The organism is Paenibacillus hubeiensis (assembly GCF_032334105.1).
In the GTDB taxonomy this organism is placed as follows: Bacteria; Bacillota; Bacilli; order Paenibacillales; family Paenibacillaceae; genus Paenibacillus; species Paenibacillus hubeiensis.
Window position 1 is genome coordinate 1 of sequence record NZ_JAVYAE020000015.1, and the last position, 115,343, is coordinate 115,343.

The 115,343-nt window shown below is 52.2% G+C and carries 107 protein-coding genes, 1 tRNA gene and 3 riboswitches; of the genes, 75 read left to right on the forward strand and 33 right to left on the reverse strand.

Annotated elements, in window-relative coordinates; translation table 11 throughout:
- The first annotated feature begins 3 nt into the window (after window positions 1-3).
- The 3 genes from RSX24_RS26235 to RSX24_RS26245 all read left to right on the forward strand — a co-directional run bounded on the left by RSX24_RS26235 (window position 4) and on the right by RSX24_RS26245 (window position 2,693).
- Window positions 4-74: transfer RNA gene (locus RSX24_RS26235), tRNA-Gly, on the forward strand.
- A gap of 679 nt (window positions 75-753) precedes the next feature.
- Complete coding sequence (cdaS, locus tag RSX24_RS26240; RefSeq protein WP_343262226.1) at window positions 754-1,383, forward strand: sporulation-specific diadenylate cyclase CdaS; 630 nt, start codon at window positions 754-756, stop codon at window positions 1,381-1,383.
- A gap of 203 nt (window positions 1,384-1,586) precedes the next feature.
- Window positions 1,587-2,693, forward strand: a complete 1,107-nt coding sequence (locus tag RSX24_RS26245; RefSeq protein WP_343262227.1) for a Glu/Leu/Phe/Val family dehydrogenase — start codon at window positions 1,587-1,589, stop codon at window positions 2,691-2,693.
- A 75-nt stretch (window positions 2,694-2,768) separates the two neighbouring features.
- Here RSX24_RS26245 and RSX24_RS26250 read toward each other — a convergent pair whose 3' ends face one another.
- Window positions 2,769-3,980, reverse strand: coding sequence for an MFS transporter (locus RSX24_RS26250; RefSeq protein ID WP_343262228.1), 1,212 nt, complete (start codon window positions 3,978-3,980; stop codon window positions 2,769-2,771).
- A 253-nt stretch (window positions 3,981-4,233) separates the two neighbouring features.
- Here RSX24_RS26250 and RSX24_RS26255 point away from each other — a divergent pair, with 253 nt between their 5' ends.
- Window positions 4,234-4,812 carry a TetR/AcrR family transcriptional regulator gene (locus RSX24_RS26255; protein WP_236417753.1) on the forward strand — a complete coding sequence of 193 codons (579 nt, stop codon included), beginning with the start codon at window positions 4,234-4,236 and terminating at the stop codon, window positions 4,810-4,812.
- A gap of 74 nt (window positions 4,813-4,886) precedes the next feature.
- Here the strand turns inward: RSX24_RS26255 and RSX24_RS26260 are convergent, their stop codons facing one another.
- On the reverse strand, window positions 4,887-6,002 hold the full coding sequence (locus RSX24_RS26260) for an LLM class flavin-dependent oxidoreductase (protein WP_343262229.1): 1,116 nt from the start codon (window positions 6,000-6,002) through the stop codon (window positions 4,887-4,889).
- Between the two features lie 361 nt (window positions 6,003-6,363).
- On the opposite strand from RSX24_RS26260, the gene RSX24_RS26265 reads away from it, so the two are divergent.
- From RSX24_RS26265 to RSX24_RS26275, 3 genes are all read left to right on the forward strand, one after another.
- The gene (locus tag RSX24_RS26265) at window positions 6,364-7,752 is read left to right on the forward strand and encodes a helix-turn-helix domain-containing protein (RefSeq protein ID WP_343262230.1); all 1,389 of its coding nucleotides are present in this window, start codon (window positions 6,364-6,366) and stop codon (window positions 7,750-7,752) included.
- A gap of 280 nt (window positions 7,753-8,032) precedes the next feature.
- Window positions 8,033-9,445, forward strand: coding sequence for a helix-turn-helix domain-containing protein (locus tag RSX24_RS26270; RefSeq protein WP_236417744.1), 1,413 nt, complete (start codon window positions 8,033-8,035; stop codon window positions 9,443-9,445).
- A 247-nt stretch (window positions 9,446-9,692) separates the two neighbouring features.
- Window positions 9,693-9,881 carry an aspartyl-phosphate phosphatase Spo0E family protein gene (locus RSX24_RS26275; protein WP_236417742.1) on the forward strand — a complete coding sequence of 63 codons (189 nt, stop codon included), beginning with the start codon at window positions 9,693-9,695 and terminating at the stop codon, window positions 9,879-9,881.
- Between the two features lie 129 nt (window positions 9,882-10,010).
- On the opposite strand, the gene RSX24_RS26280 is transcribed toward RSX24_RS26275, so the two are convergent.
- The 4 genes from RSX24_RS26280 to RSX24_RS26295 all read right to left on the reverse strand — a co-directional run bounded on the left by RSX24_RS26280 (window position 10,011) and on the right by RSX24_RS26295 (window position 13,147).
- Window positions 10,011-10,661, reverse strand: coding sequence for an amino acid ABC transporter permease (locus tag RSX24_RS26280; RefSeq protein WP_236417740.1), 651 nt, complete (start codon window positions 10,659-10,661; stop codon window positions 10,011-10,013).
- A gap of 33 nt (window positions 10,662-10,694) precedes the next feature.
- Entirely contained in the window at window positions 10,695-11,420 is a 726-nt protein-coding gene (locus RSX24_RS26285) for an amino acid ABC transporter permease (protein WP_343262231.1), read from the reverse strand.
- A gap of 107 nt (window positions 11,421-11,527) precedes the next feature.
- Window positions 11,528-12,364, reverse strand: coding sequence for a transporter substrate-binding domain-containing protein (locus RSX24_RS26290; protein ID WP_339275723.1), 837 nt, complete (start codon window positions 12,362-12,364; stop codon window positions 11,528-11,530).
- A gap of 42 nt (window positions 12,365-12,406) precedes the next feature.
- Window positions 12,407-13,147 (reverse strand): amino acid ABC transporter ATP-binding protein, encoded by a 741-nt coding sequence (locus RSX24_RS26295; RefSeq protein WP_290371467.1) that lies wholly within the window; start codon window positions 13,145-13,147, stop codon window positions 12,407-12,409.
- Window positions 13,148-13,605: 458 nt separating this feature from the next.
- Here RSX24_RS26295 and RSX24_RS26300 point away from each other — a divergent pair, with 458 nt between their 5' ends.
- The gene (locus tag RSX24_RS26300) at window positions 13,606-15,225 is read left to right on the forward strand and encodes a glycoside hydrolase family 28 protein (RefSeq protein WP_343262232.1); all 1,620 of its coding nucleotides are present in this window, start codon (window positions 13,606-13,608) and stop codon (window positions 15,223-15,225) included.
- Window positions 15,226-15,480: 255 nt separating this feature from the next.
- Here RSX24_RS26300 and RSX24_RS26305 read toward each other — a convergent pair whose 3' ends face one another.
- A complete protein-coding gene (locus RSX24_RS26305; RefSeq protein ID WP_236417728.1) occupies window positions 15,481-16,332 on the reverse strand; it encodes a helix-turn-helix transcriptional regulator in 852 nt (283 codons plus the stop codon).
- Window positions 16,333-16,586: 254 nt separating this feature from the next.
- Here RSX24_RS26305 and RSX24_RS26310 point away from each other — a divergent pair, with 254 nt between their 5' ends.
- Window positions 16,587-17,045, forward strand: coding sequence for a cupin domain-containing protein (locus RSX24_RS26310; protein WP_236417726.1), 459 nt, complete (start codon window positions 16,587-16,589; stop codon window positions 17,043-17,045).
- A 109-nt stretch (window positions 17,046-17,154) separates the two neighbouring features.
- On the opposite strand, the gene RSX24_RS26315 is transcribed toward RSX24_RS26310, so the two are convergent.
- The gene (locus tag RSX24_RS26315; protein ID WP_339275725.1) at window positions 17,155-17,982 is read right to left on the reverse strand and encodes an aldo/keto reductase; all 828 of its coding nucleotides are present in this window, start codon (window positions 17,980-17,982) and stop codon (window positions 17,155-17,157) included.
- Between the two features lie 330 nt (window positions 17,983-18,312).
- On the opposite strand from RSX24_RS26315, the gene RSX24_RS26320 reads away from it, so the two are divergent.
- The 4 genes from RSX24_RS26320 to RSX24_RS26335 all read left to right on the forward strand — a co-directional run bounded on the left by RSX24_RS26320 (window position 18,313) and on the right by RSX24_RS26335 (window position 21,946).
- On the forward strand, window positions 18,313-19,569 hold the full coding sequence (locus tag RSX24_RS26320; RefSeq protein ID WP_343262233.1) for a DUF445 domain-containing protein: 1,257 nt from the start codon (window positions 18,313-18,315) through the stop codon (window positions 19,567-19,569).
- A gap of 463 nt (window positions 19,570-20,032) precedes the next feature.
- A complete protein-coding gene (locus tag RSX24_RS26325; protein ID WP_343262234.1) occupies window positions 20,033-20,326 on the forward strand; it encodes a hypothetical protein in 294 nt (97 codons plus the stop codon).
- Window positions 20,327-20,383: 57 nt separating this feature from the next.
- On the forward strand, window positions 20,384-21,622 hold the full coding sequence (locus RSX24_RS26330) for a Tle-like phospholipase domain-containing protein (RefSeq protein ID WP_438286893.1): 1,239 nt from the start codon (window positions 20,384-20,386) through the stop codon (window positions 21,620-21,622).
- 51 nt (window positions 21,623-21,673) lie between these two features.
- Window positions 21,674-21,946 (forward strand): hypothetical protein, encoded by a 273-nt coding sequence (locus RSX24_RS26335; RefSeq protein ID WP_343262235.1) that lies wholly within the window; start codon window positions 21,674-21,676, stop codon window positions 21,944-21,946.
- Between the two features lie 163 nt (window positions 21,947-22,109).
- Here the strand turns inward: RSX24_RS26335 and RSX24_RS26340 are convergent, their stop codons facing one another.
- From RSX24_RS26340 to RSX24_RS26355, 4 genes are read right to left on the reverse strand one after another with little or no spacing between them, the layout of a single operon-like run.
- Window positions 22,110-22,463 (reverse strand): YxeA family protein, encoded by a 354-nt coding sequence (locus RSX24_RS26340; protein WP_236417713.1) that lies wholly within the window; start codon window positions 22,461-22,463, stop codon window positions 22,110-22,112.
- A 37-nt stretch (window positions 22,464-22,500) separates the two neighbouring features.
- A complete protein-coding gene (locus RSX24_RS26345) occupies window positions 22,501-23,232 on the reverse strand; it encodes an ABC transporter permease (RefSeq protein ID WP_339275727.1) in 732 nt (243 codons plus the stop codon).
- A 12-nt stretch (window positions 23,233-23,244) separates the two neighbouring features.
- Entirely contained in the window at window positions 23,245-23,997 is a 753-nt protein-coding gene (locus RSX24_RS26350) for an ABC transporter permease (RefSeq protein ID WP_236417799.1), read from the reverse strand.
- Window positions 23,994-24,911: an ABC transporter ATP-binding protein gene (locus RSX24_RS26355; protein WP_343262236.1), complete on the reverse strand. Its 918-nt coding sequence runs from the start codon at window positions 24,909-24,911 to the stop codon at window positions 23,994-23,996. Before RSX24_RS26355 ends, RSX24_RS26350 begins: the two co-directional genes overlap by 4 nt.
- A gap of 269 nt (window positions 24,912-25,180) precedes the next feature.
- Between RSX24_RS26355 and RSX24_RS26360 the strand changes: the two genes are divergently transcribed.
- From RSX24_RS26360 to RSX24_RS26380, 5 genes are all read left to right on the forward strand, one after another.
- Window positions 25,181-25,897 (forward strand): response regulator transcription factor, encoded by a 717-nt coding sequence (locus tag RSX24_RS26360; RefSeq protein ID WP_339275729.1) that lies wholly within the window; start codon window positions 25,181-25,183, stop codon window positions 25,895-25,897.
- Window positions 25,897-27,282, forward strand: a complete 1,386-nt coding sequence (locus tag RSX24_RS26365; protein WP_343262237.1) for a sensor histidine kinase — start codon at window positions 25,897-25,899, stop codon at window positions 27,280-27,282. Before RSX24_RS26360 ends, RSX24_RS26365 begins: the two co-directional genes overlap by 1 nt.
- A gap of 349 nt (window positions 27,283-27,631) precedes the next feature.
- The gene (locus RSX24_RS26370) at window positions 27,632-27,814 is read left to right on the forward strand and encodes a type A2 lanthipeptide (RefSeq protein WP_343262238.1); all 183 of its coding nucleotides are present in this window, start codon (window positions 27,632-27,634) and stop codon (window positions 27,812-27,814) included.
- Between the two features lie 214 nt (window positions 27,815-28,028).
- Complete coding sequence (locus tag RSX24_RS26375) at window positions 28,029-31,364, forward strand: type 2 lanthipeptide synthetase LanM family protein (RefSeq protein WP_236417702.1); 3,336 nt, start codon at window positions 28,029-28,031, stop codon at window positions 31,362-31,364.
- Window positions 31,357-33,579 (forward strand): peptidase domain-containing ABC transporter, encoded by a 2,223-nt coding sequence (locus RSX24_RS26380; protein ID WP_236417700.1) that lies wholly within the window; start codon window positions 31,357-31,359, stop codon window positions 33,577-33,579. The genes RSX24_RS26375 and RSX24_RS26380 overlap by 8 nt, the downstream gene beginning before the upstream one ends.
- Window positions 33,580-33,774: 195 nt before the next feature.
- On the opposite strand, the gene RSX24_RS26385 is transcribed toward RSX24_RS26380, so the two are convergent.
- The 4 genes from RSX24_RS26385 to RSX24_RS26400 form a co-directional block, all read right to left on the reverse strand.
- Complete coding sequence (locus RSX24_RS26385) at window positions 33,775-34,530, reverse strand: YcnI family copper-binding membrane protein (RefSeq protein ID WP_339275736.1); 756 nt, start codon at window positions 34,528-34,530, stop codon at window positions 33,775-33,777.
- A 78-nt stretch (window positions 34,531-34,608) separates the two neighbouring features.
- A complete protein-coding gene (locus tag RSX24_RS26390; RefSeq protein WP_343262239.1) occupies window positions 34,609-36,333 on the reverse strand; it encodes a copper resistance CopC/CopD family protein in 1,725 nt (574 codons plus the stop codon).
- A gap of 171 nt (window positions 36,334-36,504) precedes the next feature.
- On the reverse strand, window positions 36,505-37,161 hold the full coding sequence (locus RSX24_RS26395) for a response regulator (protein WP_236417698.1): 657 nt from the start codon (window positions 37,159-37,161) through the stop codon (window positions 36,505-36,507).
- A 1-nt stretch (window position 37,162) separates the two neighbouring features.
- Entirely contained in the window at window positions 37,163-37,993 is an 831-nt protein-coding gene (locus RSX24_RS26400; RefSeq protein ID WP_343262240.1) for a sensor histidine kinase, read from the reverse strand.
- A 305-nt stretch (window positions 37,994-38,298) separates the two neighbouring features.
- Here RSX24_RS26400 and RSX24_RS26405 point away from each other — a divergent pair, with 305 nt between their 5' ends.
- Entirely contained in the window at window positions 38,299-38,466 is a 168-nt protein-coding gene (locus RSX24_RS26405; RefSeq protein WP_236417693.1) for a hypothetical protein, read from the forward strand.
- 171 nt (window positions 38,467-38,637) lie between these two features.
- On the opposite strand, the gene RSX24_RS26410 is transcribed toward RSX24_RS26405, so the two are convergent.
- The 3 genes from RSX24_RS26410 to RSX24_RS26420 all read right to left on the reverse strand — a co-directional run bounded on the left by RSX24_RS26410 (window position 38,638) and on the right by RSX24_RS26420 (window position 42,953).
- A complete protein-coding gene (locus RSX24_RS26410) occupies window positions 38,638-40,455 on the reverse strand; it encodes a diguanylate cyclase (protein ID WP_236417689.1) in 1,818 nt (605 codons plus the stop codon).
- Between the two features lie 304 nt (window positions 40,456-40,759).
- The gene (locus RSX24_RS26415; RefSeq protein ID WP_236417686.1) at window positions 40,760-41,350 is read right to left on the reverse strand and encodes a DUF5317 domain-containing protein; all 591 of its coding nucleotides are present in this window, start codon (window positions 41,348-41,350) and stop codon (window positions 40,760-40,762) included.
- A 202-nt stretch (window positions 41,351-41,552) separates the two neighbouring features.
- On the reverse strand, window positions 41,553-42,953 hold the full coding sequence (locus RSX24_RS26420; protein ID WP_343262288.1) for a hypothetical protein: 1,401 nt from the start codon (window positions 42,951-42,953) through the stop codon (window positions 41,553-41,555).
- Between the two features lie 293 nt (window positions 42,954-43,246).
- Here RSX24_RS26420 and RSX24_RS26425 point away from each other — a divergent pair, with 293 nt between their 5' ends.
- From RSX24_RS26425 to RSX24_RS26460, 8 genes are all read left to right on the forward strand, one after another.
- Window positions 43,247-44,278: a BMP family lipoprotein gene (locus RSX24_RS26425; protein ID WP_236417683.1), complete on the forward strand. Its 1,032-nt coding sequence runs from the start codon at window positions 43,247-43,249 to the stop codon at window positions 44,276-44,278.
- Window positions 44,279-44,391: 113 nt separating this feature from the next.
- Window positions 44,392-45,891: an ABC transporter ATP-binding protein gene (locus tag RSX24_RS26430; protein WP_343262289.1), complete on the forward strand. Its 1,500-nt coding sequence runs from the start codon at window positions 44,392-44,394 to the stop codon at window positions 45,889-45,891.
- On the forward strand, window positions 45,888-46,955 hold the full coding sequence (locus tag RSX24_RS26435; protein WP_236417680.1) for an ABC transporter permease: 1,068 nt from the start codon (window positions 45,888-45,890) through the stop codon (window positions 46,953-46,955). Before RSX24_RS26430 ends, RSX24_RS26435 begins: the two co-directional genes overlap by 4 nt.
- The gene (locus tag RSX24_RS26440; RefSeq protein ID WP_343262241.1) at window positions 46,939-47,862 is read left to right on the forward strand and encodes an ABC transporter permease; all 924 of its coding nucleotides are present in this window, start codon (window positions 46,939-46,941) and stop codon (window positions 47,860-47,862) included. The genes RSX24_RS26435 and RSX24_RS26440 overlap by 17 nt, the downstream gene beginning before the upstream one ends.
- A gap of 60 nt (window positions 47,863-47,922) precedes the next feature.
- The gene (locus RSX24_RS26445; RefSeq protein ID WP_236417676.1) at window positions 47,923-48,594 is read left to right on the forward strand and encodes a sulfite oxidase-like oxidoreductase; all 672 of its coding nucleotides are present in this window, start codon (window positions 47,923-47,925) and stop codon (window positions 48,592-48,594) included.
- Window position 48,595: 1 nt separating this feature from the next.
- Window positions 48,596-49,339: a nucleoside phosphorylase gene (locus RSX24_RS26450; RefSeq protein WP_343262242.1), complete on the forward strand. Its 744-nt coding sequence runs from the start codon at window positions 48,596-48,598 to the stop codon at window positions 49,337-49,339.
- Between the two features lie 189 nt (window positions 49,340-49,528).
- Window positions 49,529-50,149 carry a hypothetical protein gene (locus RSX24_RS26455; RefSeq protein ID WP_236417672.1) on the forward strand — a complete coding sequence of 207 codons (621 nt, stop codon included), beginning with the start codon at window positions 49,529-49,531 and terminating at the stop codon, window positions 50,147-50,149.
- A gap of 211 nt (window positions 50,150-50,360) precedes the next feature.
- The gene (locus RSX24_RS26460; RefSeq protein ID WP_236417670.1) at window positions 50,361-50,546 is read left to right on the forward strand and encodes a hypothetical protein; all 186 of its coding nucleotides are present in this window, start codon (window positions 50,361-50,363) and stop codon (window positions 50,544-50,546) included.
- Window positions 50,547-50,715: 169 nt separating this feature from the next.
- On the opposite strand, the gene RSX24_RS26465 is transcribed toward RSX24_RS26460, so the two are convergent.
- Together RSX24_RS26465 and RSX24_RS26470 are read right to left on the reverse strand one after the other, a co-directional pair.
- The gene (locus tag RSX24_RS26465) at window positions 50,716-51,663 is read right to left on the reverse strand and encodes a response regulator (RefSeq protein ID WP_343262243.1); all 948 of its coding nucleotides are present in this window, start codon (window positions 51,661-51,663) and stop codon (window positions 50,716-50,718) included.
- On the reverse strand, window positions 51,641-54,703 hold the full coding sequence (locus tag RSX24_RS26470) for a hybrid sensor histidine kinase/response regulator (protein WP_343262244.1): 3,063 nt from the start codon (window positions 54,701-54,703) through the stop codon (window positions 51,641-51,643). The genes RSX24_RS26465 and RSX24_RS26470 overlap by 23 nt, the downstream gene beginning before the upstream one ends.
- A 228-nt stretch (window positions 54,704-54,931) precedes the next feature.
- Between RSX24_RS26470 and RSX24_RS26475 the strand changes: the two genes are divergently transcribed.
- From RSX24_RS26475 to nfsA, 7 genes are all read left to right on the forward strand, one after another.
- Entirely contained in the window at window positions 54,932-55,420 is a 489-nt protein-coding gene (locus RSX24_RS26475) for a GNAT family N-acetyltransferase (protein ID WP_343262245.1), read from the forward strand.
- 109 nt (window positions 55,421-55,529) lie between these two features.
- Window positions 55,530-55,934, forward strand: a complete 405-nt coding sequence (locus RSX24_RS26480) for a metal-sensitive transcriptional regulator (RefSeq protein WP_438286889.1) — start codon at window positions 55,530-55,532, stop codon at window positions 55,932-55,934.
- Between the two features lie 27 nt (window positions 55,935-55,961).
- On the forward strand, window positions 55,962-56,162 hold the full coding sequence (locus RSX24_RS26485) for a copper ion binding protein (protein ID WP_236417666.1): 201 nt from the start codon (window positions 55,962-55,964) through the stop codon (window positions 56,160-56,162).
- 136 nt (window positions 56,163-56,298) lie between these two features.
- Window positions 56,299-58,821 carry a heavy metal translocating P-type ATPase gene (locus RSX24_RS26490; protein ID WP_343262246.1) on the forward strand — a complete coding sequence of 841 codons (2,523 nt, stop codon included), beginning with the start codon at window positions 56,299-56,301 and terminating at the stop codon, window positions 58,819-58,821.
- A gap of 285 nt (window positions 58,822-59,106) precedes the next feature.
- Window positions 59,107-60,267, forward strand: a complete 1,161-nt coding sequence (locus RSX24_RS26495; RefSeq protein WP_343262247.1) for a YhgE/Pip domain-containing protein — start codon at window positions 59,107-59,109, stop codon at window positions 60,265-60,267.
- Between the two features lie 233 nt (window positions 60,268-60,500).
- Complete coding sequence (locus tag RSX24_RS26500; RefSeq protein WP_343262248.1) at window positions 60,501-61,115, forward strand: TetR family transcriptional regulator; 615 nt, start codon at window positions 60,501-60,503, stop codon at window positions 61,113-61,115.
- Window positions 61,096-61,842, forward strand: a complete 747-nt coding sequence (nfsA, locus tag RSX24_RS26505) for an oxygen-insensitive NADPH nitroreductase (RefSeq protein WP_236417660.1) — start codon at window positions 61,096-61,098, stop codon at window positions 61,840-61,842. The genes RSX24_RS26500 and nfsA overlap by 20 nt, the downstream gene beginning before the upstream one ends.
- Before the next feature lie 217 nt (window positions 61,843-62,059).
- Here the strand turns inward: nfsA and RSX24_RS26510 are convergent, their stop codons facing one another.
- The 6 genes from RSX24_RS26510 to RSX24_RS26535 form a co-directional block, all read right to left on the reverse strand.
- Entirely contained in the window at window positions 62,060-62,866 is an 807-nt protein-coding gene (locus RSX24_RS26510; protein WP_236417659.1) for a TatD family hydrolase, read from the reverse strand.
- Between the two features lie 38 nt (window positions 62,867-62,904).
- The gene (locus tag RSX24_RS26515) at window positions 62,905-63,798 is read right to left on the reverse strand and encodes an ABC transporter ATP-binding protein (protein ID WP_343262249.1); all 894 of its coding nucleotides are present in this window, start codon (window positions 63,796-63,798) and stop codon (window positions 62,905-62,907) included.
- Between the two features lie 31 nt (window positions 63,799-63,829).
- A complete protein-coding gene (locus RSX24_RS26520; RefSeq protein WP_236417657.1) occupies window positions 63,830-64,588 on the reverse strand; it encodes an ABC transporter permease in 759 nt (252 codons plus the stop codon).
- A complete protein-coding gene (locus RSX24_RS26525; RefSeq protein ID WP_236417656.1) occupies window positions 64,588-64,878 on the reverse strand; it encodes an MTH1187 family thiamine-binding protein in 291 nt (96 codons plus the stop codon). Before RSX24_RS26525 ends, RSX24_RS26520 begins: the two co-directional genes overlap by 1 nt.
- A gap of 41 nt (window positions 64,879-64,919) precedes the next feature.
- Window positions 64,920-65,957: an ABC transporter substrate-binding protein gene (locus tag RSX24_RS26530; protein ID WP_343262250.1), complete on the reverse strand. Its 1,038-nt coding sequence runs from the start codon at window positions 65,955-65,957 to the stop codon at window positions 64,920-64,922.
- Window positions 65,958-66,153: 196 nt separating this feature from the next.
- Window positions 66,154-66,265, reverse strand: a riboswitch (TPP riboswitch).
- An 82-nt stretch (window positions 66,266-66,347) separates the two neighbouring features.
- Window positions 66,348-66,734: a VOC family protein gene (locus RSX24_RS26535; RefSeq protein WP_236417652.1), complete on the reverse strand. Its 387-nt coding sequence runs from the start codon at window positions 66,732-66,734 to the stop codon at window positions 66,348-66,350.
- Between the two features lie 206 nt (window positions 66,735-66,940).
- Between RSX24_RS26535 and RSX24_RS26540 the strand changes: the two genes are divergently transcribed.
- From RSX24_RS26540 to sdaAA, 28 genes are all read left to right on the forward strand, one after another.
- Window positions 66,941-67,429: a DUF2798 domain-containing protein gene (locus RSX24_RS26540; protein WP_438286890.1), complete on the forward strand. Its 489-nt coding sequence runs from the start codon at window positions 66,941-66,943 to the stop codon at window positions 67,427-67,429.
- 326 nt (window positions 67,430-67,755) lie between these two features.
- Window positions 67,756-69,048 (forward strand): serine--tRNA ligase, encoded by a 1,293-nt coding sequence (gene serS, locus RSX24_RS26545; RefSeq protein WP_343262252.1) that lies wholly within the window; start codon window positions 67,756-67,758, stop codon window positions 69,046-69,048.
- Window positions 69,049-69,171: 123 nt separating this feature from the next.
- Entirely contained in the window at window positions 69,172-70,275 is a 1,104-nt protein-coding gene (locus RSX24_RS26550; protein WP_343262253.1) for an Ig-like domain-containing protein, read from the forward strand.
- 179 nt (window positions 70,276-70,454) lie between these two features.
- Window positions 70,455-70,877 (forward strand): ribosomal maturation YjgA family protein, encoded by a 423-nt coding sequence (locus tag RSX24_RS26555; RefSeq protein WP_343262254.1) that lies wholly within the window; start codon window positions 70,455-70,457, stop codon window positions 70,875-70,877.
- Between the two features lie 55 nt (window positions 70,878-70,932).
- Window positions 70,933-71,490: a GNAT family N-acetyltransferase gene (locus RSX24_RS26560; protein WP_339275771.1), complete on the forward strand. Its 558-nt coding sequence runs from the start codon at window positions 70,933-70,935 to the stop codon at window positions 71,488-71,490.
- A 59-nt stretch (window positions 71,491-71,549) separates the two neighbouring features.
- Window positions 71,550-71,885, forward strand: a complete 336-nt coding sequence (locus tag RSX24_RS26565; RefSeq protein ID WP_236417639.1) for a DUF952 domain-containing protein — start codon at window positions 71,550-71,552, stop codon at window positions 71,883-71,885.
- Window positions 71,886-71,950: 65 nt separating this feature from the next.
- On the forward strand, window positions 71,951-72,514 hold the full coding sequence (locus RSX24_RS26570; protein ID WP_438286891.1) for a DUF1572 family protein: 564 nt from the start codon (window positions 71,951-71,953) through the stop codon (window positions 72,512-72,514).
- 80 nt (window positions 72,515-72,594) lie between these two features.
- Complete coding sequence (locus RSX24_RS26575; RefSeq protein ID WP_343262255.1) at window positions 72,595-73,185, forward strand: histidine phosphatase family protein; 591 nt, start codon at window positions 72,595-72,597, stop codon at window positions 73,183-73,185.
- Window positions 73,186-73,251: 66 nt separating this feature from the next.
- Window positions 73,252-74,007 (forward strand): 5-oxoprolinase subunit PxpB, encoded by a 756-nt coding sequence (pxpB, locus tag RSX24_RS26580; RefSeq protein WP_343262256.1) that lies wholly within the window; start codon window positions 73,252-73,254, stop codon window positions 74,005-74,007.
- Entirely contained in the window at window positions 74,004-75,029 is a 1,026-nt protein-coding gene (locus RSX24_RS26585) for a 5-oxoprolinase subunit C family protein (RefSeq protein WP_343262257.1), read from the forward strand. Before pxpB ends, RSX24_RS26585 begins: the two co-directional genes overlap by 4 nt.
- The gene (locus tag RSX24_RS26590) at window positions 75,029-75,790 is read left to right on the forward strand and encodes a LamB/YcsF family protein (RefSeq protein ID WP_236417624.1); all 762 of its coding nucleotides are present in this window, start codon (window positions 75,029-75,031) and stop codon (window positions 75,788-75,790) included. The genes RSX24_RS26585 and RSX24_RS26590 overlap by 1 nt, the downstream gene beginning before the upstream one ends.
- Before the next feature lie 38 nt (window positions 75,791-75,828).
- On the forward strand, window positions 75,829-76,287 hold the full coding sequence (locus tag RSX24_RS26595) for an NUDIX domain-containing protein (RefSeq protein ID WP_343262290.1): 459 nt from the start codon (window positions 75,829-75,831) through the stop codon (window positions 76,285-76,287).
- An 89-nt stretch (window positions 76,288-76,376) separates the two neighbouring features.
- Window positions 76,377-76,793 (forward strand): pyridoxamine 5'-phosphate oxidase family protein, encoded by a 417-nt coding sequence (locus tag RSX24_RS26600; protein WP_236417621.1) that lies wholly within the window; start codon window positions 76,377-76,379, stop codon window positions 76,791-76,793.
- Window positions 76,794-77,244: 451 nt separating this feature from the next.
- Window positions 77,245-79,512, forward strand: a complete 2,268-nt coding sequence (locus RSX24_RS26605; protein WP_438286892.1) for a bifunctional 2',3'-cyclic-nucleotide 2'-phosphodiesterase/3'-nucleotidase — start codon at window positions 77,245-77,247, stop codon at window positions 79,510-79,512.
- A 235-nt stretch (window positions 79,513-79,747) separates the two neighbouring features.
- On the forward strand, window positions 79,748-80,791 hold the full coding sequence (locus tag RSX24_RS26610; protein ID WP_236417619.1) for an EAL domain-containing protein: 1,044 nt from the start codon (window positions 79,748-79,750) through the stop codon (window positions 80,789-80,791).
- 235 nt (window positions 80,792-81,026) lie between these two features.
- Window positions 81,027-83,120: a methyl-accepting chemotaxis protein gene (locus RSX24_RS26615; RefSeq protein WP_343262258.1), complete on the forward strand. Its 2,094-nt coding sequence runs from the start codon at window positions 81,027-81,029 to the stop codon at window positions 83,118-83,120.
- Between the two features lie 90 nt (window positions 83,121-83,210).
- Window positions 83,211-84,503, forward strand: a complete 1,293-nt coding sequence (locus RSX24_RS26620; protein ID WP_343262259.1) for an arsenic transporter — start codon at window positions 83,211-83,213, stop codon at window positions 84,501-84,503.
- A gap of 584 nt (window positions 84,504-85,087) precedes the next feature.
- Entirely contained in the window at window positions 85,088-86,026 is a 939-nt protein-coding gene (locus RSX24_RS26625; RefSeq protein WP_236417615.1) for a phosphate ABC transporter substrate-binding protein PstS family protein, read from the forward strand.
- 117 nt (window positions 86,027-86,143) lie between these two features.
- The gene (gene pstC / locus RSX24_RS26630) at window positions 86,144-87,076 is read left to right on the forward strand and encodes a phosphate ABC transporter permease subunit PstC (RefSeq protein ID WP_236417614.1); all 933 of its coding nucleotides are present in this window, start codon (window positions 86,144-86,146) and stop codon (window positions 87,074-87,076) included.
- Window positions 87,077-87,078: 2 nt separating this feature from the next.
- Window positions 87,079-87,966 carry a phosphate ABC transporter permease PstA gene (gene pstA, locus RSX24_RS26635; protein ID WP_236417774.1) on the forward strand — a complete coding sequence of 296 codons (888 nt, stop codon included), beginning with the start codon at window positions 87,079-87,081 and terminating at the stop codon, window positions 87,964-87,966.
- Between the two features lie 12 nt (window positions 87,967-87,978).
- Entirely contained in the window at window positions 87,979-88,734 is a 756-nt protein-coding gene (gene pstB, locus RSX24_RS26640; protein WP_236417613.1) for a phosphate ABC transporter ATP-binding protein PstB, read from the forward strand.
- A 339-nt stretch (window positions 88,735-89,073) separates the two neighbouring features.
- A complete protein-coding gene (locus RSX24_RS26645; RefSeq protein WP_339275777.1) occupies window positions 89,074-89,784 on the forward strand; it encodes a response regulator transcription factor in 711 nt (236 codons plus the stop codon).
- On the forward strand, window positions 89,781-91,244 hold the full coding sequence (locus tag RSX24_RS26650) for a sensor histidine kinase (RefSeq protein ID WP_343262260.1): 1,464 nt from the start codon (window positions 89,781-89,783) through the stop codon (window positions 91,242-91,244). Before RSX24_RS26645 ends, RSX24_RS26650 begins: the two co-directional genes overlap by 4 nt.
- A 32-nt stretch (window positions 91,245-91,276) precedes the next feature.
- The gene (locus RSX24_RS26655) at window positions 91,277-92,368 is read left to right on the forward strand and encodes a LolA family protein (RefSeq protein ID WP_343262261.1); all 1,092 of its coding nucleotides are present in this window, start codon (window positions 91,277-91,279) and stop codon (window positions 92,366-92,368) included.
- A 17-nt stretch (window positions 92,369-92,385) separates the two neighbouring features.
- On the forward strand, window positions 92,386-92,892 hold the full coding sequence (locus tag RSX24_RS26660) for a PH domain-containing protein (RefSeq protein ID WP_343262262.1): 507 nt from the start codon (window positions 92,386-92,388) through the stop codon (window positions 92,890-92,892).
- Complete coding sequence (locus RSX24_RS26665) at window positions 92,882-94,393, forward strand: PH domain-containing protein (protein ID WP_343262263.1); 1,512 nt, start codon at window positions 92,882-92,884, stop codon at window positions 94,391-94,393. Before RSX24_RS26660 ends, RSX24_RS26665 begins: the two co-directional genes overlap by 11 nt.
- A 291-nt stretch (window positions 94,394-94,684) precedes the next feature.
- Window positions 94,685-94,813: riboswitch (glycine riboswitch) on the forward strand.
- Between the two features lie 4 nt (window positions 94,814-94,817).
- Window positions 94,818-94,916: riboswitch (glycine riboswitch) on the forward strand.
- 122 nt (window positions 94,917-95,038) lie between these two features.
- Window positions 95,039-95,728 (forward strand): L-serine ammonia-lyase, iron-sulfur-dependent subunit beta, encoded by a 690-nt coding sequence (gene sdaAB, locus RSX24_RS26670; protein ID WP_343262264.1) that lies wholly within the window; start codon window positions 95,039-95,041, stop codon window positions 95,726-95,728.
- Entirely contained in the window at window positions 95,718-96,650 is a 933-nt protein-coding gene (sdaAA, locus tag RSX24_RS26675; protein WP_343262265.1) for an L-serine ammonia-lyase, iron-sulfur-dependent, subunit alpha, read from the forward strand. The genes sdaAB and sdaAA overlap by 11 nt, the downstream gene beginning before the upstream one ends.
- Before the next feature lie 99 nt (window positions 96,651-96,749).
- Here the strand turns inward: sdaAA and RSX24_RS26680 are convergent, their stop codons facing one another.
- A complete protein-coding gene (locus tag RSX24_RS26680) occupies window positions 96,750-98,513 on the reverse strand; it encodes an alpha-glycosidase (RefSeq protein WP_343262266.1) in 1,764 nt (587 codons plus the stop codon).
- A 108-nt stretch (window positions 98,514-98,621) separates the two neighbouring features.
- Here RSX24_RS26680 and RSX24_RS26685 point away from each other — a divergent pair, with 108 nt between their 5' ends.
- From RSX24_RS26685 to RSX24_RS26710, 6 genes are all read left to right on the forward strand, one after another.
- The gene (locus RSX24_RS26685; RefSeq protein ID WP_236417603.1) at window positions 98,622-99,305 is read left to right on the forward strand and encodes a response regulator transcription factor; all 684 of its coding nucleotides are present in this window, start codon (window positions 98,622-98,624) and stop codon (window positions 99,303-99,305) included.
- Window positions 99,302-100,834 carry a HAMP domain-containing sensor histidine kinase gene (locus tag RSX24_RS26690; protein ID WP_343262267.1) on the forward strand — a complete coding sequence of 511 codons (1,533 nt, stop codon included), beginning with the start codon at window positions 99,302-99,304 and terminating at the stop codon, window positions 100,832-100,834. Before RSX24_RS26685 ends, RSX24_RS26690 begins: the two co-directional genes overlap by 4 nt.
- A gap of 99 nt (window positions 100,835-100,933) precedes the next feature.
- Window positions 100,934-101,848, forward strand: coding sequence for an ABC transporter ATP-binding protein (locus tag RSX24_RS26695; RefSeq protein WP_236417601.1), 915 nt, complete (start codon window positions 100,934-100,936; stop codon window positions 101,846-101,848).
- Complete coding sequence (locus RSX24_RS26700; RefSeq protein ID WP_236417600.1) at window positions 101,845-102,561, forward strand: ABC transporter permease; 717 nt, start codon at window positions 101,845-101,847, stop codon at window positions 102,559-102,561. The genes RSX24_RS26695 and RSX24_RS26700 overlap by 4 nt, the downstream gene beginning before the upstream one ends.
- Window position 102,562: 1 nt before the next feature.
- Window positions 102,563-103,297, forward strand: coding sequence for an ABC transporter permease (locus RSX24_RS26705; RefSeq protein WP_236417599.1), 735 nt, complete (start codon window positions 102,563-102,565; stop codon window positions 103,295-103,297).
- Between the two features lie 22 nt (window positions 103,298-103,319).
- On the forward strand, window positions 103,320-104,303 hold the full coding sequence (locus tag RSX24_RS26710) for an alpha/beta fold hydrolase (protein ID WP_343262268.1): 984 nt from the start codon (window positions 103,320-103,322) through the stop codon (window positions 104,301-104,303).
- Between the two features lie 90 nt (window positions 104,304-104,393).
- Here the strand turns inward: RSX24_RS26710 and RSX24_RS26715 are convergent, their stop codons facing one another.
- Window positions 104,394-105,347 carry an L-lactate dehydrogenase gene (locus RSX24_RS26715; RefSeq protein ID WP_343262269.1) on the reverse strand — a complete coding sequence of 318 codons (954 nt, stop codon included), beginning with the start codon at window positions 105,345-105,347 and terminating at the stop codon, window positions 104,394-104,396.
- A 563-nt stretch (window positions 105,348-105,910) separates the two neighbouring features.
- On the opposite strand from RSX24_RS26715, the gene RSX24_RS26720 reads away from it, so the two are divergent.
- Both RSX24_RS26720 and RSX24_RS26725 read left to right on the forward strand, forming a co-directional pair.
- Window positions 105,911-106,645, forward strand: coding sequence for a MerR family transcriptional regulator (locus tag RSX24_RS26720; RefSeq protein WP_236417588.1), 735 nt, complete (start codon window positions 105,911-105,913; stop codon window positions 106,643-106,645).
- A 144-nt stretch (window positions 106,646-106,789) separates the two neighbouring features.
- Window positions 106,790-107,611, forward strand: a complete 822-nt coding sequence (locus RSX24_RS26725; protein ID WP_343262270.1) for a serine/threonine protein kinase — start codon at window positions 106,790-106,792, stop codon at window positions 107,609-107,611.
- 201 nt (window positions 107,612-107,812) lie between these two features.
- Here the strand turns inward: RSX24_RS26725 and RSX24_RS26730 are convergent, their stop codons facing one another.
- On the reverse strand, window positions 107,813-108,025 hold the full coding sequence (locus RSX24_RS26730) for a hypothetical protein (protein WP_236417585.1): 213 nt from the start codon (window positions 108,023-108,025) through the stop codon (window positions 107,813-107,815).
- Window positions 108,026-108,280: 255 nt separating this feature from the next.
- Here RSX24_RS26730 and map point away from each other — a divergent pair, with 255 nt between their 5' ends.
- Both map and RSX24_RS26740 read left to right on the forward strand, forming a co-directional pair.
- Complete coding sequence (gene map, locus RSX24_RS26735) at window positions 108,281-109,027, forward strand: type I methionyl aminopeptidase (protein WP_236417584.1); 747 nt, start codon at window positions 108,281-108,283, stop codon at window positions 109,025-109,027.
- Between the two features lie 170 nt (window positions 109,028-109,197).
- On the forward strand, window positions 109,198-110,211 hold the full coding sequence (locus RSX24_RS26740) for an NADP-dependent oxidoreductase (RefSeq protein ID WP_343262271.1): 1,014 nt from the start codon (window positions 109,198-109,200) through the stop codon (window positions 110,209-110,211).
- Between the two features lie 89 nt (window positions 110,212-110,300).
- Here the strand turns inward: RSX24_RS26740 and RSX24_RS26745 are convergent, their stop codons facing one another.
- Window positions 110,301-110,795, reverse strand: a complete 495-nt coding sequence (locus RSX24_RS26745) for a CcdC family protein (RefSeq protein ID WP_236417582.1) — start codon at window positions 110,793-110,795, stop codon at window positions 110,301-110,303.
- 309 nt (window positions 110,796-111,104) lie between these two features.
- Between RSX24_RS26745 and RSX24_RS26750 the strand changes: the two genes are divergently transcribed.
- The gene (locus RSX24_RS26750; protein WP_236417581.1) at window positions 111,105-112,226 is read left to right on the forward strand and encodes a hypothetical protein; all 1,122 of its coding nucleotides are present in this window, start codon (window positions 111,105-111,107) and stop codon (window positions 112,224-112,226) included.
- Window positions 112,227-112,405: 179 nt separating this feature from the next.
- On the opposite strand, the gene RSX24_RS26755 is transcribed toward RSX24_RS26750, so the two are convergent.
- Both RSX24_RS26755 and RSX24_RS26760 read right to left on the reverse strand, forming a co-directional pair.
- Window positions 112,406-112,981 carry a TetR/AcrR family transcriptional regulator gene (locus RSX24_RS26755; RefSeq protein ID WP_236417580.1) on the reverse strand — a complete coding sequence of 192 codons (576 nt, stop codon included), beginning with the start codon at window positions 112,979-112,981 and terminating at the stop codon, window positions 112,406-112,408.
- Entirely contained in the window at window positions 112,978-113,703 is a 726-nt protein-coding gene (locus RSX24_RS26760) for an MBL fold metallo-hydrolase (protein WP_339275806.1), read from the reverse strand. The genes RSX24_RS26755 and RSX24_RS26760 overlap by 4 nt, the downstream gene beginning before the upstream one ends.
- A gap of 341 nt (window positions 113,704-114,044) precedes the next feature.
- On the opposite strand from RSX24_RS26760, the gene RSX24_RS26765 reads away from it, so the two are divergent.
- Window positions 114,045-114,479: an RrF2 family transcriptional regulator gene (locus RSX24_RS26765; protein WP_236417578.1), complete on the forward strand. Its 435-nt coding sequence runs from the start codon at window positions 114,045-114,047 to the stop codon at window positions 114,477-114,479.
- Window positions 114,480-114,667: 188 nt separating this feature from the next.
- Window positions 114,668-115,294: a nitroreductase family protein gene (locus tag RSX24_RS26770; protein WP_236417577.1), complete on the forward strand. Its 627-nt coding sequence runs from the start codon at window positions 114,668-114,670 to the stop codon at window positions 115,292-115,294.
- The last annotated feature ends 49 nt before the right edge of the window (window positions 115,295-115,343 follow it).

Below are 115,343 nucleotides of genomic sequence, written 5' to 3' on the forward strand. Positions count from 1 at the left end.
GATGCGGGTGTAGTTCAATGGTAGAACTCCAGCCTTCCAAGCTGGTAGCGTGGGTTCGATTCCCATCACCCGCTTAAACTTTTTTTGAGACCCTTGTGCGACAAGGGTTTTTTCTTTGCTTAAATTTCGACATACTGATCTCGAAGCAGCATGCCCGCGGTATGCCGTATCCTCAATCCTCGGAGCGATGCCGACCAGGGAGGAATATTCAATTCCACATCCTAGAATTCGGTATCTGTACCGGCCCATCCACAGTTCTGATTTTCGCCCGATCCTCCTAAAGAGTGGAACAACATATTATAAACGCAAAAAGAAATGTAGAAGTATTTAAGAATGCCACGATTCCTGGAGGCGAAGCGCTCGATCCTGGAACCCCAATCGTAGTCCAATTCGTCGTTTCTCAACGGGTTGTTTTTAAATTCCATCCAAAAAGGATCTGCTTCGTGTTTAGACGAGCAGGTCCTTTTCTCTATCTTGTTTTGCGTTTGACTACCATAGACTAAGCCTTCCAAGAATGCAGCGTGGGTTCGATTCCCATCACTCAGCTTATATGTAAAAGCAAAAAAGGCTCTTGCGTTGCAAGGGCATTTTTTCCTATAAATGATGTTCCACGGCTGATGAAAGAACCTTTACTACGATGGCAAACAGATTATGCAGCATTGCATAGATTGCATGCGCTTATGGGCACGTTAAAGAACATTAGGTACCGTGAACGTTGGAAAGGATGAAGACATCACGAAGGAGGAACATTCCATGATCCATCGGCAGGCAGATTGCGATAGTTCATCCATGCGGCAAAAATTGAAGGAGGATCTTCGTCGCGTGGCGGACCGCATGAATGAGACATTGACGCGTTTCGATCAGGATAGCGTCTGTTTGCTGGCACAGTTTGCGGAGATTCGGAACGAGATCAAGAGGGTCGAGGTGCTGGCTGCCTCCTTTTATCTGGACTGCTATTTGTCACCCTTCACGGAGAAATTTGCCGAACTGACGGTGAGTGTGCAGCATTTGTCGGATCGCAGATATGGTGCGTTGATTGTGATCGAACGCGAAATATCGCTTGAGAAGATTATCCATTCCGGCGTTGCCGTGGATGCGAAAGTCACGCATGCCTTGCTTGAATCGCTTTTTATTCCGGGTGCTCCGTTACACGACGGTGCCGTGTTGATTCGCGGCAACCAGATCGTGTCGGCTGGCAACGTGCTTCCCGTCTCGCAGGCCGACGCCATTGGAGGAAAGTTGGGAACCCGTCACCGGGCCGCGCTGGGACTGAGTGAGCTGACGGACGCGATCGTGCTGGTCGTCTCCGAAGAGACGGGACAGGCTTCTTTTGCAGTCGACGGGGAGCTCCATCCAATCAACGTGATAGAGACGATTCAGTAAAGGCTAGGGCCTGCACGGAAAGGAAATACATTGCCCCCAGAAATAAGTAATCCATTCTGACATTAGAAAGCTAGTATGAATATGATCTTTACATGGTTGGTGTCATTGTAATGGAAATAATGAATCGCGCGCGCAACAGAGAGTAGTCAAAAAGACAGAACGATTGATTCGATCGCAAAAACGGTTTGAGGAGACGGTTAGCCATGAATTGGTTTGAAGCAATGGAACGCCATGATTACGAGGAGCTCGTCTTGTGTCAGGATAAATCATCCGGATTGAAGGCGATCATCGCTATCCATGACACAACGCTTGGACCTGCACTGGGCGGGACGCGAATGTGGACCTATGCCTCCGAAGATGCAGCCATTGAAGATGCACTGCGGCTTGCCCGCGGAATGACGTACAAACATGCCGTATCCGGCCTGAACCTGGGCGGAGGAAAGGCAGTTATTATCGGGGACCCGCGAAGGGACAAAAATGAAGCGATGTTTCGCGCTTTCGGCAGATACGTTCAAGGGTTGAACGGCCGTTATGTGACTGCGGAAGACGTCGGTACGACCGAGGAAGACATGAACCTGATTTATCAGGAGACGGACTACGTTACGGGCATCTCCCCGAGTTACGGTTCATCCGGTAATCCTTCTCCGGCGACGGCCTGGGGTGTATATCGGGGAATGAAGGCAGCAGCCAAGGAGGCACTCGGCACCGATTTACTGGAAGGCAAAACGGTAGCCGTGCAAGGCATCGGAAACGTGGCCATGCGTTTATGCGAGTATTTGCATGAGGAGGGGGCCCGCCTGATCGTGACGGATATCCATAAAGACGCTGTGCAGGAAGCGGTGAACCGTTTTGGCGCGACTGCCGTGGATCCCTCGGATATTACTGGCGTCGACTGCGATATTTATGCACCTTGCGCCCTTGGCGGCACCATCAATGACGACACACTTAGGACGCTGAAGGCAAAGGTTGTCGCTGGCTGTGCGAACAACCAGCTCTTGGAGACTCGGCACGGCGACCGACTTCACGAGATGGGCATCGTATATGCGCCTGACTACGTGATTAACGCAGGAGGCGTCATCAACATAGCCGATGAACTCAGCGGGTATAACCGGGAGAGGGCATGGAGCAAGATTGGGGAAATTTACGAAAATCTGGAGAAGGTTTTTGAAATTTCGCGGACGGAAGGTATAGCAACCTACATGGCGGCGGACCGCCTGGCCGAACGTCGCATCGAATGGATGAAAAACGCGCGCAGTACGTTTCTGCAAAATGGGCATCACGCCCTGAGCTCCCGCAGATTGCGCCGATAAATCAGCATAAGCAAAAAATCAGGAGAGTCCCTTGCAGGATTCTCCTGATTTTTTATATGCGTCGAAACTAGAAGTTTACGGATTGACTGCGGCCTGAGCTTTTCTCTCCGTCAGATAGTAACCGAGAGCAAGCAGCGGCATAATCAATCCGATAAGCGTGGTAAGGCTCCATCCTCCGGCTGCATAAGACCAGCTGCCGAGTGTTGAGCCGATCGCCCCGCCGATAAAAAAGATCGACATGAAGATCCCATTCACGCGTCCGCGGGCATTGCCTGCCAGAGAATAGATCACGCGCTGTCCCAGAACCAGGTTGCCCGAAACGGCCATGTCCAGCGTGATGGCGACAACGACGAGCAGAGAGAGCGACAGGACGGAGTGGCCTTGGAACAGATAAGCGAGACCGAAGGATAGGGCAGCGACGACCATAGCGACTCCCGTCAATACTTTGGTCATGCCCCGGTCTGCCAGACGGCCTGCAATCGGAGCAGCTATTGCACCGCCCACACCAGCCAAAGCGAACCAGGCTATGCCTTGCTGAGACATATTGAAGTCATTAGCCAAACGCAGCGGAACGGTGGTCCAGAACAGGCTGAAGGCACCGAACAGGCTGGTCTGGTAGAAAGCGCGGCGACGGAGCATCGGCAGTGTTCTGAACAACTTGGCGAGCGATCCGATAAGTTGGCCGTAATTCATGACAGGCTCGGGTCTCCGGGTAGGCAGGGCCCGAGAGAGGAGCAGGGTCAGCAGAGCGATTACGACGGCCGAGAAAATGAAGACCGCATGCCATCCGAACAGGCTGGTGATGAAGCTTGCGACAGGGCGAGCGAGCATAATGCCGAGCAGCAGGCCGCTCATCACGTTGCCCACGACGCGCCCCCGCTGCTCTTCGGAAGTCAGGTACGTGGCGTACGGCACAAGAATCTGGGCGATCACGGAGCCGATTCCGATAATCAGCGAAGCTGACAGGAACAGCGATGCATTAGGTGCGAACGAAGCCGCCATAAGTGCGACGATCAGAACAAGGAGAAGTATGGTGATCAGACGGCGATTTTCGGTAATGTCGCTAAGCGGCACGATAAACAGCAATCCAAGGACGTACCCGATTTGGGTAATGGTGACGATCAGTCCGGCTGCGGCAGACGATAGCCCCGTGGCAGCGCTGATTGGGCCAATGACGGTTTGAGCATAATAGAGATTGGCCACGATGAGCCCGCATGCCGAGGCCAAAAGCAATATCATCCATGATGATACGGGCGCAGCCGGCTTCGAATTTTTGTTCATTTCCATGACGATCATCCTCCGTAATATTCAAATTGTTATTCGTATCGTTCGTTGCGAGTTAAACATGAATTACTAAACGTTTAGTTCATTAATTATGGTTATATAATAAACTATACGTTTAGTATTGTAAATAGGCAAATCCATTTTTTCTGCATTCAAATTTGAAGCGGGGCGAAAATTGGTTGTGTCCGATTTCTTTTAGTATAATGAACGTACATTATATGGATGATTAGTTTATTAGGTTTGGGGAGGACTATCGATGACTGCCAAAAGAGGGCGCCCTCGCAACATGGAAACCCAGAACGCTATTCTGACCGCATCGTACGAGCTGCTGCTTGAACTCGGATTCGCGGCGGTTACGGTGGAGAAAATTGCTGAACGGGCGCAAGTGAGCAAGGCAACGATCTATAAATGGTGGCCGAACAAAGGCGCAGTAATTATGGACGGATACATGAATGCGGCCACGGCACGGCTTCCCGTTCCCGATACGGGAACCGTATTCGAAGATTTGCGCATTCATGCCGCCAATCTCGTCGTTTTTCTGACGAGCCGTGAGGGGAAAATGATTACTGAAATTATTGGAGAAGGACAACTCGATCCTGCGCTAGCCGAAGAATACAGAAGCAGGTATATCCGCCCTAGAAGGCAGGAAGCTTGGGGGATCATCGAGAAAGGCGTGAAACGCGGAGAATTGAGAGCCGATGCCAACATCGGATTGTATATCGATATGATCTATGGACCGGTTTTCTATCGAATGCTCGTTACGGGGGAAGGCATCTTGGAGAGCGACATCCTGGAGCTTCTGGACTCGTTATTTGAGGGGATTCGCGTTACATAGCGATTGTTCGGGCAAAAGATTAAGGGACGATTCCATGGAATCGCCCCTAGTTTGCGTGGGGAAGAGGACAAATATCATACCTGAAAAATCGGGGAAATGGCAGGAGGGATGCCGACAGAGGACGAAGTGGAGTCAAGCTCATTCAGAATCGGGGGTGTGCTCCACACCTGACTGGGGATTTCCCTCCGTAAAATGGGAGCCACTTCTTCAGCGAAACGCTGTACTTGCTCTAACTGCTCCTGATGGCTCAGGCCGTCCACGCTGATGCTTAGCACCTGATGGCCAAATGCCTGGTGGTAATCCAGAATTTTTTCGACGATCTGCTCCGGGCTTCCAATCAGTACCGGGCCGTTAGCGATGTTATCCTCCAGGTCCTTGAAAGGCGACTGGTTATGCTGAGCGGCGGCTGTTGCATGAAATGCCTCGTAGTAGGGCTTGTATCGGCGTATGGCTTCCTCGCGCGTATCTGCCAAATACAGGCTGCCTGCTCCGGAGCCTATAAGCGCTTTGCCGGCATCGTGGCCGTAGTGCTCAAGGCGTTCTCGATAATGGTCAATCAACGCCTTGTATTTGGCTTGGGGATGGAAGGAATTCGAAGTGAACAAAGGCTCCCCATGTTTGGCTGCAAGCTCGGTAGACAGGGTGCTGGATGCACTGCCATGCCAAACAGGGATGGTTTGCTGATAAGGCCTTGGCTGGGTTGTGACTTCATGTAATGGTGGGCGGTATTTTCCGTTCCAGGTGACGTTCTCTTCCGTCCAAAGCCGTTTCAGCAGCTCGTATCGTTCTCCTAGAGATTCCCATTGATCCTCTTCACGGATGCCGAACAGCGGATAATGCCGGGGATCGTTGCCTTTGCCGATGATTAGCTCCAGGCGTCCGCCGGAGAAGTGGTCAAGCGTGGCGTAATCCTCGGCTACACGCACGGGGTCAAGCACGCTAAGCACGGTTACCGTCGTCAGCAAACGAATGCGCGAAGTCGCGGCAGCCACCGCGGTTAACACGACGGGAGGGGAAGATGAGAGGAAGGGAGCGCCATGTCTCTCGCCGACCCCATATGCATCGAAGCCCAGCTTCTCCGCCAGGCGGGCCTGATCCAAAATGTTCAGGAACTTCTGCTGCGTGGTCAGGGCTTCGCCTGTTAACGCATTGGGCAGATTCATCATGAGGCTGAACAAGGCAAACTTCATTCCATCGTCTCCATATCCTATTGGAATAATTGGATAAGTTACTTTTTTAATGTACCATGGTCCGATTCAAACTTCTAATGGATTTTTTCTATAAGCAGCGGAAAAGGTGTAGAGTCAGATTCGAAGCCAGGTTATTTTGAATGCGTTGAGTACGGCTTCGCATATTAGCAGCCCGATCATGAACACGAGAAAATAATTTGATTAGTGACAAAAATCACTGAAAACGAACAGACATAGCATGAATGATATTGAAAAGGTAACGGAATTGCCACGATTTTTATTGACCACTGTAAAATTTAGGATTAAAATTATTGTTATCATATAAATTCTAATTTCTGGATTTCCTGTGGAGGTGGGATGCGTGGAACCTACAGCTACGATTCGCTCGACGATCGAGGATTACATCAGGAAACAGGGGTACACCCTTCAGTACTTTGCTGATATATCCGGTGTTAATGCAGGGACCTTGAGTGCCATCATCAAAGGAACAAGGCCCATCGCCATGGCACAGCTAGACTTGCTGACGGAAGGCATGAAGCTGGAAGAGGGGCATTTTTACGAGCAGTATGGGGCCGAATGCTTCGTGGAAGCAGCGCCGCATTGGAGGAGGCTGGAGCCTTTCCTGCAGCGTTGTGCCGAATTGGACAAGCTGGATTGCATCCAGAACGTGATTCGCCAGGTGACAGACGACCGTTCGTACATTTCCGAATTGTTCGAGATGGCGGAAGGCATGTTCGAGCGCGGACAGAACCAGGCGGCACTCATGCTCTACGAATGCGTTGCGGAGTGCGAGAAGTATCAACATTCCGAGCGTTTGGCACTCTGCCAATACCGGATTTTCACCTTGTCCTTGGGTCAGGATCAACATGCAAACCTGAGAGCGGCCGTGCATTTCGAGCCCTTCATCAATCGGCTGGATGAGGAGCGGCAGCTTGATGCGATCAAGGATCTGGCAAATACATATGGAGGGCTTAATCTATGGGATAAAGTTCTTCATCTTGCCAATGAACTCGAAGAAAGAGTAAACTTTATGGAGACCATATATAGGAAGAATTCGGATGTATCTCTGAACAGATTATCTAAATATCCATTATTCATATACAAGTATTACTCCTATTTAATGAAGTCGGTAGTTTTTGGTGAATATCAAGATTACGAAACAGCTTTAAGTTTCACAAAATTATACTCGGATATTCATGTGGAAAACGCGAGCTCCGAGGATCGATTATTTATTGAGAGATTTAAAGGCTGGGCAGAAGTCAACACATATCTTTTTCTATTGATGATGGGGAATTTGGAAGCGTTAAAGCCATACGTCAATTATATTGAAAATAATCCGGATGAATTATTACCGGGTTTAGTGAAAATATTAGAGGCTTCCAATATGTATGATATTAACATTGACCATGTTCTTACAAAATTTGATTCATTTATTTCTCTATTAAATGGCCCTGATCATCTGAATAGCATCTACAATACCGAAATCAGTAATGAGAGGCAAGTAAAGCTTCTAATGGAATTAGCTAAATATTATTTAAGAAGTTCAGATTCTATCGAAGGTTTCGTTCAATTGTTGAGTTGTTTGTCTCACGCAATCAGAATCAATGACCACAAAACCATTATTTATTGCGTAGGACTTTTTGAGAAAAATAGATCCAGTGCTCCAAATCATATTATTAATAGTTACAGACAACTGATTGAGGAGGTCTATAAAGGTTATGAGAAGAAAAAAAATATCTACGTCCATTAAGGTTTGTACGGTGGCAATGTTGACTTTCTCAATTACGTTGGATACTGTTTTAAGGCTGTTAAACCATGGATTTGGTGGAGTATGATGTATAAACCGTTATTACAACATAAGTTCGGGATTTATTAAAATTACGAGTATAGCGAAATGAAAAACAGTAACCCCTAACCTGAGGGGCTACTGTTTTTTTTGTTGAATTAACAGATCAACAGGTTTAAAATCGAGGATATAATTTACATTAATTATATTTATCGTTTATGTTTGCAGATTCGGGGTGGGACCATTGGGGCCAGAGGCTACGATTTGCTCGCAAATTGAAAGGCACATGAATAAGGAAGGTTACAAACTTCAGAGATTTTCAGAATTATCTGGAGTAAATGTTGGGACACTTAGCGCCATACTAAAAGGAAAAAGGCCGCTGTCTATGAATCAATTAGACAAAATTACTGCTGCTATGGGACTAGAGTTAGGTTTTTTTTACGAGAAATATGCGATAGAGAGTTTTGTTGAAGGAGAAACTCATTGGAGAAGGTTGGAGCCCTTTTTAAATCGGTGTGCTGAACTTAACAAGCTTCAGTGTATAAAAAAGGTTGTAACCCGTGCAACAGATGACCGTTCTTATATCAATCAGTTATTTAAGTTGGCTGAGAAATGGTACGAAACAGGGTTATACAAGGCTGCGCTTATTTTATACAAATGTGTCGCAGAGATCGAAAAATATCAGCACTCAGAAAAACTCGCTATATGTCACTACAGAATTTTTATCTTGTCTCTAGACTCTGATAGCAGGAAAAATCTCCGTTTAACGGCAGTTTTTGAGAAGTATGTTGATTGTCTGGATGAAGATCATAGGTTGGATGCGATAAAGGATCTTATGAATGTTTACTCTGCTTGTCTTGAACTTGATAAATTATACGATACTACGATTAAACTTGAAGAAGCTGTGCAGACAAGGAAAAAGTACACATCAAATAAAACTGTAGCAAAATCTAAATACCCGATTTTCGTTTACGAAGCATATGCATATTTAATGAGAGGCTCGTTTTTCAGTCATACTGAGCAATATGAAAAAGCTTTGTTATGTGTGGAACATTATCAGAGAATCACCTTAATTAATGATCCAACAAGAGAAGAATTGATACACATCAATAAATTTAGAGAATGGGCAAAGTTGAATAGTTTACTTTATAACGTGATGATGGGTAATATGACAAAATTAAGAGAATATATACAATGTATAATTGCGTATAAAGATGAAGAGCATATTGCGTTGGGACATATATTTAAAGCCGCGAATAAATATGATTATGATGTTGATTTTGTAATAATTCAATTCGAGGAACTGTTAAATAAATTCTACCATTTCCCTTTTGAGGGAGATGTAATGACATCGAATAAATTTGTAATTTCAATGTTTTACGAGCTTTCACGATATCATTTGCGAAAAAAAAGATACGATAAGGGTATAAGGTTCTTGCTTAAAAGCTTAGAAGGTGCTATCAATAATTGGGATTATTTTACGATTGTTAAATGTCTCGATCTCTACGGTGAGAATAGGGGCCATGCTACGTTAGAGCAAGAGAAAGAATATGAAAGATTTCTTCAAACAATGTCTATGGAAACGCCTCGATACAAGAATTTCACCGCTGAGAGAGGTTTAGGTACTTGTGAGCGCAAAAAATATGGAACCAACTGAATGTCGGACGCAGACCGATGTTGGTTGGTTTTTTTATTTGCTGAATATTTTCTTTTGGAGAGTTGTGAAAAATAAAGTAAGTTTTTATCAGTGATTGGAAGTTTGTTGTTTGGTTATGTTTGAGGAGGTTGTCATTATTCTATGAAAAATTATTCTTGCAAACCATCATTTCAATTTGCAAAGGAAAAACAGTTCAACTTTTTGGCAAACTATCTTAAAATGGATGTAAGAAGGGGAGGGGCATGCTGTGAGAGTACCGAAACAGATTAGAGACCAAATCGAACAGAACCGGAAGGAACTAAGTCGTTTGGCGGCCGATCATGGCATGCACGACCAAAAAGTGCTGCACCAGTCCATGGTGCTGGACGAGCTTATTAATGAGTACTACCGTTTCGATTACCAAAAACGTATTCTGAACCATCAGCCGATTGCGTAGAGCCGTCGGTTTTTTTGTTTGCAAAAATGAAAAGAGTCGAAAAACCGCCGATTGCATCGTGCATTCGGCGGTTTTGTCATGGTATCGTTCATACATTCATCGGATACGTTATCGAGCCATGCGTTTTCCTCAATGGATACGGGCCTCAAGTCGTCGTGCCACGATCGACAACGTGTAGTTGATGATAAAATAGAGCGCGGTCGCCAGCAGCAGGGCCGGAATGACGTAATTGAAGCTTTGCCCGCCAAGAATCTGTACATTGCGCATCAGCTCCGGCAAGGAAATGATGATCGCAAGGGACGTATCCTTTAGCAGGGAGATGAACTGGCTGACCATGGGAGGAGACATGCGCCGCAAGGCTTGAGGCATAATGATGCTGCCTAGCGTCTGCATATAACTCAGGCCGGACGAGCGGGCTGCTTCAATCTGCCCTCGTTCAATCGAGTTCAGCCCGCTGCGAACGATCTCGGCGATCATGGCCCCCTCAAACAAACTCAAACCCACAACGGTGGACCAAAATACGGGCAGTTTGATGCCGAGCTGCGGCAGGACGATATGGATGAAAAAAATGATCAGCAACAGCGGCAAATTGCGAATGATGTCCACGATGACCGCAGCAAGCTGCGACAGAACCGGAACCCGCATATACCGGATCGTTCCGAACACGGTTCCAAGCACGAAACTGAATACGATGGATAATCCGGCGACCTGGAGGGTTACCAGAAACCCCTGAAGCAGAAAGCGTAGATTGGGCCAAGCGTAAGCGCCGGCAAAGTCCATGGGATCGATCACCACCTTTGATAAAAGAATGCCTCACATCGTCGCTTGCTCCGAGCGCTTATTCGGTTTTCGGGAATGCTGATGTTTGGGCCGAATTCCGCCATCGCTTTTCCCGAGCCGCCGTTCCATGTAGTGCACGAGGAAGCTGAGCGGCAAGGTCAGGACCAGATAGAACAAGGCAACGATCGTATAAACGCTGAGTGGCTGGAACGTATCCGAGTTGACCAGGTCGGCGAAATACATCAGATCCATGCCAGCCACGACGGCCAGTATCGAGGAATTTTTGACCAGGTTGATAAATTGGTTGCCGATGGACGGCAGCACGATTTTGATTGCCTGCGGCAAGATGACCAGATTCATGGCCTGAATGTAGGAAAGACCCGATGACCGAGCGGCCTCCAGCTGCCCGCGCGGTACGGACTGAATGCCCGCGCGGATCGCTTCGGCGATAAACGCCGCAGTATAAATGGTCAGGCCAAGCGTGCCCGAGACGAAGCCGTCCAATGAAATGCCGAGTGCAGGCAGCCCGAGGTAAAAGAAAAACACGACCAGCAGCAGCGGGATGTTGCGAATGAACTCGACAAACGCGGTGCCGATCCAGTTAAGCGGCTTGACGGGAGCGATGCGAAAGACCGCAATGACCGCACCCAAAAGAAAACTGCCAACGAGGGCGATCAGGCTAATCTGGATCGTATTCAGGAAACCTTCAAGGAAGCGGTCCGAGTGCCTCGTCAGCACGCTGAAATCCAATGTTCCCATAACGTTAAACGCCTCCGTTCGTTGCGGGAGTGACACAGATTGGGTGAAGCAGGGCAGAGGACTGGTATCAGTTGATTGTCTGCAGACCTATCCGCCCTGCTGCTTGTTTACTCAGGCTTGCTGCCCAGCCACTTTTCATGCAGGGCATCGTATTCGCCGCTATCTTTCATGTTTTTGAGCAGGGTATTCACTTCCTCCACAAAGGCGCTGTCTCCTTTACGGATGGCCATGCCGTAAGGTTCGCTGGTGAAATTGCCACCGACGAGCTTATAGTTGTTATCGGATTGCTGCATGCCGATGAGGATGATATTGTCGGTGGTTAGCGCATCGCCTTTGCCGGCTTTGAGGGCCGTGAAGGCATCTTGATAGTTGTCGTATTCCAGCACCTCGGCGTCCGGTGCTTTTTCGCGAATGTTTTGCGCAGAGGTGGAGCCTTTCACCGCAAGCACCTTCACGCCTTTGCCAAGGCTATCCAGCCCGGTGATGGAGCTATCGTTTTTCACGAGAAGGGATTGCCCTGCTTCGAAATACACATCGCTGAAATCAACCTGCTCCTTGCGCTCATCGGTAATGGTCATGGTTGCGATGATGATGTCGATGTCGCCGTTTTGCAGCATGGGGATGCGCGTTTTGGAGGTGACCTCTTTTAGCTCGACCTTGGTTTCGTCTCCGAGAATTTGCTTGGCGAGCGCTTTGGCAATATCGACGTCGAAGCCTTCGACGGCTCCGCTGGACGGGTCTTTGAGGCCAAACAGCTTGGTATCATACTTCACCCCTGCGATGAGTTTGCCACGCTCTTTAATCTGTTCGATCGTACCTTTGGCCGAGGAATCGCCATCCCCGCCGCTCCCCGGTGAATCGCTCCCCGTATTATTGCAACCGGAAAGTACAATAGAGAGCATCAGCACTAACATGAATGCAGGCCATTTCAACACGTTTTTCATCGGATCATAACCCCTTTCGGATCGTGGATTTTCTCTGCTTTCCTAATGATGAATCAAGCGGCTAAGAAATTGTTGTGCACGTTCCTCCTTCGGTTGATCAAAAAAGTCGGCGGCAGCGGCTTCTTCCACAATTCTTCCTTCATCCATGAAAATAACCCGGTCCGCTACCTCGCGGGCAAAGCCCATCTCATGCGTCACGACGACCATGGTCATGCCATGATGGGCCAGGGAGCGCATGACGTCGAGCACTTCGCCGATCATCTCCGGATCGAGCGCGGAAGTGGGCTCGTCAAACAGCATGATTTTGGGCTCCATCGCGAGTCCTCGCGCAATTGCCACGCGCTGCTGCTGGCCTCCGGACAATTGGGAGGGATAGCTGTCGGCTTTGTCGGCAATGCCTACGCGGGTTAAATACTTCATGGCCGTGGCCGCGGCCTGGTCTTTGGATTGTTTGCGTACTTTGATGGGGGCAAGGGTGATGTTATCGATGACTTTTTTGTGAGGGTAGAGATTAAAGTGCTGGAATACCATGCCGATGTCGCGCCGGAAGAGGTTGATGTCCACCTTTTTGCCATGCAGGGCGACGCCGCTAACGAACAGTTCGCCTTCGGTGATCGTTTCCAGACGATTGATGCAGCGAAGCAGCGTGCTTTTGCCTGAGCCCGAAGGGCCGATGATCACGACGACCTCGCCCTCGGCAATGGTGAGATGGATATCTTTGAGGACATGAAATTGACCATAATGCTTCTGAACACCCCTGAATTCAATCAAAATACATCCCATCCTTTCTGCTGTTTTGGTGTGACAGGAAATTTTAGGGATTAAATGGAATTGGTTATTCTATCATACCGAGACATCCTCTTCATGGCAATTGATTTGTTATAAAATATGACGTAAGTAATAGAAATAGTGGGCCTGAAGCTCGTTATTATGTTATATGTTTGTGATGTTGTTGGAATTGTTGTGACGAATCCTGACAAAAAAATGAATCGAATCGCCTAGATGATTTGTAGAGATTGGAATATATGGTTGTAGTATACTTATTATGGAGAAGCCCAAATGATGTGGATCATGGAGCATATAATCTCAAATTCCGTGCGGACAGAGCAAAAAAGCTCAACCCGAAGGGCTTGTCCTGCTGATATGATGGAGCCACCATCTGTGAACCGGGGGGTTGATGTCCGGTTTTGGTGCCATTCCAAAGTTATGAATAGTAATGATATGGAGGGTGATTCGGTTCGATGAATACATATAACGCTTCCTTGCAAACAGACAAAGGTACTGCTTTCAACACCAATGAACCAAAATATGAAGTACAGCTGCCCAAGATTCCTCCGCGTGATTTTCGAATCACCGATTATGGCGCCGTTGGAGATGGCCACACGGACAATTCGGAGGCATTCCGATTGGCAATAGCGGCCTGCGCGGAAGCGGGCGGCGGGCGAATCGTCATTCCGGCAGGCGTATGGCTGACAGGACCAATCGTGCTCCGCAGCAGCATCGAACTTCATACACAAGCAGGGGCGTTGGTCACCTTTAGTCAGGCATTTGATCAGTATCCCTTAATTGCATCGAGTTTTGAAGGGTGGCAAGTCGTCAGATGCCAATCCCCGATCGATGCCGAAGGAGTGGAAGATATTGCGATTACGGGCGAGGGCATCTGGGATGGGGGCGGTCAAGCCTGGAGACCGGTCAAACGTTCCAAGCTGACACCTTCGCAATGGAGAAAGCTTGTGTCTTCGGGCGGAGTGGTAGCGGGAGCCGGAGAAGAGGACCAGATCTGGTGGCCGTCCGCGTCTGCGCTTGAAGGCGGTTCCATCGCCCTGCGCCTATATCAGGAAAAGGTACGGGATGTGGCGGCCTATGAAGGAATTCGCGATTTTTTGCGTCCCAACATGGTCAGCCTGCGACGCTGCAAACGGGTGCTGCTGGACGGACCGACGTTCCAGAATTCACCGGCATGGAACCTGCATCCGTGGGCATCCGAACACGTGACGATTCGAAATGTGCAAGTGCGTAATCCGTGGTTCTCGCAGAACGGTGACGGGCTGGATATAGATTCATGCCGTCATGTGCTGGTGGAACAAAGCGTATTTGACGTTGGCGATGATGCCATCTGCTTAAAATCCGGCAAGGACGCGGAAGGACGCGAGTTGGGAATGCCCTCCGAGTACATCACGGTCCGGGATTGCACCGTGTATCACGGGCATGGCGGGGTGGTCATCGGCAGCGAAATGTCCGGCGGCATTCGGCATGTACGCGTGTCGGACTGCACGTTTATCGGCACGGACATCGGGCTGCGTTTCAAAAGTGCACGCGGACGCGGAGGGGTTGTCGAGGATATTCAGATCGAGCGTATTTACATGAAAGATATCATCTGGGAAGGCATCTCGTTCTCCTTTTTCTATGCTAACCAGGAAGGTTCAGCGAGGGGCAGCGACTTGGCGCAGGAGGTTAGCGAGGAGACCCCCGTTTTCCGTGACATTCACATTCGGGAAGTGGTCTGTGCAGGGGCGGAAACGGCGCTGTTTGTCAGCGGGCTGCCCGAAATGCCGTTGGAAGGATTGGTCATCGAAGATTACAAGGTACAGTCCCGATCCGGAATACAGTGCTCCCATGCCAAACATTTGCGAATTGCGCGGCTGGACGCCGACATTGCCGAAGGTTCCCTAATCCATTTGCATCAGTGCAAAGGAGCGGAGCTGGAGGCGATTGGGGGGCATGGCGCGGATGGGCGTTTGTTGACGTTGACCGGGCGAGAAACAGCGGGGATCGTTTGCCGCGAAGGTGATGACGAAACAGCAGGACGCCAGATATCCGTCGGACCCGAAGTGCGGAGCGGGGCGCTTATTCGCAGATAGTCCCGACAAGACGCCGCAGCTGGGTGAGGGAGCGGCGCTGTCATACAGACGTGTCTCGCGGTGGCTGGAAACAGGGCACAGCCACCGCGCCTTTTTTTCATAATGAGAACTCCAGTCGTTGATCTCCACATTCCAGTGGCTTGGCTTAAGCGTCCAATCGGGTAAGGGTCGCATTCGCGAAATGCGGCTTTTTTTGTCCTATATGAAAAAGACGGTGAGAAGGGCCGGAAATGCAATATGCTTGCTCCAGACCGTTCACCGATGTTCTTTCCGGTATCGAAGGGGGGTCGTCCCCGTCACCTGTTTGAATGTTTTATTGAAATGGGCCGTGTGCTCGAATCCTACCTTCTCCGCGATCATCTGTACCCGGTCTCTGGTAGAGAGCAATCGGCGCTGGGCCTCCCTGACGCGCACGACGCGCAAATATTCGCTGAAACGGAACCCCGTAAATCGGCTGAACATCCGGCTGAGGTACGAAGGGCTGATATAAAAACGGGACGCCGTATCTTCAAGCGTAAGGGCTTGGCTGTAATGCTCGTTAACGTAACCTACGATTTCGCTAATCTTGTCCTGCATGGGATGGACGGGATCGGACATCGTCTGGCGCGTAGCCTCTTCTACGCGATGGATGCTGATCAACAGTTGGGCAAGCAGGCTTCTCACCGCAATCTCATGATGCGATCGGCGCTCTTTGCATTCACGCAGCATCTGCCATAACAAACGTTCGGTCTCCGGCTGCTCCTCTTTCGGGAAATGAACCAAACGGGAATGGTCAAAGGGAAGCAGGCCGCAGAGGCCGACCTCCATGCCCGTGGCAAAAGAGGGGGAGAACTCGATCAGGATCCGTTCAAAGCCGGGATTGCTTCCTTTGGATGTTGTATGTGGATCATGGGGATTGATGAGCATCAGGTCCCCTTTGCGTGCGGTAAGAACCTGTCCCTTCATGGAATACACCCGTTCTCCTTCCAGGAGATAATACAGCTCGTAAAACGGATGGGCATGCGGGTGTGTCATGGCGTATCCGTCCTGTCTGCGTATATGCTGAATGGTAAATGAATTCTCCCCGATGCGATACTTGGGTCCGATTCGATCCTCGATTACATGCATTTGCGCAGTTCCTCCCTGCAAGAATGGTTTGCGAATATAACCATATCATAACGGAAAATCCAGTTAATTGTAAACGCTATCAATAAATTGACATGCTGAAGGCCGGGGGTGGGGCGAATCGGCTCTAAATCCGAGTATCGTTCAGGTTAGGAGCGGGAAGGATGACAAAATATGATCGATGATTTACAGTAGGAGGAGTGGGACAGAGCCTGGATCGGCGTCTCCAAACTGAAGTGGAAGGAAGGAAATTGGTTATGACGACACATGAACTTTCGCCTCTCGTAGCTGCGCTCGACATGCAGCCGCACGTTGAAGGTGGTTGGTATAAGGAAGTATGGAAAGCATCCTATCAAATTCCGCAGTCCGTGCTGCCTGAAGCCTATTCAGGCCCGCGCTTTGCGGCGAGTTCGATCTATTTCCTGCTTCACCCGCATGAATTTTCCGAATGGCATACAGTGCTGTCGGATGAACTGTGGATGTGGCACAGCGGAAGTCCGATCGAACTGAAGCTGGGCGGTACCGGCGAGCGTCCGGAAAATGAGGAAGTCCATGTACTCGGCATGGATATTGCCGCAGGACAGCTGCCGCAATTGCTTGTGCCGGCAGGTGCTTGGCAAACGGCGCGTCCGCTTGGCGATGAGCCGGTGCTCGTTTCGTGCGTGGTGGCGCCAGGTTTCCACTACGACGATTTCAAACTGGTAGCCAAGGGCTGATTTGGCTTATCGGAAGCATGCTAGCCATTGTTAACATTCATTCCAACAACAAACGAAAACCCCGATGCAGACATGAGCCTGCATCGGGGTTTTTTGGCATCATTATTTTTTAGAAATTGAAGTTGTCGGGGTCCGAACCGAAGCGTTTGTTTTCGTTCAACCCGTTAATTTGCCCGATGTCTTCCGGCGTCAGTTCGAAGTCGAACAGATCGGCATTTTCCCGAATGCGCTGCGGTGTAACGGATTTGGGAATGGTGACGATGCCGTTCTGAAGATCCCAGCGCAGAATGACCTGGGCCGGGGACTTGCCATACTTGGCGCCGATTTCTTGGAGCAGCGGATGTTCCAACAAATGGCCCTGACCAAGCGGAGACCATGCTTCGACCTGGATTTTATGCTTACTGCAATAATCCCGCAATTCCTGTTGGTTCAATAGCGGATGCAGCTCAATCTGATTGACGGCAGGAACAACGGTTGCTTCGGTCATCAAATCCTCCAGATGGTGAATTTGGAAGTTGCTTACGCCAATGGCGCGAATGCGTCCTTCCCGATGCAGTCGTTCAAGCGCGCGCCACGTATCTTTGTATTTTCCTTTGACCGGCCAGTGAATGAGATAAAGATCCAGGTAATCCAGCTCCAGGCGCTCCATGCTGGCCTCGAAGGCAGCAAGCGTGGATTCGTAACCCTGGTCGGAATTCCAAACCTTCGTTGTAATGAACAAATCTTCACGGGCAATGCCGGATTCGCGAATGCCTTGGGCAACGCCGGTTTCGTTGTTATAGGCTTTGGCGGTATCGATGCTGCGGTAACCGGTTTCAATCGCCGTTCTGACGGCGTCCACGGCTTCTTGTCCGTCCTTCACCTTGAATACGCCAAATCCAAGCCATGGCATTTTGACTCCGTTATACAGCGTCGTCGTGTCCTGTACATGTTTCATGGTCCGAAATTCCTCCTTTGGTTATGTCGATGTGTTCTCCGTGTGCTTCCCCGGATGTGTGCTTGGCCCTGCAGGATGATTCCAACATTTATTATACTAAAGCTGCTCCTCCGTCGGCAAAGTTTATGGACCATGTTGGACATGAAGATCAGCTGTTTTTTTCCTTATTCTACAGGAAGAGGTTTGGATTTGATGCGCACGGGTGATAAGATGAAGTATAACGAGTCAGGGGGCTTTGCTTCCGCTGACGAAGGATGATCTCAATTGAAGGGATGCGGCTCGAACGGCAACTAACGGGGCGTGTCATTAATCATAAAGGAGCAAGTGGAGATGAAGAAATCGAAGCATACCAAAACCGCGGCGGCCTGGTCCCTCGTCGTCATGGGGGCGGGATTTGCCGCATCCTTGCCGTTCCAAGGCTCGATTGCCGGCAAATTGCTGGTGGGATCGTTCGAGGCCGGTTTGGTGGGAGGACTTGCGGACTGGTTCGCCGTCACGGCATTGTTCCGCCATCCGCTCGGCATTCCGATTCCGCATACGGCCTTGCTGCCGAAGAATCGGGCGAAAATGACGGAAGGGCTTGTGTCTGCCGTGGAGAACAACCTGCTCAACAAGGAGAGCATCACGGAGAAAATCGCCGGATTCAAAGCAGCGGAGATGGTGATGGATACCCTTATGCGGGAACTGCATACCGACGGAGCCAAGCAGATGATGGATACGCTCTGCAAACGCATTCTGGCCGGGCTGCCGCTGGAGCAAATTGCTCCCATCGTGGCGGCAGAGGTCAAAACGCAAGCCGGGGCATTCGATCTTGGACCGATTCTGGAACGGGCGATATCGCAGGTTAGCGAAAAAGGGTATGACGCCAAGGCATTGGATTATGGCCTGAAGCAGGCTGAGGAATGGCTGGTGAAGCCGGAGACGGTCTACGTGCTTGGCGAGAGCGCCATGAAAGCGATCGGCGGCATCCAGATGAATGGGCTAATGCAGTTTGCGATGAACGCTTTTCTGGGTTACATGAACGAAGAGAAGATGGGCGCGATTTTGCAGGGGTATCTTTTCGACAGGGTAGAAGACATGAAACGCGAAGGCAGCGCCCTCCGCTACAAAGTGCTTGGCCTTGTCCGTGAGCAGGCCTCCAAGCTTGCTTTCAGCGCCAAGGTGCAAGACGGGCTGAATGGATGGAAGAACGACATGTTGAACCAATGGGATGCCGAGCAGACGGTGCTTAACAAATTGACCGAGCTGCGCGACAAGGCCCTTAGCGCCATGGAGGATGGAGCCTACGTAGAGGCGTATGCGCTGCCTGCCATCAGCAGGATGCTGACGGATCTGCGCTCCGACGAAGAGCTGCTGTCCGGGCTCAATGCCAAAATCGTGGTAGGCGTCACGACGTTGCTGGAGAAGAACCATTCCAAGATCGGCAGCCTGGTCCGTGAAAACGTCGAGAAAATGGACAATAAAACGTTGATTTCGCTGATCGAAGACAAAGTGGGACAAGATTTGCAGTGGATTCGGATTAACGGCGCGGTTACCGGTTTTATCATTGGAATCGTGCTCACGGGACTACGAATGGTGCTGGAATAATAGCGAGAACCCAGAATCGTCTGGGAAAAGGAGAGAGCCGCAGAGCCGCTGGGAAGCGGCTCTCTTTGGCATGCGTTCGTGCCGTTATGGCACAAGGATTGCAGAGGGTTCAAGGAAAGCTTGGTTAACAGCACAGCATGTTGCATCGGACCGACAAGCGGGTAATATAGACCGGGACACTTTGCCCGAATCATTTTAGGAATAAAGTTTCACAAAAACGATGCTGACAGCCGATATGGCCGATGTTGATTTTGTACTATCATTCATCTAACAGGCAAAATAGCGGATATGGAGCAAACGGGTCTGCATAGATTCATTATGGGGCGGATTGACTTCAGCGTCTGTTTTTCGCAGGAAACTCAATGGGGAAGAGAAGGTGACCCGCATGAAGCCGAGAAAACCTTGGGTGATTTTGTTAGTCGTGACGATGTTGTCTATGTTCGTATTGGGGGGGTGCCAGAACATGAAGGTAAGCGAAAAAGAAGCCTTGTTCAAGGAGGCGGAGGCCAAGGCTGTCAGTTATTTCAAGAACAATTATGAATTGGACGTGGCGATTACCAGCAAGAAGCTGCTGCCCGAAATGGCAATGAACGAGATCGGTCTGGAAGGCCATGTTCAGGGACACGAGGAACAACACTTCAGCATTTCGTATAACTATGACAAAAAAACCATGGTGGGCTTCGTCATGAGCCCGGAAATCAAGGAAGCCATCATAGCGAATGGATACGATCCGTTTGCGAAGCCGCAGGCCGAATAGGGAGGGGAGAACAGTTTGAGCCAAGGACAGAAAATCGATGACGAAACGTACAAGACGATGTCCCAGCTTGCCTACCGCGATTTCAAAGAAGGGGACGAGGTGCAGGACTTGCCGGGCTGGAAGGTGCTTGAAGACAGCCATGGGAACAAGAGGTCGGGATTCGATGCGGTGACCTTTTACAACCCGGAAACCAATCAGGCGGTAATCGCTTATCGGGGAACCGAAGGCAGTGCCGGACTGGATCGCATGGCTCCCGACTTGTTCGCGGACGGACAGATTGCGCTTCCCGAGTTGGGGCGCAAAATCGATCAAAGCATGGATCTGCGGCCCGACTGGCTGTCAGGCGGCATTCAGAAGGTCAAGGACGTTACGGGCATGACCGCAGTGGAAAACTTTTTCGGCGAAGTGGATAAAGGGATCGATAAACACCTTTCCTTTGGACCAAACCAGATGTACGAGGCTGAGGATTATGCCAAGGATATGCAGAAAAAACACAAGGATCTGGACTTTTCGCTGACAGGACATTCGCTTGGCGGCGGTAATGCGCAGTACGCCGCGGTGTATACGGGCCTGCCTGCAGTCACGTTCAGCGCGCCATCCGTCATTTCAAGTCTGACGCCGGGCATGAAGCGTAAGGCCGAGGATGGAGAATTCGACAGCCAGATCATCAATTTCGGGCATCCGGGCGATTTCGTGGCCAGCGGGTTTTTCGGAGGATACGACCGCCACGTCGGCTCTACCTATTACATCGATTCGAATTACCAAGACATGAACGACGACATGAGCATGATCGACAAGATCAAAAACACCTTCGGGGGCAAAGATTATCATAGCCTGGATCGCTATGAGTTCGAAAATGGCTACGTGTCCAACGAATTGTACGACCCCGTCACCGGCGAACGGATCGCACGCACGCCAAGACAGCCGTCCAACGCGCTGAGTGATCTTGCCCTGTTTATGCGTAACATTGGCATTCGCGCAGGCGAAATTGCCATGGGGGCGGTTGCGGGCACGATCCAGGTTACCCCGGAAGAACTCAAAGACGTGGCCACTCGCTGGAAGCAGCATGCCCAGCAATGCAACGGGGAACTGAACGCGGTGCGGGGCCGCATGATGCAATATCTGCATTCCAGCCGCAGCCGAAGGCTGGAGCCGATCGTTGGCCAATTGGATGCCTCGATGAACGAACTGGGTACTTGGCATATGAAACACACAAGCCAGTTTTTGAACTTCATTGAGCAAAAAGCCGAAGAATTCCGGCAGGCGGACCAAACGCAGGTTAGTTTTGCCCGATAGGGCATGGTCACTTGTTGCCTGGTTAGAGGGTGTACATAAGGAGGGAGCGAAGTGAACGGACAATTGCTTGTAGAGCTCAATGATCTCCGGACTGCGGAAAGGGAGCTGTCCCAGCTGCTGGTGCGCCTGCAGGCGGATGAACAGGAAGCGAGGGCGCTTTACAAACGGTTGGAAGACTGGAAAGGGCAATCGGCCGATCATGTCAGGCAGCAGATCGAAGCCTTTTTTGCAGGTCTGTCGAGCCGGATACGATCCATTGAGGAGCAGAAGCGGAGTTTATTGCAGTATATTGAGGCCATGATCCAGACGGACCAGTCGAGGTAAGCCATTTGCACCCCATCCGATCCGGTTCATAAAATAAATTCCATGGACTTTATAAATTGAACCCCGGCAATATGAACGGAGGCAGCTGCCCTCCGTCCGTATTACCGGGGTTGTTTGGTGCGAGGAGATGAATACGGCACGCTTCCGTAGGCGATTCCGGATGCTATTGGGAAGATAACTGTCGTGCTTCGCCAGGAAGATCATTTGCACTGACCTCTTCCCAATGTGTGACTCCGCGCAAGGTGGTTACGTACAATTTCAGGAATGCGCCCTGCTGAAGCGGCTTGCTTGCGGTAAAGCTGAGTTGTTTCGATTTTCCCTCATCCGTGTAACCGGTCAGCTCATACGCGTATCGGCCATTGCTATCCGTCGTGGCGCTTTCCTGATTTACGACGGTGTAATAAATCGTTTTGCCTGCCGGATTGTCTGGGGTCAGCTTGGCCGGATTCATGAAAAACAGCCACAGGCCAGTCAAGATGACCAGTCCCACAGCCAGTAAGGTGAATGCTTTTTTCATGGGGACCTACCCTCCTTAATGGATGATGACGTTTGTTTTAGGACGAGACGATGTCCTTGGTTTTCAGGCGATGTATCGACCAGAAAGCAAAAATCAGTATAAACGCGATATTCATCAACATAAACAGGACGTTCTGGGCCCGTGTAAGTCCTGTCTGGCTCAGGACGCCCATGCCGATGGTCAGCAGAGAATGGGGAAACAGCATGCCGATTTTGAGTACGTACATCCCCAAGCCAAGGAAGACGGCGCACAGGCCGATACCGATCGGCGTGGCGAAGCTGCGGATGCGGATCGACAGGCCGAGCTGCAAAGCGGCGATCGATAGGGATGCGAACCAACCGCGCAGACTCCATATGATGGTCTCCATGGGGAAGGCGTCAGGAATGGCAAACAGCTTCCCTGCAGCCCAATACATAAGCATAAAGAACCCTTGGGCTGCCAGAATCAGCACGCCGACGATAACCAATTTTGCCATAAAGAAGCTGGTAACGGACATCGGGGACGAGAGCACCATGTTCCAATTACGATTGTTATGCTCCAGTCTGCAGACGAAGGCGCAGCATATCGCGATTAGGATCGGCAGAAAAAACTCCCCGTAAAACAGGCTCACCTGCGTCCAAAGGCTGTACCATCCGTTCTGAAGTGCGGCCTGGTTGAAATAATAGTTGAAGCATCCGATCAGCAGGCTGATAATGGGCAGAATGGCCAACACCAGGCTGATCCGGGAATGCCTCAGCTTGAGCCATTCGGCGGAAATGCTTCGGATCATGTGGTTTCCTCCTTACACGTCTTGTCGTGAGACATGGATATTGCCCGCGATGTAAAACAAGATTGCCATGAGCAGGGCGGCGGCAAGCAGTCCGCCAGGCAGGCTGCCAGAAACGTAAGACCCCGAGGAAGCGCCGTAAATATACGTCACCGGAGTGAGATCCATGTAGTAGGACCAGATAAAAAGGTGCCGAACGCCTGCGGGAAACAAGCCAGACGTCGTTCCGATGAATCCCCCGAGCATGCCAAGGCACAGCGCAAAGGCCTGGTTATGGACGGTGAGCGATAACCATTGTTGAAGAGCGGTAATCGCAAGCGTCGTAAGCAGTGTCCCGATCACGAACTGCCCGAGCAGGGAGAACGGGAGAGGGCCCGGTATGTTTTTGGAAAGACCAAAAGCGACGATGAACACGGCCTGAGCCAGAATGCCGTACAGAATCAGGCTGTTGGAACAGACGTACTTGGCGGTGTATACCTCATTGCGCCCGATATTGGTAGTCATCAGCATTTTCCAGGTGCTGCCCTTGTGCTCCATGTCGCAGATGCGGGAGACGACAATCGCCGAGATGATGGGAAGGAACAATCCGTTCATGGAAGCGATGCTGAAAATGAGGGCCTCCCAGTTTGCGTTAGACGCGCTGCGGGAGATGGAAATACTGATAGACATCGCTGCCCAGATCATCTCGGCGGCGAGAAACAGGGTCAGCATGACCCAAATCTTTTTGCGTCGAATTTTGAAATACTCCAGCGCGAGTGCCTTCATTATAAACTCCGCTCCTTCCCGGTAAGATCAAGGAAGATGTCCTCCAGGCTTTTTTTGTGCTCTTCGATGCGCGTTACGGCGATTTCCTGTTCCACCAGAATTCTGTTCAAGCGGGACACTTCCTCATCGCGGAGATAGTCGAAGACCAGCTGTTTTTCTTTTGTTTTGGGCATATAACCCTGCGTAAGCAAAATTTTCTCCGCCCGGGCAGGATCTGCCGTTTGGAAATGGATCGTTGCCCTGTTGCTGGCCTGCAGTTCCTGCATCGTTCCTTGGTACATCAATCTCCCGTCACTGATGATGCCGACGGATGTGGCAATCTGCTCGATTTCGGATAACAGGTGGCTGGAGAGCAGCACGGTGATGCCATATTGCCCCGGCAGGGACTTGATCAGCTCGCGGATCTCGCCGATACCGGAAGGGTCAAGGCCGTTCGTGGGTTCATCCAGAATCAGCAGTTTGGGAAAGGCAAGCAAAGCCATGGCGATCCCGAGACGCTGCTTCATGCCGAGCGAATATTGATCCGCCTGCTTGTGCTTCTGATTTTCGAGGCGGACGATTTGCAGCACCTTGTCGATATTTTTCGCAGGAGCATTCCGCAACCGCTGCATCACTTTCATGTTTTCCAATCCGGTCAGATGGCCGTAGTAGGAGGGGGATTCGATCAGCGAACCCGTCTGGTTCAGGATCGTGGGGCGATGCTTGCTCAGGTCTTTGCCAAAAATCCGTACGGTGCCTTCCGTAGGTTTGATCAAGCCTAGCAGCATTTTTAGTGTCGTTGTTTTGCCGGCCCCGTTGGGACCCAAAAATCCATAGATTTGTCCGGTTTCCACGCAAAGGTTGACTTGATGCACGCGCTCTACGCCGCCGTAGGTTTTGGTCAACTGCCGTGTTTCTACGATGGGTTGTATGCTCATCGTCGTCTCAACTCCATTTCAACTCGATTTATCCCGTTGTCCCCAATATAGCGTCATCGCCTTGCTCCCCGCTGAAGGTAACCTTACATTTACCTTAAATGAAATTGGAAAATATCGGGTGAATGCCTTTATCATGTATAATAAGAAAAAAGTCTGTAGATGTAAATTCATGGAATGTTGGAAAAAGCCGAAGAAAGTTCTTAGTGCAGTGCCGGGGAACCGTACCGCCGCACCGGAAGCGTACCTAGTTTAAAAAAAGGTGATGTGAATTGGATACAATGAAGAACAAAAAAATATTGATCGTGGACGATGAACCTGAAATACGGGAGATGATTGAACGGTTTTTGCGAAAAGAAGGTTTTTTTCGGGTATACACGGCAGACAACTTTGCCAATGCACTCTCGGTATGCAGGATGGAAAAGCCGGATGCCGCGATTCTGGACGTGATGCTTCCGGACGGAGACGGTTTTTCCCTGCTCTCGTCCATTCGCTCATTCTCGGATATGCCTGTATTGTTCTTGTCGGCCCGAGGCGAAGATGAGGATCGATTGCTGGGCCTTGGCTTGGGCGCGGACGATTACATGGTAAAGCCCTTCTTGCCGAGAGAGTTGATTTTGCGGCTAATGGCTATTTTGAAACGGGTATACGCGGCACCGGTCGTGGAAAGATTGCCTGTGTTTCGCCTCGGTTCGCAAGTCATCGATTTGGAAAGCGCAACGGTGCAAAGGGGGGATAGCGAGCATCCCCTGACGGCCAAGGAGCATGCCATTCTGGTCAAGCTGTACGAGAATCAGGGCCGAATCGTAACGAGCGATGCACTATGCCAGGCCGTCTGGGGGGATGAAAGCTTCGGATATGAAAACACGCTGATGGTTCATGTGCGCCGCATCCGGGAGAAGATTGAGGAGGACCCGTCCAAGCCGATGTATTTGCTGACCGTGCGGGGGCTGGGGTATAAGCTGCTCGCTGTTCAGGAGGCGCGTTAATGGATGGGGCCGTCCGCATTCTCAGGCGATTCGTCGGTTCCACCATTCTCGTATCCGTTGTGCTTCTCATATTCAACTTAATCCTGCTCGGTTCATTGATCTTTAAAGAGCTTCATGAGGGTCCTTCGCCTGAAGCGGTTGTGAAGCAGCTCTCAAGCGGTCTTGCGGAGGATCGACAGGGAGGTTATGAGCTAAATGCGGAATCCTCCGGCCTGCTTGGTGCGCATCAGGCTTGGGCGATGCTGCTGGACGAGCAGGGGAAGGTGCAGTGGAGCGAGCATTTGCCGACTGAAATTCCACGATCGTACAGCGTAACCGATGTCGCAAAGTTTTCCAGATATTATCTCATGGAGTACCCGGTGTATGTGTGGGAACACGCGAACGGTCTGTTAGTGGTAGGATACCCCAAGAACTCCCACGGGAAATATCAGCTTGATTTTCTCGCAGATTGGTTGAGATCCCTTCCGCTGCGCATCCTGCTGCTATTGGTATGCAACGTAGTTCTGGCGTTGGTGGTGTCCATACTGATCGGAACACGCCTGATTCGCAGCATCCGTCCACTCATGGAAAGCATCCATGCGCTTGCAAAAGGAAAGCCCGTGCATGTGGAGAACGGCGGTATTTTCAGCGACCTTTCCCAGAGCATCAACTCCGCGTCCCGCATGCTGCAGGAAAAAAACGAGGCATTAAAGGCAAGGGACGAGGCCCGCTCGAACTGGATCGCAGGCATATCGCATGACATACGGACGCCGCTCTCCATGATTTTGGGTTACGCAAGCGAGCTGGAGGAGAGGGAGGAGCTGCCTGAGGAGGCCAGCCATCAAGCTGGGATCATCCGTCGGCAAGGAGAACGCCTGCGTTCGCTCGTCAGCGATCTCAACCTGGTATCCATGCTCGAATACGAGATGCAGCCGCTGCAGATGAAGCCGATCCGGCTCTCTGTGCTCGCGAGACAGGTCGTATCCGACTTTTTGAACAACGGGTTGGATGATCGGTACGACATCGTGCTTCAAGTACAGGACGAAAGTTTGCAGGTGATGGGCGATGAGCGTCTTCTATATCGGGCCGTCACGAATTTAATACAGAACAGTATCCGGCACAACTCCGAAGGATGCACGATCCGGCTGCAAACATTGCGTTCTTCAACCGATGGCTTTTGTCATTTTGTGGTGTCCGATGACGGCCAGGGCATTGCCAAGGAGGAACTGTCCGATGTCGTCATGCTGCCCTACGCCGCAGGGCGAAAACGGCCTTCCCGGCAGGGACACGGCTTGGGCTTACCTATGGTTTCGCGAATTGCCCAAGCTCACAAGGGCAAGCTGATCTTGAAAAGCGACGTTGGAGCAGGTTTGTGGGCTGTTATAGAGCTTCCCCTATCCCGATAGGTATCTTTCGGGGACGGGACTCTTTGACATTTATGCCTATAACAACGATAGAAAGATACATAAGGACGTTTTATATGATTCATTGGATCGTTCAATGCTTTGAGGAGCGCATTCTTTGAACTGGCAAAAGAACTTGGAGTGACGAGGCATTGTAGGCAGGCTGCATTTTTTGTAAAAATGTTGGAAAAAATTTAAGGAAACTATTTACAAATACTAGAATAGTATGGTAGATTATGAGTATAGAAGATTTACAAAATATTTAAATAATGTAATAAAATGTTTATTTAATGTGGTGTTTAGCTTAATTTAAGCTATTCATAAAAAAATTATTCGAATGGAGGTTTTCTCAATGAAAGAACTCAATTTTGAAGCATTGGGAGCAATCGAAGACATCAGTGATGACGAGCTCATGGTCATTACGGGCGCGGTAGCGGCCATCGAGGCTGCGAAAAGCGGCGGCGTGTTCTGCACGGTGAGTCATGAGTGTCATTATAATTCGGTTTCGCCTTCTTCCTGGTTGACTTGTTGCTAAGTTCTTTTGATCATCTTCAAGCACATGGCTGTTATCAGTTGTGTGCTTGAATTTTTTAAAATTATGGAACATACAGGTTTCAGCGGAGCTGAACCATTCTATATCGCAAAATTAACTTCGTCTAAGAACGGACCATCTTCCTTAAAGTTACGTAGATGGACGTTTTTTCTTATAGGGCTTTATATCATCTCGCACAGGACAGGAGTTGGGAAAAATGAGCATGCAAGAACTACTGGGGGATGTTCGATGGAACAATGCCCTATACCTGAACGAAAAATATGAACGCTTCAAGCAGGCCGTGTCGTCTGGACGCGCCTCATGGTCGTCTCTGCATAACCGTACCGCAGGACCGGAGGAATCAGGAGGTCGGATGGCCGATTGGATCGAGAAGTATTTCGGTGACCGGCAGCTTTTGGAGGAACGTTTTGAGGCTGAGCATATGACGTTTGAAGAGGTTCGTTCATTGTCTGAACATGAGGATTGGTCCGATGCTTACACGCACATGGAATGGTATGGGGAGCTGAAGCGCACCTTTTTGGAGAACGAAGATTATGAAATCGAATATTATATCGGGGGCGAGACGGAAGAAATTCCGTTTTTTGAATTTTCCAGGCCATTTCTGCAACGAGTCATTCATATTTTGCAGGAGGGCATGCACGAAGGCTATGAGTGGCTGGACCGCAGGCGCATCACGGGGCTGGTGCTCAAAACCGTATCGGATAAAGTGTTTCACCTGTCTGCCAAAATGCTGATTTATGAGTTGAACAGGTCGAGACTACAGGGAGAATTGAAGGGAGATCATCCTGCCGAGAGGTATAAATATTTCGTCAGGGAGAACTTGCAGCATCGGCATCAGATTCTTAACCTGCTCATTGATTACCCTGTACTGGCCAGAGCCATTGTCGAGCAGACCCGGCGGATTGCGCTAAATCTGCTGACCGTTCTGGATAGGCTTACGCTGGATCGTCGTGACCTGGAAGAGGTGTTTGCTTTTAATTTGGACCGGCTGGAGGATGTCGCTTATCTGGGAGATTCCCACAATGGCGGGGCAAGCGTGATGCGGTTACAGTTTGCCAGCGGTGCCAGCCTGATGTACAAGCCGAGGGATATGGGGATTGACACGGCTTTTGCCAAGCTGCTGCAATGGTTCAATGATCGGCAGATCGCGCTGCCTTTTCGAATGATCAAGTCGCTGGATCGGTCGGATTATGGATGGCAGCAGTTCATTCCTTATAAGGAGGCTGCAAGCCTTGAAGAAGTGGAACGATTTTTCGAGCGGCAGGGGCAGTATCTCGCCGTCTTGTATGCGTTGAACGCGACCGATATGCACATGGAAAATATCGTTGTTCATGGCGAGCATCCATTCTTTATCGATTTGGAGTCCCTTCTGCACAATCAACCCTTCCAGTATAACGATGACCAGATAGGGGGAACGGCGCTCGAGAAAACGATGGCCATCCTGAATGATTCGCTGCTGAAAACAAGCATGCTTCCTACGCTCGATGCCAATGCCTTGTACCACAGCGACTTGAGCGGGCTGGCGGGCGATGTGGACCAAGTACTCAATACGTATGAAATTTTGGACAAAAATACAGATACGATGCGAATCAAACGAACGAAGGTTAGCGTAACCCGATTCAATCATTTGCCTTCCTACCGCAATAAGCCGATCAATCCCGAGCGGTACATCCAGAACCTGAAGACAGGCTTCTACCGCACGTATTCCCTTATCATGGAAAGCAAAGAGTCCTTTGTCGATGCGCTGTCTTCGTATTTTCACGGTTGCACGGTGCGAACCATCGTCCGTCCTACCGTTTCCTATTTCAGCCTGATCGAAGCAAGTTCGCATCCCAAATATTTAAAAAATGCGCTGGATCGGAACCTTCTTTTCGACATGATGTGGATGATCGTTCGCCAGGATCGGAACCGGAAAAGATTGTTCGCATACGAGTATTATGATCTGCTGCACGGGGATGTACCGATGTTCAAGACGAGGATCGGAGACAAGCTTTTGTTTCACCATTCGGATCATGAGCCGATCGATGGCGTGTATGCATCGGACATTTTGACGCTGACGGCGGACAAGGTTATGCGAATGTGCCCGGAAGATCTGGAGATGCAGTGGGAGTTCGCAGAACGAACCATTCAAACGAAATATGTGCTTGAACGTTCCTTCGCCATGGAAAAAAGCAAGGATCGCGTCAGGGCGGAACAAATAGAAGGAAAGCGCACCACGTTGTCCGCCGAGGATTACCTGCTTGAAGCATCGAGGATCGGGGATTACATAAAAGAAATTGCCATTGCGGGAGACGACGGTCGGTCCGTATCGTGGATAAGCATGGGAATGGATGCCGACGAGAAGCTGATCTACAAATCCTCCGAGCTTGGTCTGTATAACGGGGTAACGGGAATTGCCTTTTTCTATCTCTATCTGAGCAAGGAGACCGGAAAGAGCGAGTATTTGGAAATGGTGGATCGGTGCACGGAGACGGCCTGGGAGATGATCCGCAAAAAAATGGACAGGAACGTTTCCTTGTTCACGGGATACGGTTCGCTGCTTTACCTGCTGATGCATCGATCCAGCGTCTGTTCCGAACCGGCAATCCATGCGGATACGCTTGAATTGCTGGACATTCTGGAAGAGATGATCGATGACGATCAGCAGCTTGACGTGATATCCGGTTGTGCGGGTACGCTGATCGCCTGCGTAGACATGTACGTCTCCCAATCCTTCGGAAGGGCTTTGGAGGTGGCCAGACGCTGCGGCGATCGTTTGTTGGAAATGGCGCGTCCCATGGAAAGCGGAATCGCCTGGGTCACTTCGGCCATCAATAAAACGCCGCTCAGCGGAATTGCCCATGGAAATGCGGGAATCTGCCTTGCGCTTGCCCGGTTGTACCGCGTGACCGGCCAGACGAAATATTTGGATGCTTGCCTGAAGGGACTGGAATATGAAGAAAGCCTATACAACCCGGAATTGAACAACTGGAAAGACCTTCGATTCACCGATGGAAGCGAGCCGGAGAATCATTATGTCATGTACTGGTGCAACGGTGCGCCGGGCGTTGGTATAGCTCGAGTGGGCATTGCGGAGCAGCTTGGATCATCTGCCGCAGCCCAGAGCGTGGAGACGGACATTCATCGCGCCGTAGCGAAAACGATCGACGACGGATTCACGGAAGTAAGCTATTCGCTATGTCATGGCGATATGGGGAATCTGGAGCTGCTGCTGCTGGCTTCCAGTCATTTCGGCGATCGTGAGCTGGAACAGTATGCTTACGATATGGCAGGCCACATCGTAAGGCAGGTACGCAAAGACGGGCATCATTGGAGATGCGGCGTTCCCGGCCGCCAGCAGATCCCCGGATTGATGCTTGGCTTGGCGGGAATCGGATACCAGCTGCTAAGGCTTCATAATCCCGACTTGCCTTCCGTACTCATGATGGAAGGACCACGGAGCGACAACCGAACGGATCCGGAAGGGACGCTTCATTTGGAGGGCATTCCGAGCAGAGTTGAAACCTATGCGGGGGAGCAGCCTTATGCCTAAGGGAAAGGTGCTCGGGCTATGGCGGGGAAAGCGACGCCGCGTTCCTATTAAATTGCAGATGAACCAGTATGATTGCGGGCCGAGCTGCCTGCACATGCTGCTTTCCTATTACGGTTATGAGGCAGACTTTGCCGAGCTGAAGGAGCGTTTCGCTATGCTCGGCAATGGCCGTGACGGAAGCTCCATGCTCAAAATGAAGGAAGTGGCCGAGAGCTATCAGTTGAACGGAATTGCCAAACGGGCATCCATGGAGCAGATGAGCAACGAATTTTTGCCGGTCATTTGCTTCTGGGAAAACAGGCATTTCGTCGTCCTGGAGCAGATTAGGGCAGGCGGGCAATATGTGGTGGCTGACCCGGCGCTGGGCAGGGTTACGCTTGATCGGAAAGAATTCGAAGAAAAGTATTCCGGCATTTTTCTGCTCGTGCACCCCAATGAACATTTCGTGCCGCTAACGGGTAAAAAAATCAGCAAGGTTGGCTATTTCGGAGAACTCATCCGCAGCAACAAAAAATATTTTGCCTGGACGGTAGCGTTGGCACTGGGACTTCAACTCGTATCGGTTGCTTTCCCCTTCCTGATGCAGATATCCATCGATACGGCGATGGGAGAGAGCGGGCAGTCCATTTTTTCGGTGCTGATCGTCAGCATCGCGGCATTGACCCTGTTTCAGATCGGTTTCAGCTATATCAAGGATATGTGTATCGTCAAGCTGCAGGAACTGCTCGATGCACAATTGACGACTCGTTTCGTGTCCCATATGTTGAAGCTGCCATACCAGTATTTCGAGATTCGGTCCCGCGGCGATCTGATGATGCGGCTGAACAGCAATACGACCATTCGGGAAATCGTATCCCAAAAAATGATCTCCACCCTGATCAACTTATTTCTGATCGTAGTGACCTTCACGTATATCGTGATCCAGTCCCGGGTGATCGCTTTTACGTTATTGGGCATCGGTGTGCTGCAGGTGGCGATTTTCGGATGGACGCGCAGCAGATTCAAGAAGCTGACCCAGACTCAAATCGTCGCGCAAAGCCTTGCGGGGTCGTTCATGACGGAAGTGCTTGAGGGAATATCGACGATCAAATCACTGGGCATTGAAGAGCGAACAGAGGATACGTGGCGGGAACTGTTCAAACGTCAATTGGCCACGATCAAGGAGAAGTCGATCTTTCAAACCCGGGTTAACACGGTAACGAATACGCTCAATTTCGTGGCGCCCATGCTCATTTTGTTGGTCGGCTTGTACCAAATCATGCAGGGGAACATGACATTGGGCATGCTTGTATCATTTCAGTCACTGGCTGCCCTGTTTCTTGGCCCGTTGAATGCGTTGGCGTTGATGCTGAATGAGTTTGTCATGGCGGACACGCTGCTTGATCGGATTTATGACGTCATCCAGGCGGAAGAGGGCGAGAGATTTAAGGAAAAAGAAACGGATAACAACCTGACGGATTTTAAGTTGTCAGGCGAAGTTGCGATCGAACAGGTCAGCTTCAAATATACCGATTATGGATCGGAAGCCTTGAAGAACATCAGCATGCAGATCAAGGCCGGCGAACGGGTTGCTTTGGTCGGCAAATCCGGTTCGGGCAAAAGCACGTTGGCAAAATTGCTGGTAGGGTTGTATGCGCCTACCCAAGGCAAGATTTTCTTTGACGGTGTAGATATGGAGGATTTAAGGCAGCAGGAGATTCGTAACCAGATCAGTATTGTGCTTCAGGATAACTTCGTGTTCAACCGAACGGTATGTGATAATATCAGGCTTCATGCAGAGCAAGCAACTATGGAAGAGGTCGTTTTCGCCGCCAAGCTGGCGGACATTCACGAAGATATTCAGAAAATGCCGATGAATTACAACACTTTGATATCGGAAGCGGGGTCCAATCTGTCTGGTGGGCAAAAACAGCGGGTTGCCTTGGCGAGGGCGCTGGTCAGCAGGCCCAAAATATTGCTTCTGGACGAGGCGACCAGCGCGCTCGATACGATTACGGAGGCAACCATTTCACGCAATTTGAGCATGCTCAAATGCACCCAAATCATCATAGCCCACCGCCTTAGCACGATTCGGAATGCGGATAAGATATATGTGCTTGATCAGGGCGAGCTGATCGACGCCGGTACGCATGATGAATTGCTGAGCCGCTGTGAAACGTATGCCGAGTTGGTTGGCGAGCAGCTGATGGAATCGGCTATCCGGCAGTATGGATGAGATCGTGCTGGCCTTCATTCCCCGCACGATAGACAAATGCCGAATCCGTAAGGCGCTATGGACGAGCAGAAGCAAAGCAGAAAGAAGCCACGGCTCACGGGTATTCCGTGCGGTCCGATGGCTTCTTTTCATTCAGCGCTTATCTTTCCTGATGAAGATGTGGAGCGTTTAACGTCTCATTGAGGAAGTGCATGATCATCTTTTTTTGCGACGTGTGGCCAGTGCGATACCGAGGAAGGACAGGATCAATGCCAAAATAGAAACGATCAGCGTAGCCTGCTGCAATCTCAGCGTACCGGGATCGGAGTCGGTGTTGTTCGGCTCTCCGGTTACCGTATCACTTAATGCATCGCCAAGCGTGGTATTGTCGTTGGACTTGCTGCCATCGCTTGCTTTGTTCGTGCTGCCGGCTGTTCCGTCGCTGTCATGGCCATGACTGTCCGCTGCGGAATCTGCGGCGTCGGGATTGGCCGTAATGGTCGTGATGCTGTGCGGGTAATCCGCATTCGATTCGCCTGTCCATTCCACGATGCTGCCATCGCTGTAATATTGGAACGCATCCCAGGCAACTTCCGCTTCGCGATCCGTGTTCTGGGCAACAAAGTTAAATTGTTGGAATTGTCCGGCCAGAATCCCTTCGTTATCGCCGTCCACTTCCCAAGTGACCATAGTGACTTCGTTGGAGTCGTTCTTTTCGGTGGTTACTTTCCAACCGGCCAGCGGCTGGTATTGTTTGAACGAAACGCCCTCAGGTATTTTCAAGGCGATTTTGGTCGTGGCGATGTCCTTCTCGGACGGAATCTTGATCGTATACGTTTGCCATGCTCCTGTCTGCGCGACAGAGGGATTGACGGTAACGTGAGCGCTGGCGAACCCGGCAAAGAGCATGAGGGCGGCGGCTCCGGCAGTTAAAGTGGAAGCAAGTTTGGACATCCATGACGTTTTTTTCAACTTGAGTAACCCCTTTCGTAATGCGTAACTTTGTTTTTTAATGGTAAATCCAAGGTTTGGAAAAGGATCATCGCCTATTCAGGGATTGTTTGTCTCGAATTCGAATTCGGCATCCAGTGAATCCAGGGACCTTGTCAGTGCGTGTACTTTGACGTGCCAATGGCCGGGCATGGAGAGATAATCCTCGGCTTTATAGATGCCGGCGTCGTTTTTGGGAATGGTAATCTCATAGATGCCCATATCCATATCCAAATGAGTCAGGGAAAGCGTAACCTGTTCCAGATCGTTGACGGTTGTTCCGTCTGCCCGTTTGATATCCACAGTAAAGGTATTTTCACCCGTAACGTTGGGACTGATCTGGAGCGTGATCGCCGATCCGTCCTGGATCGTTTGCGTTTCCTGAAACGGCCCCGATGCGGCCGGTTGTCCTGGCGACAGATGTGTCAGGACGGCGGCAAGAGCGAGCACGACAGCGCCTGCGGCCAGTTCAGCCTTGAGGCTTCCCGAAAGCCGGCCCCCCGTTCCGGTGCGGGCAAGCGCAGCGTGGCGCCATGCGAGTGCCAGCATGGCCATGAGCAGCAGCACTTTGGCCAACAAGACATAGCCATAAGCGGTCGTGAACAGCGATGTCAGGATCGGCTCGGGCAAAATGACCAGGCTGCTATAGATCCCCGTAGCAACCAGAGCGGCCACGGCACCGATTCCCCAGGCCGAGAAGCGGCGAATGGACGCCCAGTAAGCTTCTCCTCTCAAGGACGCGGGGAGTCTGTCCGTTAGCGGCGGCAAACATACAGCCATAGCCGCCAGGGCGCCGATCCAAAATGAGGCTCCGACCAGGTGGATGTAGTCCATGGCAATCGCCAGTACCTTCTCCTCCGCAGCCGCCGGGTGCCCGGTCATGGCATGGGTGAACAGCCAGCCCAGGACAAGGACTAGCGAGCCATAGGAATTCCAGTGCCGCGCCTTCACTGAACGATCGCGATCATATCCGGACAGGATGGTCACAGCGAGCAGCATCAGGAGCAGCATTTGGACGAGCCAGAGCTGTCCGAAGGAGGTCAGTTTTAGCGCGCTGCCGATGAGCGACCAGCTGAATTCGCCGATGGACACGCCTGATTCATAGATCGTGTTTAGCGGCAGGCTGATGATCGCCGCAGCGGACGCGGCGGCATAGCTTATCCATAACAACCTGTGGCTGCGCGGCACGTCCAACGCTTCGCCGGCGATGGACTTCGGTACGATCCGAAAGAGCAGGAAGGCCAGCGTGCCAAGGATCGTGGACAGTCCCAAGTATTGAATCCAGTCGGTCAACGATACCAGCCATTTGAGCGGGCCGCCGCCTTGCTCCGCTCCGGAACCTGAGGTCAGGTTCTCAAGCCCCGGTGGCGCTCCTGACGGTGCACCGATATGAAATACATAAACGCCTTGAATGGGGTGCCCGTCGGCAGATACGGCTTTCCAGCTTACCGCATACGTTCCGTTCCCAAGTCCGCTACGAAGCCCGGTTTCCAGCACATGCGGTTTGGCTTCATCGATGCGCACGCTGCCATCGTCCGCCCGGTTGCCGTCCGGTCCGGTAATCACGACGTCATAGAAGGCCGTCTGCAGCGATTCATTGAATTCCAGCGTGAGTAGAGCCGGTGCGGAGGCAACCGTCTCGTTCTCGCCCGGGCTGGCCTTAACGATATAGGCGTGAGCGGATGCCCATTGCGGCATGGCAAGGCAGCAAAAGAGCAACAAGGAGATGGCAAAGGACCAGTGTCTCTTGGCCCATGCCGGTTTAAATCCGTGAAAAAGAATCAAAAAATCACCTTCAGGTAAGTTGGAATGGTTTTCCTGTGATACGGATCACAATCTATTCCATTATAACTTTGTCCAATTTATAGTTATATGACTACATCGGGCTATAAAAAAACGGATTGCTTTCCGGAAATGTGACAAATGCATGGATGTCTCTACGGTAAGAGCTTGCGTTTACTTACGCAGGTTGCGCCCGGCCAACCCGCTCTCCAGGGCATAGCGGGTTAATTGGACTCTGTTGTCCAACTGAAGCTTTTGCAAAATGTTTTTAAGGTGGTTTTTCACCGTTTGGTCGGAAATGCCGAGCTGTTCTGCGATTTCCCGGTTCGTATAACCGGCAGATACCCACTGCAATATCTCCAGCTCGCGCGAGGTCAACGGGTTATCGGGCACGTCCTGACTGCGCGGCGCAGGAAACTCCTGCAAAATGCGATAGGCCAGCTCCTTGGTCAGCGGCGCATCGTCGGAAACGATGGCACGCAGGTACTCGAGCCATGTGGAGGGCGACAGGTTTTTGAGCAAGTATCCCTGAGCTCCTTGTTTCAACGCTTCGAACAGGTAGGTCACGTCATCCGAGACGGTAACCATCACGATCATGACGTAAGGAAAACGCAGCTTGATCAGCCGGGTGGCTTCCAATCCGTCCATATCGGGCATCTGCACATCCATCAAAATCAGATCCGGCATCCATTGCTCCGTCAATGCGAGCGCATCATGGCCGCTCGCGGCCGTAGCGATCACTTCGAACAAGCGGTCCTCGGACAAAATGCTGCAGATCGCTTCGCGCGCATGTGCATGATCATCCACAACCAATACGCGTACATGCTCCATATCAGTCATTCTCCTTTCCGATCGTTATGCGGGTAAGCCCCGGCTTGGATTCCAGCGAAAAGAACCAGCCCATCTGCGCGGCACGTTCTTTCGTGATTCTCAGTCCGTATCGTTCCTTAAGGGCAAACGGGTCACCGTTGATCCCCACGCCATTATCCTCGATTCGAATGGTCCAGAACGTGGAATCGCCTTTTGCATCAATCCGGACATCCGTGGCCTCTGCATGCTTGCGTACGTTCATCAATGCCTCGCGGATGCAAGCCAAAAGTTCGACCTGCTCTTTCGGCGTCAAAAAGGTGGCATCGAGCTGCCAATGAACGCGAGCTGAGGGAACGGTATCGTTGACAATCGATTTGACCTGGCCGAGAAGGGGTGCCTTTCCCGGCATGGCCGAATGTCCCGGCACGTATCGGAGCTGGGAGATGGCTTGCCTTACATAATCATTCGCTTCTTGAACCGTTTTGCGAATTTCACGGATATCTCGCTCGTGTTCGCTTCCGGCCAGGCTGCGCTCGGCTTTATCCGTTTTGACGGAGAGCAGGAAGAGCGACTGGGCAATGCCGTCATGCAATTCCCTGGCCAGCTGATCCCTGGCTTCCAGCGCAGCTTTGGTGGATCGCTCCTGCTCCAGAGCAGCCCTGGCACTCTCCAGCATATTGAACAGGCGGCTGAGCAGCGTTACGCTGACCAGATACACGATGACCGGCGTAAGCCAGTTTCCGGCGTCCATGGAGAGATAGGGCATCAGAAACTGGTGGCGAATATACTCCCATAGTCCGACCGTGACGGTTGGAATAAGCAATATCATCCATTTGATCTGTTTGTAGGACACCAAGCATAACCCCTTAGATAGAATTCAAAGTCAACAAACATGACAAGATTGATGGCATGGCCTCATTATAACGCAACCGTTCTCGAAGACCATAGCCCGGTGGGGGGATATGGCGATTGGGCTGTATGCAGGAGCATCCGGGAGGATCTTTGCGAACAGACATGGTGGGTATCCCTGATGAACTGTTAAGCCCGATGTGGAGGGCTAAGCATGGATGACCCCGTTTTCCCGAACCGCCAAGGTTCTTTATACTTATATAGAGCGTTAAATGATGACAAACCATGTTAAGGAGTGAATGCATCAACATGAATCAAGAGGTATTGGAACGTCGCAGCGAGTTGCTCAAAAAAAACATCCATCAAATGATTCTGCAGGATAATCAATATGGAATCAGCCGCCAGGACAGCATGTTTTTGCAGCAAATGATCAAGGAATTGGTTCAGACTTCGCATGAACTGAACGCTCAGCGATAATAGCGTTCGTAGAACAGGGAATGGGTTCGAATACGAATTATGGCCGCCTGCATGAACAGTGTTTTCTTGGAATTTAATATTTCGAAAAAAAATGGCGCTATCCCCGGATTGTATGGGGATAGCGCTTTGACGTTCTGCTGAACTACAGTCCGGTTATACGGGTCAGGAGCGTTAGGAGAGTTTGGTTTGGATGTACCCGATAAACAGTTCGACCAGTTCGGGATCGAATTGCGTGCCTGAGCACCTGCGAAGCTCATCGATGGCTTCCTGCATATTTTTCGTTTTTTGGTAAGGCCGCTCCGTCGTCATCGCATCGAATGAATCAATGACCGTCAGCATGCGGCATAACCGCGGAATTTCGGCCCCCTTGAGGCCGTAAGGATAACCTTTCCCGTCGTACCGCTCATGATGCAGCTCAATGTAAGGGATCAGGTCCGCAAACCGCTCGTTGGTCATGACCATTTTTTTGCCCCAGGTGACATGGCCTTTGATCGTTTCCCATTCATCGGCGGTGAGCTTTTCTTTTTTGTTGAGCAAAGACCAGGGGATTTCCAGTTTGCCGATGTCGTGAATTAATGCACCCAGCACGAATCGCCGTTTGTCGGCATTGTCCAGCTGCATGCGTTCACTGATATCGATCGCGTATTTGTATACCCGTTTCGAATGTTTAAATGTATCCATATCCTTGTACCGGAACAAGTTGAGCTGCTGTTCGATATCCCGCACGTCCTGCACCAGGTCGATTTCCTGCTCCATGCCGTCGTTGCTGCCATGGCGATGCACATTGTTTTTGCCTTGTTTCTTGGCGTAATAGAGTGCCTTGTCCGCCTGGTCTACGAGTTGGGACTTGTTGTACATATCTGTTTCATATTGCGCAACGCCAGCGGAAAAGGAAAGGCAGCCATGCGGGAAAACCTCCACGCCTTCAAAAGGAGTATCGTTCAGTTGTTTGCGCAGTGCATTCATGAACGTAAACGCTTCGTCCACCTCCAGGCCCGGCATGAGCAAGGTGAATTCTTCCCCGCCGTAACGGAAAGCGGTAAACGGTGTGCCTTTCGTTTTTTGGATCAGAAATTTGCCAAAAAAAGACAACAGGCTGTCTCCTTGCAGATGCCCGAAGCGGTCGTTGTATTTCTTGAAATCGTCGATGTCGATTAATCCCAGAGAAAGCGACGTTCCTTGAATGCGGGTCTTGGCCAGCTCGCTTTCGAGCATGTTTTCGAAATAGCTGTGGTTGAACAGTCCTGTGCGCTGGTCCTTGTTGGCCTTTTCCTCAATGTCCTGATACATGAGAAACAGTTGTTTGAACGCATGCGACAGCAAAATGGTAAGACTGAGGTACAGCAGTAATCCAAGTACGCCGTTATGGCTAACCAGTATCGTTAAAACCAGCGCGAGAATGAGTGTACACAGGTAGACGAGCAGCGACTCCGTGACGAAGGCGCGTTTCATCTGCTGAAGGGCATCCTTGGTTGTGAAATGAAAGAAGAGTCCAAGCGTGAACGTATTAATAATGAAGTACGCCGCCAGCGCAGCAATATAAGGGAACAGGTTGTATCCGTCCAGCAGGCCGGGTTTGCCGCCAGTCCAAGCAAATACGGCTGCGGCCCCGGCAATCATGAGGACATAAATGCTGAAATTGATGATATGCTTCCACCAGGCAAGCTTGCGATCCTTGATCAGAAGAATGAGAGAGACGGGAAGCAGCACCGACAGGCTGAAGGCGCCGCCGAACATGAAGATGCATGCAAGATATACGGAAGAATCCATCGATTGCTGATTGCCTTTGGGCGGTATCTGGAACGTGAAGTAGTCGAGGATCAGCGCGGCCCCGAGCATGGTATATACCATAACCCAATCATCCATGGAGAGATGAAAATAAGACCACCTGTTCATATACAGAAAACCACCGATACCCGCGCAGCATAGCAAAATGGTATACACGCTGCTGCGATCTGCTTTATGGATAAGGTTACGAATGAAGTTCATGCCAATTCTCCCGCTTGATTTAGTCTGCTCGTGATGTTGTATCCGCTTATACTATATCGATGTATACCATAACAAGTTGCTGGGCAAAAATCCAGAACGAAAAAACAGGCTGCTTGGGCAGCCTGTTTTCGTTAGTTGGCAAGTTTGGAGTTATTAGCCGCCAAGCTTGTATCCGGAAGTTAAAGCCACAACAACGGAAGCTACGATGATTGCATTGATGACAAGGCGAGAATATTTGATGTTTTCAAATTTTTTCATGGATTGAACCTCCCTTCCTTGGAATCGGATGGCAGAACCATTCCGTTTATGCCTGACGTGCTTCGGGAGCCTTGGCTTTCTTCCGGTTCTTGTCCACCATCATGTGCTGAATAAACAGGAAGATGCCCAAGTTCATGACCACATCGCCGATGCTGATGACCTGGGTGCGCGGATAGGGACTGGACAAGGGGATAATGTCACCAAGGAAAGATAGCCGGGTAGAGGCATCCATCGCAAAATGTTTGGAGACCGCACCCCCTTGCTGCAATAAATCCACATAGTACGGACCCAGTACCTCAGAAGCCTCCACTGAAACGGGCATCCGACCGCCATTCGCCGCCATGACGGCAAAATTGAGAAATACCCCGATCCAGATCAATGTAAACCCCGGATACTTCCTATTCATCCAGAGGAAAACGAGACCGGTGACATACACGGCTCCAAACAAGTAACCATTAATAGAAGCAACCCAAGTCCACTTCTCCTGTACGTAAAAAATCAGAAACTGGCCAAGCAGCAATAACGGGAAAATCCAGCCGCCTTTCAACTTTAACGTTGAAAATTGGGCAAGACCATGGCGAAATCCGCCCCGAAACAGCCCGACGATCACACCGATCAAAATCCCATCGTATACCATGGAAAACTCCTGTTCTTGCAGATATGTGTAAGTAAATGCGTGTTTATGTATCTATGTTATTCGACCTCGTATTGGTAATTCCTTCATGATTTTGGACGATTCGATAAAAAAATTGTTAACCTCTGGAGAAAGATCAAAAAACCGCATTCGTGAGCCTTCGCGACTAGTCGCTGCAGGTTCATGAATGCGGTATGGTTCGTAATTATTCCGATTCGCCGTTCAGGTAATTGAAAAACGGCTGATCCACCCAGAAGTCGTATCCGGAAATATCGGCATCCGGGGCAAGCTTGCGGAACCCATCGCGAATCGTTGGCGCCTGCTCTTTTAGGGAGAAGGATTGCGCGTAATAATGGCCAAGCGCGATTTTGGTATTGGAAATAACCGGGTAACCGTCAATGGCGGTTGGCGAGTAATACAGCGGCTGCCACCAGGAAGCATGAATCAGCGGGGACGTGCCGTCACTGTTCTTTTTGGCATATTTTGCAACGATGTCGTTAAATCGGGCTTTGTCTGCCGCATTGTTGAACTCGAATTGAATGTCGTATTCTTTGGCATAAGCGATATAATTGCCGTTTTCGATTTGCGTTACTTTATAATCCGGGGTTTCTTTCGGCTCGCCCCATTCCTTCAAATAAATGAATGCCGATGTTTTCGGCTGGAACTGTATGTCTGCATCGATGCCTTCGCTGCGCAGCAGGCCGATCAGCTGTGCGGCATGTTTGATGTCGTCATGACCATACGTCAATGTCAGCTCATCGATGAAATTCGAATTAAAACGTTCGTCCTTCAGGTTGTAACCTGTGACGAGATTGTCGCGCAATGCCTGATGGACGATCTTCCTCAGCTCAGGCGCATCGATCAGATCAGCCGTGCGGTATGCGGCATACAGTTTGGAGTAAATATCCGGGTCGCCGGCTCTTCCGATTTCATTTTTGTATTGTCCCAGACTGGTCAGCACCTGTCCAAGCAATACATTGGCGAAATCCTTGCTTGCTGCCCCGCCTTTGCGCAACGCAGGGTACAGGCTTGCTGGCAACAGCCCCGTATCGATGGCAGCGGCCAGCTCCTGAGCGGCTTGTCCTTGGACGCGATTTTTGGAAATGCCCGCTTTGGCCAGCGCATTCTTCACCTTTGCTTCAGGGTACGTATAAGCGAGCTCCTTGAAGCCGGCTGCTTTGACGGCAAGGTATACTGCGGCATAAGTGCCGAGCGTATCGTCTGCCCGAACTTCGGTAGAAGTGAGAATGCCTGCGTTAAACAGCGAAGCTGCGGCATCATAGACGTCGTCGCCGGCCTTCAGGTCGGTAAACGAAGCCGCCTGATCTGCGGCAGCATCAGCCTCAGCGGTTTGGGTGATGGCGGCAACGGCTTGAATAAAGTCGCCCTTCGTGATCTGTGCCGGCAGCCGCACGCCATACTTGGCTTGCAGGAATTGGGCGTAATCAGCGGCGCTTTCGGCATGCGTTGCCGCTGTTGATGATGCTGGGGCCGAAGCTTGCCCCGGCGTGGACGCCGTTGCAGCGGATGCCGGAGTGAGGGGCAGGCCAATGCTGCCGATCGTAATCGGGGCCGCAAGCAGTGCGGCGAGTGTGGCGCGAGTCATTTTTTTCAAAGGAAATGCCTCCTTAAAGGAAATATGTATTGAAAGTTTGGATGAAAAGCATTAAAATTCTGACAAATCCTATCCGAATTTAAAGATTGGAATGAATTTAGCACGGTGAAGCGGAGGATGTCAACGAAAAAAACAAAGATATCATTGTCGTTCAAAGTTGCCGCAATGAAGGATGTCACATTAAGCCATTTAAAAGAGTGTATACGGTTAAAGTTTTATTGACAAGGATCGACATTATCCGATAGGATGATAACAAAAGAATGTGGAAAAGGGGAAGTTTAAAAATGAAAAGAGGTTTATCGTTCGTCTTATCCATCGTTATGGTCGCTATTTTGCTGGCTGCTTGCGGAAATTCGGCCTCTAAAGACGAACAATCCGCGCAAGGTGGCGATTCCGGAAAATCGCTCCGCATGGCGCTGGTGCTTCCCGAAAAAATCGGGGTTAACCCGTTCTTCGTACAAATGGATGAAGGTTTCAAAAAAGCGGGCGAAGAGTTCAAGGTAGATACGAAAACGATCGAATCGACAGACCCGGCTGCGTTTGAACAAAATTTGCGTGCCGCTGTTGCCGAGAATTACGACTTGATCATTACCGCTACGTTCCAAGCGGAAGATGCCCTGAAAAAAGTGGCTGCCGAAAATCCGGACAAGCAATTCGCGATCGTGGACACAACGGTAGACCTGCCTAACGTGCGCAGCGTCGGTTTCCGCGAGTACGAAGGGGCTTACCTGCTCGGCGCTGCAGCCGGATTGTCCACCAAAACGGATAAAGTCGGCATGATCGCAGCGGTAGACGTGCCTCTGATCAAGAAATATACAGAAGGTTTCAAAGCAGGTCTGGAATCCGTTAACCCGGATGCCGAGTTCCTGGTAAACTATGTCGGCGGCTTCAATGACCCGGCCAAAGCTAAAGAATTGGCGTTGGTTCAATTCGGCAAAGGTGCCGACTTCATCGCCGGCGCATCGGCTGTAGGCGATCTGGGCGTGTTCGAAGCAGCGAAGGAAAAAGGATTCTACACTTCCGGACAGGATACGGACCGTACTGTTGAAGATCCGGAACACATCGTTTTGTCCCAGTTGAAATCCACGGATACCGTTGCTTATCAAACCGTCAAGGATTTTGTGGAGGGCAGCTTCAAGGCTGGCGCGGTAAACTACGGCCTGAAGGAAGATGGCGTTGGCCTGACTTTCGTTACGCGTGACAGCGAATCCCCGCTGAGCGATTTCGTGGGACAAGAAGTGATCGACAAAGTAAAAGCGATCAAGGATGATATCGTATCCGGCAAAATCGTCGTCAAAGATCCACTGCAACAGTAAGATTGAAGTGTCGATTATGGAGTGATTGACATGTTGATCAGCCGGCTGCCCAATCAGGCAGCCGGTTTTGCTGCTATTATCATGTCCGAGACCGAGGGGAGCGAATGAGGGAAATGCTGTTGGAGATGGAACAGATTACGAAGAAATACGGCGAATTCACGGCCAACCGGGACATCCGTTTTACGCTGCGCGAAGGGGAGATCCATGCCCTTGTAGGCGAGAACGGTGCCGGAAAAACAACGTTGATGCGTATGCTCTACGGTATGGAGCAGCCTACATCGGGAACGATCCGCGTCCGTGGGAAAGAGGTGAGCTTTGCCACCCCTTCGCAGGCTATGGCCTGCGGCATCGGCATGGTACACCAGCATTTCATGCTGTTTCCATCCTTTACGGTTGCCGAGAATATCGTCATCGGGCGCGAGCCTTTATCGGCCGGGGTGTTTGACCGCAAGCAGGCGGCTGCGCAGGTGAACGAGCTCGGCAAGAAGTACGGGATGCCGGTCGATCCGTGGAAAAAGGTAGCCGAATGTCCCCTTGGCATGCAGCAGCGCGTGGAGATTCTGAAGGTGCTGCATCAAGGTGCGGACATCATCATTCTGGACGAGCCTTCTGCCGTATTGACGCCGCTTGAAGTGAAGGAATTGCTGGCAAACATGAAATCGCTCGCCAGATTGGGCAAAACGTTTGTCCTGATCACCCACAAGCTGCAGGAAGTGATGGATGTGGCGGACCGGATCACGGTGCTCCGCGACGGTCAGGTCACGGGCACATTGGATGCGAAGGATACCGACGTGGAGGAGCTTTCCCGTCTCATGGTAGGGCGCGAGCTTGTACGCATGGACAAACAGCCGTCCGTTCCGGCCGAAGCCGTGCTTCGGGTGGAAGGCGTCAATTTGTCCGGTGCCAAGGACCGCTCGCCACTGAAAAACATTCAGCTTGAGGTTCGCAAGGGCGAAGTCGTCGGTGTGGCGGGCATTTCCGGCAACGGACAGTCCGAGCTGATTCAGGTGATTGCAGGGCTGCGCAAGGCGGACAGCGGGCGCGTGCTGCTGTCCGGACAGGATACGACGAGCTGGCCGGTACGGCGCATCCGCGAGCAGGGTCTGGCGCATATTCCGGAAGACCGCTACATGTGGGGAGCGGCGAAGGATGCCAGCGTACGCGAGAATGGATTGATGGGCCATCATTACCGCCTGCAATCCCGCGGCCTGATCAAAGCCAAGGCAGCCCGGGCGATGGTGGAAGGTTGGATTAAGCAGTTCGGCATCAAAACGGGATCGGCTGACACCAAGGCACAGTTTTTGTCTGGCGGTAATTTGCAAAAGCTGATTGCGGCGCGCGAATTCGCTCAGGACACGCCGTTTCTGATCGCCGCCGAGCCTACCCGCGGCGTCGACATCGGCGCGATGGAAACCATCCATGCCGAGTTATTGCGCAAACGCAATGAGGGAGCCGGCATTTTGCTTGTCTCTTCGGAATTGACTGAAATATTGCAGCTGTCCGACCGCATCGTCATCATGTACGAAGGCGAGATCGCCGGCGAACTGAACGCGGCGGATGCGACGGAAGAACAGATCAGCTTGTTAATGGCAGGAGGGAAAGAGCGGGTATGAATCGGTTAAAAGACTCACTTCGCGGGCTTGTGCAGCCCCTGCTTGCCGTATTGATCGGCTTGCTGGCCGGCGCAATCGCGATTCTCGTCGTTGGCGGTAACGTCATCGAAACCTATGGGGAAATGTGGAAGGGGGCCTTCGGGAACTTCTATTTCTTCACCAACACGCTGGCCCGATCCACGCCGATCATTCTGGCGGGCTTGGGCGTCGCGCTGGCTTTCCGTGCCGGATTTTTCAACATGGGTGCCGAGGGGCAGATGATTCTGGGCGGACTCAGCGCAGCGCTTACGGCGCTCTACCTTCCGGGACCAGGCTGGTTCGTATGTATTGCCGCGATCGTCGCAGGCATTCTGGCAGGCGGGATATGGTCCCTGCTGGCAGGCTGGCTGGATGCGCGGTTCGGCATGAATCTGCTCATTACCACACTGCTGCTCAACTATATTGCGATCTGGTTCGGGGGATATATGGTATCTTACCCGTTCAAGGACCGCACCGGCTCCGCCGCCATGGCGCAGACGCCGATGATCGACCAGAGCGTCTGGCTGCCGAAGCTGTTTCAGGGCATGAGTTTGCATGCCGGCTTCATTATTGCCATCGTGGCGGCAGTTCTGATCTATTTCTTTACGTATAAAACGGTGACCGGATACGAGATCCGCATGCTCGGCAGCAACCCGTCCTTTGCGACGTATGGCGGGGTTCGCCGCATTCGCATCATGATGCTGTCCATGATTATCAGCGGCGGACTCGCCGGACTGGCGGGTGCAGGAGAGGTTCTTGGCACGCAGTACCGCTTCCTGGACGGCTCTCTGTCTTCGGCCAGTTATGCCTGGAGCGGCATCATGGCGACCTTGCTGGCCCGCTCGCATCCGCTTGGAACGGCCGTAGCGGCCATCTTGCTCGCTGCTCTGCAGACGGGAGCGATGGGCATGGAGCGCAACACGGATGTGCCGCTGGAAGTCGGCAGCGTAATTCAAGCCGTGCTGACCCTGTTCGTGTCGGCGCAGATCGGTTATTCATTCCTGAAGCGGAGAAAGGAGAAGAAATCCAATGCAGCAACTGTTTGATGCAGCCTTGTTTGGCTCGACCCTGCGGATCCTGACTCCCATTCTGCTTGCGGCGCTTGGCGGGGCCTTGTGTTCCCGTGTCGGACTGTTCAACGTCGGACTGGAAGGACTCGTGCTGATCGGCGCTTTCTCTGCGATCGTGGGAAACTACCTGTTCGGCAACGTATTGCTGGCCGTGCTGTTCTCCATCGTGATCGTCATGTTGTTTTCGGCCTTATTCGCATTCATCAGCATCAATCTCAAGGCGAATGCCATCGTTGTCGGCATTTCGCTCAACTTTTTGGCGACAGGGCTGACGACCTTTGCGCTCCGCGCGATTTTCGACGTAAAAGGCGCATATTACGATAAGGACATGCAGGGACTTCCGAAATGGGACATTCCGCTGATCAAGGACATCCCCTGGGTCGGGGACGTGTTCTCTGGCCACAGTCCGCTCGTGTATTTGGGGATCGTGCTTGTCATTGCGCTCCAGTTCTATCTGTTCAAAAGCGTCTCCGGATTCCGCTTGCGCTCGGTCGGCGAAAATCCGATTGCTGCGCAAAGCATCGGCATCAAGGTGCGCGGCATTCAATACGGCGCCGTCCTGATGTGCGGCGTGCTGTGCGCGTTGGCGGGAGCGCAATTGTCGCTGGGCCAGGTGACGATGTTCACCGAAGGCATGACGGCTGGACGCGGATTCATCGCGCTCGTGGCGACGATGCTCGGGCAGGCGAACCCGCTTGGCGTATTGGGCTCCAGCGTGCTGTTCGGCTTCATGGAAGCTTTGAGCATTCGTTTGCAGGGCTTCTCCCTGCCAACGCATTTCACGATGATGCTTCCGTATATCGTGACGCTGGTGGCCATGTTCTTTTTCAAAGATCGGACTTATGCGCAGGACGCGCAAAAAGCGGGCGGAAGCTCGCGTTAATCTGAATGCCCGCTGGCGAAATAACGTCGGCGCGCCAATCGAGCAAGGGAGGAAAGCAAATTGCATAACAAGGCTGAACGTCTGAAAAAAACGAAGGCCCCGGCGTCGAAGGCCGGTTCAGTATATGGCGACCGCCTGCCCCCAGGGCAGGTGTTGACGGAAAAATTCCCGATCCTGCACGAAGGAGAAGTACCGGAATACGACCTGTCCACCTGGGATCTGAAAGTGTTTGGCGAAGTGTGGGAGGAGAGGGTTTTCTCCTTCGCCGAGCTGCAGGCGATGCCGCAGGTGAACACGGTCAGCGACATCCACTGCGTAACGCGCTGGTCCAAGTTTGATACGTCCTGGGAAGGCATCCGCTTCTCGGATTTCGTGAAGATTCTCGGCGTCAAGCCGGAAGCGAAATATGTGATGGTCCACGCCGACCATGATTATGAGACGAATGTGCCTTTGGAGGAACTGATGCACGATGACGTGCTGCTCGCCTTCAAATATAACGGCGAGCCGCTGACGCCGAAGCATGGATATCCCCTGCGCCTCGTCGTGCCGCAGCTCTATTTCTGGAAGAGCGCGAAATGGATTCGCGGTTTGGAATTTATGACGGAGGACCGCAATGGCTTCTGGGAGAGCAACGGTTTCCACCATTTTGCCGATCCGTTCAAAGAACAGCGCTTTTCGGGCGAGGATTTGCCGATTCCGGAAGACGAATGGACGAAAAAGGAGTTTGATTGACATGTTGATGCCGATTTTGCAGATTCATTCGGAGGATATCCCCGCTTACGCCATCGTGTGCGGCGATCCGGCCCGTGCGGAGAAAATCTCCCGCAAACTGGACGGAGCCAAGGAGCTGGCATTCAGCCGCGAATATCGTACGTTTGTAGGTGATTACGAGGGTGTGAGGCTGGCTGTGGTCAGCCATGGCGTAGGTTGTCCAGGAGCCGCAGTGTGCTTCGAGGAATTGATTCGCGCCGGCGTAACGACGCTGATCCGGGTCGGCACGGCCGGTTCGTATACGGCCGACTATCCGGCTGGCAGCGTCATCGTCAGCACGGCGGCGGTTCGTACGGACGGTTTGACGCGTCAGCTCGTGCCCGACGGTTTCCCCGCCGTTGCAAACCTGGATGTGACCCGAGCGCTGCTCGCGGCTGCGGAAGCCGGAGAAGGCGAGCAAGGGAAGCTCGGCGTAGGCATTACGGTGACGCTGGACGCGTTTTTTACGGGCGTGGAGGAAATTCCCCACCGCAAATATAAACAAGCGGGAGCCTTGGCGGCCGAAATGGAGATTGCAGCGCTCTACATCGTGAGCACCCTGCGCGGTGCGCGCGCCGGAGCGATCGTGGCGATCGACGGCTTTGCGGACAGCGACCTGGCTGCCGAATATGACCCGCATACGGATGCGGTATCCAAGGCCGTGGAGCGCGAGATTGATGCCGCGCTGCGTGCGCTTGCGTCGCTCGCCCGCCAGGACAAGAAGTAGTACAGTGCAGGCTGGCAGGAACAAGAAGCGTCCTTGAAATAAGCATTCTGGTTGCCGATGAACGGCATTCAGAGTGCTTTTTTTATGGCCTATAGCTCCAGTTTGAAGAAAAATTGCTGTATACTGGGGGCTAGATCGAAACAGGATTAATAGAAAAGTTTGGAATGTAAAAGGAGGATCATTAGGATCATGTCTATGGGCTGGGCTGAATTTCGGGAAATTCCGTTTGAATACAATGATCAGGTGAAGCAGATCGATGAACAGCTGTTAAGGCTGGTGGCGGCAAGAAAAAGCATTACGGGGGCTGCTTACCATCATCCGGATCAGAAAACCATTGATGAGTGGGTGGAGCGACTGGACATGAAGGAGGAGGACATTCGCCATGTTCTCCGCAGTGTACAGCCAATGCCCAAACGACCGTTTGTCCCCCAGGAGGAAACCAAACTGACGGGTGTGCTTCCGATTATGAAACAAACGACGCAGGACGGCTGCGATTATGTGATTACACATGCCATGCAATATGATCATGAAAGCATTGTGCATCTCGACATTCACCACCGGGAGCCCAAGGCAGAGCATGTCTTTCTCAAACCGCAATTGATGCTGGAGGTCACCAGCGCTCAGGGTGAACACATGGTTCTTCGAGAAGGCAGTCGTGGTAGCGGTAGCGATGCTCAGCTTAGCTACCGGGTTGTGCCTGCACTCCCACCTTCGTTGGAGCAGGTGAAATTTTCGCTTGTTCCGGCAGTTCACGAACTGGAGATCAAGATGGAGGAAGTCATCCTGGACAAGCATGTAGACTTTAAATAGCGTGGATGAAATAAAACGTATTACATCTAGCGGGAGCTGTAAGGCAGGGAGACTGATCCATACGTTTTTAGGTTGTGAAGTGCAGGCAAATATCGATTTGCCTCTCTGCATTTTTTTCAGGCAGGCGTTATGCATTTTTCGAATGATGGCGTTCAAATTGGGTAAATTACTTAAGAAGCATTACACCCATAACGAAGAGGAGGAGTCCATCATGAAGCAAAACAACCAGCCTCAGGACGAGGCCGAAATCCGCAACAAGCTGGACGAGGATGGGGATTCCCTGATGGAAAAGAAAAAGATTCTGAACGGAGTGGACATTGAGCCGCAGGCAGACGCTTGGGCGGCAAAACCATCACCGGTAGCATTTGACGAAGCGGATACAACGTCCAAAAAATAGCGGAAACAACGATGTTTATTCAAACGCAAACGAAGCGGACACCCGATCGGGTGCCCGCTTTTGGCATCGTCTTATTCATTCAATCTGTCTGCGGCAAGTGGTTGTTTGGCTTCGTCTGCTCTCTTGCAGAAAGAAGAATACCTCCGGAGGCATTGGAAAAGGTCGATAATCATATGTAATCCAGTTCCAGTAGTTTGCTCTGCAACATGGAACGAATTTCCTCGTCTACATTGGGCAGGAGCTTCTCCAAGTGCTTGATAAATTTGCTCCGCAATTCTTCCCTTTTGACGTCGGCCCACTGGTAATATTCCATTTCGAGCAGGTCTCCCCTGTACAGCTCCAACAGTTCCCGGACATTGCCGCTTTCCGACTCCAGCAAGGACTCCAGACGAGTCATGTCGCTGCTGATCCAATGCGCATGCATCCAATAGCGTTCGTCGCCGAATTCCACTTTGTTGACGAACCCTTCCGATTTCAAAAGGCTCCGCAAGTTATACAACGTCGTATGAAGCAAGGCCTGCGCACGCTCGACGTCGATATTCGGCCAGAGATCATCCAGCAGGTGATAACGATAAACCGGTTTTCCCCGTTGGAACCACAGGTAGGCGAAAAGCTCCTTTGTCTTTTTGGTTCGCCACGTGATCAGCTTGCCGCCGGAATTGTACAGTTCCAGTCCGCCGAGTACTTTGAGCTGAAGCTGTTTGGTTTGCCCGACGGACTCCTGGACTGCGGAGGCTTTTGATTCGTCGCGTCTTTGCCGCAAACGGGTGTAACGCTGCAATGTTTCCTGCAGACGATCTTTCGCAACGGGCTTAAGCAAATAATCGATGGCGCGGGCATCAAATGCCTGTACCGCGTACTGCTGATAAGCCGTCACGAAAACGATCTCTGCATCCGGACACAGGAGAGATAACTGCCTGCCCGCGTCCAGACCGTTGATCCCGGGCATTTCAATATCGAGAAAAATGATGTCCGGCTGTACGGTTGCAGCACAGGCCAGTGCGTCCGCTGCCAGCTGGCATTTGCGGACGACCTGAACGCCGCCGATTTCGTTCAGCAAAATTTCCAACACATCCAGGGCGATTTTTTCATCATCAACCAGCATTGCTTTCAACATTTCTTACCTCCGGTACAGTAAGCTTAACCCGTGTTCCCTTCCCTTGCACACTGCTGATTTCAAGCCTTAAATTGTACAACATCTGCAGGCGGCGATTCACGTTCCGAAAACCGATGCCTGAAGCCTGATCGCGTTCCAGCATCTCCAGCTGAACACTGCTCATGCCAACGCCGTCATCTTCAACGACGATTTCCGTGATGCCGTTCCGGTTATGCGCAGAGATCAACAACGTACCGCCTTCGGGTTTTGGCCCGATGCCGTGGCGAACGGCATTTTCCACAATCGGCTGCAGCGTGAGAGGGGGGATCAGGCACTTCAAATTCTCTTCAAGCTCATAATGAATATTCAATCTCTCGCCGAACCTGAGATTTTCAATGGCAACATAAGCTTGTACCAGTTCCAGTTCACGTTCGAAGGTAATCGGTTCGCTATGAAAAACAAACGTAAACTTGGAGCGGAGGTACGTCGTCAGGTGATAGATCGTTTCTCTAAGCCTGATGGGGTCGGTGTAACTCAACCCTACGAGACTGTTCAAGCTGTTGTAAAGGAAGTGGGGCATAATCTGTGCCTGCAAGAAGTCCATTTCCCTGCGAACTGCCTGCTCGGAGGAATTTTTTAATTCCAGCAGGGAGCGGACCCTTGCTTTCAATTCCGCAAGCTCGAATGGCTTTTGCAAAATATCGTTGGCTCCCGCGTTCAACGAAGCCACGATATCGCCGGTCTGTCCCGAAGCGGTCAGCATCAGGACAGGAAGCTCGGCCAGGCCCTGTCTCTCGCGAATTTGGCGGCATACTTCGATTCCCGAAATACCCGTCAGCATCAGGTCCAATAAAACGATATCCGGTTTGGAGCCGTCACGCAGCACTTCAAGAGCCTCCTCGCCGCTGCCGACCGCGGTATAGGCGTACCCCAACGATGATATAACATCGACGAGCACTTTCATATTGGACAACTCGTCATCGACGATGAGCGCGTGAAAAGGCGCGAGGGGGCTGGGATGCAGCATGTCGTTCATCGTTTCCGCGTCCACCGTCAAGGAGACGGTCGGTGCCGTGGCCGAGGCTTCAGACTGTTTGTCTAACGGAAGGGTAAACGTGAACCGGGTACCTTGTCCCAGCTGCGATGCTACCTCCAGGCGACCGCCTTGCAGCTCGATCAGCTGTTTGGAAATGCTAAGGCCGAGCCCGAGGCCCCCTGAAGTATCGTCCTGAAAGCTGTCCTTGTACTGATTATAGGGCTGCAGGATGTTATCCAGCTCTTCGGCAGGGATGCCTGGTCCCGTATCGGTGATGGATATAGCCATCTCCTCTTCAAGACATTCCACGGATACGGTCACCGTCCCCCGTTTCGTGAATTTCAGCCCGTTTTCGATCAGGTTGTGCAAAATTTGCTTCAATCGATTTTCGTCGGCATAGACCAGGGGAAGCGCATCAGGCAGCTTGTTGACCAGACGAACTTCTTTGTTGATCGGCGCGATCGAAAGGGTCTCCAAGACGAAATGAATGGAAGTGCCCACGTTGACGGGGGTCGGATGGATCACGAATTGGCCATGCCTGATCCGATTCAGATCCAGAATGTCATTGACGATCCCCGACAGCCTTCGGCCCATCAGATGGAGAAGCATGATGTTCTCGCGGTGATCTTCCTGCAGCGGGTGTTCCGTACTGTCGAGGAGCGATTGGGACAGGTTGACGATGCCGTGCAACGGCGTCCGCAGTTCATGGGATGTTTTGGCCAAAAACTCATCCTTCTGACGGTCGTAAATCAATAGTCTTTCTGCAAGGCTTTCGCTCCGTAAAAAGTTGTCCTGCAGCCGGTCGGAGATGAGCAGGGCCTGGGATAATAAAAGAAGCAGCGGCGTCCCTACCATGAAATAGGGATTGTCCAGAGCAAACAAGTATCGCAGCTCCCCGAAAATCCAGTAGACCGCAAGAAAGAAACAACCGAGAAGCAGATGATGGCGATCGTTAATGCCTTTTCTTCTCCCCCGGAAAATGGCTCTTACGATTAGAAAAAACACAAATATCTGTATCGGTATTCCAAGCGCCAGGGAAAACGGAAGATAATCGTTGGGAAGCACGAGCAAAATGACCGTAAGAACGATCGCGCATGACCCGAGCCATTTAAACAAAAAGAAGTTGGTCTCGTCGGTGTATGAATGCACGTAACTTGCAAAAAAATAAAATGAAGCGATCGGCAGCAAAAACAGCAATCTCTGCAGAAAAGGAAAAGACATATCCGGAAAGATGATTAGCGCCAGAATTTCGTTGTCGATACTGATAAAAAGACCTGTCGCCAGACAAAACAGGCAGAAATGCATCAGGTAGCGTTCCTTGCCCCATTGCCTGAACATGCCCGCATAATAAAGACCGAATGAAAACAGCATGGCAATGATGGCCATATCGGCGAGCCTTGCCCCATCAACGCGTTTGCCAATCTGGGTAGCCAAGCCGAACTCGGGTGTCTGAACCATGCCGCCGCCCAGGTTGTTGAACGCAGCCGTTTGCACGATGATTTCGTTTACGCCTTTGTTCAATTGAAATGTGCGAAAATAGGGCGTGTTGCTTGGTACGAAGTGTTCCGAAGTCATCGAGGGTTTCCCGCTGCCTCCCATTTCCTGGCCGTTAATGAAGAAGCGCGATGAGATGCGGATTTTTTTGGCGCGAAGTCCGTACATTCCGTCTTCGGGCACTTCAACGAGCAAACGATAGGTTCCAGCCCCTTGGTTGTTGGGATTGGCCGAGGAGAGCGCATTGGTTTTTTCATTCGGGACATTCTTCAGCTTGCGGATCTTGGACAGACTGCCGTCGTCCTCGGCAAAATCCACAGGAGTCAGCAGCCGGTTCGCATAATACTCCCATTCCCCGCGCAGCGGCAAGTAGCCGTCCGCTTCGAAGTTCCATTGACGGGCGTCAAACACCCCGTTTTTGGCCTCGACTTCCTTCATCGGTGGCACTAACCATTGATAAAGGCTAACTACCGTGATCAGCAAAAAAATGCCGATCATAAGCGGTAGTGCAATTTCCCGTTTCGGTTTCATTTACGTCAATCCCCGTTATGTTTTTCCATGGTACTTGTATGATTTTCGTCATCATTCGAGCACTTCCTTCATTTTTATACAAAAAATGAAGGTTTGGAATAGGTAAGTGTCGATTTTTCGGATCATTTCATCAGAAGGTAACGTTTTTATGGTGTTATGACACGTCTGGGCACCTTGCCAACCGGTAATGTATAATCATGGAAACGAGTGGCGAGGTGGCATTAGTTTATGGACAAGCTCTTGATTCGACGTGCCAGGGTTAAAGATTATATCGGCATTTCCGCGTTAATGGATGAGTTGCATGAACAACACGTCAAAGGGAGACCGGATATCTATCGGGCCCTTCAGCCCCGCTTGGAGCCGGGCGAGTATGAGGAGTGGCTCGAAAAGGATACCCGATACCTATTCGTTGCTGAGGATCTTGAAGCGGGGGAGATCGTCGGATTTGCCAGCGCCCAATGGCAGCAGATCCGGAACCTGAATGTGCTGCTTGACCGGGATATGCTGTATATCAACGAAGTTGTCGTGGATCGAAAGTGGCAGGGAAAAGGCGTCGGGCAGCGAATCATGACAGAACTGATCGAACTGGGCAAGGAGCTTCAGGCAGACAGCGTGGAGTTGACGGTATCGTCGTTCAACGAGGGAGCGCAGACTTTTTACGAGAAACTTGGTTTCGCCGTCCGCAGCAGCAGAATGGAATATATTTTGCGAGCGTAAGCCCCTCATGAAGAAATGATGAACAATTGATGGCGAGAAGAAATAGGGCTTGAATACCCCTACGGGGTATGTTATTCTGAATTCAGAAATTATTTGAAAAGGGGTGTTCATGATGGAACATCAGAGCCATCCCCATGAAGAGATGGAAACGGCGGTAACCGCAGCGGGGCAAGAAGGTTCGCTGCCGGAAACGCAGGCAAATGCCTGTCATACGCCGGGACCTGACGGGAAACCGGTTCGCAAGAGCCATCATTCCCAGGAGATGAAGAGCAATCTCATTTCCCGCTTGAACCGCGTGGAGGGGCAGATTCGCGGGATCAAAGGGCTGATTGAGAAGGATACGTATTGCGACGATGTGCTTACGCAAATCGCTGCAGCGCAATCCGCATTGAGCTCGGTCGGCAAGCTGCTGTTGGAAGGGCATATGAAGAGCTGCATCGTCGAACGCATTCAGGCCGGAGAGCATGAGGTTGTAGACGAATTGCTTGTTACGGTCAGAAAGCTCATGAAATGATGAATATATACTAAGGAGGAATGAACGATGTCCAACATCACATTGAACGTTGCAGGCATGTCTTGCAACCATTGCGTCAAATCCGTAGAGGAAGCCGTTAAAAGTGTAGGAGCGAAAGGCCAGGTTGATCTGGCAGCGGGAACCGTTGCTGTGGAATACGACGAGCAAAGCGTGAGCGTGGAACAAATTAAGGCAGCGATTGAAGATCAAGGTTATGACGTAGCCTAAGATAAGCAATAAGCGATCGTATTGGGTTTAAGCGCAGCTTCCCTTAAGAGAGTCGGAAGCGGGCGTTTAAGCCCGGATTTCGGCTTGTTTTATACCCCTTAGGGGTATTTTCGGAATAGGGAAAGGAGACTGTGTTATGGTTAAATCATCGACAACGGCAAGCGATCAAGATTCGAATGCGTTGACGTCTCCGGTTGGAGTACAGACCACGCTGCAGATTACCGGCATGACTTGCGCGGCTTGTTCGAGCCGGATCGAAAAGGGATTGTCCCGGATGGAGGGCGTGAATCAGGCCAACGTGAATTTGGCCACGGAGCAAGCGACGATTTCGTATGATCCGAAAATGGTGGACGTCTCCAGCTTGCGCGATAAGGTAGAGGCACTGGGTTATGGCACCGCCTCGGAATCGCTGGACCTGAACATCACGGGCATGACCTGCGCCGCTTGTTCAGCCCGCATCGAGAAAGGATTGTCCCGCTTGCCCGGCGTATCGCGGGCGAACGTCAATCTTGCGCTGGAGACGGCGCATGTGGAATATGCCGCCGGCACGTTGAAGCCGTCCGACATCATGGCCAAGATCAAACACCTCGGTTATGGCGCTGAAGTGCAGCAGGGCGAGCAAGAACACCAGTCTGTCCGCGAACGCGAATTGCAGCGCAAAAAGTGGAAATGGATCGTTTCTGCCCTGCTGTCCATTCCTTTGCTCTGGGCGATGGTCGGTCATTTCTCATTTACGTCCTGGATCTGGGTGCCCGATTTGTTCATGAACCCTTGGTTCCAGCTGCTGCTGGCAGCACCGGTACAATTCGTGATCGGCTGGCAGTTCTATGTCGGAGCGTATAAAGCACTGCGGGGCGGCAGCGCGAACATGGATGTACTCGTTGCGCTGGGAACGAGCGCAGCTTTTTTCTACAGTTTATATCTGACCCTAAGCAGTGGATACGGGACTCAGCCGGCTATGGACCATGGCGGAATGGGTACGGCGGTCGCCGTCCCTTCGGTTGAACTGTATTATGAGACGAGCGCCATTCTGATTACGTTAATTTTGCTCGGCAAATGGTTTGAAGCGGTCGCCAAAGGACGCTCCTCTCAAGCGATCAAAAGCCTGATCGAGCTTGCTCCGCGCGAAGCGCGGGTGATTCGCGACGGCAAGGAAGTTGTCATTCCCTCCGCTTATGTTGCCGTTGGCGATCTGGTGATCGTCAAGCCGGGCGACAGCATCCCGGTCGACGGCGTGGTGGAAGAGGGACGTTCGTCGGTCGACGAGTCCATGCTGAGCGGGGAGAGCTTGCCGGTCGACAAACAACCGGGCGATCCGGTTACGGGTGCCACGCTGAACAAAAATGGCGTATTGCGGCTGCGGGCCACTCGGGTCGGATCGGATACGGCACTCTCGCAAATCATCAAAGTCGTTGAGCAGGCACAAGGCTCCAAAGCGCCGATCCAACGCATTGCGGACGTAATATCAGGCATATTCGTGCCGATCGTTGTCGGCATTGCGGCGTTGACGCTGCTGATTTGGTATTTCTTCGTCAGTCCCGGAGATTTTGCGGGTTCGCTGGAAAAAGCCATTGCCGTTCTGGTTATTGCCTGCCCCTGCGCCCTTGGGCTTGCCACGCCGACGTCCGTCATGGCCGGTTCGGGACGGGCAGCGGAGTTCGGCATCCTGTTTAAGGGAGGCGAATACCTGGAAACCGCGCAGCAGATTCAAACGGTCGTGCTGGACAAAACGGGCACGGTTACCGAGGGTAAACCGGTGCTGACGGACGTGGTTGCTGCCGGGGACTGGCACGAGCCAGAGCTGTTGGAACTGGTAGGCGCCGCGGAGCAAGGATCCGAGCATCCTTTGGCGGAAGCCATTGTAGAAGGAATCCGGGGCAAGGGCTTGGAACCTGGCCAAGCGGAACAATTTGAAAACATACCCGGATACGGTATACATGCAGTGGCAGGTGGCCGGCAGGTGCTGGTGGGGACCCGCCGTTTGCTTGCCGATGCTCAGGTGAACGTGCCGGAGCAGGCCCTGCAGCGTATGCACGAGCTTGAAGAGCAAGGGCGCACGGCAATGCTTGTTGCGGTGGACGGTCAATGGGCAGGCATCGTTGCCGTTGCGGATACGATCAAGGAAACGTCCCGTGAGGCCGTTGGTCGTCTGCATGCGATGGGGATTGATGTCATTATGATTACGGGCGACAACGAGCGTACCGCCCGCGCCGTGGCGGCACAAGCGGGCATCAAGCACATTCTCGCCGAAGTCCTGCCTGAGGGCAAGGCTGCGGAAGTGAAGAAGCTGCAGGAAAGCGGCCGCAAGGTCGCCATGGTCGGCGATGGCATCAATGATGCGCCTGCGCTTGCTACGGCCGATATCGGCATGGCGATCGGAACGGGGACGGATGTAGCGATGGAAGCGGCCGACATCACGCTGATGCGCGGCGATCTGAACAGCATCGCCGACGCGATCGAGATGAGCCGCCGCACGATGGGCAACATTAAACAGAACTTGTTCTGGGCGCTCGGGTACAACGTGCTGGGCATCCCGATCGCTGCGGCCGGTTTCTTGGCTCCTTGGCTGGCCGGAGCAGCAATGGCATTCAGTTCGGTATCGGTCGTGCTGAACGCGTTGCGCTTGCAGCGTATGAAGCTCCAGCGGCGTGCCGGGTAACGTCGCGGTGGTTCTTTTGGCTTGATGAATACAGAAACCTGAAATAGATGTGAGCACTTTGCACGGCCCGCCAAGGCGGGGCGTGCATTTTCATCTGTTCTAAAGGTTAAAATGCCAGACAGATGATCTCCGTTTTTTAATGAAAATGCTAGTGTGTATTTCTGCATCTTTCAGAAAACCGGGTTGACAATACAGACAACTCCATTTAAAATTTTAAACGACTGTTTGATTCAAACGATTGTTTAAATCAATGTAAAACTAAATATCCGATGGAGGACAAACTTTATGCTGCGAGCTTTACGCGCTCTTTTAAAGAAACCGCCAGTCATTATCGGCATTGTGACGGCGTTGATGTTCCAAGTCATTTTCAGCGTGATCTGGATGACGGCTTACTCCGGCGTCAATGATCGAACGAAAGAACTGACGGTAGCCATCGTCAATGAGGACGGCACGCAATCCCAAGGGATTGCAGACAGCTTGGCCCAAACGCTTCCTTTTCACACCGTGGCCAATCTGAGCAGCGCCGAGGCGCTGGACCAACTGGAGCATCATAAGGTGCACATGGTGCTTGACATCCCGGCCGGATTCAACGAGGTGCTTCAAACGCCGGGCTCCACGGCACAGATCAAGTACACGCTTAACGAAGCAAACCCGGTTACGATCAAAAGCATGATGCAAGGCGTTTCCCAAAGCGTGACCAACACGATCAACAAACAGGCATCTGCACAAGGCGTTCAAGCGGTATTGACCGCTTCCGGCGCACCTGCCGACCAAGCGGCTTCGGCAGCCGCTTCGTTGACTTCCCGCGTGGAGGGAACAACGACATCCATCAATCAGGTGAACGGCATGAATAACCAAATGGTGCCGATGATGATGGTGCTGGCTTCCTATGTGGGAGCAATGATCATGGGAATGAACGTGCAAGGAGCCATGGGCATGCTGGCAGCGATGCATTCGCGCCTGTCGCTGTTCGGGGCAAGAGTGATCATTAACATCGGATCCGCGCTGCTTGTATCCCTTGTTGGTTCCTCTCTGATCGTGGCCCTCGGGGGACAATTCGAACAAGGCTTTATCGCGTTCTGGATGTTCCAGGCATTGTTCCTGTGCACATTTATGTTCTTCTCCCAATTTTTCCTGATCCTGTTCGGACCGGCAGGAAGTGTGTTCAACATTATCTCGCTGTCCCTGCAGCTGGTGTCTTCCGGCGCGATGGTGCCGCGTGAACTGCTGAACGGGTTCTACAGCGGTCTGGGACAATATTTACCAGCCACATATGCGGTACAGGGCATTCTGAGCGTTCAGCTCGGCGGTCCCGGAGCACAGGCGGCCGCAGGAACGATTGCGATCATTCTGGTCGTTGCGGTGGCGCTGTCCTTGCTGGCGACGTTGCTCAAAAAAGGCCGTATGCCTGAAGTAGCGCCAAACCCGGCACCGGTTAACGGTTAAGAAAAATGAAGGCTTGCGACGCAGATGCAGATACCCTCATCGCTGCGATCGACCGAACACCCCGATGGAATTCATCGGGGTGTTCGCCTGTTCTGGAGTGTTGGCTTTGCGGAAACGGCACATGACATGCCTTGCACTTTTTGACACAAACTTTCATAATAACAGGTAGAGATCAGGCATGCAGTCCGAGCGTGCCGGGCGCTTGAATAGAACGGACAAGGGGAGAGAACGGAATGACGGAACCGGAATTGGATATCAAAACGAGGATTTTGGTGGCAGCGAAGAAGCTCTTTGCCCAGCAGGGATATGACGGGACGAGCGTGCGGCAGATCTGCGACGAGGCGGGAGCGAATATTTCGCTCGTTTCGTATCATTTTGGCGGCAAAGAGAAAGTGTTTGAAGCGCTGTTCGAACGTTATTTCCTGATCCGTATTCCGGATGATTTGGATGAGATCATTCAGTCCATGTCACCAGCCGAGGGGGTAAGTCTCGTCATCGGCGAGATTGTCAGGTTCACCCTGTCGGACCGGGACATGAGTGATATCGTGCAATTGGAGATGGCGCTGCGGACCAACCGCGCCGCTTCCGTCATTCGTTTCCTGGAGCCGATCTGGACCAAGCTGACCGAATTGTTGGAAAGAGGCAAGGAGCAGGGAGTATTCCGCATCGAGTCGGCCACATATGGCATGCTTCAGGTATTAAGCGTGGCGCTTGCCCACAAAAGGGCCCATAACACACGATTTATGCTGGACTACCCGAATGTCGATCCGGAGAAGCTAGTGGAACAGACCGTCGAGTTTGTATTACGAGGATTGGGAGTGAATGATCATGAACAACGAAACCATTGAATTGATGATGAAGCACCGCTCCGTGCGGAAATACAAGCCTGATCCGGTTAGCGAGGAACAATTGGCCGCCATCGTTTCGGCGGGTCAAATGGCTTCTACCTCCAGCAATGTGCAGGCTTACACGGTTATTGCGGTTACCGACAAAGACCAGAAGGCGAAGCTGGCCGAGCTTGCGGGCAACCAGGCTTACATTGATCAATGCCCTGTTTTCCTGGTGTGGTGCGCGGATTTGTATCGTCTCAAGCAAGCCGCAGTTCAACATGCGCCGGAGAAAGAATCGTTCGAAGATAGCATGGAAAATTTCATGGTAGCGACGATCGACGTGGCCCTTGCTTCCCAGAACGCAGCGCTTGCGGCGGAGTCGCTCGGATTCGGAATTGTATATATCGGCGGTCTTCGTACGCGGATCAGCGAAGTTTCAGAACTGCTGGGATTGCCTGAAGGCGTATACCCTGTGTATGGCATGTGCATCGGCGTAGCGGATCAAGATACGGGCATTCGCCCAAGACTGCCGCTGCAGGCGGTGCTGCACCATGGCCGCTACCAGGCTGAACAGACGCTGCAAGGCATGAAAGAGTACGATGAAACATTTGCAGCATATATGCAGGAGCGCACCCAAGGCGAGCGTTCGACGACATGGTCCGAAATGATGGCGAAACGTCTTACGGAGCCGGCAAGGCTGCAAATGAAGACATATCTTGAAGGCAAAGGGTTTATAAAACGGTGAAAAACTGCCGCAAGTTGCTCGTTGCGCAGATTCGGGCAGCGAACGCGAGTGAGATATCGTTCAGTAGGAAACCTGTTTGGATAGAGGATGAGATGTAACAAAGACACTGCACATAGCATCCGCATAATAAAGAAGCCAGTCCTCGTGAACTGGCTTCTTTTGCGTAGAAGATATGACCTGCTCTAGTGGCTTGGATCATCCAATTAGGGGTCCTTGTTCAGGGTAAACGATAGAAGCGCTTCGTATTTTCGTAGAAAATGCGTACTGCCGCCTCCGGCTTCGTTCCCGTAATCTCGCACCACGCCTGAACGACGCGGCTTGTCATGGCTGGATGCGTCATCCTGCCTGCAAAAGGGCCCTCGAACGGCCAGGGCCCGTCCGTCTCGGCCATGATCTGTCCTGGAGGATACACCCTTGCCAGTGCTTGAATCTCCTCTTCGTATACGATATCCGGCGTGAACGAGACGTAGTATCCGTTGTCCGCCATTCGCCGAATCGTTTCCGGCGAGCCTTTGAACCAATGGAAGTGAGCCTTGTTTACTTGGTACTGCTCCAGCAGGTCGCAAGCCACATCGGCATCTTCATACACGGCATGCAGCACGATCGGTTTGTCGTGCTTTTTGGCGAGCCGAACGAAACGTTCGAGCAGCAAAACGTAGCCGGATTGGTCCCAAGGTTTCCCTGCTTGCTCCGCCTCCTGGCGGCTGTAATAGGGAAGCCCTACTTCGCCGATGGCAACGGCCTGATCGATGCGGCGCTCGATCCAGTCGAACAGCTGCTCCGCTTCCGACGGCGAAGGTAGAGGCTGCTCCGGGTGGAATCCGATGGCCGGAAAGACGGCATGCGGATGTCTGGCCGCCAGGTCCATCGTAGCCTGCGAGGAGGCAAGGTGCATGGAGACGGCGATGACCGCTTCAACCTGGTGCGAAGGCAAGGAGCGAAGCATGTCCTGCTGTTCGGCCGGGGTGTATTGATCCAGATGAAGATGGGCATCGATGAAGGGGACATGGGTTGGCATTTTCATGGAGAGACGCTCCTTCTGCATGATTTAAGCCCGCTATCTCAGGATAGGCGGGCCTTCTTTTGTTCTTGCTTCATCCACTCGGAGATTTGCCGTTTGCGCTCCAGGAATGCCGGCAGATCGGAGATCGTTTCTTGACGGGGCCGCTCAAAAGGAACATGGACTTCGTGCATCACCGTTGCGGGCCGATTCGAGAGCACGTAGACGCGATCGGCGAGCAGCAGCGCTTCTTCGATATTATGGGTGATGAGCAGCACCGAGCGGCGGTTCAGCTCCCATATGTCGAGCAGCCAGCGCTGCATGTCGCTGCGCGTCAAGGCGTCGAGCGCGCTGAACGGCTCGTCGAGCAGCATCAGCTCCTGGGGACTGAGCAGCGCCCGCAGGAACGCGGCGCGCTGCTGCATTCCGCCGGACAGCATGTGCGGGTATGCCTGCTCGAAGCCGCCGAGGCCGACGCTCTCCAGCCATTGGCGCGCTTCGGCAAGCGCGGTTTGCCGCGGCTGGGCCGATGGAGTCACTTCGCCCGCAAGCAGCACGTTCTCTTCGATGGTGCGCCACGGGAAGAGCGCAGGTTGCTGCGGCATGTAGCTGATCTTGCCGCGCTGGCCGGTCACGTTCTCGCCGTTCATCCAGATCTCTCCCTGCTGCGGCTTCAGCAGCCCGCCGATGATATGGAACAGGGTGCTTTTGCCGCAGCCGGACGGTCCGACGAGTGCCACGAATTCGCCTTGCCCCACAGTCAGGGAAATATCGTTAAGCACCGGCAGCTTGCTTCGCCGCTCGCGGAAGGAGGCGTGCACGTTCCTGACGTTGAGCGCAGGCGCCGTTGCCGATGCCGATGTCGGTGCCGTGCCGTCAGAGTGAGCCGCTCCCGTTTCGCTTGCCTGCATAGCTGGGGCAGCCGCTGGTGTTGCCGGAGAACCGGTATGATTCATGTCGTATTCACTTCCTTGGTTCAATGTCGGGTTAGCGCTTCTGCGGCCGCCATTTAACGAGCAGCTTCTCCAGCAAGGCAATGAGCAGGAAGAGCAGCAGGCTCAGCGCCACGATGATCATGATGGCGACGAATAATCGATCTGTCCGGTAAGCGGACTTCTGCAGCATCATGTAATAACCGATGCCCTTGTCGGCGCCGATCCATTCTGCGATGATGGCGCCCATAACGCTGTATGTGGCGGCAATCTTCACGCCGGAGAAGATGGAGGGCAGCGCATGCGGCAGCTCCAGCTTCCAGAAGATGTGGCGGCGCGATGCACCGGCCATGCGCATGTAATTCATCATGGCTGCATCCGTGCGCGTTAACCCGTCCATGGCCGCTACGGCGACCGGGAAGAAACAGACGAGAACGATCGTGATCAGCTTGGGCAGCAGCCCGAAGCCGAACCAGATCAGCAGGAGCGGAGCCAGCGCGATGGTGGGTATGTTTTGACTTAAAATAAGCAAAGGGTATAACGCCTGTTTGAGCAAAGGAATAAGATGCAGCACCATCGCGATCAGCAATCCGACGGCTGTGCCGGCAGCGAAGCCGATCAGGGTAAGTTGGATGGTAGCCCAAGCATGCATGCCGAGGCGATCGGCTTGAGATGCCGCTTCGCGGGCGATGTCCGAGGGTGCGGGAAGCATCCACTTTTCAATATGGAACAGGGATACGGCTCCCTGCCATAACGCGATAAAGAGAATAACCGCCACGAAGGGCGGCCATACGCTTTTCCAGTATGAATTCATTAGCGATATTTCTCCGTGAGGGCGTCCATGCTGAACCCGTCAGGGCTATGGGCAATTTTGATCTGGGAAATGATGCTTGGGCTGCCAGCCTCCACGAGTGCTTCGTGCATTTTGCGCACGATCTGCAGCAGCTCCTCAAGTTCGCCTTCCATGGTCGTTTCCAGCGGGTTTACTTGATATTTGACGCCGGATTGTTGAATGACTTCGATCGCGCGATCGACGTAAGGATAAGAGTTTTCGCCGTTCGGCGTTTTGGGAATCACTTGTATGCTAAGCAGTGTGCTGGCCATGTCCATTCACGGCTCCTTCCGATTTCGTTATATAGTTCTCGTTATTGTGGTAAAAATTCGTTCGTATACGCTTTGGAAACGTCGACTTGCTGGTCGAGCAGTTTTTTGCTGAACATCCAGTCCGCGTAATTTTGCCAAACTTCCTGTTTCTGTTCGCCCCAACGTGCGGCATCGTCCTGATATTTCGGGCTGAGCCACTTCTGGCTGGCGAGTACTAAATCCTTGTCGAGGTCCGGAACGGCCTTCAGCAAAATGTTGGCAGCCTCCTCCGGGTGATCAATCGCATATTGATATCCTTCGGATGTCGCTTTCATGAACGCTTTAACCAGCTCCGGATCATTCTGAATCGTCGTTTCGTTGGTTACGAGCACAGGCGTGTAATAGTCGAGCGCTTCGGAGTAATCCTTGACGTACAGCATGTCGATCGGTTCATTCCGCAGCTGTGCTTCAATCCCGGTCCACGCATAGAAGATCCAGGCAAAGTCGATGTCGCGTTTCACGGCAGTGAAGAAATCGGCATCGCCCATATTGATGTTTTTCACCTTGGAGACGTCGGCGCCTTCGCCTTCCATAATCGATTGCATGACGGCTTCTTCTACCGGAGAGCCCCAGCCTCCATACGATTTGCCTTCAAAGTCTTTGGGCGATTTGATATTCCGGTCCACCGGAGCGGCAAAGCCGGACGTGTTGTGCTGAATGACCGCGGCGATGGATACGAGCGGTACGTTTTGCGTGCGTGCTTGGGTTACGCTCTCCTGGTAACTGACGCCAAAAGGGACCTCGTTCGAGGCTACCATCGTGTCCGCTCCGCCTGCGCCAGGCTGCACGATTTCGACGTTAAGTCCCTCGGCTTTGTAAAAGCCTTGATCCACCGCAGCGTACAGGCCGGTATGGTTCGTATTCGGCGTCCAATCGAGCACCACCTTAACGTCTTTCAGTGCGGCATTGCCGCCTTCGCTTGCCTTTTCCGTGCTGCTGCCGTTCTCGCCGGCAGGTGCCGCTTCCTTGCCGCCGCATGCGGCAACGGTTACGAGGGTGATGCACAAGAGCATCAGGCCCATCATTTTGCGCCATTTCATTTCTTTTTCTCTCCTTCATATTGTCCGGCCATCGGCACGGGTACTCCTTGGCTTCATGTCCACAACATCTGATTAAGAATGCCATATCAGGGGAATTGCATCGCGGTCCACACGTTCTGATATTAACAAAAAAGCGCCCCGTTATTCGGGACGCATGCAGGCGTTAGAGAATGGCCACCAGCCTTGGGGCTGTGCCTTGGTCAATATACTCCGATTCCTACGCTGGCATGATCCAGATCAGGTCTAAGGGTCAGTATCTTATGGGATACACTCTCAGCCGGCCAATTCCGACACCCCTGGGAAGCTATGAAGTTACGGGCGTTGCTATCACAGTAATTATAGGCAAGAGTCCGGATTGTGTCCAGTAAGGAATTGGAGGGACGACCGGGATTACCGTTGGAAAAATTCAATCCATTCTTTTTCAGGTCCATAGATGAAGAAGTAACGATATCCGTTCGGCAAGGTTACAATCTCCCCATCGATGAACTCTGCATCCGTTGCCTGAATGCGCCGGTATTCCGCTTCGATGTCCTCCACATGGATGGCAAAGTGGTGCACCGTTCCTTCGGATGGCAGCTTGTCGCTATACCCCTGAATCAGCTCGATCTCGGTCTCGTCGCTCCCGTTAAAACCGAGAAATGCCAGCTGAATGACACCGTTGGTGTGAGTCAACCGTCCCTTCAGTTCCAGACCGACAATCTCGGTATAGAAGCGGAGCGTTGTTTCCAGATCGCGAACGGAGATTCCGACGTGGTCGACGCGTTTTTGAAAAGCCATATGAACATACCTCCCGGGGCAGATAATTCGCCATTAGCATTTTAGAAATAGAATAGATGTGAAAATCCAAGCTGTCAAGTTGGAATTGGGGGCGGCGGTTGAACACGCTTACGCAAAAAATAAAGATTTAAATTTTAAAAGTTCACAATTTGTTCACTTATGAAGGGCATAACGTGATCTCTATAATGATCAAATGAACAGAAAGGATGAGTACATTGCCAACAACGAAAAGAGAACAAGTGGTGTTCGGATTAATGATGTGCTTCGGCATGGTCACGATCATGCTGTTGTTTAATCTGTATAACAGCGGAATGATCGGGAAATTGTCTTTGATGGAGATTCTGCTGCAGTTTGTGATCTGTTTTGTGGTCGCTTTTGCGGTTGAATCGATATTGGTAGGTCCTGTGGCGAAAAAAGTAGCGTTTTCCCTGCCGTTCGACAAGTCAAACAAATTGGTGGCCGTGTTGACGCTCTCGTTTTTTATGGTGGTCGGCATGGTGTTGGTCATGTCTTTCTATGGTGTAATGACATCCTACCTCACCAATGGACTTGGAGGTCGTTCCATCCTGCGAAGCTATGGTTCGGCGATCGGCCATAACTTCTTGCTGGCACTTCCGGCACAGCTTCTGGTGGTGGGGCCGATCGTTCGGGCTGTATTTGGCAATGTGGTGGCCAGAAGCAAAGTCAGCGCTTGACCGATCTGTCTTATTTCCTGGGCAATGGTCGTTTGAAAACATAATGAATGAAGCTCTTGCGAATGGGGGAGCATTTCATATATAATCATTGTCAACAATTGCAGATCGGAACTATGCCGTTGAAGAGCATCCAACTCGGAGGCGTTTTCGCCAGGGGAGCGAACCCATTCCCCAAGTTAACCGGAACCGCCCGTTATCGCGGACCAAGAGGCTGGACACAGGATTACCTGTCCCGGCAAGTTGGGTGGCACCGCGAGCAGAGCGCTCCTCGTCCCAAGGGATGAGGGCGCTCTTTGCATTTTTATAGCCCAAAGGAGACGGTGTACATGTTGGATATGAAATGGATTCGTGCGCATGCGGATGAGGTTCAGGCGGCCGCGGACGGCAAAAAAATCAAGGTTTCGGTTCGCGAGCTGCTCACGCTGGACGAGGAAAGAAGAAGGCTTTTGCAGGAAACGGAGGAAGGGCGCCGCTTGCGGAACGCCTGGTCAGCTGAGATTGGCAAGCTGATGCAGACGGGAGATCGGGCACAGGCGGAAGAGCTGCGGACACGCGTAAAGGAGCTTAACGACAAGCTCCAGCAGAATGAGACCAAGCTTGCCGACGTGCAGGAGGAGGTAACGAGACTGCAGTGGCTGGTGCCGAACGTGGTGTCGCCGGATACGCCGGCAGGAGCATCGGATGAAGATAACGTTGAAGTGCGGCGTGTCGGTGAGATTACGAAATTCGATTACGATGCGAAGGATCATGTTGAGCTGGGTGAAATGCATGACATGATCGACATTGCCCGAGGCGTAAAAATCGGCGGCACTCGCAGTTATGTATTGAAAGCAGCAGGTTTGCTTTTGCATCGGGCCGTACAACAGTTAGCCCTCGACCTATTATTGAAGAAAGGCTTCACGCCGATGGAAGTGCCGCTGATGGTGAGGGAGGAAGCGCTGGTTAACACGGGCTTCTTCCCCACAGGGCGGGATCAGGTATATGAGCTTGAGGGCGAGAACAAATGGTTGGTAGGGACTTCGGAGGTGCCGCTTGTTTCTTATTATATGGATGAAGTCGTGGATGTAGCGGAGCCGATCCGATTGGCCGCCATGTCCACCTGTTTCCGCAGCGAGGTTGGATCGGGCGGCAGGGATGTGCGCGGACTGTATCGGGTGCACCAGTTTTCCAAGGTAGAACAGGTCATTATCTGTGCGCCGGATGCGGACGAATCGGAACGAATGCTGCAGGAGATCACCGGACATGCGGAGGAACTGCTGCAGCTGCTGGAGCTTCCGTATCGCGTGGTTGCCGTGTGCATCGGAGACATGTCGCAGAAAACCTATAAACAGTACGATATCGAGACATGGATGCCCAGCCGCGGAGCCTATGGAGAAACGCATTCGTCGTCGAACCTGCACGACTTCCAGGCCCGGCGCTCCAACATCCGTTGTCGTAACGCAGAAGGCAAGCTGGTCTATTGCCATACGCTTAACAATACGGCAGTGGCATCGCCGCGCATATTGATCCCGCTTTTGGAGAATCACCAATTGGAGGACGGGAGCATACGCATTCCGGCAGCGCTTCGGCCCTATATGGGGGGATTGGAATACCTGAAGCTGCCGGAAGCAGAAAAATAACAAAACATGTCGAATGGTCCTGTTATCCGAATTTCTTCAGTTATAGTATTCATTTCTGGGCATACCATTTCCGATATACTATAATAGGAGTAAAATACTGGATTATGGGAGATGAAGATGGGCATGAAAGGTTTAAGAGCAGGATTCAAGGCAACCCTAGCCTTGATCGTGGCGTGCGTTGCGCTGATTCCATCGCTGGCCATGGCGGCCGCGGGAGATATCACATCCATTAAAATTGTAAGTAATACGGATAAAATGAGCGTTTCCGAAACGGCCTCGTTGAAAGTGATGGCGGTGGTGGAAGGATTCGATAACGAGCAGGACGTCACGGCTGGCGTGACATGGTCGTCGAGCAATGCCAAAGTCGCTACCGTAACGAAAGGCAAGATCAAAGCCGTGGGTGCGGGAGAAGCGACCATCGTCGCCCAGGTGGATAACGAGAAGGCGCAGTTTGCCGTGCAGGTACAGGAGAAAATCAAAAAGATCAAGGCATCGCCGAGCTCTTATAATTTTGTCAAAGGCAAGGAGAGCGCATTGCCCAAAGTAACGATCGTGCGAACGAGCGGTAAAGAAGAGGACGTCACTTCCCAAATCGTCTGGACAGTTTCCAAGCCATCCGCCGTCGTGGAAAATGGGAAAATCAAAGGGGTGGAACCGGGACGCGTGCTGCTGCAAGGAAAATACGGCTCAACCACGGTCAAAGTCCCTGTAGCGATTACCGATATCATCGCCAAGGTGGAGGTTACGCCATCGGCCATCCAGATGAACATCAAGAAGTCCAAAGCTCTTAAGGTCATCGGTACCTATGAGAACGGCAAAACGGTGAACTTGTCGAAGCAAGTGACCTGGACATCGTCTAACCCTAATGTGGCCACGGTCAAAAATGGCACAGTCAAAACGCTGACAGAAGGCAAGGCCACATTGACGGGCGTGTACCAGAATCAGACCGTCAAAACAGAAGTGACCGTGGTGCCTCTGCTCAAAAAGCTGATCAGCAGCACCAAAAAGCTGGTCTTGTCTCCTCAGGGCACAGCAACGGTGAGCGTTATGGCCCAGTATGACACAGGAAAGACCGCCTTGGTAACGAGTGACGCGGTATGGAGCAGCAATAAGCCAAGCGTGGTCACGGTTTCGAATGGCAAAATCCAGGCCGTTGGCAAAGGCAAGGCTTCCGTGGTCGTCAAATGGAACAACAAAAAACTTACGATTCCGGTGACGGTAAAATAGCAAGCTTGGTTCTGGTTTTAGTGGTATAATGTTAAAAAATGGAATGTTGAAGGGCGCTGGCAACGCCCTTTTTTTGTATCCTTTTGTACGATGGGAGGAAGATACATGAAAGATGCATCGATCGTGGAATCGAACTCAAGCCTGGGGGGAATCCATATGATACGGGTTGAAATACAATCATGACAATGCATAAGCAGAGGTACGCCAGTGGTTTAAGAGGCAAACTGTTGTATTTGTCCGTAACATTGCTGGCGATGTCTGCCGGGTATGCCTCCAGGGCCTATGGCGAGGTTTTGCCCGCATTTCTGCGAGAACATGCCGGGGATGCCTTATGGGCAGCTATGATTTATTTTGGAATCCGCCTAATATTCACGTCGTGGAGGAAGGGATGGTCAGCCTTTGCCGGATTGCTGTTCAGTTGGTTCATCGAATGCTCGCAGCTCATCCAGGTCCCGTGGTTGAACGAAATTCGTTCGACGACGCTAGGGGCACTTGTGTTGGGCCGGGGTTTTTTGGTCATGGATCTCATGCGTTACGCCGTGGGGATATTAGGAGCTTGGTTTGTAGATCGATATGTGTTAAAGGCCGAAACCGAGCGTTGAAAGAGATGCGGCAAGAGTGGTTCTTTTGAAACGGATTCGTTAGGAGGAAATGAACATGAATGTCGACAAATTATTTTCCGAATCGCCCGAATTCGAGACAGAACGTTTGCGGTTGAGACGTCTGACCTTGGAGGATGTGCCTGAATATTTTGCGTTTGCCTCCGATCCGCTCGTCAGCCAGCACAGCCTCTGGAACTGTCATGAGACCATAGATGATTCGGTCGGATATATTCGGCGGGTACTGGATCAATATGAACAGCAGACTGTGTACATTTGGGCCTTCATTTGGAAGGACACCGGGGAACTGATTGGGCGCGGGGGCGTATTCGACATGAACGAATCGATGCAGAGCGCCGAATTGGGATATGCGATATCGAGCAGGTACTGGAATATGGGCGTGGCCTCCGAAGCGATGCAGCCTGTTGTGAACTATTGCTTTCGCGAGCTGGGTTGCAACAGATTGGCAGGCAGGTGCAATGCGGGCAATATCGGTTCGGCCCGGGTGATGGAGAAACTCGGCATGTCGTATGAAGGTTTACTGCGCAAACAGTTGAAGATTAAAGGCGTGTTCACCGATCAGAAATTGTACGCACGCATCCGGGATGATCTATAATATTCGAAAGCGGATGCAAGACATCGAACGATTTTCGAATCATGGGGGGAGGGTCAAGTATGATATACAGCATTATTTCCCGCGCAGCGTGGGAAGAGGTGTCGAAAGCAGAAGTGTACGCACCGGAAAGCTTGCAAAAAGAGGGATTTATCCATTGCTCCACCAAAGAACAGATTCCGTGGGTGGCATCGCAGTATTATGCCGGGCGTACCGATCTGGTGCTGCTGGGCATTGACGAAAAAGCATTGAAGCCGGAATTGGTTTATGAGGACCTATACGACTTGAATGAACTGTTCCCGCATATATACGGGGAGCTGAACCTGGATGCCGTGCAGAAAGTGATTCCGTTTGGTCCGAACGAAGACGGGACGTTTGCATTTCCTGTATCGGAATAATTGGAAGATAAAGAATAGATGATGATGGCCTGATTTGACGAAAACATGGAGAGGATGCGGTGAGCGTGGATACGAACCGAATGTTTCTGGAGACGGCGGAAAAACAGTTTTTGTATTATAAACAGCTCGGCGAAAAAGCCATGGCCCAATTGGAGACAGAACAGCTCTTTCAGTCGTGGCATGAGGATACGAACAGCATCGGAGTCATTGTGAAGCATCTATGGGGAAACATGCTGTCCCGCTGGACAGACGTGCTGAATTCCGATGGCGAAAAGCCATGGCGCGAGCGCGACGCCGAGTTCGTCAACGACATATCCACGCGCGAAGAGCTGATGGACAAATGGGAGGAAGGGTGGCAGTGCCTTTTGTCCGCGCTTCGTGCCTTTACGGCCGAGGATTTGGAACGCATCATATATATTCGCAATGAAGGTCATACCGTCATGGAGGCCATTATCCGTCAACTTGCGCATTATCCCTATCATGTCGGGCAAATAGTCTATGCTGCCAAAATGATCAAGGAGACGCCCTGGGACAGCCTGTCCATCCCTAGAAACGCTTCTGCCGATTATAATGGCGGCAAATTCGCCAAACCAAAGACGCGACGGCATTTCACCGAGGATGAGCTATAGCTTGGGGCTGTGATTCGTCAATAACATCTGAAGATGATCATCCATCCGTTTCGGGTGGGAACAGAAAGGAAGGAAAAGGGATGACACATTTTGCATTGATTCGCCACGGAAGCACGGCATGGAACAAGGAGAAACGTTCTCAGGGCCAGACGGACAACCTGCTTGACGATGAAGGAAGAGAGCAGGCGAAATTGCTCGCCGAGCGGCTTAGCGGAGAACATTGGGATGCCATCTATGCCAGCGACCTGAAGCGCGCCAGTGAGACGGCCCGAATCATTGCGGAGCGCCTGGGCATTCAGGAGATTCATTTGGACGCGCGGCTGCGCGAAATGGGCGGCGGACAGGTGGAAGGCACGACGGAGGAAGAGCGCGTTGCAAAGTGGGGAGCGGATTGGAGCACCCTGGATTTGGGCAAAGAAGCACCCGAGGCCGGAACGGCAAGAGGCTCCGAAGTGTTGGAGGAAATATCGCGCGAGCATCCGGACGGGAAGGTATTGGTCGTTAGCCATGGAGCGATTTTACGCAATACGCTGCGCGGTCTCGTGCCCGATCTGGATGTTACCGCCAAACTGTCCAACACTTCGATTACCCGAATCATGACGGGGCAAAGAGGTTGGCAATGCGAGCTGTACAATTGCAGCGCGCACCTGGTCCCGTCCAAGGACGAATAATCTACGGATGCAGTCGCACTGAGAGGACAATGGGAACTGTTGAGGAGTGGGTGAAGGAGGGCTCGCATGGCTGATCGGTCGTACATATGGACGAAGGAAACCTTATCTCCGCTTGGCGAGTCCGGCGTCGTGATTCGCTGCGGGGATATCATTTCCGAAGAAGTCCACCATCGGGTGATGTCTGTGTGTGCCTTGCTGGAGTCACAGGATGTCATGGGAATCGTTGACGTTGTTCCGTCTTTTAATGCAGTTACTTTGTTCTTTGATCCCGTAAAGGTTGCGGCGTCAGCGCAGCTGTTGGAGGGGACGGCGATGCTGCCCTATGAGGCCATCTGCGGCTGGTTGTTGGAGCAGTTATCGGGCTTATCGGAGAACCAAGATGCGGCGCCGCCGTCTCGAATCGTGACGATTCCCGTCTGTTATGGCGGGGAGCTGGGTCCTGATTTGCAGCACGTCGCGAGCGTGAACGGGCTTGATGCCGATGAGGTTGTTTCGATCCATTCGGGGGCGGAATATTTGGTGCACATGATCGGTTTTGCACCGGGTTTCCCATACCTGGGCGGCTTGTCCGAGCGGATCGCCACACCGAGACGGGCGACGCCAAGACTTCGCGTCGAGGCCGGGACGGTGGGCATCGGCGGCAGTCAAACGGGAATCTATCCCGTGGCCACGCCCGGCGGATGGCAGTGTATCGGCAGGACGCCGCTTGCCTTGTTTGCGCCTGATCAATCCCCGCCCAGCTTGCTTGCAGCAGGGGACAGGGTCCGGTTTCAACCGATTACGCTTGAGGAATACCTTTCTCTGAAGGAGGGCTGTCCATGAGCATCGAGGTCATTCGTCCAGGAATGCTCTCCATCATTCAGGATGAGGGGCGAACCGGTTATCGAAAGTATGGCGTTCCGTCAGGTGGGGTGATGGATACCTTTGCTGCCCGGACAGCGAACATGCTTGTAGGCAACCCGCGTGAGGCTGCCGTGCTGGAAATGACGCTTAGCGGTCCAGAGCTCCGGTTTCGGGAAACCCGGCTCATTGCGTTGTGCGGTGCCGACATGTCCGCCATGGTAGACGGAAAGCCGGTGCCTCTCTTGCGTCCGGTTGTGATCCGGCAGGACAGCGTGCTGCGAATCGGGAGCTGCCGCTTGGGCATGCGCGGTTACATCGCTTTTGCTGGCGGCGTGGAAGTCCCACGGACGATGGGCAGCCGCAGCACCGATCTCAAGACAGGCTTCGGCGGTCTGGATGGACGCCCATTGCGTGCAGGCGACAGGCTGTTCACGAGAGAGGGGAGCGGGGCAGCTCATGCCTTGTTGCATGTTATGGCTAAACGCGCCAAAGAGCAGGGGGAAGGCATGGCCGCCCCTTCGTGGCGCCTCTCCGAGTATGAAATTCCTGGCTATCGCACCGATCCTGTTCTGCGGGTTATGCCTGGCAAAGATCATGGGGAATTCACGGATGAAAGCTTGCATCAGTTCTATCGGGATCGGTATATGGTCACCTCGGAATCGGATCGGATGGGATATCGCCTTAAAGGAGCGGCGCTGGAGCTTGCCCGGAAGGCGGATCGCTTATCCGAAGCCGTCGCGTACGGCACGGTTCAGGTACCCCCGGATGGCCAGCCGATCGTGCTGATGGCCGATCATCAGACGGTTGGCGGTTATCCCGTCATCGCCCAGATCGCTCGTGTAGACCTGCCGCTGTTGGCACAGGCGAGGCCCGGTAACCGGGTTGCCTTTGCAAGGGTATCCCACGAGGAAGCGCAGCAGCTGCTTCTGCATCAGGAGAAAAGCATGCGACAAGCGGAAATGTGGATACGGCGAAAAATGAGCGAAATGGGGAATGAATGATGAGTGCAGTCGACATCAACTGCGATCTTGGCGAAAGCTATGGCATTTATCGGATGGAATCGGATAAACACATCCTGCCTTGGATTACCTCGGCCAACATTGCTTGCGGTTTTCATGCCGGCGATCCGGCAACGATGCGAAGCACCGTAGAGCTGGCATTGGAGCATCAGGTTGCGATCGGGGCCCATCCGGGTCTGCCGGATCTTCAAGGTTTTGGCCGCAGGCGGATGGACGTTACGCCGCAGGAGACGTACGACATGATGGTCTATCAGATCGGCGCGCTGGATGCTTTCGTCCGCGCCCGGGGCGGTCGCATGCATCACGTCAAGCCGCATGGTGCTTTGTACAATATGGCCGCTGCGGACGTTACATTGGCGGAAGCCGTTGCCGAGGCGGTATATCGCGTGCAGCCGGAACTGTATTTGTACGGCCTGGCCGGCAGCGCGTTGATCGAGGCCGCGGACCGGATCGGCGTGCGCAGCGTAAGCGAGGTGTTCGCGGACCGAACCTACGAGGCGGACGGAACGCTGAGATCGCGGCAGCTGCCCGGAGCGGTCATTCATCGGTCCGACGAGGCTTTGGCACAGGTGCTGCGCATGGTGACTGAAGGCAGCGTATTGGCAGTGGACGGGACGGTTGTGCCGATCAAAGCGCAAACGATTTGCATCCATGGCGACGGGCAGCAGGCTCTTGCTTTTGCCAAGGATATCCGAAATCTTCTTGAAGCCGAAGGGGTCACTTTGACAGCCATGAAACATTAACAAAGATCACAAGAAGTACAAAGGAGGGAAACATGGAAATGAAACCGATACGCAATTCGGCCAAAGCGGTCATCATACAGAACGGGCGGCTTCTGGTTATTAAACTGGAGGACCAATACGGAACGGCATATGTTTTCCCCGGTGGCGGGCAGGAAAAGGGAGAAGAACTGAAGGATGCCGTTGCACGGGAATGCCTCGAGGAAATTGGCCAGGCCGTGACGGTAGGGGAATTGCTGCATATTCGCGAGTACATCGGCAAAAACCACGAATTTGCCCAGTGGGACGAGGACGTACATCAAGTCGAATTTTATTTCAAATGTCATCTGAACGACCCGGAAGCGAGCGAATTTGCGGGTTCCAATCCGGATGATCACCAAGTGGCGGTAGAATGGATACCCCTTGAGGACTTGCCACAGGTAAGACTGTATCCGAAAACGATCGGCGAAATGCTTTTACGCCCTGAGCAGGCACGTATTTATTTGGGCGATTTGAACTAAACCTGCAGCGGATTCGCTCCCGGTGAGATGGGTACACTATAAGTATGTGAGATTTCCATCATATACACCATCCGGAAGGGAGCATGATCATGAACCGAAACGAATTGGAGCAGCAGATCATAGGCGCTTTGGAAAACAATCCGTATTGCAGTTTTTCCACCGTGGAGAACGGAAAACCGAAAGCGAGATACATGGCACTGTTTAATGATGGGTTGAACATCCATCTGGCTACGAATCGCCGTACCCATAAGGTAGAAGAGCTTGAGAACAATCCAAATGTCAGCTTGCTGCTGGGCTATGAAACGGGCGGTACCAAAGAAGTGGTCGAGATCGAAGGCACTTGCGAGGTTACCAAAAACGAACAGCTCCGTCAGGAAATTTGGAACGATGAGCTGAAGGCCTGGTTCGACGGACCGGATGATCCGAATTACGTGGTGCTGGATATTACGCCGCAGCGCATCGAATACACAGGCAAGGATCATGAACATCAAGTCTGGGAGCAATAATCAGAACCATATGCCTTCTAGGCAAGACAGCCGTGAGGTCTCGGACTTTGCGGCTTTTTTATGTTGTTTATGCCATTTTTGGGGAAGGGCATGAATCGATGTGAAGTAAATGTAATGTACGTATTTTACGTGTAATGTAAACTAATTTTAGGTAGAGTAATGACGTATAATGTCGAAAACACGCATGATTATGTAAACTTCCGAGGATATGTGCGGATAAAGTAAAAAATAATGCTTTTCAACCGCATCGCATTGCGTTATGATTTGGAATGTAAACGTCGCACTTCAGATATGAGCAGATATTCATGTGAGTTTAGCTGACCTGAATCACGAATTGCAGTGCCCCAGGAAGCAAAGCATCCCACAGCCATGAATTCTGTCCTTTTGGCGTCTGTTCGTTTGCCCATTAAACGAAGGTTTGATTCAATGTACATAACCGGGAGGGGTTATTTTGAAAAGGAACAAAAAAGTGTTATCGAGCCTGACTGCCGCTTTTGTTGCATTAAACGTGCTTGCGGTATTTCCGGTGCCCGTATCGGCTGCAGATGCGGCCAAAGTCAAACTGCGCATCATGGAGACGACGGACATTCACGTCAACTTGGCGAACTATGACTACTACTCTGATAAAGAGACAGACCAGTACGGATTGGCCAAAACGGCAACATTGATCAAAAAAGCGCGCGACGAGGCCAAAAACAGCCTGTTGTTCGACAACGGCGATTTGATTCAAGGCAATCCGCTTGGCGATTACGTCGCCAAAATCGATCCGCTCAAACAAGGGGAAACCCATCCAGTATACAAGGCGATGAACCTGCTCGACTACGATGCGGGCAACATCGGAAACCATGAATTCAACTATGGACTCGACTATCTCGACATGACGCTGGAGGGAGCCAATTTCCCTTATATCAATGCCAACGTATACGTTGATGACGGCGACGATGACGAGACGAACGACAAAAACTATTTCACCCCTTATCAGATTTTGGACAAGAAGGTGACCGATGAGAACGGCAAAGAGCATACGATCAAGGTAGGCGTGATCGGGTTCGTGCCGCCACAGGTCATGCAGTGGGACAGCGCAAATCTCGAAGGCAAAGTGATTGCCAAGGATATCGTGGCTACGGCCAAAAAATTCATTCCCGAAATGAAGGCGAAGGGTGCGGACATTATCGTTGCCATTCCGCACTCCGGATTCGAGGATATTCCCCAAACCGATCTGATGGAGAACTCGGTGTTGTACCTGAGCCAGGTGGAAGGCATTAATGCCATTCTGTTCGGACATGCCCATAAAGTATTCCCGAGTGCCGATTTTGCCGGCAAAAAAGGGGTGGATCTCGATAAAGGCACCATTAATGGCGTGCCATCCGTTGAGCCGGGATTCTGGGGCGACCATCTCGGGATCATCGATTTGGATCTGGAACAAGTCGAAGGCAAATGGAAAGTCGTAGATTCCGCAACCGAGGCACGTCCGATTTATGATGCGGCGAACAAAAAACCGCTGGTGGAAGCGGACGAAAAAATTCTGGATGCCATCCATGACGAGCATGAGGGCACACTTGAATATATTCGCGGCCCGGTCGGCGAAACAACGGCTCCTATCAACAGTTACTTTGCTCTGGTGCAGGACGATCCTTCCATCCAGATCGTAACGAATGCTCAGAAATGGTATGTGGAGAAACATCTGCAAGGAACGGACTACGAGGATATTCCGGTTCTGTCCGCAGGAGCGCCATTCAAGGCAGGTGGACGTTCAGGCCCGGCTTATTATACCAACATTCCTGCGGGCACCATCGCCATCAAAAATGTGGCTGATCTGTACGTATATCCAAATACGGTACATGCCGTATTGATCAACGGCGCCGAGCTGAAAGAATGGTTGGAGTGGTCGGCAGGACAGTTCAACCAGATCGATCCGTCCAAAGGCGGACAGCAGCAGCTGATCAACATGGACTTCCCGACATACAACTTTGACGTGATTGACGGTGTAACCTATCAGATCGACGTGACGCAGCCTGCAAAATACGATAGCAAGGCAACGGTAATCAACGCATCCGCGAGCCGGATCAAAGACCTGAGCTTCAACGGCAAGCCGGTGGATCCTGACCAGAAGTTTATCGTGGCTACCAACAACTACCGCGCCTCTTCGTCCAAGCTTGCGAATCCGGACGGCAAACGCATCGTGCTGGCTGCCCCGGACGAGAACCGCCAAGTCATCATCGATTACATCCGCGAGAACAAAACGATTAACCCTACGGCGGATGGCAACTGGTCGCTTGCTCCGATCAAACCTGCTGCAAATGCAGCGGCTGCAGCAGCTGGCGATCTTGAAGTCGTATTTGCTTCTTCCCCGGATGCACAAGCATTGGTTGATGCCAACCCGGCCATGTCCTTCATTGGTACTAACGAGGACGGTTTTGCTGAATACGGGTTGAAACTGACAGGAGCGGCGCCTTCGACACCAGGTAACGAAACAGCCGGGCCAGCCCCAACGCCAACACCTGCTCCAGCACCTGCTCCGACGCCGACACCGACACCAAAGCCTGAGCCGGAGAAGCCTGCGAGCGGGAAAGTGGTCCATGTCGTGAAAAAAGGGGACAACCTGTATCGCATCGGCTTGAAGTACGGTGTGGATTGGCGCAAAATTGCAACAGCAAACAAAATCAAGAACGTACATGCGCTGAAAGTCGGGCAAAAGCTTGTCATCCCTGCTTCATAAACGGGAAAGCATTCGATGAAGATGGGCAGTCGTAGACTGCCCGTCTTTTTTGCGTCGGCTCCGAATATGAACATATGCGAGGTCATCAAAACGATAGAGATAATTTAGGAGACCCATGATATAATATTTACAAAGTTTGGATATCATTCTGTGGACCAATCCGACGTAGCGAACGCATCGACGAAAGGATGCAACATGACGATTTTGAACTCCAACAACGGCAAGGGGGGCTTACATGAATTGCAGCGGCTGCAGTCCAATACATCCGATTGAGGAACAAGGTATTTTGTATCTGCGTCCCAGATCCCCCGTTTTGCTTGAGGCTCTTCAAGCATTGGCAATGAAGGTTGTGCATTCAAACGATTTAATCCAGATGCAATATACGAGTACGGAAGCGGTTAGAAACGTGTTAGGGAAAGTGGAGAGGGCAGACCTGTCTCTGCAAGCTTCAGTCGAGGTTCAAGTGACCCCGCTGCATATGCAAGCAGACCCGGACGGTTGGATTCGCCCGCAAATGCTGGAATCCCGGATTCGGCATGCCGAGTTGGTCTCCATCATTTTGGGCAACCAATTCAGCAGTCATATGCAGCCCATCGTGGATGCCTCCGAACAGATTATCGGATTTGAGTTTTTGCTTCGTCCCGCCGAGAATGGTAAGCCATTCAATCCTTACGAATTATTCGAGGTGGCCCGGTATACGGGTTTGCAATCGTATCTTGACCGGAAGGCACGTACTACGGCCATAGAGACAAGCGCTGCATGTTTGCCGCACGGCGTTAAACGCTTTGTCAACTTCCTGCCCTCGTCGATATACCACCCTGCTTCCTGCCTGACCCACACGTTCAATGCGATTGAACGTCTTGAACTTGATCCGAGGGACTTTGTGTTTGAAATGGTGGAGACGGAACAGGTTCAGCATGTTTCCATGCTTCAATACATTTTTGATACCTATCGTTCCCACGGAATTTCGGTAGCTCTGGATGATGTGGGGGCGGGATTTTCGACGCTCGAACTGATGAATCGACTGGAACCGGATTTTGTCAAGATTGACCGCAGCTTGATCGACCATTGCGACATGGACAAGACCAGACAGCGGAAAATCGTCGATATTGTCGAGATGTCGCGGCGGTTTGGCGGCCGGGTCCTGGCCGAAGGCATTGAACGAATCGAAGAATTCGAGTATTGCCGATCTGTCGGAATTGAGCTTGCTCAAGGATACTATTTCGGCAAACCTTCATCGTGTCCTCCGGAAGGGCCATACCGACGAACAACGGCTTGAAATGGCAACTTTTTGGCTAAAAATAACCGGTCACTTCATTATTGCGAAGTGGCTTTTTCGCGTTGATGTATATCATGAATGTGCCCAAAGAATTAAGGGGATTTAACCGATATAATAGGTAGACCTATACATATATCGATCTTAATGGCTTCTAGCCATGGTCTGATATCGCAGGTTGATGGAGAGGGACTTACATAAATAGAGAAAAGTCATATTTAAGAGGGGGAGAGGCTTCATGGGTAATTCTCTTGGAAATGGACAGCAGCAAACTGCTGCAGTGGGAGCATCCAAACAGAAAAAGAAAACAAACAAAAAGAAAAAAGGCTCGTTCTGGAACATACGTACCAAGGTATTGCTTTCGTTCCTGATCGTACTGATTCTTCCCAGTCAGGCTGTTGGATTCATGACCTTGACGATTGCAGACCGCACCGTGGAAACGCAATTGATGGATAGTGCCAGGCAAAACGTGATTACCACCAATTCGATGATCGACGACCAGGTGAGCGCTAAGAAAAACGACATCAACTATTTTGCCGACACCGTTGGGGTTGAAATGGTCAAGGGCCAAGACGAGAGTCCTGAACTGACGGCCAGGCTGGAGCAATATTTGAAATTGCATCCGGAAACGCTGAATATTTTCGTGGGCACGAAAGATGGCGTCATGGTTCGCGGGAAAGAGACGACAGGCAGCGCGCAAGGGTCGGCATACGATCCGCGTGAGAGAGAATGGTACAAGCTTGCCATGGAAAAACAGGGGACAACAGTGATTTCCCCCGTATCCAAAAATACGGATGGGGTTGCGGTGGTTTTCGTTTCAAGAACGCTTAAGGATCAATCCGGCGTCGTCGGCCTGTCTCTGAACTTGACGAACCTGCAGGAATTGGCATCGATGAAGATTGGAAAAGAAGGTTATATCATCATTCTGGATGGCGAGAAAAACTACATCGTATCTCCGGATGTGGAGGCGGGTTCCAAAGTGGAAGGGACGGAGCTGGACCCGCTGTATGCATCGGCAGACGGCAGCTTTGACTACACGCACAATGGTGACGATAAACATCTGGTCTTTTCGACAAACCCGGAAACCGGCTGGAAAATTGGCGGGACGATGTATAAAAGCGAAATCAATGATGCTAGCAAGGATATTCGCCTGGCAACACTCATTGTAGTTCTTGCGGCCACAGTGCTTGCATTGATCTTCATTATTTTGTTCACGCGTGCGCTGCTGCGGCCAATTAAACGCCTGCAGGAAACCGCGAGAGCGGTTAGCAAGGGTAATTTGACGGTGAAAATGGACACCGCGCGCAAAGACGAAATCGGTGATCTCGCAAAGTACTTCGAACGAATGGTGGATAACTTGCGCATGATGATATTGGGCGTACAGGAGACGGCTGAACAGGTATCGGCTTCTTCCCAGGAATTGTCGGCAAGCGCAGAACAAACCACTAAAGCGATCGAGCATTCCACGCTTGCCATTCAGGAGCTTGCGGAGGGTGCTGAGCAGCAGGTCAGACGAGTGGCAGACGGAACAACACAGATGGGCAGCATGGCCGAAGAAGTGCGGATCATGTCCGAGCATGTTCAATCCATCACGGAAAACATGAAAAACACGTCCGGAGCGGCTGCGGAGGGCAATGCGGCCGCAAGCCAGGCGATGCAGCAGATGAACAGCATTCAGGAAACGGTGGAGCAGCTGGCAGAGGTCGTTCAATCCTTGAATACCCGCTCCATCGAAATCGGCAGCATGGTCGATGTCATTGCGACCATCTCCAAACAAACGAACCTGCTGGCGCTGAATGCTTCCATCGAAGCAGCCAGAGCAGGAGATGCCGGGCGTGGGTTCGCCGTTGTGGCGGGCGAAGTAAGGAAGCTGGCGGAGGAATCCGGAAGCTCTGCAGCCCAGATCGGTGAGCTCGTAAACAACATCCGTCTCGATATGGACGCAGCTCTCAAGGCGATGGAGGCAGCGCAGAATCGGGTCGGAGATGGCATTGAGGCAGTGAATGCTTCCGGTCAGTCCTTTGCGCAAATTCGCGAAGCCGTGGTGGAAGCAGCCCATACGCTGGATGGCTTATCCGGGCAAACGCAGCAGCTGGAGGCAGGAGCGGCTGACGTCGCCAAAGCTATGAAAGATATATCGGGCATTACGCAAGAAGCGGCGGCAAATACGGAATCCGTATCGGCTTCCTCCGAGGAACAGCTTGCTTCGGTGGAGGAGATTGCGTCATCCTCGGCTCATTTGAACAGTATGGCGGAACAACTGCAAGGTCTGCTCGGCATGTTCAAGATGGTGGAAGATGCACCGAAGAGCGAGAATCCTACGAAAAAATAATGGACATCTGCCCCTGTCGCCCTGTATAAATAGATCGTTGGGCAATGCTTACCTAACTAGGATACGGCTATTTGTGGCGTGGGGGACATTATGACGATGATTGCAATACTTATTTTTGTGCTTACCATCGCCTTGGTCATTTGGCAGCCGCGAGGGCTTGGCATCGGTTGGTCTGCCTCGGGAGGAGCGCTGCTCGCCCTTCTCTGCGGAGTGGTAAGTCTGAGTGATGCCGTGGATGTGGCATCCATTGTATGGAATGCAACGCTTGCCTTTATCGGCATTATTATCATTTCGCTCATTCTGGATGAGACCGGATTTTTCGAATGGGCTGCCCTTCATATGGCAAAGCTTGCCAGGGGAAACGGGAGAAAGTTATTCATTTATTCCATTATGCTGGGGGCCTTGGTATCGGCACTGTTCGCCAATGACGGGGCCGCTCTCATTCTAACGCCGATTGTGCTTGCGATGGTAAGGGCGCTGAAATTGGATGAACGGATGGTTTTGGCCTTTGTCATGGCCAGCGGCTTCATTGCGGATACGACTTCGCTGCCGTTAATCGTCAGCAATTTGGTCAATATCGTATCGGCCGATTATTTTGGCATTACGTTTGTCGATTATGCTGCGCGCATGATGGTGCCCAATTTCATTTCGCTTGGGGCCAGTACCGGCATGTTGTATTGGTTCTATCGCAAAAGCATACCGGCTCGCTATGATTATGCGTCAGCGCGTGATCCAAGGGAAGCGATCCGGGATCCGCGGATGTTCCGCATATCCTGGTACATGCTCGGATTGCTGCTCGCTGCGTATGCGTCCAGCGAAGTGCTGCCCATCCCGGTATCGGCCATCGTTGGGGCGGTTGCTCTGGTTTTCGCTTTGTTGGCTCGCCGAAGTGATGCGGTTAACCTCAAACGGGTCGTGCGGGAAGCGCCGTGGTCGATCGTCATTTTTTCCATCGGCATGTACATCGTCGTGTATGGATTGCGTAACGCCGGGCTGACGGACCATTTGAGCGAATGGCTTGATGCCATTGCCAAACACGGCGTGTTGGCCGCCTCGCTCGGCATGGGTATGATTGCAGCGGTGCTCTCTTCCGTAATGAACAATTTGCCGACGGTGTTGATCAATGCGTTGGCCATTCACGGGACGCAGGCCGAGGGTATCGTACGTGAGGCTATGATTTACGCCAATGTGATCGGTTCGGATCTCGGACCGAAAATGACGCCGATCGGATCGCTCGCCACGCTGTTGTGGCTGCATGTCTTATCTCGCAAGGGTGTCAAAATTACTTGGGGATATTATTTCAAAGCAGGCATCATTTTAACCGTTCCTACATTACTTGCTACGTTGGCAGGGTTGGCGTTATGGCTGTGGTTGATTGGTTAGCCGGCGGGGCTCGAATGGAACTGCCGTTTATGTAAACATGTTTACGAAAGCCGTACTCATGCACGGGTCTTGAACTCGACATGAGACGGCTTTTTTCGATATGTTAAAGCAATGTGTCGCAATCTGCTGCATTTCCCATATAGCTTACTTCTATTAATAGAAGTATTCCATTCCATAGATCTGCATCATTCATGATTAGGCCAGTCCAAATACGACTGGCCTTTTTTTTGCATCCCCAGGCGTGGGGAGATTTTTAGTGAAAAACTAAGCAGCTAAGTAGTGTAGAGGATGAATGAATGCGGAGAGCGAGAGCGTTCGCCTTTGCGGCCGTATTTTAACCATTGATCATATAATCAAAAAATTCGGAAGCAACAGCGATTGGAGCAACGTTCGTTTCCGGAGCGACTGCTCCGAGAAGGGAATTCATTTACGATGTTTCGAAACCACCGCCCATATTTTTAACACTGCGTTTACAAAACATTGATTTAGAGATGACATAGCGAAACTACAATAAGAACAGAGTTGATGGTGAACAAAAAAAATCGCAAATCGCCATCACTACATTGGGGGAGGAAAACAAAACTATGTTTAAAAAGTTGCCGTTTATTCTGATGACCTTAACGTTCGTACTGGTGCTTGCTGCATGCGGATCGAACAAAAATGCTGCGACAGATGATACTGCAAGCAATGGTTCCGGATCGACAGGAGAACCCGCTACGGAGCAAGTGAGCGGAAACATCCTTGCTGTCGGATCGACTGCTTTGCAACCACTGGTAGAGCAAGCTGGACAGAAGTTTATGGCAGTTGACGAATATAAAAACGTAACGGTTCAAGTGCAAGGCGGCGGCAGCGGTACCGGTTTGACTCAAGTTTCCGAAGGCCAAGCCACAATCGGGAACTCCGACGTATTTGCCGAAGAGAAACTCGAAGACGAAGCAAAAGCCAAAGAATTGATCGACCATCAAGTGGCTGTTGTGGCCATCGCACCAGTAAGCAACAAAGACGCTGGCGTGACCGACCTGACAAAGCAGCAGCTGATCGACATTTTCTCCGGCAAAATCACGAACTGGAAAGATGTTGGCGGTGCGGATCAAGCGATCGTGATCGTTAACCGTCCAAGCAGCTCGGGTACACGCGCAACATTCGAAAACTTTGCGCTGGGTACCAAAGTGGAAGACATCCAAGGTTCCATCCAAGAAGATTCCTCCGGTACGGTTAAAAAACTGGTAGCCGAAACACCAGGCGCAATTGGTTACTTGGCCCTGTCTTACCTGGATGACAGCCTGCAAGTTTTGAAATACGAAGGCGTTGAGCCGACGGTTGAAAACGTGGAAGCAGGAACTTATCCAGTGTGGGCTTACCAGCACATGTACACTAAAGGCGAGCCTGATGCAGCAACGAAAGCGTTCCTGGACTACATGCTGAGCGACGAAATTCAACAAAACGACGTTAAGGAGCTGGGTTACATTCCGGTATCCGGCATGAAAGTTAAACGCGATGCAGCAGGCAACGTCACTCAATAATCTTTGAACCTACGCATACAGCGAGAGAGGCGGACTATGGTCCTGCCTCTTTGCGCGGTTTGCTCCGATGTTTTCCCAATATTTGTACCCAAACCAATTATAGAAGGATGGTAGTTTATGGAACAGACCGAAAGGGGAACGGCAGTGAAAAGCATTAAACCGGGTCGGCCCTTGAGAGAGAAACATTACTGGGAAGAATGGACGGGACGCATATATACGTCGATCTGTGTCGTTTTTCTGATCGTTGTTATGTTTTCTATCGTATATTTTGTCGCATCCAAAGGTCTGATGACTTTCTTCAAGGATGGCGTAAGTCTGAGCGAGTTTTTATTCGGCAAAACATGGAGCCCGACCACTGAACCTGCATCCTACGGGGCACTGCCGTTCATTACCGGGTCGTTTACGACGACGCTGCTTGCGGCACTGATTGCAAGTCCGCTCAGCCTTTGTGCGGCTTTGTTCATGACGGAAATCGTGCCGGGCAAAGGGAAAAAGATATTGCAGCCGGCCATCGAGCTGTTGTCTGGCATTCCTTCCGTTGTATACGGCTTTATCGGTCTTACGGTCATCGTTCCTGCGTTGCGAAGCATCTTCGGCGGGGCCGGCATCGGAATCGCGGCAGGGTGTCTTGTGCTTTCCGTTATGATTCTGCCAACGGTAACCAGCATCATGGCGGATGCGTTGTCCGCACTGCCAAAAGGATTACGCGAATCGTCCTATGCCCTTGGGGCAACGCGCTGGCAAACGATCTATCGCGTGATTATCCCAACGGTTCTGCCTGCGCTTCTGACGGGTGTCGTTTTGGGCATGGCCCGCGCTTTCGGTGAAGCTCTTGCGGTTCAGATGGTAATCGGTAATGCGCCGCACGTTCCGTCATCCTTGCTAGAGTCTGCTTCTACGCTGACCAGTGTAATTACCTTAAGCATGGGTAACACAACGATGGGTTCGGTTCACAACAATGCTCTGTGGAGCATGGCGCTCGTGCTGCTGGTGATGACGTTTGTCTTCGTCCTGCTGGTTCGTTTGCTTGAAAGGAGAAACCGCGTATGAAGATGAAAGCTAAAACGGTAGACAAAGTGGCCACAGCCGTTATTGTGGCATTGGCGTTATTTATCGTCGTTCTGCTGCTCGGACTGCTCGCCTTCATTCTGGTGCGCGGAATCGGCCAAATCGATTGGCATTTCCTGACGAGCGCGCCTCAGCTGCTGAAGGGCGGCGGCGGGATTGGCCCGCAATTGTTCAACTCGGTATTTTTGCTTGTCTTGACATTGATTATCACCATTCCGCTCGGTTGGGGCGGGGGTATTTATATGGCGGAATATGCCAAACCGGGTCGAATCACCAACTTCATTCGACTCGTCGTGGAAGTATTGTCTTCTTTTCCGTCGATCGTGATCGGTTTGTTCGGTCTCTTGCTGATCGTTAACACGTTCGGCCTGGGCTTTTCCCTGATTTCGGGAGCCATGGCACTGGCCATCTTTAACCTGCCGCTAATGGTAAGGACGACGGAACAAGCTTTCCGGGCCGTGCCGAAGGAACAAAAAGAAGCGGGGCTTGCGCTGGGTCTGTCCAAATGGAAGATCATCACGTCCATTTTGCTGCCTGTGGCATTGCCGAGTTTGATTACGGGTACAATTCTGGCTTCGGGCCGAATTTTCGGCGAAGCGGCAGCGCTGATGTTTACGGCAGGCATGAGCAGCCCGCCGCTGGACTTCACGGACTGGAATCCTGCGAGCCCAAGATCGCCGCTCAATCCATTCCGTCCGGCTGAAACGCTTGCCGTGCATATCTGGAAAGTTAACAGTGAAGGCATCGCGCCGGATTCCAAGGAAGTGGCGGCAGGAGCATCGGCCGTGCTTGTCCTTCTCGTACTGGCGTTCAATCTGAGTGCTCGTTGGATCGGCCGGGTCGTTTACCGCCGCATGACAGCTTCGAAATAAGGAGGAACCGACATGGCCATACCTTTTGGTACGGAACAGTTAAGCATATATTACGGGCATTTTCAGGCGGTCAAACAGATCAGCCTGGCATTTCCCGAATCGAGCGTAACGGCGCTCATCGGACCTTCCGGCTGCGGCAAATCGACGTTCTTGCGGTCTTTGAACCGAATGAACGACGAAATTGCCGGCTCCCGTACGGAAGGGCATATCTGGATGGATGGCAAAGACCTGAACGAACCGGGAACGGACGTGATCAAGCTCCGCCAGAAAATCGGCATGGTATGGCAGAAGCCCAACCCTTTCCATAAATCCATCTATAACAACATCGCGTTTGGGCCGCGTTACCGCGGCATGAAAAAGAAGAAGGATCTGGATGAGGTTGTAGAGAAAAGCCTTCGCCGCGCGGCGCTGTGGGATGAGGTCAAAGATCGCCTGAACGATTCGGCACTGGCTCTTTCCGGCGGACAGCAGCAGCGTCTGTGCATTGCACGCGCATTGTCCGTGGACCCGCAAATTTTGCTGCTCGACGAGCCGGCCTCCGCGCTGGATCCGGTGTCCACCGGCAAAGTGGAGGAGTTGATTTCGGAGCTGAAGAAAGATCTGCGCATCGTCATCGTTACCCACAACATGCAGCAGGCGGCCCGGATTTCGGATTTTACGGCATACTTCTACCTGGGCAGCCTGGTTGAGCACGGAGATACGGAGCATATTTTCACGAATCCGGACAACCGCTTGACGCAAGAATACATCATGGGTCGTTTCGGTTAATCGAAGCACACTCGCATGGAATGCAATTTAGTTCAATAAAAAGAAATGGAAGCATAACTCCCGAACGATGAGTTTCGGAGTTATGCTTTTTTTGTGGTAACGTTTGCCACGACAAAAACAGTCATGCTACGATAATCAGGGCCAAGGCGCTGTCCTTGGAGAGCGAATTATAACGATAACATGCGTCAACCACAAAAGAGGGGGCGTCCTGACATCAGGGGGCTCTTTTTGCGTACCCTTTGCTCTTATATTCAAGAACGCATTTATGAAGAAAGTATAAACTCTGCGGAGGGATGAACGTTCTTCGCTACAATACAGTCATGGGAGGATGAAACAGCGATGAGAGACCACGTGAATATTTTGCTGGTAGAGGATGATCCGGAAATTGCCCGCATTTTGACGGACCATCTTCGGCGTGAGGGATATGGGGTGACTTGGGCTTCGAGCGGCCTGGAGAGCTGGGAGGATTTCAGGGAAGGGACCTACCAATTGGTTTTGCTGGATCTGATGCTGCCGGAGATGGACGGGTTCGCGGTATGCAAAAATATCCGGCTGATCAGCGACGTTCCGCTGCTCATGATGAGTGCGCGCATCGAGGAAGAGAGCAAGGTCAGAGGTCTTGGCCTGGGCGCTGACGATTACATTACCAAGCCGTTCAGCCTGGCCGAACTTACGGCCCGCATTGAATCCCACCTTAACAGATATCGCAGATATCAGGGCATCAAGCCGGATTCGACCCATCAACAGTACAACGACGGGTTGTCGATCGACCTGTTGAATCAACGGGTGCAGCTTCATGGGGAAGATATCGTACTGACCAATAAGGAATGGGCTTTGCTCACGCTGCTTGCCTCTCATCCGGGCCGGGCATTCACCAAGGCGGAGCTGTATGAACATGTGTGGAATCAGCCGGTAGCGGGAAGCTCGGGTACGGTCACCGTCCATGTGAAGAGCCTGCGGGCCAAGCTGGGGGATGAGCCCCATCAACCACGCTGGATCCAGACCGTATGGGGCAGCGGATACCGATTTGTAGGAGATTTGGCGGAATGAAGCTGAAGTACTGGCTGATGATTGCTTTCCTCATCGTGATGCTGCTGCCTGTCGCTGCAGGCTGGGCGCTATTCTCCCTGTACGATTACTATAATGATCAGCGCTCCGTAGCGGAATATGTAGAGTTGTCCGGACGGCTGGGTCCCATCGAGCAGGCATTGTCCGACCCGGGCCTGTACCGCCTGCAATCTGCTGATGCCTATGCTTCGCTCTCCGGGCTCGCCAGTGATCAAGTGAACTTTGACCTCTATCTGCCGTCAGGGATCAGGGTGTATACATCCGGTGGGGATCCCTGGTCTGCCGGGGCTTATACCGTCAGGGGTTCGGAACTATATCGCGATCTGTACGACATGCAGATTCGTCATCGCACGTTTACGCTGAAAAAGCCGGTATGGGAAAAGGGTGAACTGGTTGGCATTTACGAGATCGTCATGCTTCGCGGAGAGTGGCTTGAAGGCATCTCGATTCGGACAACATGGGTCGTCGGCTCCGCTGTTATATTCTTTATCCTGTTATATGGCACCGTGCTCTGGCTGCTATCCAGAAAGCTTTTTCGACCGATGAGACAGCTGATGGACAGAATGCATGCTTTTGCGCGGGGAGAGGCTCCCATGGATGACGCACCGGTACGTCGCGATGAAATGGGCACGCTGCTCAAGCGATTTGATGCAATGCAGGAAAAAGTCAGGCAGACGCAGGCAGAAGTGGAGAAGGAGCAAAAAGAGAAAGAGCTCATGGTCGCTTCGCTGTCTCACGATCTGAAGACACCGTTAATGTCCATCAGTGCCTATGCGGAGGCGATTCGTATGGATACGCAATTGGAACCGCCCGAGAGACGGGAGTACTGGGACGTGCTGTTCGGAAATGTGGAGCGGATGAAACGGATGATTGGCGAACTCGAAATGTATACGGCGCTGGGTTCCGGTGAATTGGAGATGGCCATGGTCGAGGTGGAAGGAGAAGAGTTCTTCGATATGCTGCTTGGTAGTTATGGAGGACTTGCCGAGCGTGAACAGATTGACGTAAAAACGGTCGTCCGCACAGATCACCTCTACCGGCTTCATCCCGAACAACTGATGCGCCTGACAGACAATTTGATGAACAATGCACTGCGTCACACAAGAGCGAACGGGGCAATAGGTCTGGGCGTCATTGCTTCAGATCAGCCGCTTCCGGAATGGATCATTCCAACGCTGGATTTGGAGCTGGATAAGTTCAGGAAGGGATCAACCTTGATCCTGCTGCAAAATGAAGGGCCTGCTATTCCTGAAGAACAGCTGGATCGTATTTTCGAACCTTATGTTCAACATCAGAATCAGGAAGGGAAGGCGTATGCAGGAAGCTCAGGTCTGGGATTAAGCATAGCCAAACGGATTGCTATCAAGCACGGAGGTGAAATGCGCATGTGGTCGGCCGAAGGATACGGTACGCTCGCTGCATGCCGATTGCCTGAGATGTAATGCATTGAATAAAATGAGAGAGGACGATGGCGATGATGAAAAAAGGATGGATGATGCTCAGTACGGCTTTGCTTGCAGGTTCACTGCTCGGAGGTTGTGCAGAGAAGGAAATGCTTGGCCTGTCAGGAGATGAGATGATCGAGAAGGTGGTCGCTGCAGAAACGAAACCCGCATCATATTATGCTGAAGGTGAAATGAAAATATGGTCGGACGACAAGCTGAATCACACCATGCACATTAAGGAATGGGTCGATGGAGAGACAGGGCGAAAGCGCACGGAAACAGAGGAGAACGGCCACGTAAGCTATGCGGTCAATAACGGAACGGAAATTACAATTTACGAAAAAGAGACAGGCACGGCGTATTCGATGGACGTATCCGCCATGGGACAACAGCCCGAACAGACCCAGAAGCAGATGCTCGTGGATCAGCTGGAACGGTTGCGGGATTCCCATGATGTGGATATGATGGGACAGGAAAAGCTTCAAGGACAGGACGTCATTCACATTAAGCTGACGCCGAAGGAAGAAGGCACTTTATCCATTTCCTCCGAGTATTGGGTAGACCCCAAAACGTGGATGATTGTCAAAGTCATTAGCACCTATGGCGATGAAAAGTCAGAAATGGTCTATGACCCGATTCAATATGATCCCGAGTTTTCCGAGGATACGTTCGTGATTGATATCCCCAAGGAGGTTGATGTGAAGGATCTGAATGATCTAACGCAGAATTCGGAAGTGAGTTTGGAAGAAGCCGAACAAGCTTTGGGGCAACCCTTTTTGCAGGATATGAACGGGGAGTTGGAGCTGTCGCGGATTGAGATGACTTCACTCGGCGGAGAGCTCAGCAGGGACGAAGTGACATTGTATTATGTCAACAACGACAAGGTTGAAGTGAGTATGACCGTATTCAAGGCGCCGGATGAAGATGGTGATGACACGCTGCTGCCTGATGAGTCCGAGGTTGAGGTTCGTGACACAGAGGGTTCGTATATGAAGAGCATCCGGAACATATCCTGGACCGAGAATGGATTGCGCTACTCTATCATGGGTGAGAACGAAGAATGGACAAAGGAGAAGCTTCAAGCTTGGGCGAAGGATCTGAAGCTGCCCAATCAGCCTTAATTGAATTGGAGGAGAGTGTGAGTCAAGCAATGGATTACGCAGAGCATAACAACGGAGAACGGCGGCGCCTCCACCCGAAAGCTAAACAAGCAACAGCCTTGACGGCCCTAATGGTCAATGGGCTGTTGATTTTACTGGCCGTCGGATATCTGATCGTAGCATGGTTTAGAGATTGGGTGGAGTGGCCGGGATGGCTCGGGACAGGGATTTTTATGATTTCACTAATCTGGTATACCTGGATTTTGCCCGGATTACGTTACCGGCACTTCAGTTTTCGGGTCGCTGATGATGAAGTGGAGATCCATTCTGGCTGGTTGTGGCATACGGATACGATTGTGCCGATGACGCGTGTGCAGCAGGTGGAACTGGAAAGCGGTCCTCTGCTGCGAAAATATGGACTTGCCAAAGTCAGCATCGTTACGGCGGCAGCTACGCTCCACATTGCCGGGTTGGAACGGGCAGAGGCAGAGCAATTGAAGCGCAATATCGGTCATCTGGCGAAGGTGGAAGATCATGATGAATGAACCGAAGCGTTTACATAAGATGTATGTCCTCTTTCCTTTTTTTAGCGTAATGAAGTCCATCATTCCGATTATCGTTCTACTCATCATCAAAGGCGTGGACTGGAGCAAATTTCCGTGGTACAGCTATGCTGAGGCCGTTGTGTGCATCGCGCTTCCTTTTGTTCTGTATGGTTGGATCAAATGGCGTAAATTCAGTTATACGCTGCAGGACGATCGTATTGTGCTGCGCCAGGGCCTATTTGTCCGGGAGGAGAAATCGATCTATTTCAGCCGCATCCACTCCGTCCAGACGCAACAGCCCCTGATTCAGCGGATGCTCCGGCTGGCACAGCTCAAGATTGAGACGCCGGGGGGCAGCGTTGAGGCGGATGGCGTGCTTCCCGCTCTGGCAATTACAGAGGCCGAGCGGATCGAACGGTGGTTATATCAGAAGCGAAGTGAAGCGGTGAAGAGAGAGGACGCGCCTGCGGCAGCACCATGGTCCGAAGAGCATGTTCGCCGCGAAGAGGGAGAAGCTCCCGGACAGAGTGTGGAGCTTATGGAGGGGGCAGCATTCCCGGTAAAGCGAGAGGTTCTGCTGCGCCTGTCAGCCGGCAGATTGTTTGTCGGAGCGCTGACAACGATGAATCTGCCGCTTGTCGTGGTTTTCGGTGCAGGGGTCTATTCATTCGCAGATGACCTGCTTCCGGATCACTTTTACAGCAACCTGGTTGAACAGGCCGGACGGCTGCCCGTAATTTGGTGGCTCGGACTTGTGCCCGTCATGTTTTTGCTGGCATGGATCTTGTCAGCCGTGCTGTTTACGATCAAGTATGCCGGGTTCACCGTGGAGCAGGAAGGCGGAAACATTGCCATCGTTTCCGGTCTGCTCGACCGGAGAAAGCATGTGTTTTCTCCCCGTAAGGTACAGGCTGTGGAGGTCAAAGAGGGGTTGCTGCGACAGCCATTTGGTTATGCCGAGGTGGAGATATATGTCTTGACTTCGGAGATGGAGAAAAAAATGATGCTGCATCCGCTGCTGCCGGTTCGCGATGTGAATGAACTGCTTGCCCGAATCGTTCCGCAATTCGAAATGCACACACCTGCCAGCCGCCCTCCGGATCGAGCCCGCTGGTTGTTCCTGCGCTGGAAACTGCTGGGTGCGGCCGTGCTGGGAACGGCGGGAACCGTATTTCTGGGCCAGGCCGGCGCGCTGCTGTTTCTCTTCGTGCCCTTATGTGCCGTTTGGGGATACGGATGCTTCAAGGATGAAGGGATGAGCATTCAAGGCAAGCAGCTGACGCTTCGTCACCGGACCATATCCCGCAGAACGGCATTAATGCGCAGGCCCCATGTCGTTACGGTGAACACCGCTGCCACGACCGGACAGCGAAGCAAGTCCTTGCTATCCGTTCGGGCCAAGCTTATGGTGAATCGAAGCGGCTTTAGAGCGGTTTTCCTGGAACATGACCAGGCTAATGCCGTGAAGGATTGGTTTCGACAGGCTTCGAACTTGATCTAGTTGGATAGGGAGACTGTTAATCACCGAACAATACCATAAAAGGATGCATATAAATATATGGAGAATCTCAATGTATATATGTACAACGTCTCCAAACATTATTGGCCTCTCAGCCGGGATTTGCGATATCATGCACCCGTTTATCTGGCACTCGTCCGAGTATGGTAATAATACGTTAATTTTATTGACATAAAGTGTGTTGAAGTTTAATCTGTTATATGAATGACCAAGATGAGTAAGTAATATGTGTGAACAAGAACATGACTTATCGATTATGACCTATATAGCGAATGATGACGAGTGGGAGAGACCCGGACAGGCTGAATAAACATTCATGCGGCCGCTTCGGGCACCGAAGGAGCAAGCGGCGTGCACCCGGCACGAACGTTAATCTCTCAGGTAAATGTACCATCGTTGGACGCAGCTCTGGAGAGTGTGCCATGACATGGCGCCGCCCAAGGGGTAAATGATGGGGTCGAACAATCGACCAACATCATGAAACTCTCAGGCATCGAGGACAGAGAGAGGGCTAAAGGCCCTTCTCTGTCCTTTTTGGTGTGTTTATAAGGAAGCATAGTGAAAATATGGATGCCTTGGATTCGGACATGATGGAGTCGGCGGGGCAGTTACATGGAGGGGTGCAGGATGCGTTTCAAAGATGTGTTTTCAATTATTGGCCCGTCTATGACGGGGCCATCCAGTTCACATACGGCAGGAGCGGCAAGGCTCGGCCGAATTGCGCGCCAATGGCTCGGCTTTATGCCCGAGCGGGCGCGGTTAACGTTGTACGGCTCGTTTGCGGATACGTATCAGGGCCATGGCACCGATCTTGCGCTGATCGGCGGCCTTCTCGACTATGCAACCGACGATCCGCGCATTCCGGATGCGGAGCGATATGCGGAAGAAGCCGGAATGGATGTCGAATTCTATACGAGCGGCCTGCCTGCCCCGCATCCGAATACCGTCAAGATCGAACTGCGGCACGGCGAACGCCAATGCTCGCTGGTTGGTGCCTCCATCGGCGGCGGCAGCGTATCGGTGCACGCGCTGAACGATTTCCGCGTGCAGATCAGCGGCGAATTCCCTACATTGGTCCTGCGCCATTCCGACAAGGCCGGCGTCCTTGCCTCGGTGACGTCAACGGTCAGTTCCTCCGGCGTGAACATCGGTTACATGCAGGTAGACCGCAAAGCCCGCGACGGCGAAGCGTTGACGGCGATGGAGATGGACGGTCCGCCAAATGCGGAGATGCTGAACCGATTGCGTACCCTGGAACATATGCTGGACGTTCGGGTCATTGATTTGAAGAGAGGGGTGGGTCACGATGCGGTTTAAACATTTGCACGAGCTGAGCGCCATCTGCACGGCCGAATCCAAGTCGATTGCGCAGCTTATGGTCGAGGAGCAGGTAAAGGAAACCAATGTCCCGGAAACGGACGTTGTGCGGCAAATGTCGGAATATTATCAGGTGATGAAGGAGGCTGTGCGTAAAGGACTGACGGAGGACACCACTTCGCGCAGCGGATTGACGGGCGGAGACGGCAAAAAGATGGCCGCGTACATTCGCAGCGGAGAAACCTGCTCGGGTGATGCTTCTGCGCTTGCAATGGCCTATGCGCTGTGCGTATCCGAGGTGAATGCCTCCATGGGACGCATCGTGGCGACGCCGACGGCGGGTTCCTGCGGCATTATCCCCGGCGTGTTCATTAGCGCCCAGGAGCGGTTTGGCTGGAATGACGAGCATTTGGTCAATGGTTTGTTCTGTGCCGGAGCCATCGGATACGTCATTGCCAACAATTCCTTCATCTCGGGAGCCGAAGGGGGCTGCCAGGCTGAAGTGGGCTCAGCGATCGGCATGGCAGCAGGCGCAATGGTGGAGCTGCGCGGAGGCACGCCGGAGCAGGTCGTGCATGCAGTCGGTCTTGCGCTCAAAAATACGCTGGGCCTGATCTGCGATCCGGTGGCCGGGCTAGTAGAGATCCCTTGCATCGTCCGCAATGGGCTGGGTGCCGTGACTGCACTGGCTGCCGCGGATATGGCCCTGGCTGGCGTGCGCAGCGCGATTCCTTCGGACGAAGTGATCGATGTGATGCTGGAGGTGGGCAGCGCCATGCCGAGCAGGCATCGCGAGACGGCCCAGGGAGGTTTGGCGCAGACGCCGACGGGGCGCAAAATGATGGAGAAGCTGGCCAGACCGAAAGCGAAGCGTGCGCCCGAGCCTGAACTGCAAACGGGAGAAGAACAACCTTCCGAGTAGACGGAAATGGTGTCATTGCCATGATTTCATCGATATTTAAAAGCCGATGCAAGTTCTTCCATAGGAAGAGCCGCATCGGCTTTTTTGAGCATGGGGCACTTACTCGGGTTTCAGCGGCGTGGTTCCCAGAACGGCATATCCATAGGCGGGAAGCTCCACGGCGAGCGTGCCTCCTTCCAGGGCGATCCGGTGGTCGCTCTCCAACAAATCGGCCCATTCTCCTTCGCCTGCTTCAAGCTCGAACATGGCCGTTTCTTCGGAGCGGTTGAATAACACGAGAATGCGTTCCTCGTCGCTTTGCCGCTCCAGCACCAGCTGGCTGCCGCCTGGGCTTGCTTGCGGGAAGCGGATGCTGCCTTTCGCACGCAGGGCGGGATGGGCATGGCGAAGCGCAATGATTGTTTTGTAGAAGTCCAGCAGCTCTCGATCTTGCTTCGCTTCGTCCCATTCCATGCATCTGCGGCATTCGGGATCTCCCCCGCCCTCCAGACCGATTTCATCCCCGTAATAGATGCAGGGGGCTCCCATGTAGCTGAACTGGAACAAGGCTGCCAGCTTCATCTTGCGTTTATCCCCTTGAGCCAACGTGAGCAGCCTTGGCGTATCGTGGCTGTCCAGCAGGTTGAATGCAACCTCGCTGGCCTGGTGTACATATCTGGACAATTGTTTTGCCATGGCATGCACGAATTGATCCGCATGCATCTTTCCCATCACAAAAAAGCGGTTAACGGCTTCGGTGAACGGATAATTCATCGCGGCGTCGAATTGGTCGCCCTGCAGCCATGCCGAAGCTTCGTTCCACACTTCGCCCAAAATGTAGGCATCCGGGTTGGCTTGCTTGACCACGCGCCGGAAATCCTGCCAGAACGCATTGTTGACTTCGTCGGCCACGTCCAGCCGCCATCCGTCCGCTCCGACATCCTTGATCCAATACTCCGCGACCTTGAGCAGATATTCCTTGACCTCGGGATTTTCCGTGTTCAGCTTCGGCATATGCGGCTCAAAACCGAAAGTATCGTACGTGGGTACGCCGTCCTTCACGTCAAGGGGAAACTCATGAACGTGAAACCAGTTCGCATAACGGGATTTCGACCCGTTCTGTTGTACGTCGACGAAGGGAGCGAACGTTTTGCCGGAATGGTTGAACACCGCATCGAGGAGCACCTTGATTCCGCGCTTATGGCACTGTTCCACCAGGCGTTTGATCGTTTCCGCATCTCCGAAATGGCGATCCACTTTCAGATAATCTTCCGTATCGTACTTGTGGTTTGTGGTTGCTTGGAAAATCGGAGTGAAATAGATGGCCGTGATGCCGAGCTCGCTCAAATAATCGAGATGGTCCATGACACCCTGCAAATCTCCGCCGAAAAAGTTGAAAGGCGTAGGTTCGCTGCCCCATGGTTCAATGTCCTTCGGATTCCGGGAAGGATCGCCATTGGCGAATCGTTCGGGGAATATTTGATAGAATACGGCGTCTTTGACCCAATCCGGCGGTTCAAAAACGGCTCCGGGATGTATGTACGGGAACTGGAACATGCGGCCGGGATCGTCAGGCTCCTCCTCTTGAAAGTCGGTTTCGGTCATCCAGATCTGCTCTTGCCCGCTTTTGAGCAAAAAGGCGTACTTCAGCCGATGATAGGGCGGCTTGACCTCTCCTTCGAAGTAATCAAACATGGAATCGGAGGCATACTTGCTTAAAGGAATCAAGGCTCTCGTTTCTTCCCAGGCATATTTGTCCCCGGTCAGCGCAAGGGCCTCGGTGAGATCGTCTTTTTTGGCGCGAAGCCGGAGACGAATCGTATCTTTGTCGTAGGCATAGGCCCAATTGCGTTTGGATTGGTGATAGATGGCTTCCAGCAGCATGTGATGCATTCCTCCAATCATAATGAACATGAACCGACGTGATATCGGCAGTTTAGGTATAATTGAGATATATTACCTCAAAGAAGCAGAAAGGAAACGATGATACGCATGAAACCAAAATTGTTATACATTGAGGACGACATCGAAATTTCCGCATGGGTCAGGGATGACCTTGAAGAACGAGGATATGACGTCGTTTGGCTCGCAAGCGGCGAAGGAGCCACGGAGGCGGCAAATGGATGCTCCTTGATTATTCTCGACGTGATGCTGCCCGGATTGGACGGATTCACGGTAGGGCAACGACTCAAAAAGGAACATCCCGCGGTCCCGATCGTCATGCTTTCGGCCCGGACGTCGATTGACGACAAGCTGCACGGGCTTGAATTCGCGGACGACTACGTGACCAAACCGTTTCATCCGGATGAGTTGGCCGCCCGAATCGAGGTCCAGTTGCGCAAGTCGGGTACCGCAGTGGCGTCCGGTCAAACGATCAGGCTGGAGCACCTCTCCATCCATGAGCAGGATCATCGGATCGTCAATGAAGAAACGGGAGAAGAGATTATTTTATCGGGAAAACAGTATCACATCTTCGCCTACCTGCTCCGGCACATGGGCATGATCCGAACCAAGGAGCAGATCTACGAAGCGGTATGGAACGAACCTTACCTTGACGGCGACAAGACGTTAATGGTGCATATTCGCCATCTGCGGGAGAAGCTGGAGCGCGATCCGGCGAATCCGACGATTTTGCAAACGGTGCGCGGCGTTGGATATCGCGTGAAAAAACCATGATTCGCCGTTGGCGGAAACGGACTACAGTAGAAGCGCCCCGCCAGACTCGAAAGGGCAAATCGGAGAACGTGCGCAAGCTCCGGTGGACGCGTTCCTTGATGTCCCGTTATATTCTGCTCATTTTATGTGCGGTATTATTTGTTCCGGTCGTCCTCCCAATCATTTCTGTAACATATGCCGTCATTGCCAACTACACAAACCATCATGTGGACCAGACTCCGTATGGCGATGCAACGGGATTCGGGAAAATGTGGATCGGCGAAGGTCGGAGGCTGGACGGGGTTCCCCCGAAGGAAGTGGATGCACGGCTAAGGAAGCTGCATGACGATTATCCCGAGTCTTCGATATACCGGGTTAACGGCAAAGGGGAGACCGAGCTAATTCTGCCGGGAACCGGCGTGGAAGTGGCTGTAACGAAAAATGCAGCTAAAGCGGAGACTCGATTGAAGTGGATGCTTGGCGAACAGCGAACGGAAGTTACCCTTATTCCCGCTGTCTGGGAAGCGTCCGACATGCTGCAGTTCATGAAGGATGCTTCCTACCGCGACCCGTTGACGGCGGTCGCTTTTGTGGGCGGCGGGAATGTGGACAAAGGGCAGGGGTTTATGGTCATCGAGATGCCGCGACATATGTTGGAGATGCAGCGCAGCGAACCTTGGGAGTTTTTGTATTTGCTTACGTTTATGGGCATCGTGTTCCTGTTCTTTATCTTGATGTCGGTCCTGTTCTTTGCCCGCATTCGCAAGCGGCTGATTCGGCTGCAAACGGCGATGGTGGATCCGGGCAAAGAAGGCATTCCGCTGCCTGTCAACGTCCGTGCATCAGATGAAATCGGCCAGCTGGAGGAATCGTTTAATCAGATGGTGCACCAACTAACGGATAGCCGGCACCGGGAGCGGGAAGAGGAACAGCTGCGCAAGCGGCTTGTGGCTGGGCTTTCCCATGATTTGCGCACGCCGCTTACCGTCATCCGGGGCCATATGCATGCTTTGCACAAGGAAGCGCTCAGCGAAAACGGGCTCCGTGCGTTGATGCGAATGGAAGCTAAAATGGACGACCTGGGCGGACTCATTGACAACATGCTCTCTTACAATTTGTTGGCGAGCGGAAAATATACGCTGAAGCTGGAGGATAAGGACGTTTTGCGTATCGTGAGGGAAATGGCGGCATCCTGGTATCCGGTATGGGAGAGGGAGCAATTCGAGATCGACATTGATCTGCCGGACGAATCTTTGATTTGGCGCGTGGATGAACAGGGATTCAGGCGCGTGCTGGACAATCTGTTTCAAAATGCGGTGCGGCATGCAGCCGCAGGCCGGTACATCGGCATCGCCACGGAAGAAATCAAGGGTCAACGGGTCATCGTGGTGCGTGATGCCGGCCCAGGTATGCAGAAGGAGTCCGAGACCAGAGGAACGGGGCTTGGTTTATCCATCGTCGATCTGCTCATTCGCGAAATGGGGCTGCGCAAGCGCGTGGAAAGTTCGGCGCAAGGTGTTGCGATTTATATCTACAGCAGCGTTAACTAGTGACATCCCCGGGAACGCGTTTTTTAAACTAAACTTAAACTTCGGGCACCCCGGCTTTTAACCTTGAGCCTTTAATATGGGTTTCGAGGTGATTAAACCATGAGCGAAAACATTATTCAAACCGCCAACCTGTGGAAAACATATCGCGACCGCGCAGCGGTCCGGGAACTTGATTTGACGATTAAAAAAGGAGACATCTACGGTTTCCTCGGCCCGAACGGCGCCGGCAAAACAACGACGATCCGCATGCTGCTCGGCCTGATCAAGCCGACGAAGGGCGTCATTCGCATCTTTGATAAAGACATCCGCAAGGATCGCATGGACATTTTGCGGCGTGTGGGCTCGCTCGTCGAATATCCGTCCTATTACGGGCATCTGAATGCGGTCGAAAATTTGGAAGCCCTGCGCCGGATTTTGGGCGCGCCCAAATCGCGGATTAGCGAAGTGCTCTCGATTGTTGACCTGACTCGGGACGCCAAACGGTCAGTCAAAGGGTATTCGCTGGGCATGAAGCAGCGTCTCGGCATTGCCAGCGCGCTGTTATGCCAGCCGGAGCTGCTCATTTTGGACGAGCCGACGAACGGTCTGGACCCGGCAGGCATTCAAGAGATCCGCGAACTGATCAAACGCATGCCCTTGGAACACGGCATCACGGTCCTCGTGTCCAGTCACTTGCTCAGCGAAGTGGAGCAGATGGCCAGCCGGGTCGGCATTATCCGTGACGGAAAAATGGTCTTGCAGGATACCATCGCGAACTTGCATAACCAGACAGGCAGTTCCATATGTCTGACGGTGTCGGAGCCGGAAGAAGCGATGAAGCTGGCGCGGGAGCAAGGACAGTTCGGCCAACGCCAGGGGTCAATGCTGACGTTCCCTTACATGGACGATAGCGCCATCGCCTTGCTCGTTCGCCGCCTGGTGGAACGGGATCATGCGGTGTATCGCGTGGAGGAGCATCGCCAATCCTTGGAGGACCTCTTCATGCGCGTGATCGGCGAGGGGGCTTCCATATGACAGGGCGGGCGCTATTTTCCGATTGGCTGAAGATACGCGGCAAGGGCATTTGGTTTCTCGTTTTTCTGGCACCGATCGGACTGACCGCGATGCAGGCGCTGAACTTCGGTTTGAGGCTCGATTACTTGAAGGAACAATACGCGGCCGATCTGTGGGGAGGGCTGCTCGAAAACGTGGTGATGTTCGTGCCGCTCGCCCTGATGTTGGGCGCAACGGTGCTCAGTTCGATGATCGCGGGCGTTGAGCATGAACAGGGTTCGTGGAAGCAGCTTTTGGCCATGCCGATCTCCAGAACGGCCGTATACACGGGCAAATTTTTGCTTGCTTGCGTGCTGCTGATCATTTCGTGTTTGTTGCTGACCGCTGGCATCGTCGTCCTTGGATTGGTGCTTGGATTCGATGCGGGAAGTATTCCGTGGGGACAGGCGATCACGCTCGGATTGATGCCGCTTGCTGGGGCGCTGCCGGTATTGTCGCTTGAATTTTGGTTGACCACGGTCAGCAAAAACCAGGCGCTGCCGGTAACCCTTGGCATTGTTTTGGCCATCGTAGGCTTGTTTTCGTTGTCCCTTTCCCCATATTTCCCGCTCGCTTGGTCCCAGATGGCTTGGAGCGGTCCGAATCCCTTGATGTTTGCGGGTATGGGCATTGGTGCGGGATTGTTGATCCTGCTGCTTGGCATGGTCCACTTCAGTCGAAAGGATGTGGCCTAGGATGAACTTTGCGACGACATATTTTCGAATCCTCTCGTCCGAGCGGCTGAAAATGGGGAAATCGCCGATATGGCTCCTGATTCTCGTCAGCCCGCTGCTTGCGCTGCTGCTTGGGATCACCGCCACGCCGGGCGGAAACTGGGCCGTGTTGATGAACGCGATGCTTTCCTTGCACGGCTTGCTGTTATTTCCTATGTTAACGGGCGTGTTTGCCTCGTTCGTCTGCCGCTTCGAACATGCCGGCGGCGGATGGAAACAAATGCTTGTCCTCCCGCTAACGCGCACAGGCGTATACTCAGCCAAATTGACCGTCGTGATGGTGCTGCTTGCACTCACGCAGTGTTTGATGCTCGGGTCCATCGTGCTTGGAGGCATGTTCCATGGCTTTACGCAGCCTGTCCCGTGGGGACTCCTTGCAGGCCATCTGCTGCTGGGACTGTTCGCCGCTCTGCCGTTAGCTGCTTTGCAAATGTTCGTATCGTTGGTGTGGAGCAGCTTCGCCGCACCGCTCGCGTTGAATTTCGGCCTGACCGTGCCGAATATTCTGATCATCAATTCGGCGACTTATGGTCCGTATTATCCATGGGCGCAGCCGATGCTGTTGATGATGCCGACAGGAAGCGGCGGCTTTGGCGCGTATAATGTGCCGCTCGGCACGTTGATTGCCGTGGTTGGCGGAAGCGCGGTATTTTTCCTGCTGATCGGGCTGCTGTATTTCCGGCGTAAAGAAATTTGAACGCAGGTACAGGTCGATGAAAATGAATACAACTATAAAACGTTTGCGGGCCGTGGTCTTGAAAATCATATTGCTCCTTGTCTCATTCGTTGTTCTGTGGGTGGTTATTCACCAAGTGCTTACAGCTTATGAAAAAGGAAAGTATCCTCCCATGGGGACATTCATCGAAGTAAACGGTGAAAAGATGCATGTCTACGCGAAAGGCGCCGGGAAGCAAACGATCGTGTTGTTGAGCGGACTCGGTACGCCGGCCCCCGTGCTGGATTTTGAACCGTTGATCAACGAGCTGGCTGAGAGGAACAAAGTGGTTATCGTGGAGGGCTTTGGTTACGGCTGGAGCGATGTGACCCACAAGGAGCGGACCGTGGAGAACATCGTGGAGGAGCTGCGAACGGCTTTGAAAAAGTCAGGGATCGAAGGTCCTTATATTCTGATGCCCCATTCCATGTCTGGTATCTACAGCATGTACTACGCCAACCGTTATCCGGATGAGGTCAGGGCGGTCATTGGCATCGATCCAACATTGCCCCAGGCGTTGGCATACTTTGGCGAGCGCGCGCCTACCGCACCTTCGTACATGGGTCTGGCAGCTCCGACCGGCGTGATCAGGTTGGCTATGCTCATCAATCCGGCAGACTTTTTGCCAAGGGCGGAAGAGGGGCTGTACTCGGTTGCGAATCTTGATAAGATGAGGGCAATTACGGCATGGAAGGGAACCAACCGAAACATCATCGATGAAACGAACGAAATTGGCAGTAACGTGGCCAAGACCGCCGACATGGCATTTCCCCCGGATGTTCCCGTCCTGATTTTTACAACAAAAGAAAACAGGGATGCAAAGGATGGAAAGACCAACGTGACGTTCTATCAGACTCAATTGCCGGACGATTCTGTCAGCCGAATCATCGTCATGGAAGGCGGCCATTACCTTCACTGGACGAAATACAAGGAAATAAGCCTGGCAGTCGAGCAGTTTACGTCGGACATTTTCGAGAAAGGGAACTGAACAGCGTTGGTTGGGCGCAAAAAAACAATAAGCCAGGGCCCCGTACAGCGAGGGGTGTCCTGGCTTATTGTTTTATGTTATGAAAAATCGTTATGCCAACGTTAATCGACGGATGCTCCCGGACAAAATGCTGCACGAACGTTCGAATTTCTCACGTTCCGTTTCATGGAGATGCAGCTCGATGATTTCCTGGATGCCATTGCCACTAATAATGGCTGGTACCCCAACGCAAACGTCTTTCTGTCCGTATTCCCCGTCCAGAATGGCGGATACGGCAATGATTTTGTGCTCGTCGTTCAGAATGGAACGCGTAATGTGGGCGAGGGCGTTGCCGATACCAAACTGCGTGGAGCCTTTGCGCGTGAAAATTTCCCATCCCGCATCCTTCGTTTTGCGGGCGATATCGTCGAGATCGAGATGTTTGAAACGCTCCTTGTGCTGCTCCAAAATGTGCATGATCGGCTTGCCGCCGATCGTCACGTGGGACCAGGCGACGAACTGGGACTCGCCATGTTCCCCGAGGGCATATCCGTGCACGCTGCGCGGATCAATGGAGAACACTTCGGACAGCAAGGTTTTGAGCCTGGACGAGTCGATGGAAGTTCCCGTGCCGATGACGCGTTCGCGCGGCAAGCCCGACAGCTTCCAAACCATATAAGTGACGACGTCAACCGGGTTGGCTGCAACGACAAAAATACCCTGGAACCCGCTGTCCATGATCGGAAGCACGATATCTTTGGTGATGGCCTCGGCCTCCTCCAGAAGGTCAAGGCGTGTCTGCCCCGGCTTGGGGTTGGCTCCGGCCGTAAGCACAATAACGTCCATGCTGGTGCAATCGGCATACGTTCCCGCGTACACCTTGGTGCGATTGTGCGTAAAGTCCATGCAATGGGAAAAATCGAGCGCTTGCGCAACTGCGCGGTCGTATGTCCGGTCAACCATCATGATTTCCCTGCATATGGACTGATTAATCATTGAATAAGCACAACTTGAACCAACCAAACCCGCCCCGATCACCGCTACTTTACCTGATCTGCCTAACACCTCGTTCAACCTCCGTTTTCGAATATAATCCGTTCATAACATGCATTATGTTAAGTAAGGTCTTATAAAATATGTCGGATTCCAAATATACGTTACATAAGATAACACATGAAAATGCTTTACAGCAATGATTCCCGTTATCGCGGGAGCGTAGTGGGGTAATGAGGTTAACAAAATTGACACGAATTGCGATGGAAATAGGTAACCTCCCCTTTTTTCGAGGCATGTACCCCTGAAAATGTCTGATTTCAACACGGGTGTCGAAGCAAAATGACAGCATTTGCATTTGCAGCGTTCGACACGACGGCATATGTGGCTTAAGTCGAAACAGGCGGGAATGTTTCGAAAAAAGCGACTGACAAAAGTTCTTATGAATCCCCAGAAACAGAAGAAAACCGTCAAAGGGATTATTCCATGAATTCACGAATACATACGGCAAATGATGAAAACAGCATGATTGAGCTTGTTTAACTGTTGCCCGATCCGATGAACGTTCCCCAAGAGGAACGCTGAAGCTATGTCCTTTGGTAGTCAAAGACTTCGATAACGGGAGGGAATTTCAAATGATTGAAGAAGCAGGAGCAACGACGGAAACAGCCAAGAGTCTGGGAATTGGGGCCAGCACTCTTCGTAAATATGCAGCGGCGCTGGAAGAACGGGGATACCGCTTTGAACGAGCCGCGAACAAATCGCGTCTGTTCAAAACAGAGGACGTGGAGTGCATTGAAAGACTGATGATGGAACTGCGAGAGCACAATATGCCGCTTGCCGATGCCGTAGTAACCGTCCTGGCCAATGATATGCGTGCCGATGACGGTCCCGAACCTGATGAGACAAATGATGAAATGGACGTTTCCAACAGTGGGCGGGAGGGAGCCGATCACGAGGTTGTGGGTGGCAGCGGGGAGCCTGCATTCGAGGCTGCCGCGCCATTGTCCATGCCATCGCTTTTTCCGGAAGTGGCGGCATCCTCCGTCCATTCCCGTATGGTGGAAGGGTTGGGGCAGCTGGTCAGCGAAGTGACGCATGGGGCCGTGGAACCGAAGGATGAGCAGACGCAGCTGCAGGAGCGGGTCAATGAACTTGAAGCAAAAATTGGGGAGCTTGCCGCCGTATATGAGGAATTGCTGGGGCAGATGGACAAGCAGCAGCAATGGATGAATGACAAATTGGAGGAAGAGCGGGATCGTGAGCTGGTTACCAATCTGCGCAGTTACCAGGGGAGACAACGCAAATCCAAGGGGGTGTCGTTGCGGATGTTGTTTGGGTTGTTGCCCAAAAAACATAAAGAGGCGTGACGAACATCGTTGTCCGCCCGTGCTATTCCTCTGCTTACGCTGCCTGATATAATAGTCTCCATACGATACCAGAAGACGGGCCGGGTACGATTTTGCACGCCACTGATGACAAATTCGAATCCCGGCTGCGATGTAGGAGGACATGTGGGACTGCGGCGAAGCTGGCAACGATGGATCGGATTTTGGACAGACCGACCCCGGAGGAAGGGCACAACCATTGCCGAAAGGTACACCGTTACCCGACTCCTTGGCATGGGTAGTTACGGACTCGCTTATTTATGCACGGATGAACATACGGGGCAGGAAGTCGCATTGAAGGAGTCGAAGCCCAGCAAAGGAACGCTTTCGGTGAGGCTGCTTGAGCGGGAAGCGGAAGTGATGGGCCGTCTGGAGCATCCTTTCATCCCCAAGCTGCTCGAATCGTTCAGTTACCTCGGCCGGAACTACCTGGCTGCGGAGTATGTACGCGGAGAAACGCTGGAGCAGTGCATCTTCGAGCAGGGGTGCGTCTATTCGGAACAGGAGTGTCTTGAACTGGTGGGTCGTCTGCTCGGACCGTTAAACCATGTGCATCAGCAGGGATACATTCATGGCGATGTACGCATCCCCAACGTCATCCTGCGTGACGGCCAGGTGCATTTGATTGATTTCGGCCTGGCGCGGCGCATGGGGGAACCGCTCCTGCCGGAATTGAAACGGCGAATGCGGGACGTTCCTTTACCGGAGGACGAGCCGGCGATTGCGGATCAGGATCTTCAGGATGTGGGGCATTTTCTGTTGTTCATGTTGTATTCCGCGTTTGAACCGGAAAAGGGGAAAGCTCCTGCAAGCTGGCAGGAAGAGCTTGATCTCTCGCCATCCATGCGAGTCATGCTGGAAAGGCTGTTAGGGCTTCGGCCCGGTTATGAAGGCGGCGTGCCCGAGCTTTTGGCCGAAGTTCGGGATATGCTTGAGGAGACGAAGTGAATTATTTTTCTGGTAAAAAAGTAAAGGTGATCTGATGCAATGGCTGCCATGATCCGAATAAAAAGGGTGCTCTCCAACCGCGATGCGGCTGGCAGGGCACCTCTTGTTTTGCACTCACCGGATAACAACCGCCGGGCGCGAGTTCCTTTCAGCAATTACGCCGCCGGATGCGTCGCATACATATCCGATGAACGCTGTATATTAACTGGAACTATATTTTCTGCTTTTGTAATAGCTGGAGCCGTGGCGGCTGTCCCGGTGCTTCATGTCCGACGAAGAATAACGCCGGTATGCATGCTTCCCGGAAGAACTGCTGTAGCGCCTGTAGACGCGTTTTCCCGAGGAGCTGCCATAATGTCTGCGGTGGGAAGAAGATTTGGAATCGAGAAGCTTGCCTAACATTTTTCTGAGCATCAGTTTCCCCTCCTTTCGTCTTCGGCCGTATATGCGAATATACGTTGCTTCGACGGGGGCGGTTTCGGTTTTTTTAGCACGATTCGTCTTTGCGGAATGCGGATGGATCCAATGTTTTCAGAAAAGTGTATTCATTGCATTGACGGGATATCGTATAATAGATTGTTGATGATGTTGCGGATTTTTTTGTTTTTGAGCGTTTCGAGAGTAGAATAGAGGAAAGAACAGATTAATTACGGACAAGGAGAAGTTATCATGATTACGTTGAAGACGAATGAACAGATCGGGAATATGAAAAAGGCCGGAGAGATTCTGGCTGCATGCCATAGAGAAATCGCCAAGATGATTCGTCCGGGAATCACGACCCAGGAAATCGATCAGTTTGCCGAAGCTTTTATGAAGAAAAATGGGGCAACGCCTGAGCAGAAAGGATACAACGGTTATCAATTTGCCACGTGCGCGTCCGTCAATGATGTGATCTGTCACGGTTTTCCGGGAAAATACGTGCTGAAGGACGGAGATATCGTCACGATTGACATGGTTGTCAATCTGAACGGTTGGCTTGCCGACTCGGCTTGGTCTTATGCGGTTGGGCAGGTAAGCCCGGAAGCCCGGCATTTGCTGGACGTCACCAAGGAATCCCTGTACAAAGGCATTGAAATGGCCGTAGTCGGCAACCGCATCGGAGACATCTCCCATGCAATCCAGGTATATGCCGAAGGCGAAGGACTTTCCGTCGTGCGCGAATTCGTTGGGCATGGCATCGGCGAGAAAATGCATGAGGAACCGCAGGTGCCTCATTACGGACCACCGCATCGCGGGCCGCGTCTCAAAGAAGGCATGGTGATTACCATCGAGCCGATGTTGAACATCGGAACCTATCGCAGCAAGCTGGATTCCGACGGTTGGACAGCGCGCACGCAGGATGGAAGCCTTTCGGCGCAATACGAGCACACCATCGCCATTACGGCTGACGGTCCAATTATTCTGACGGCTCAATAATAGATTGCACATTCAAAACCACGATATTTGGCGAAAGTCGGGCGGACACGTTTGTGATCCGCCTGTTTCGGTTTAAACTGTTAAGGAGTCAGGAACATAATTGGCCAGGGCCAGGATAGCCCTGGCCACAAAGGCCGGTACGGTCTACTGACAGCAAGGAGGTCATTCAGTTGTCCGAAAATGAACAGATTGTGCTGGCATCGCGTCCGGAAGGTGAGCCGACCAGGGACAATTTTCGATTTATCTGGTCTCCCCTGCCGCAGCCTGAAGCCGGACAGGTGCTGGTTCGCACGTTATATTTGTCCGTTGATCCATATATGCGCGGCCGCATGAAGGATGCCAAGTCTTATGCGCCCCCTTACGCGCTGGATGAGGTCATCAAAGGTGGAGTCATCGGTCAGGTGGTTGATTCGTCGGAACCGAACCTGCGCAAGGGAGATCTTGTGACCGGGATGTGGGGATGGCAGCGATTCGCTGCGGTAAACACGGCCGATATTTCCCTGATCGAGCCGGGAGAGGCACCGATCACGGCGTATCTAGGCGTGCTGGGTCTGACCGGACTGACCGCGTATTTCGGGCTTGAAGATATCGGCAAGCCGCAAGACGGCGAAACGGTCGTCATTTCCGGCGCCGCCGGAGCGGTCGGCATGGTCGCAGGACAGATCGCAAAAATCAAAGGGGCGCGCGTCGTGGGGATCGCGGGTAAGGACGAAAAATGCGCGTATTTGAAGGAACAACTCGGATTCGACGAGGTGCTGAATTACAGACGGGAGCAGGATATGTCGGCAGCGGTCGAACGCGCTTGCCCGGAAGGTGTCGATGTTTATTTCGACAATGTGGGAGGCGACATTTCCGATGCGGTACTCCGCCATATCAACCGGAATGCGCGGATTCCGTTGTGCGGGCAAATTTCGGCCTATAATCTGAAGCAGCCCGACGTTGGCATGCGCCCGCAGACATTGCTTCTGACCAATACGGCTCTGATGAAAGGTTTTTTGCTGGGCGATTATGCCAAATCCTTCAAGGAAGGAAGAGCCAAATTGGCCAAATGGCTTGCTGATGGGCTTATTCGGCATGAGGAAAACATTGTCGAAGGGTTTGAACGTACGCCGGAAGCGTTCATCGGATTGTTTACGGGCGACAATCTCGGCAAACAGCTCGTTAAGGTCGCGGATCCCGAATAGCGATGAAGTCGGGAAGAGCCGAAATCGTGACCTATGACAAAAGACACGTCATTCGCCAATGCAGCGCGAAAGACGTGTCTTTTGTCGGTTTATCGGGTTGCCGCATCCGAGGCAATGACTTCCTGATAATGTTTATACATATATACGCGCCAGCGCACGATCATGCCGAAAGCCAGCAGGAAAAAAAGTCCGCCCGTCTGCGGTATGGTGACGTAACGTTGGATGACTTCATGAAGAATAAGACGCACGGCGAGCAGGCCGAGCAAAATAAAAACAAAGCTGCGCGAACGAGTGGCAAAAATCTCGCCGTTAATCCGTTCGAACTTGGTGCTCCGTATGAGCGGGTACGAAAAGATGAACCAGCCAACGAGCAAGGCGATCAATGCCCACAACCACGGAACATGCGTCTCGGGCACGACAAACATAAGGAACCCGGTGCTCATGCCGAGCGGGGGAATCAAAATTTTACGAATGGTTACCGGCCTGTGGCTTGCCTTCATGCGAATGAAGATAGCGAGCAGTGCCATGACAAGCATACCGACGGTTGCGCCGATTTGAAGATATAACGGACTGATCTGAGCCACGGAAATATCCCTCTTTCCGGAAGAATAGTTTGACCCGCCCAGCGGATCTGCAAAAAAGTTGCTTGAATCTATGATTTCTATTATATCACAAAGAGATAAAGCCGATAGAATGCTAAGTGTGTCATTTATCGAATACTTCAAATCGAGGAATTACAAAATTTGCATTTATTTTCAACCAAAGCGGTACCGTTTATTCGGCGATGGAGGAATAACTTTCGTTCCGGGCACAGCAGCATGAGAGCAAACGCAGATCATGAAAACGTGCAGACCTTGGTGAGACTTTGACACGAATATGGAGGAAGACGCAGCATGAAAAGAACTCACAGGTCATCCGTATGGGTGATGGCTTCTTTGACAACCTTCTCGATCGTACTGGCCATCCCCTGGATTTGGTGGCAATCCGAGGCATCAACTCCGCTTGAAGTCCTGATTATCGACAAAGGGGCATCAGAGTCTCCCAATCCGGAACATAAAGGTTTGATCTGGTTGCTCAATCAGCAAAAAATCGTCCGAAAGAACGGGGAACGATATATGTACGACGAAAATGATGCGGACCGGGCTACGACCTATTCACCGTCCGTGAGCCGGCGGTTGCCCGAAGACATCATGACCGATACGGATATCATTTATGTAACGTCTTCTTTGAACCGACAAGGGAGTACGGGTTTAAACGAATCGAGTGCACGGGAAGGAATCACGGAGCAGGATATCGGCAAAATCCGTGAGGCGGCGTCCAGAGGAGTTCTGGTCGTTGCCGAGTATGGAACTTTGTCAAATACGTTATCCCCGGCGGCCCAAAAGCAGTTTTACGAGCTGATGCATGTAAGGAGCAGCGGTTGGCGGGGGAAATACATATCGCATTTGCAAAGCTCGGATGAAGTGCCGGAGCAAGTGATGAAACGTTACGAAGCCGAGACGCGGGCGAAATGGCCGTATTCCGGATCGGGTCTGCTGCTTATGCACGAGGACGGATCGATCGTTGTATTGTGCCACGGAACAGATATGCGAACCGAGGATAGCGGGCTTGCTTTTACCCAGGAGGGAACGAATTGGAGCGGCATTGATGAACGGATTCACTACGACAACTGGTTCGATATTGTAGAGCCGGATTCGAAAGACGCGGTGAAGGCCTGGTTCAGGACGGGATTGACGGATGCCGGGCGCCAAAAGCTGCAGGATGCCCGCATTCCTTTGGAATTCCCGGCCGTGATCCGGCATGACGACAACGTACGGACATACTATATGGCCGGTTCGTTTGACGAGTTGAACAACTATTCGTTTTGGCGCAGAATCAAAGGCTGGGACGTCATCAGGAACTGGCTGACTCCGAACCGGAAGGGCGTGCCTGACGTCATGTATTGGAAGGCATACGTGCCCATGATGAAAACGATCTTGCGGGAAGCGGAACGCGCGGTCGGGTCGCAGCCTTAGTATGAGGATAACGAAGAGTGAATCCGTAGAAGAAGGGTATGAATGTGGAAAACGTGATAGACCGGGAAAAGCCGATTTCGGTCCAAAGGGACAAAAAGAACGGCCCGCTTAGGCTATTGATTGCCGGAAGCGGCCGTTCGGATGTTTCCAATCATGCATCATGGACTGCGTGCTTGAAGCTATTGCATCTTACCCATGTGCTGCAGCCCGTTCAGGAATGCTGCCACGGTGAGGCGAAGGCTCTCGCCAGGATCGAAATCCATGGCAAATCCGCCTTGGGCGCCGATGGAGGCAAAGCCATGGCACAGGCTGCGCAAGCCGCGCACGGCATGCAAGGCCTCGGCCTTGGTCAATGGATAAGGCTGCAGGGTTCGCAGCAGCAGATCCAGGGTGGCACTGCTCGCGGCAGCAAGCTGCGGTTCGTCCCGGTCCGGCGCATGGAAGGAGGCTTCATACAGCCCCGGGTGCTCACGGACAAAGGCAGTGTAGGCTGCAGCGATGGCCTGGATGGCCTCGCCGCCGGAACGGCCAGCGGCAGCGAGCGTTAGGGCGTGGCCGAGCTGCTGCACGGACATCAGCGCCAATTCCTGGCGAAGCCCCGGAAGACCGCTGATGTGATTGTACAGCGACGGGGAGCGCACGCCCAGCCGCTGGGCCAGGGCGGCCAGCGTCAGCGCCTGGAAGCCGTCGCTGTCGGCGAGCTGGATCGCGGCGTTCAGCAATGCGCCGCGATCCAGTCCTTGCCGGGGGCTCATACGCGCCCCCCGGCAGGGCGCAGCCGCTGCTCGGCGTCAGCCGCGGCTGCCCGCATCGCCGCCGCGGGCTGGCGCAGCATCCGTCCGTGGCCTACGGCGAGCACGGACGGTTCCAGCTCGGCCAGCCGCTTCGCGCTGGCCAGGGCCAGTTCCCCGTTCCAGGTCGCAAGCGCGGGGAACGGGAAGAGCGGGCGCAGGCGGCCGGACACGGCCAGGCCGCCGCGCGACTGGTACGCGTCGCCGGCGATCAGCACGCGGCTGCGCGTATCCATGAAGGCCATATGCCCCGGCGTATGGCCTGGTGTGGCGATGGCGACCAGGGAGCCGATGCGGTCGCCATCTTCCAGCACCCGGTCCGGACGGGTGCGGATGCCTTTCGGCACGCTGCCCCGAACAGGGGTCTGGGGCTCGTGAGGCAGCAGGGAGGCGTCGCCCTTCAGCAGCAAGGCATCGCGAGAAGAGATGCACACTTCGGCATCCGGCAGGGCCTCGTGCAGGCGATCGAGTGCGCCTACATGGTCGCCATGGGCGTGGGTCAGAATGATGCGGGTAATCGGTTTGCCTAATGATCCGGCCGCCTTCAGAATCCCTTTGTAACTGAAGGGCATGCCTGCATCAATTAATGTTAAGCCGTCCTCTTCTTCCACAAGATATACGTTGACGGGAAAGAGACGGGGCAGAAACGAAACCTGGATGACATGATGTTCACGGGTCATGCGCATGGAGCATTCCTCCTCGAAAACTAATGATATTAGTAATATAACTAATGTGATTAGTTTTTGCAACGGGAACTTTCGACAAAAATAAAAGGAAGGATTATTTTGCGAAAAAAGCGTTTTCAAAATATGGATTACCGATTATAATAGTCTCGTAAGCCCTTTCATATGTCTATCTTATTGGAGCCCTTCGCGAAGCGATCGGCTCGCTTTTTTTGTTTTCGGACCCGATCGGGGCAGAAATGGCCAAAGTTGACAACCTTAACTGTCATTCCTATAATGACAGTTGTACTTGCCTTGGGGCTGAAGTTCACCGGAGTTTGCTGCCGGGAGAGGAGTAAAAAAAAATGAACAGTGAGTTTACGATTGCTGTCCACTGTCTCGTCTTTCTGTCCATGAAGGCTGAGTGCATGGCCAATAGCGAAGACTTGTCGCAGAGCGTCGGCACGCATCCGGCGAGAGTGCGCAAGGTGTTAAGCGTGCTGCGCAAGCATGGCTATCTGACAACGAAGGAAGGCGCACATGGGGGGTATATCCTTAGCCGGGCCAGCAAGGAGATCAAGCTTGGCGAGTTGTACAGGCTGGTTGCGGGCGGTTCGCTCGGTCCGAGCTGGTGCTCGGGAGAGCTGGATTCGCCATGTATCGTATCCTCCAATATGCGGGAAGTCATGGGTTCCATCTATGATGGCGGGGAGAATGCGCTAAGCATTTATTTTGACGGCATTTCGATTGAGGACGTTAAGCGGCGCATCGGCGAATCAGAACGGATTACCCGCTTATGATATGATCCGGCCGGGACTCTGGTACTACGAAACCCGGGCATTCCGGGCATAACGTGAACACAGATGGAGATCGTCTGCGCTGATGTTATTTTCGGAGGGCGGGTAAACTATCCGGGTGCATTCCCGGTGCCTTGCGAACTTAAAAAAGAAGCAAACCTAAATAACAATTTATGGGGAGTGGAAACTGCATGTCCAGCATTGAAAACAACGAAACACTTCGCGTGATCAGCGAGCGTCACGCCGTTAAAAAGTATGAAAAAGGCTTCGTTATGCCGGAAGCCGACCTGAATGCCATTCTGACGGCAGCGAGCGAAGCGCCGTCCTCCTGGAACCTTCAGCATTGGAAGTTTCTGGTGATCGAATCCGAGGCCGATAAAGAAAAATTGCTGCCTATCGCTTATGGCCAGTCGCAAATTACGGACAGCTCCGTGACGATTGCCGTATTGGGAGATTTGGAAGCTAACCGCAATGCCGTCATTTACGATCAAGCGGTAGAGGCGGGAGCCCTTTCTTCCGAGGTTCGCGACGCGCTTGTCGGGCAAATCAACAGAGCCTATGAAAACCCCCAAACCGCTCGCGAAGAAGCGATCCGCAACGCTTCCCTCGCTTCCCAGAACATCATGCTGGCAGCGCGAGCACTTGGATACGATTCCTGCCCGATGGGGGGATACAACCCGAAACAACTGATTGAAACGTTCAACATCCCTGCGCGTTATGTGCCGAACATGCTGATCACGATCGGCAAGGCTGCGCAGCCTGCGCGTCCTTCGGGTCGTCTGCCGTTGTCCGAGGTTGTTGTCAAAGGATCGTTTTAATTCAAGAGACGTATATAACCCTTGATACGCAAACAAACCGCAAGTCCGT

What these genes read in the sequence shown, in the direction of transcription:
- RSX24_RS26410 (WP_236417689.1), bottom strand. Translation starts at nt 40,455, where the DNA reads ATGAACTTCATTCGTAACCTTATCCATAAAGCAGATCGCAGCAGCGTG.
- RSX24_RS26465 (WP_343262243.1), bottom strand. Translation starts at nt 51,663, where the DNA reads ATGTTGAAAGCAATGCTGGTTGATGATGAAAAAATCGCCCTGGATGTG.
- RSX24_RS26560 (WP_339275771.1), top strand. Translation starts at nt 70,933, where the DNA reads ATGAATGTCGACAAATTATTTTCCGAATCGCCCGAATTCGAGACAGAA.
- cdaS (WP_343262226.1), top strand. Translation starts at nt 754, where the DNA reads ATGATCCATCGGCAGGCAGATTGCGATAGTTCATCCATGCGGCAAAAA.
- RSX24_RS26370 (WP_343262238.1), top strand. Translation starts at nt 27,632, where the DNA reads ATGAAAGAACTCAATTTTGAAGCATTGGGAGCAATCGAAGACATCAGT.
- RSX24_RS26760 (WP_339275806.1), bottom strand. Translation starts at nt 113,703, where the DNA reads ATGCGCATGACCCGTGAACATCATGTCATCCAGGTTTCGTTTCTGCCC.
- RSX24_RS26585 (WP_343262257.1), top strand. Translation starts at nt 74,004, where the DNA reads ATGAGCATCGAGGTCATTCGTCCAGGAATGCTCTCCATCATTCAGGAT.
- RSX24_RS26485 (WP_236417666.1), top strand. Translation starts at nt 55,962, where the DNA reads ATGTCCAACATCACATTGAACGTTGCAGGCATGTCTTGCAACCATTGC.
- RSX24_RS26535 (WP_236417652.1), bottom strand. Translation starts at nt 66,734, where the DNA reads ATGGCTTTTCAAAAACGCGTCGACCACGTCGGAATCTCCGTTCGCGAT.
- RSX24_RS26685 (WP_236417603.1), top strand. Translation starts at nt 98,622, where the DNA reads ATGAAACCAAAATTGTTATACATTGAGGACGACATCGAAATTTCCGCA.
- RSX24_RS26650 (WP_343262260.1), top strand. Translation starts at nt 89,781, where the DNA reads ATGAAGCTGAAGTACTGGCTGATGATTGCTTTCCTCATCGTGATGCTG.
- RSX24_RS26555 (WP_343262254.1), top strand. Translation starts at nt 70,455, where the DNA reads ATGACAATGCATAAGCAGAGGTACGCCAGTGGTTTAAGAGGCAAACTG.
- RSX24_RS26415 (WP_236417686.1), bottom strand. Translation starts at nt 41,350, where the DNA reads ATGGTATACGATGGGATTTTGATCGGTGTGATCGTCGGGCTGTTTCGG.
- RSX24_RS26655 (WP_343262261.1), top strand. Translation starts at nt 91,277, where the DNA reads ATGATGAAAAAAGGATGGATGATGCTCAGTACGGCTTTGCTTGCAGGT.
- RSX24_RS26425 (WP_236417683.1), top strand. Translation starts at nt 43,247, where the DNA reads ATGAAAAGAGGTTTATCGTTCGTCTTATCCATCGTTATGGTCGCTATT.
- pstB (WP_236417613.1), top strand. Translation starts at nt 87,979, where the DNA reads ATGGCCATACCTTTTGGTACGGAACAGTTAAGCATATATTACGGGCAT.
- RSX24_RS26365 (WP_343262237.1), top strand. Translation starts at nt 25,897, where the DNA reads ATGGATGGGGCCGTCCGCATTCTCAGGCGATTCGTCGGTTCCACCATT.
- RSX24_RS26755 (WP_236417580.1), bottom strand. Translation starts at nt 112,981, where the DNA reads ATGAGCCCCCGGCAAGGACTGGATCGCGGCGCATTGCTGAACGCCGCG.
- RSX24_RS26565 (WP_236417639.1), top strand. Translation starts at nt 71,550, where the DNA reads ATGATATACAGCATTATTTCCCGCGCAGCGTGGGAAGAGGTGTCGAAA.
- RSX24_RS26285 (WP_343262231.1), bottom strand. Translation starts at nt 11,420, where the DNA reads ATGGGAACATTGGATTTCAGCGTGCTGACGAGGCACTCGGACCGCTTC.
- RSX24_RS26620 (WP_343262259.1), top strand. Translation starts at nt 83,211, where the DNA reads ATGACGATGATTGCAATACTTATTTTTGTGCTTACCATCGCCTTGGTC.
- RSX24_RS26610 (WP_236417619.1), top strand. Translation starts at nt 79,748, where the DNA reads ATGAATTGCAGCGGCTGCAGTCCAATACATCCGATTGAGGAACAAGGT.
- RSX24_RS26765 (WP_236417578.1), top strand. Translation starts at nt 114,045, where the DNA reads ATGAACAGTGAGTTTACGATTGCTGTCCACTGTCTCGTCTTTCTGTCC.
- RSX24_RS26255 (WP_236417753.1), top strand. Translation starts at nt 4,234, where the DNA reads ATGACTGCCAAAAGAGGGCGCCCTCGCAACATGGAAACCCAGAACGCT.
- RSX24_RS26315 (WP_339275725.1), bottom strand. Translation starts at nt 17,982, where the DNA reads ATGAAACATGTACAGGACACGACGACGCTGTATAACGGAGTCAAAATG.
- RSX24_RS26595 (WP_343262290.1), top strand. Translation starts at nt 75,829, where the DNA reads ATGAAACCGATACGCAATTCGGCCAAAGCGGTCATCATACAGAACGGG.
- RSX24_RS26455 (WP_236417672.1), top strand. Translation starts at nt 49,529, where the DNA reads ATGTCTATGGGCTGGGCTGAATTTCGGGAAATTCCGTTTGAATACAAT.
- RSX24_RS26345 (WP_339275727.1), bottom strand. Translation starts at nt 23,232, where the DNA reads ATGATCCGAAGCATTTCCGCCGAATGGCTCAAGCTGAGGCATTCCCGG.
- RSX24_RS26600 (WP_236417621.1), top strand. Translation starts at nt 76,377, where the DNA reads ATGAACCGAAACGAATTGGAGCAGCAGATCATAGGCGCTTTGGAAAAC.
- RSX24_RS26710 (WP_343262268.1), top strand. Translation starts at nt 103,320, where the DNA reads ATGAATACAACTATAAAACGTTTGCGGGCCGTGGTCTTGAAAATCATA.
- RSX24_RS26395 (WP_236417698.1), bottom strand. Translation starts at nt 37,161, where the DNA reads ATGGAGCATGTACGCGTATTGGTTGTGGATGATCATGCACATGCGCGC.
- sdaAA (WP_343262265.1), top strand. Translation starts at nt 95,718, where the DNA reads ATGCGGTTTAAACATTTGCACGAGCTGAGCGCCATCTGCACGGCCGAA.
- RSX24_RS26405 (WP_236417693.1), top strand. Translation starts at nt 38,299, where the DNA reads ATGAATCAAGAGGTATTGGAACGTCGCAGCGAGTTGCTCAAAAAAAAC.
- RSX24_RS26355 (WP_343262236.1), bottom strand. Translation starts at nt 24,911, where the DNA reads ATGAGCATACAACCCATCGTAGAAACACGGCAGTTGACCAAAACCTAC.
- pxpB (WP_343262256.1), top strand. Translation starts at nt 73,252, where the DNA reads ATGGCTGATCGGTCGTACATATGGACGAAGGAAACCTTATCTCCGCTT.
- RSX24_RS26430 (WP_343262289.1), top strand. Translation starts at nt 44,392, where the DNA reads ATGCTGTTGGAGATGGAACAGATTACGAAGAAATACGGCGAATTCACG.
- RSX24_RS26325 (WP_343262234.1), top strand. Translation starts at nt 20,033, where the DNA reads ATGAAGGTAAGCGAAAAAGAAGCCTTGTTCAAGGAGGCGGAGGCCAAG.
- RSX24_RS26490 (WP_343262246.1), top strand. Translation starts at nt 56,299, where the DNA reads ATGGTTAAATCATCGACAACGGCAAGCGATCAAGATTCGAATGCGTTG.
- RSX24_RS26440 (WP_343262241.1), top strand. Translation starts at nt 46,939, where the DNA reads ATGCAGCAACTGTTTGATGCAGCCTTGTTTGGCTCGACCCTGCGGATC.
- serS (WP_343262252.1), top strand. Translation starts at nt 67,756, where the DNA reads ATGTTGGATATGAAATGGATTCGTGCGCATGCGGATGAGGTTCAGGCG.
- RSX24_RS26525 (WP_236417656.1), bottom strand. Translation starts at nt 64,878, where the DNA reads ATGGCCAGCACACTGCTTAGCATACAAGTGATTCCCAAAACGCCGAAC.
- RSX24_RS26245 (WP_343262227.1), top strand. Translation starts at nt 1,587, where the DNA reads ATGAATTGGTTTGAAGCAATGGAACGCCATGATTACGAGGAGCTCGTC.
- RSX24_RS26470 (WP_343262244.1), bottom strand. Translation starts at nt 54,703, where the DNA reads ATGAAACCGAAACGGGAAATTGCACTACCGCTTATGATCGGCATTTTT.
- RSX24_RS26480 (WP_438286889.1), top strand. Translation starts at nt 55,530, where the DNA reads ATGATGGAACATCAGAGCCATCCCCATGAAGAGATGGAAACGGCGGTA.
- RSX24_RS26260 (WP_343262229.1), bottom strand. Translation starts at nt 6,002, where the DNA reads ATGAAGTTTGCCTTGTTCAGCCTCATGATGAATCTGCCCAATGCGTTA.
- RSX24_RS26420 (WP_343262288.1), bottom strand. Translation starts at nt 42,953, where the DNA reads ATGACTCGCGCCACACTCGCCGCACTGCTTGCGGCCCCGATTACGATC.
- RSX24_RS26320 (WP_343262233.1), top strand. Translation starts at nt 18,313, where the DNA reads ATGAAGAAATCGAAGCATACCAAAACCGCGGCGGCCTGGTCCCTCGTC.
- RSX24_RS26500 (WP_343262248.1), top strand. Translation starts at nt 60,501, where the DNA reads ATGACGGAACCGGAATTGGATATCAAAACGAGGATTTTGGTGGCAGCG.
- nfsA (WP_236417660.1), top strand. Translation starts at nt 61,096, where the DNA reads ATGAACAACGAAACCATTGAATTGATGATGAAGCACCGCTCCGTGCGG.
- RSX24_RS26495 (WP_343262247.1), top strand. Translation starts at nt 59,107, where the DNA reads ATGCTGCGAGCTTTACGCGCTCTTTTAAAGAAACCGCCAGTCATTATC.
- RSX24_RS26520 (WP_236417657.1), bottom strand. Translation starts at nt 64,588, where the DNA reads ATGAATTCATACTGGAAAAGCGTATGGCCGCCCTTCGTGGCGGTTATT.
- RSX24_RS26475 (WP_343262245.1), top strand. Translation starts at nt 54,932, where the DNA reads ATGGACAAGCTCTTGATTCGACGTGCCAGGGTTAAAGATTATATCGGC.
- RSX24_RS26530 (WP_343262250.1), bottom strand. Translation starts at nt 65,957, where the DNA reads ATGAAATGGCGCAAAATGATGGGCCTGATGCTCTTGTGCATCACCCTC.
- RSX24_RS26340 (WP_236417713.1), bottom strand. Translation starts at nt 22,463, where the DNA reads ATGAAAAAAGCATTCACCTTACTGGCTGTGGGACTGGTCATCTTGACT.
- RSX24_RS26625 (WP_236417615.1), top strand. Translation starts at nt 85,088, where the DNA reads ATGTTTAAAAAGTTGCCGTTTATTCTGATGACCTTAACGTTCGTACTG.
- RSX24_RS26510 (WP_236417659.1), bottom strand. Translation starts at nt 62,866, where the DNA reads ATGAAAATGCCAACCCATGTCCCCTTCATCGATGCCCATCTTCATCTG.
- sdaAB (WP_343262264.1), top strand. Translation starts at nt 95,039, where the DNA reads ATGCGTTTCAAAGATGTGTTTTCAATTATTGGCCCGTCTATGACGGGG.
- RSX24_RS26615 (WP_343262258.1), top strand. Translation starts at nt 81,027, where the DNA reads ATGGGTAATTCTCTTGGAAATGGACAGCAGCAAACTGCTGCAGTGGGA.
- map (WP_236417584.1), top strand. Translation starts at nt 108,281, where the DNA reads ATGATTACGTTGAAGACGAATGAACAGATCGGGAATATGAAAAAGGCC.
- RSX24_RS26375 (WP_236417702.1), top strand. Translation starts at nt 28,029, where the DNA reads ATGAGCATGCAAGAACTACTGGGGGATGTTCGATGGAACAATGCCCTA.
- pstC (WP_236417614.1), top strand. Translation starts at nt 86,144, where the DNA reads ATGGAACAGACCGAAAGGGGAACGGCAGTGAAAAGCATTAAACCGGGT.
- RSX24_RS26700 (WP_236417600.1), top strand. Translation starts at nt 101,845, where the DNA reads ATGACAGGGCGGGCGCTATTTTCCGATTGGCTGAAGATACGCGGCAAG.
- RSX24_RS26305 (WP_236417728.1), bottom strand. Translation starts at nt 16,332, where the DNA reads ATGCATGTAATCGAGGATCGAATCGGACCCAAGTATCGCATCGGGGAG.
- RSX24_RS26460 (WP_236417670.1), top strand. Translation starts at nt 50,361, where the DNA reads ATGAAGCAAAACAACCAGCCTCAGGACGAGGCCGAAATCCGCAACAAG.
- RSX24_RS26515 (WP_343262249.1), bottom strand. Translation starts at nt 63,798, where the DNA reads ATGAATCATACCGGTTCTCCGGCAACACCAGCGGCTGCCCCAGCTATG.
- RSX24_RS26720 (WP_236417588.1), top strand. Translation starts at nt 105,911, where the DNA reads ATGATTGAAGAAGCAGGAGCAACGACGGAAACAGCCAAGAGTCTGGGA.
- RSX24_RS26645 (WP_339275777.1), top strand. Translation starts at nt 89,074, where the DNA reads ATGAGAGACCACGTGAATATTTTGCTGGTAGAGGATGATCCGGAAATT.
- RSX24_RS26590 (WP_236417624.1), top strand. Translation starts at nt 75,029, where the DNA reads ATGAGTGCAGTCGACATCAACTGCGATCTTGGCGAAAGCTATGGCATT.
- RSX24_RS26770 (WP_236417577.1), top strand. Translation starts at nt 114,668, where the DNA reads ATGTCCAGCATTGAAAACAACGAAACACTTCGCGTGATCAGCGAGCGT.
- RSX24_RS26290 (WP_339275723.1), bottom strand. Translation starts at nt 12,364, where the DNA reads ATGAAAAACGTGTTGAAATGGCCTGCATTCATGTTAGTGCTGATGCTC.
- RSX24_RS26330 (WP_438286893.1), top strand. Translation starts at nt 20,384, where the DNA reads ATGTCCCAGCTTGCCTACCGCGATTTCAAAGAAGGGGACGAGGTGCAG.
- RSX24_RS26295 (WP_290371467.1), bottom strand. Translation starts at nt 13,147, where the DNA reads ATGGGATGTATTTTGATTGAATTCAGGGGTGTTCAGAAGCATTATGGT.
- RSX24_RS26665 (WP_343262263.1), top strand. Translation starts at nt 92,882, where the DNA reads ATGATGAATGAACCGAAGCGTTTACATAAGATGTATGTCCTCTTTCCT.
- RSX24_RS26695 (WP_236417601.1), top strand. Translation starts at nt 100,934, where the DNA reads ATGAGCGAAAACATTATTCAAACCGCCAACCTGTGGAAAACATATCGC.
- pstA (WP_236417774.1), top strand. Translation starts at nt 87,079, where the DNA reads ATGAAAGCTAAAACGGTAGACAAAGTGGCCACAGCCGTTATTGTGGCA.
- RSX24_RS26380 (WP_236417700.1), top strand. Translation starts at nt 31,357, where the DNA reads ATGCCTAAGGGAAAGGTGCTCGGGCTATGGCGGGGAAAGCGACGCCGC.
- RSX24_RS26540 (WP_438286890.1), top strand. Translation starts at nt 66,941, where the DNA reads ATGAGTACATTGCCAACAACGAAAAGAGAACAAGTGGTGTTCGGATTA.
- RSX24_RS26575 (WP_343262255.1), top strand. Translation starts at nt 72,595, where the DNA reads ATGACACATTTTGCATTGATTCGCCACGGAAGCACGGCATGGAACAAG.
- RSX24_RS26450 (WP_343262242.1), top strand. Translation starts at nt 48,596, where the DNA reads ATGTTGATGCCGATTTTGCAGATTCATTCGGAGGATATCCCCGCTTAC.
- RSX24_RS26750 (WP_236417581.1), top strand. Translation starts at nt 111,105, where the DNA reads ATGAAAAGAACTCACAGGTCATCCGTATGGGTGATGGCTTCTTTGACA.
- RSX24_RS26690 (WP_343262267.1), top strand. Translation starts at nt 99,302, where the DNA reads ATGATTCGCCGTTGGCGGAAACGGACTACAGTAGAAGCGCCCCGCCAG.
- RSX24_RS26680 (WP_343262266.1), bottom strand. Translation starts at nt 98,513, where the DNA reads ATGCTGCTGGAAGCCATCTATCACCAATCCAAACGCAATTGGGCCTAT.
- RSX24_RS26280 (WP_236417740.1), bottom strand. Translation starts at nt 10,661, where the DNA reads ATGGACTTTGCCGGCGCTTACGCTTGGCCCAATCTACGCTTTCTGCTT.
- RSX24_RS26310 (WP_236417726.1), top strand. Translation starts at nt 16,587, where the DNA reads ATGACGACACATGAACTTTCGCCTCTCGTAGCTGCGCTCGACATGCAG.
- RSX24_RS26435 (WP_236417680.1), top strand. Translation starts at nt 45,888, where the DNA reads ATGAATCGGTTAAAAGACTCACTTCGCGGGCTTGTGCAGCCCCTGCTT.
- RSX24_RS26550 (WP_343262253.1), top strand. Translation starts at nt 69,172, where the DNA reads ATGAAAGGTTTAAGAGCAGGATTCAAGGCAACCCTAGCCTTGATCGTG.
- RSX24_RS26250 (WP_343262228.1), bottom strand. Translation starts at nt 3,980, where the DNA reads ATGGAAATGAACAAAAATTCGAAGCCGGCTGCGCCCGTATCATCATGG.
- RSX24_RS26705 (WP_236417599.1), top strand. Translation starts at nt 102,563, where the DNA reads ATGAACTTTGCGACGACATATTTTCGAATCCTCTCGTCCGAGCGGCTG.
- RSX24_RS26730 (WP_236417585.1), bottom strand. Translation starts at nt 108,025, where the DNA reads ATGCTCAGAAAAATGTTAGGCAAGCTTCTCGATTCCAAATCTTCTTCC.
- RSX24_RS26300 (WP_343262232.1), top strand. Translation starts at nt 13,606, where the DNA reads ATGAATACATATAACGCTTCCTTGCAAACAGACAAAGGTACTGCTTTC.